This window comes from Micromonospora sp. CA-263727, from assembly GCF_050942455.1.
In the GTDB taxonomy this organism is placed as follows: Bacteria; Actinomycetota; Actinomycetes; order Mycobacteriales; family Micromonosporaceae; genus Micromonospora.
The window spans coordinates 4,413,809-4,529,151 of the sequence record NZ_CP192031.1; the positions used below are offsets into that span (position 1 = coordinate 4,413,809).

88 protein-coding genes and 1 pseudogene (2 of these 89 running past the window's edge) are annotated in these 115,343 nt (G+C 70.7%); 42 read left to right on the forward strand and 47 right to left on the reverse strand.

Annotated features, from left to right (window positions below; genetic code table 11):
* The 4 genes in view from ACQPYA_RS19250 to ACQPYA_RS19265 are tightly spaced (at most 31 nt apart) and all read left to right on the forward strand, a layout consistent with a single transcriptional unit that may run on beyond the window.
* Positions 1-332, forward strand: the final stretch of a protein-coding gene (locus ACQPYA_RS19250; protein WP_433528484.1) for a hydantoinase/oxoprolinase family protein. The gene continues 1,759 nt to the left of window position 1, outside the view; the window shows 332 of its 2,091 coding nt (coding positions 1,760-2,091); the start codon falls outside the window, past its left edge; its stop codon occupies positions 330-332.
* Positions 329-1,222 carry a hypothetical protein gene (locus ACQPYA_RS19255; RefSeq protein ID WP_433528485.1) on the forward strand — a complete coding sequence of 298 codons (894 nt, stop codon included), beginning with the start codon at positions 329-331 and terminating at the stop codon, positions 1,220-1,222. Before ACQPYA_RS19250 ends, ACQPYA_RS19255 begins: the two co-directional genes overlap by 4 nt.
* Before the next feature lie 9 nt (positions 1,223-1,231).
* Positions 1,232-2,770, forward strand: a complete 1,539-nt coding sequence (locus ACQPYA_RS19260) for a hydantoinase B/oxoprolinase family protein (protein ID WP_433528486.1) — start codon at positions 1,232-1,234, stop codon at positions 2,768-2,770.
* Between the two features lie 31 nt (positions 2,771-2,801).
* On the forward strand, positions 2,802-3,428 hold the full coding sequence (locus tag ACQPYA_RS19265) for a DUF1989 domain-containing protein (RefSeq protein ID WP_433528487.1): 627 nt from the start codon (positions 2,802-2,804) through the stop codon (positions 3,426-3,428).
* Between the two features lie 142 nt (positions 3,429-3,570).
* On the opposite strand, the gene ACQPYA_RS19270 is transcribed toward ACQPYA_RS19265, so the two are convergent.
* Positions 3,571-4,185 (reverse strand): DUF5825 family protein, encoded by a 615-nt coding sequence (locus tag ACQPYA_RS19270; RefSeq protein ID WP_433528488.1) that lies wholly within the window; start codon positions 4,183-4,185, stop codon positions 3,571-3,573.
* Between the two features lie 2 nt (positions 4,186-4,187).
* Positions 4,188-6,032 carry a RiPP maturation radical SAM C-methyltransferase gene (locus tag ACQPYA_RS19275; RefSeq protein ID WP_433528489.1) on the reverse strand — a complete coding sequence of 615 codons (1,845 nt, stop codon included), beginning with the start codon at positions 6,030-6,032 and terminating at the stop codon, positions 4,188-4,190.
* 435 nt (positions 6,033-6,467) lie between these two features.
* On the opposite strand from ACQPYA_RS19275, the gene ACQPYA_RS19280 reads away from it, so the two are divergent.
* The 7 genes from ACQPYA_RS19280 to ACQPYA_RS19310 all read left to right on the forward strand — a co-directional run bounded on the left by ACQPYA_RS19280 (position 6,468) and on the right by ACQPYA_RS19310 (position 14,352).
* Positions 6,468-7,574: a zinc-binding dehydrogenase gene (locus tag ACQPYA_RS19280; protein ID WP_433528490.1), complete on the forward strand. Its 1,107-nt coding sequence runs from the start codon at positions 6,468-6,470 to the stop codon at positions 7,572-7,574.
* 316 nt (positions 7,575-7,890) lie between these two features.
* Positions 7,891-9,093 (forward strand): hypothetical protein, encoded by a 1,203-nt coding sequence (locus ACQPYA_RS19285; RefSeq protein ID WP_433528491.1) that lies wholly within the window; start codon positions 7,891-7,893, stop codon positions 9,091-9,093.
* A gap of 52 nt (positions 9,094-9,145) precedes the next feature.
* Positions 9,146-10,273 (forward strand): DegT/DnrJ/EryC1/StrS family aminotransferase, encoded by a 1,128-nt coding sequence (locus tag ACQPYA_RS19290; protein ID WP_433528492.1) that lies wholly within the window; start codon positions 9,146-9,148, stop codon positions 10,271-10,273.
* Between the two features lie 108 nt (positions 10,274-10,381).
* Positions 10,382-11,968, forward strand: a complete 1,587-nt coding sequence (locus ACQPYA_RS19295; protein WP_433528493.1) for an amino acid adenylation domain-containing protein — start codon at positions 10,382-10,384, stop codon at positions 11,966-11,968.
* A gap of 1 nt (position 11,969) precedes the next feature.
* Positions 11,970-13,118 (forward strand): FAD-dependent oxidoreductase, encoded by a 1,149-nt coding sequence (locus ACQPYA_RS19300; RefSeq protein WP_433528494.1) that lies wholly within the window; start codon positions 11,970-11,972, stop codon positions 13,116-13,118.
* A gap of 51 nt (positions 13,119-13,169) precedes the next feature.
* Complete coding sequence (locus ACQPYA_RS19305; RefSeq protein ID WP_433528495.1) at positions 13,170-13,436, forward strand: hypothetical protein; 267 nt, start codon at positions 13,170-13,172, stop codon at positions 13,434-13,436.
* Between the two features lie 28 nt (positions 13,437-13,464).
* Entirely contained in the window at positions 13,465-14,352 is an 888-nt protein-coding gene (locus ACQPYA_RS19310; RefSeq protein ID WP_433528496.1) for a phytanoyl-CoA dioxygenase family protein, read from the forward strand.
* Between the two features lie 18 nt (positions 14,353-14,370).
* On the opposite strand, the gene ACQPYA_RS19315 is transcribed toward ACQPYA_RS19310, so the two are convergent.
* A complete protein-coding gene (locus tag ACQPYA_RS19315; RefSeq protein ID WP_433528497.1) occupies positions 14,371-15,573 on the reverse strand; it encodes a glycosyltransferase in 1,203 nt (400 codons plus the stop codon).
* Between the two features lie 80 nt (positions 15,574-15,653).
* Between ACQPYA_RS19315 and ACQPYA_RS19320 the strand changes: the two genes are divergently transcribed.
* Positions 15,654-16,949: an MFS transporter gene (locus ACQPYA_RS19320; RefSeq protein WP_433528498.1), complete on the forward strand. Its 1,296-nt coding sequence runs from the start codon at positions 15,654-15,656 to the stop codon at positions 16,947-16,949.
* Here ACQPYA_RS19320 and ACQPYA_RS19325 read toward each other — a convergent pair.
* The 5 genes from ACQPYA_RS19325 to ACQPYA_RS19345 all read right to left on the reverse strand — a co-directional run bounded on the left by ACQPYA_RS19325 (position 16,921) and on the right by ACQPYA_RS19345 (position 22,251).
* Positions 16,921-18,186 (reverse strand): condensation domain-containing protein, encoded by a 1,266-nt coding sequence (locus ACQPYA_RS19325; RefSeq protein WP_433528499.1) that lies wholly within the window; start codon positions 18,184-18,186, stop codon positions 16,921-16,923. The two genes, ACQPYA_RS19320 and ACQPYA_RS19325, sit on opposite strands and share 29 nt — an antisense overlap.
* A 29-nt stretch (positions 18,187-18,215) precedes the next feature.
* On the reverse strand, positions 18,216-19,031 hold the full coding sequence (locus ACQPYA_RS19330) for an ABC transporter permease (RefSeq protein ID WP_433528500.1): 816 nt from the start codon (positions 19,029-19,031) through the stop codon (positions 18,216-18,218).
* Positions 18,992-19,807, reverse strand: a complete 816-nt coding sequence (locus ACQPYA_RS19335; RefSeq protein WP_433528501.1) for an ABC transporter permease — start codon at positions 19,805-19,807, stop codon at positions 18,992-18,994. Before ACQPYA_RS19335 ends, ACQPYA_RS19330 begins: the two co-directional genes overlap by 40 nt.
* A complete protein-coding gene (locus ACQPYA_RS19340) occupies positions 19,804-20,850 on the reverse strand; it encodes an ABC transporter ATP-binding protein (RefSeq protein WP_433528502.1) in 1,047 nt (348 codons plus the stop codon). Before ACQPYA_RS19340 ends, ACQPYA_RS19335 begins: the two co-directional genes overlap by 4 nt.
* 213 nt (positions 20,851-21,063) lie before the next feature.
* The gene (locus ACQPYA_RS19345) at positions 21,064-22,251 is read right to left on the reverse strand and encodes an acetylornithine transaminase (protein ID WP_433528503.1); all 1,188 of its coding nucleotides are present in this window, start codon (positions 22,249-22,251) and stop codon (positions 21,064-21,066) included.
* A 295-nt stretch (positions 22,252-22,546) separates the two neighbouring features.
* On the opposite strand from ACQPYA_RS19345, the gene ACQPYA_RS19350 reads away from it, so the two are divergent.
* On the forward strand, positions 22,547-23,569 hold the full coding sequence (locus ACQPYA_RS19350) for a TauD/TfdA family dioxygenase (RefSeq protein ID WP_433528504.1): 1,023 nt from the start codon (positions 22,547-22,549) through the stop codon (positions 23,567-23,569).
* A gap of 32 nt (positions 23,570-23,601) precedes the next feature.
* Here the strand turns inward: ACQPYA_RS19350 and ACQPYA_RS19355 are convergent, their stop codons facing one another.
* Genes ACQPYA_RS19355 through ACQPYA_RS19375 form a run of 5 tightly spaced genes read right to left on the reverse strand, consistent with a single transcriptional unit; the run spans position 23,602 to position 36,839 of the window.
* Complete coding sequence (locus tag ACQPYA_RS19355) at positions 23,602-24,357, reverse strand: thioesterase II family protein (protein WP_433528505.1); 756 nt, start codon at positions 24,355-24,357, stop codon at positions 23,602-23,604.
* An 8-nt stretch (positions 24,358-24,365) separates the two neighbouring features.
* Positions 24,366-28,559, reverse strand: a complete 4,194-nt coding sequence (locus tag ACQPYA_RS19360; protein WP_433528506.1) for a type I polyketide synthase — start codon at positions 28,557-28,559, stop codon at positions 24,366-24,368.
* A complete protein-coding gene (locus ACQPYA_RS19365; RefSeq protein ID WP_433528507.1) occupies positions 28,556-31,858 on the reverse strand; it encodes a non-ribosomal peptide synthetase in 3,303 nt (1,100 codons plus the stop codon). The genes ACQPYA_RS19360 and ACQPYA_RS19365 overlap by 4 nt, the downstream gene beginning before the upstream one ends.
* 47 nt (positions 31,859-31,905) lie before the next feature.
* The gene (locus tag ACQPYA_RS19370; protein WP_433528508.1) at positions 31,906-35,076 is read right to left on the reverse strand and encodes a non-ribosomal peptide synthetase; all 3,171 of its coding nucleotides are present in this window, start codon (positions 35,074-35,076) and stop codon (positions 31,906-31,908) included.
* Positions 35,073-36,839 carry a carbamoyltransferase family protein gene (locus ACQPYA_RS19375; protein WP_433528509.1) on the reverse strand — a complete coding sequence of 589 codons (1,767 nt, stop codon included), beginning with the start codon at positions 36,837-36,839 and terminating at the stop codon, positions 35,073-35,075. Before ACQPYA_RS19375 ends, ACQPYA_RS19370 begins: the two co-directional genes overlap by 4 nt.
* A 329-nt stretch (positions 36,840-37,168) precedes the next feature.
* On the opposite strand from ACQPYA_RS19375, the gene ACQPYA_RS19380 reads away from it, so the two are divergent.
* From ACQPYA_RS19380 to ACQPYA_RS19390, 3 genes are all read left to right on the forward strand, one after another.
* Complete coding sequence (locus ACQPYA_RS19380; RefSeq protein WP_433528510.1) at positions 37,169-38,221, forward strand: serine hydrolase domain-containing protein; 1,053 nt, start codon at positions 37,169-37,171, stop codon at positions 38,219-38,221.
* 149 nt (positions 38,222-38,370) lie between these two features.
* Positions 38,371-39,906: a TldD/PmbA family protein gene (locus ACQPYA_RS19385; RefSeq protein WP_433528511.1), complete on the forward strand. Its 1,536-nt coding sequence runs from the start codon at positions 38,371-38,373 to the stop codon at positions 39,904-39,906.
* On the forward strand, positions 39,903-41,279 hold the full coding sequence (locus tag ACQPYA_RS19390) for a metallopeptidase TldD-related protein (protein ID WP_433528512.1): 1,377 nt from the start codon (positions 39,903-39,905) through the stop codon (positions 41,277-41,279). Before ACQPYA_RS19385 ends, ACQPYA_RS19390 begins: the two co-directional genes overlap by 4 nt.
* 14 nt (positions 41,280-41,293) lie before the next feature.
* On the opposite strand, the gene ACQPYA_RS19395 is transcribed toward ACQPYA_RS19390, so the two are convergent.
* Genes ACQPYA_RS19395 through ACQPYA_RS19420 form a run of 6 tightly spaced genes read right to left on the reverse strand, consistent with a single transcriptional unit; the run spans position 41,294 to position 49,887 of the window.
* Positions 41,294-42,085, reverse strand: coding sequence for a hypothetical protein (locus ACQPYA_RS19395; RefSeq protein ID WP_433528513.1), 792 nt, complete (start codon positions 42,083-42,085; stop codon positions 41,294-41,296).
* A gap of 51 nt (positions 42,086-42,136) precedes the next feature.
* Positions 42,137-43,864: an ABC transporter substrate-binding protein gene (locus ACQPYA_RS19400; protein WP_433528514.1), complete on the reverse strand. Its 1,728-nt coding sequence runs from the start codon at positions 43,862-43,864 to the stop codon at positions 42,137-42,139.
* Positions 43,861-45,573: an ABC transporter substrate-binding protein gene (locus tag ACQPYA_RS19405; protein ID WP_433528515.1), complete on the reverse strand. Its 1,713-nt coding sequence runs from the start codon at positions 45,571-45,573 to the stop codon at positions 43,861-43,863. Before ACQPYA_RS19405 ends, ACQPYA_RS19400 begins: the two co-directional genes overlap by 4 nt.
* A gap of 50 nt (positions 45,574-45,623) precedes the next feature.
* Positions 45,624-46,844 (reverse strand): DUF885 domain-containing protein, encoded by a 1,221-nt coding sequence (locus ACQPYA_RS19410; RefSeq protein WP_433528516.1) that lies wholly within the window; start codon positions 46,842-46,844, stop codon positions 45,624-45,626.
* Positions 46,841-48,553 (reverse strand): ABC transporter substrate-binding protein, encoded by a 1,713-nt coding sequence (locus ACQPYA_RS19415; protein WP_433528517.1) that lies wholly within the window; start codon positions 48,551-48,553, stop codon positions 46,841-46,843. Before ACQPYA_RS19415 ends, ACQPYA_RS19410 begins: the two co-directional genes overlap by 4 nt.
* On the reverse strand, positions 48,550-49,887 hold the full coding sequence (locus ACQPYA_RS19420; protein WP_433528518.1) for an aminotransferase class V-fold PLP-dependent enzyme: 1,338 nt from the start codon (positions 49,885-49,887) through the stop codon (positions 48,550-48,552). Before ACQPYA_RS19420 ends, ACQPYA_RS19415 begins: the two co-directional genes overlap by 4 nt.
* Before the next feature lie 138 nt (positions 49,888-50,025).
* Between ACQPYA_RS19420 and ACQPYA_RS19425 the strand changes: the two genes are divergently transcribed.
* Positions 50,026-50,211 (forward strand): hypothetical protein, encoded by a 186-nt coding sequence (locus tag ACQPYA_RS19425; protein WP_433528519.1) that lies wholly within the window; start codon positions 50,026-50,028, stop codon positions 50,209-50,211.
* 46 nt (positions 50,212-50,257) lie between these two features.
* Here the strand turns inward: ACQPYA_RS19425 and ACQPYA_RS19430 are convergent, their stop codons facing one another.
* The 11 genes and pseudogenes from ACQPYA_RS19430 to ACQPYA_RS19480 form a co-directional block, all read right to left on the reverse strand.
* On the reverse strand, positions 50,258-50,911 hold the full coding sequence (locus tag ACQPYA_RS19430) for a hypothetical protein (protein ID WP_433528520.1): 654 nt from the start codon (positions 50,909-50,911) through the stop codon (positions 50,258-50,260).
* Positions 50,912-50,974: 63 nt separating this feature from the next.
* The gene (locus ACQPYA_RS19435) at positions 50,975-51,217 is read right to left on the reverse strand and encodes a homocysteine S-methyltransferase family protein (RefSeq protein WP_433533536.1); all 243 of its coding nucleotides are present in this window, start codon (positions 51,215-51,217) and stop codon (positions 50,975-50,977) included.
* A pseudogene (locus ACQPYA_RS19440) lies at positions 51,211-51,876 on the reverse strand (homocysteine S-methyltransferase family protein); the annotation flags it as partial. The pseudogene ACQPYA_RS19440 and the gene ACQPYA_RS19435, both read right to left, overlap by 7 nt.
* A gap of 41 nt (positions 51,877-51,917) precedes the next feature.
* Positions 51,918-53,057: a trans-sulfuration enzyme family protein gene (locus tag ACQPYA_RS19445; RefSeq protein ID WP_433528521.1), complete on the reverse strand. Its 1,140-nt coding sequence runs from the start codon at positions 53,055-53,057 to the stop codon at positions 51,918-51,920.
* A 22-nt stretch (positions 53,058-53,079) separates the two neighbouring features.
* On the reverse strand, positions 53,080-54,357 hold the full coding sequence (locus tag ACQPYA_RS19450; RefSeq protein WP_433528522.1) for an aminotransferase class V-fold PLP-dependent enzyme: 1,278 nt from the start codon (positions 54,355-54,357) through the stop codon (positions 53,080-53,082).
* Positions 54,358-54,603: 246 nt separating this feature from the next.
* Complete coding sequence (locus ACQPYA_RS19455) at positions 54,604-55,308, reverse strand: winged helix-turn-helix transcriptional regulator (RefSeq protein ID WP_433528523.1); 705 nt, start codon at positions 55,306-55,308, stop codon at positions 54,604-54,606.
* 88 nt (positions 55,309-55,396) lie between these two features.
* The gene (locus tag ACQPYA_RS19460; RefSeq protein ID WP_433528524.1) at positions 55,397-56,683 is read right to left on the reverse strand and encodes an ABC1 kinase family protein; all 1,287 of its coding nucleotides are present in this window, start codon (positions 56,681-56,683) and stop codon (positions 55,397-55,399) included.
* Positions 56,684-56,688: 5 nt separating this feature from the next.
* Positions 56,689-57,330, reverse strand: coding sequence for a hypothetical protein (locus ACQPYA_RS19465; protein ID WP_433528525.1), 642 nt, complete (start codon positions 57,328-57,330; stop codon positions 56,689-56,691).
* The gene (locus tag ACQPYA_RS19470; protein ID WP_433528526.1) at positions 57,330-58,226 is read right to left on the reverse strand and encodes a 50S ribosomal protein L11 methyltransferase; all 897 of its coding nucleotides are present in this window, start codon (positions 58,224-58,226) and stop codon (positions 57,330-57,332) included. Before ACQPYA_RS19470 ends, ACQPYA_RS19465 begins: the two co-directional genes overlap by 1 nt.
* Before the next feature lie 127 nt (positions 58,227-58,353).
* Complete coding sequence (locus tag ACQPYA_RS19475) at positions 58,354-59,556, reverse strand: DUF6004 family protein (protein ID WP_433528527.1); 1,203 nt, start codon at positions 59,554-59,556, stop codon at positions 58,354-58,356.
* Positions 59,557-59,830: 274 nt separating this feature from the next.
* A complete protein-coding gene (locus ACQPYA_RS19480; RefSeq protein WP_433528528.1) occupies positions 59,831-61,750 on the reverse strand; it encodes a BTAD domain-containing putative transcriptional regulator in 1,920 nt (639 codons plus the stop codon).
* Between the two features lie 372 nt (positions 61,751-62,122).
* Here ACQPYA_RS19480 and ACQPYA_RS19485 point away from each other — a divergent pair, with 372 nt between their 5' ends.
* On the forward strand, positions 62,123-64,609 hold the full coding sequence (locus ACQPYA_RS19485) for an ATP-dependent Clp protease ATP-binding subunit (RefSeq protein ID WP_433528529.1): 2,487 nt from the start codon (positions 62,123-62,125) through the stop codon (positions 64,607-64,609).
* On the opposite strand, the gene add is transcribed toward ACQPYA_RS19485, so the two are convergent.
* Both add and ACQPYA_RS19495 read right to left on the reverse strand, forming a co-directional pair.
* Positions 64,600-65,589, reverse strand: a complete 990-nt coding sequence (gene add, locus ACQPYA_RS19490; RefSeq protein WP_433528530.1) for an adenosine deaminase — start codon at positions 65,587-65,589, stop codon at positions 64,600-64,602. The two genes, ACQPYA_RS19485 and add, sit on opposite strands and share 10 nt — an antisense overlap.
* Positions 65,589-66,398 (reverse strand): helix-turn-helix transcriptional regulator, encoded by an 810-nt coding sequence (locus ACQPYA_RS19495; protein WP_433528531.1) that lies wholly within the window; start codon positions 66,396-66,398, stop codon positions 65,589-65,591. Before ACQPYA_RS19495 ends, add begins: the two co-directional genes overlap by 1 nt.
* A 411-nt stretch (positions 66,399-66,809) precedes the next feature.
* Here ACQPYA_RS19495 and ACQPYA_RS19500 point away from each other — a divergent pair, with 411 nt between their 5' ends.
* The 10 genes from ACQPYA_RS19500 to ACQPYA_RS19545 all read left to right on the forward strand — a co-directional run bounded on the left by ACQPYA_RS19500 (position 66,810) and on the right by ACQPYA_RS19545 (position 80,270).
* Complete coding sequence (locus tag ACQPYA_RS19500; RefSeq protein WP_433528532.1) at positions 66,810-67,778, forward strand: DUF1702 family protein; 969 nt, start codon at positions 66,810-66,812, stop codon at positions 67,776-67,778.
* A 4-nt stretch (positions 67,779-67,782) separates the two neighbouring features.
* Positions 67,783-69,735, forward strand: a complete 1,953-nt coding sequence (locus ACQPYA_RS19505; protein WP_433528533.1) for a CRTAC1 family protein — start codon at positions 67,783-67,785, stop codon at positions 69,733-69,735.
* Positions 69,732-70,703, forward strand: a complete 972-nt coding sequence (locus ACQPYA_RS19510; protein ID WP_433528534.1) for an enediyne biosynthesis protein — start codon at positions 69,732-69,734, stop codon at positions 70,701-70,703. The genes ACQPYA_RS19505 and ACQPYA_RS19510 overlap by 4 nt, the downstream gene beginning before the upstream one ends.
* Positions 70,704-70,734: 31 nt before the next feature.
* The gene (locus ACQPYA_RS19515) at positions 70,735-76,500 is read left to right on the forward strand and encodes an SDR family NAD(P)-dependent oxidoreductase (RefSeq protein ID WP_433528535.1); all 5,766 of its coding nucleotides are present in this window, start codon (positions 70,735-70,737) and stop codon (positions 76,498-76,500) included.
* 1 nt (position 76,501) lies between these two features.
* A complete protein-coding gene (locus tag ACQPYA_RS19520; RefSeq protein ID WP_433528536.1) occupies positions 76,502-76,951 on the forward strand; it encodes an acyl-CoA thioesterase in 450 nt (149 codons plus the stop codon).
* Complete coding sequence (locus tag ACQPYA_RS19525; RefSeq protein WP_433528537.1) at positions 76,944-77,507, forward strand: flavin reductase family protein; 564 nt, start codon at positions 76,944-76,946, stop codon at positions 77,505-77,507. The genes ACQPYA_RS19520 and ACQPYA_RS19525 overlap by 8 nt, the downstream gene beginning before the upstream one ends.
* Positions 77,504-78,067 (forward strand): hypothetical protein, encoded by a 564-nt coding sequence (locus ACQPYA_RS19530; RefSeq protein ID WP_433528538.1) that lies wholly within the window; start codon positions 77,504-77,506, stop codon positions 78,065-78,067. Before ACQPYA_RS19525 ends, ACQPYA_RS19530 begins: the two co-directional genes overlap by 4 nt.
* The gene (locus ACQPYA_RS19535) at positions 78,057-78,776 is read left to right on the forward strand and encodes a copper resistance CopC family protein (protein WP_433528539.1); all 720 of its coding nucleotides are present in this window, start codon (positions 78,057-78,059) and stop codon (positions 78,774-78,776) included. Before ACQPYA_RS19530 ends, ACQPYA_RS19535 begins: the two co-directional genes overlap by 11 nt.
* Positions 78,777-78,799: 23 nt before the next feature.
* Positions 78,800-79,660, forward strand: coding sequence for a class I SAM-dependent methyltransferase (locus ACQPYA_RS19540; RefSeq protein ID WP_433528540.1), 861 nt, complete (start codon positions 78,800-78,802; stop codon positions 79,658-79,660).
* 67 nt (positions 79,661-79,727) lie between these two features.
* Entirely contained in the window at positions 79,728-80,270 is a 543-nt protein-coding gene (locus tag ACQPYA_RS19545; RefSeq protein WP_433528541.1) for an EF-hand domain-containing protein, read from the forward strand.
* A 163-nt stretch (positions 80,271-80,433) separates the two neighbouring features.
* On the opposite strand, the gene ACQPYA_RS19550 is transcribed toward ACQPYA_RS19545, so the two are convergent.
* From ACQPYA_RS19550 to ACQPYA_RS19560, 3 genes are all read right to left on the reverse strand, one after another.
* Positions 80,434-81,777, reverse strand: coding sequence for a cytochrome P450 (locus ACQPYA_RS19550; RefSeq protein WP_433528542.1), 1,344 nt, complete (start codon positions 81,775-81,777; stop codon positions 80,434-80,436).
* 98 nt (positions 81,778-81,875) lie between these two features.
* Entirely contained in the window at positions 81,876-82,421 is a 546-nt protein-coding gene (locus ACQPYA_RS19555) for a pyridoxamine 5'-phosphate oxidase family protein (protein ID WP_433528543.1), read from the reverse strand.
* Positions 82,422-82,492: 71 nt separating this feature from the next.
* Positions 82,493-83,602: a DegT/DnrJ/EryC1/StrS family aminotransferase gene (locus ACQPYA_RS19560; protein ID WP_433528544.1), complete on the reverse strand. Its 1,110-nt coding sequence runs from the start codon at positions 83,600-83,602 to the stop codon at positions 82,493-82,495.
* A gap of 346 nt (positions 83,603-83,948) precedes the next feature.
* Here ACQPYA_RS19560 and ACQPYA_RS19565 point away from each other — a divergent pair, with 346 nt between their 5' ends.
* Positions 83,949-85,703 carry a hypothetical protein gene (locus ACQPYA_RS19565; protein WP_433528545.1) on the forward strand — a complete coding sequence of 585 codons (1,755 nt, stop codon included), beginning with the start codon at positions 83,949-83,951 and terminating at the stop codon, positions 85,701-85,703.
* 109 nt (positions 85,704-85,812) lie between these two features.
* Here the strand turns inward: ACQPYA_RS19565 and ACQPYA_RS19570 are convergent, their stop codons facing one another.
* The 5 genes from ACQPYA_RS19570 to ACQPYA_RS19590 form a co-directional block, all read right to left on the reverse strand.
* Positions 85,813-86,928: a nucleotide disphospho-sugar-binding domain-containing protein gene (locus tag ACQPYA_RS19570; RefSeq protein ID WP_433528546.1), complete on the reverse strand. Its 1,116-nt coding sequence runs from the start codon at positions 86,926-86,928 to the stop codon at positions 85,813-85,815.
* Between the two features lie 115 nt (positions 86,929-87,043).
* Entirely contained in the window at positions 87,044-88,048 is a 1,005-nt protein-coding gene (locus tag ACQPYA_RS19575; protein WP_433528547.1) for an NAD-dependent epimerase/dehydratase family protein, read from the reverse strand.
* The gene (locus ACQPYA_RS19580; protein ID WP_433528548.1) at positions 88,045-88,788 is read right to left on the reverse strand and encodes a class I SAM-dependent DNA methyltransferase; all 744 of its coding nucleotides are present in this window, start codon (positions 88,786-88,788) and stop codon (positions 88,045-88,047) included. The genes ACQPYA_RS19575 and ACQPYA_RS19580 overlap by 4 nt, the downstream gene beginning before the upstream one ends.
* Before the next feature lie 13 nt (positions 88,789-88,801).
* Complete coding sequence (locus tag ACQPYA_RS19585) at positions 88,802-90,034, reverse strand: methyltransferase domain-containing protein (protein WP_433528549.1); 1,233 nt, start codon at positions 90,032-90,034, stop codon at positions 88,802-88,804.
* Positions 90,031-90,891 (reverse strand): SAM-dependent methyltransferase, encoded by an 861-nt coding sequence (locus ACQPYA_RS19590; protein WP_433528550.1) that lies wholly within the window; start codon positions 90,889-90,891, stop codon positions 90,031-90,033. Before ACQPYA_RS19590 ends, ACQPYA_RS19585 begins: the two co-directional genes overlap by 4 nt.
* A 204-nt stretch (positions 90,892-91,095) precedes the next feature.
* Here ACQPYA_RS19590 and ACQPYA_RS19595 point away from each other — a divergent pair, with 204 nt between their 5' ends.
* From ACQPYA_RS19595 to ACQPYA_RS19605, 3 genes are all read left to right on the forward strand, one after another.
* Positions 91,096-92,106: an ATP-binding cassette domain-containing protein gene (locus ACQPYA_RS19595; protein WP_433533537.1), complete on the forward strand. Its 1,011-nt coding sequence runs from the start codon at positions 91,096-91,098 to the stop codon at positions 92,104-92,106.
* 156 nt (positions 92,107-92,262) lie between these two features.
* Positions 92,263-93,087, forward strand: coding sequence for an ABC transporter permease (locus ACQPYA_RS19600; protein ID WP_433528551.1), 825 nt, complete (start codon positions 92,263-92,265; stop codon positions 93,085-93,087).
* Between the two features lie 96 nt (positions 93,088-93,183).
* Positions 93,184-93,645, forward strand: a complete 462-nt coding sequence (locus ACQPYA_RS19605; protein WP_433528552.1) for an SRPBCC family protein — start codon at positions 93,184-93,186, stop codon at positions 93,643-93,645.
* A gap of 52 nt (positions 93,646-93,697) precedes the next feature.
* On the opposite strand, the gene ACQPYA_RS19610 is transcribed toward ACQPYA_RS19605, so the two are convergent.
* Complete coding sequence (locus ACQPYA_RS19610; RefSeq protein WP_433528553.1) at positions 93,698-95,116, reverse strand: NDP-hexose 2,3-dehydratase family protein; 1,419 nt, start codon at positions 95,114-95,116, stop codon at positions 93,698-93,700.
* Positions 95,117-95,269: 153 nt separating this feature from the next.
* Between ACQPYA_RS19610 and ACQPYA_RS19615 the strand changes: the two genes are divergently transcribed.
* Together ACQPYA_RS19615 and ACQPYA_RS19620 are read left to right on the forward strand one after the other, a co-directional pair.
* Positions 95,270-95,992: a DUF899 family protein gene (locus tag ACQPYA_RS19615; protein ID WP_433528554.1), complete on the forward strand. Its 723-nt coding sequence runs from the start codon at positions 95,270-95,272 to the stop codon at positions 95,990-95,992.
* 141 nt (positions 95,993-96,133) lie between these two features.
* Positions 96,134-97,951 (forward strand): hypothetical protein, encoded by a 1,818-nt coding sequence (locus ACQPYA_RS19620; protein ID WP_433528555.1) that lies wholly within the window; start codon positions 96,134-96,136, stop codon positions 97,949-97,951.
* A gap of 54 nt (positions 97,952-98,005) precedes the next feature.
* Here ACQPYA_RS19620 and ACQPYA_RS19625 read toward each other — a convergent pair whose 3' ends face one another.
* Positions 98,006-98,695 (reverse strand): hypothetical protein, encoded by a 690-nt coding sequence (locus ACQPYA_RS19625; RefSeq protein WP_433528556.1) that lies wholly within the window; start codon positions 98,693-98,695, stop codon positions 98,006-98,008.
* 480 nt (positions 98,696-99,175) lie between these two features.
* Here ACQPYA_RS19625 and ACQPYA_RS19630 point away from each other — a divergent pair, with 480 nt between their 5' ends.
* Complete coding sequence (locus ACQPYA_RS19630) at positions 99,176-100,366, forward strand: low temperature requirement protein A (protein WP_433528557.1); 1,191 nt, start codon at positions 99,176-99,178, stop codon at positions 100,364-100,366.
* A gap of 166 nt (positions 100,367-100,532) precedes the next feature.
* Here the strand turns inward: ACQPYA_RS19630 and ACQPYA_RS19635 are convergent, their stop codons facing one another.
* A complete protein-coding gene (locus ACQPYA_RS19635) occupies positions 100,533-101,204 on the reverse strand; it encodes a TetR/AcrR family transcriptional regulator (RefSeq protein WP_433528558.1) in 672 nt (223 codons plus the stop codon).
* An 86-nt stretch (positions 101,205-101,290) separates the two neighbouring features.
* Between ACQPYA_RS19635 and ACQPYA_RS19640 the strand changes: the two genes are divergently transcribed.
* Entirely contained in the window at positions 101,291-102,133 is an 843-nt protein-coding gene (locus ACQPYA_RS19640; RefSeq protein ID WP_433528559.1) for an SDR family oxidoreductase, read from the forward strand.
* Between the two features lie 172 nt (positions 102,134-102,305).
* On the opposite strand, the gene ACQPYA_RS19645 is transcribed toward ACQPYA_RS19640, so the two are convergent.
* Positions 102,306-102,926, reverse strand: a complete 621-nt coding sequence (locus tag ACQPYA_RS19645) for a hypothetical protein (protein WP_433528560.1) — start codon at positions 102,924-102,926, stop codon at positions 102,306-102,308.
* Between the two features lie 522 nt (positions 102,927-103,448).
* Entirely contained in the window at positions 103,449-103,805 is a 357-nt protein-coding gene (locus tag ACQPYA_RS19650; RefSeq protein ID WP_433528561.1) for a cupin-like domain-containing protein, read from the reverse strand.
* Here ACQPYA_RS19650 and ACQPYA_RS19655 point away from each other — a divergent pair.
* The 3 genes from ACQPYA_RS19655 to ACQPYA_RS19665 all read left to right on the forward strand — a co-directional run bounded on the left by ACQPYA_RS19655 (position 103,791) and on the right by ACQPYA_RS19665 (position 105,112).
* Positions 103,791-104,147, forward strand: coding sequence for a hypothetical protein (locus ACQPYA_RS19655; RefSeq protein WP_433528562.1), 357 nt, complete (start codon positions 103,791-103,793; stop codon positions 104,145-104,147). The two genes, ACQPYA_RS19650 and ACQPYA_RS19655, sit on opposite strands and share 15 nt — an antisense overlap.
* Positions 104,148-104,247: 100 nt before the next feature.
* On the forward strand, positions 104,248-104,400 hold the full coding sequence (locus tag ACQPYA_RS19660; protein ID WP_433528563.1) for a hypothetical protein: 153 nt from the start codon (positions 104,248-104,250) through the stop codon (positions 104,398-104,400).
* Between the two features lie 115 nt (positions 104,401-104,515).
* The gene (locus tag ACQPYA_RS19665; RefSeq protein ID WP_433528564.1) at positions 104,516-105,112 is read left to right on the forward strand and encodes a cyclophilin-like fold protein; all 597 of its coding nucleotides are present in this window, start codon (positions 104,516-104,518) and stop codon (positions 105,110-105,112) included.
* Positions 105,113-105,273: 161 nt separating this feature from the next.
* Here the strand turns inward: ACQPYA_RS19665 and ACQPYA_RS19670 are convergent, their stop codons facing one another.
* Positions 105,274-106,875, reverse strand: a complete 1,602-nt coding sequence (locus ACQPYA_RS19670) for a hypothetical protein (protein ID WP_433528565.1) — start codon at positions 106,873-106,875, stop codon at positions 105,274-105,276.
* Positions 106,876-106,888: 13 nt separating this feature from the next.
* A complete protein-coding gene (locus tag ACQPYA_RS19675) occupies positions 106,889-108,466 on the reverse strand; it encodes a hypothetical protein (protein ID WP_433528566.1) in 1,578 nt (525 codons plus the stop codon).
* 135 nt (positions 108,467-108,601) lie between these two features.
* Here ACQPYA_RS19675 and ACQPYA_RS19680 point away from each other — a divergent pair, with 135 nt between their 5' ends.
* The 3 genes from ACQPYA_RS19680 to ACQPYA_RS19690 all read left to right on the forward strand — a co-directional run.
* Positions 108,602-110,704 carry a BTAD domain-containing putative transcriptional regulator gene (locus tag ACQPYA_RS19680; protein WP_433528567.1) on the forward strand — a complete coding sequence of 701 codons (2,103 nt, stop codon included), beginning with the start codon at positions 108,602-108,604 and terminating at the stop codon, positions 110,702-110,704.
* A 32-nt stretch (positions 110,705-110,736) separates the two neighbouring features.
* The gene (locus ACQPYA_RS19685) at positions 110,737-113,676 is read left to right on the forward strand and encodes a BTAD domain-containing putative transcriptional regulator (protein ID WP_433528568.1); all 2,940 of its coding nucleotides are present in this window, start codon (positions 110,737-110,739) and stop codon (positions 113,674-113,676) included.
* Between the two features lie 235 nt (positions 113,677-113,911).
* Positions 113,912-115,343, forward strand: the 5' portion of a protein-coding gene (locus ACQPYA_RS19690) for a glycoside hydrolase (RefSeq protein WP_433528569.1). It continues 26 nt past the right edge of the window; only the first 1,432 of its 1,458 coding nucleotides appear in the window; it begins with the start codon at positions 113,912-113,914; the stop codon falls past the right edge of the window.

Sequence of the window (115,343 nt, forward strand, 5' to 3'; positions counted from 1 at the left end):
AGGTGGTGACCTGGCGGGTCCGTGCCTACGGCCGGTTCACCCGGCCGGAGCTGGTCCGGACCGCACCCGACACCCGAGCGGCGGCGGACGCGCCGCGTACCCGCCAGGTGTGGTTTCCGGAGACCGGCCTGACCGAGGCGCCGGTGCTGCGGATGCTGGCCCAGCCGCCGGGCACCCGGGTCGTCGGCCCGGCAATCTTCCAGTTGCCGGAGAGCACCGCGGTGGTGGGACCGGGGGATCTGGCCGAGGTGGACCGGGACGGCAACCTGCACATCATGGTGAACCTGCCGGCGGCCAACCAGGACACCCGGCGCAGCGAGGTGGCGGCATGAGGTCCCTCGACTGGCTGGCCCGGATCGGGCTGCCACCGGGTGACCCGGCACAGCCGGTCACCAGCACCGGACGATTCGCCGACGGCGGCTGGTACAAGTGGGAGGTGGCCGGGGCCCTCGACGCGGCCTCGGTGCGCCAGCTGACCGAACTGCTCGCTCCACACGGGGTACGACTGCACCAGGCGACCAACACGGTCGGCACCATGCGCTACCTCGACGCCGAGGTGGTCGACCTGGTGCAGACCTGCCGGGAACTGGGCGTACAGCTGCGGATGGCGGTCGGCCCACGGGGATTGTTCGACATCGGCGGGCAGAAACTCGCCGCCGGCCCGGTCGCCGCCGCCAGTGCCTACCGGCTGCGCGGCACCGACCAGCTCGCCCAGGCCGTCGAGGACGTGGCACACGCCGTCGACCTCGGCGTACGCGGCTTCCTCGTCTTCGACGAGGGACTGCTGACCGTGCTGGACCGGCTCCGGGCCGGCGGGGTGCTTCCGGCCGGCCTGCGGCTGAAGGCCTCGTCCAGCATGGGCGCCGGCAACCCCGCACACGCCCGGCTCCTCGCCCGACTCGGCGCCGACTCGGTCAACCTGCAACGCGACCTCGACATCCGCATGCTGGCCGCGGTTCGGGCGGCCACCGACGTGGCACTGGACCTGCACACGGAGAACCCACCCGGCACCGGCGGTTTCGTCCGGGGCTACGACGTGCCGCAGATGGTGCGGGTCGCTGCCCCGGTCTACCTGAAAACCGGAAACGCCGCCCAGGACTTCTCCGACGAACCACCATCACCACGGCAACTCACCGCGATCACCCACCAGTTGCTGCTCGACCACCAGTTGGTGACGCGACTCAACGCCGCGGCGACCCCGTCCGACCAACCCGAGTTCTAGGAGCCCGCGATGACGACCTGGGATGCCGCGACACTACAGATCTGGTGGCAGCGGCTGATCTCGGTGGCCGACGAGATGGCCGCCGTGCTGCTGCGTACCGCCTTCAGTTCGGTGGTCCGCGAATCCAACGACCTGGCCTGCGCGGTGCTCACCGCCGACGGCGACCTGCTGGTGGAGTACGGCCGCTCGGTGCCGGTCTTCACCGGCTGCGTCTCCGGCACGGTGCGGGCGATGGTCGAGCACTTCGGTGCGGAGAACCTGCGCCCCGGCGACGTGATCGCCACAAACGATCCCTGGTACGGCAACACCCACCTGCCCGACCTCACCACCGCCACGCCGGTGTTCCAGGACGGCCGGATCGTCGCGTACGTCGCCAGCATCTGCCACCTGTCGGACATCGGCGGCGCCTCCGAGGGCGCGTTCGCGCAGGACGTGTACGAGGAGGGCTTCTGCCTCCCGCCGGTCAAGCTGGTCGATGCGGGTACGCCGAACCACCTGGTCCGCCAGATCCTGGCCCGCAACGTACGGGTGCCGGGCCAGGTGCTCGGCGACGTCGACGCACTGATCGCGGCGAACGCGCTCGGGGAACGACGGGTACGGGCGATGCTCGACAGCGCCCCGGAGCTGGATCTGCGTACGGCGGCCGAACACATCTGCGGTGTCACGGAGCGAGCGGTCCGGGACTCGATCCGGCAGATCCCCGACGGCCGGTACGCCGCCGAGGTGAACCTGGACGGCTTCGAGGAACCCAAGAAGATCGTGGTGACGGTAGAGGTGACCGGCGACTCGCTGGTGGTCGACTACACCGGCACTTCCCCGCAGAGCCGCTTCGGCATCAACTCCGCCGCACCGACGTACGGCTACACCCGGTACGGTCTGGCCTGCCTGCTGGCCCCGGACGTGCCGAACAACGAGGGTGCCCAGCGGCCGATCACCATCCGGGTGCCGCAGGGATCGCTGCTCAACCCCGACAAGCGGGCCGCGGTGAGCGCCAACTTCCCGGCCCACGCCATTCCGGCGGTGCTGTCCCGGGCGTTGCTGGAGCCCCTGCCGGACCGGGTCGCCGCCGCGGCGGGCACCCCGTTCTGGGTGGTCGGTATCCGGGGCACGGCGGCCGACGGCAGCTTCGCCTCCCTGCTCTGCTTCAACGGCGGGCAGGGCGCCTCGGCCGGGCAGGACGGCCATCCGACGTTGAGCACCCCGAGCAACGTGTCGAATACCCCGGTCGAGGTGGTGGAGAGCCAGGTACCGGTGCTGGTGGAGAGCAAGCGGATCGTCCGGGGTTCCGGCGGGGTCGGACGGTGGCGCGGTGGCGACGGACAGGAGATCACCATCCGTTCTGTGCATCCCGACCCGCTCGACATCATCTTCCTCACCGAACGCATCGAGAACGCCGCACCCGGCCTCGCCGGTGGTCAGGACGGGCAGGTCGGCCTGCTCCAGGTCGACGGGGTCGACGTCGCGGAGCCCAAGGGCCGCACCGCGTTGCCGCCCGGCTCACGGATCCTGCTGCGTACGCCAGCCGGAGGCGGCTTCGGCCCGGCTTGATCCACTCCCTTCAGGAAGAAACGAGATTTCGATGAGCGGTACGACGACACAGTGGGCGAGCCCGGGCACCACAGTCCTGGCGCCGAGGGGCCGGTTGGCGCTCCGGGCACGCCCCGGCCAGCGGATCACCGTCACCGACCTTGAGGGGCAGCAGGTGATGGACTTCATCGCCGCGATGGTGGCCGACCCGGACGAGCGGCTGTCGGCAATGTTCACCCGGGTCAGCTCCGGGCGGTGGGATCTCAAGCAGGGCCACACCATCTACAGCGACAAGTGCCGGCCGATGCTGAAGGTCGTCCACGACGACAACGGCATCCACAACATGACCGGCGGATACTGCACGAAGTACTCGAATGCCTTCCGCTACGCCGTCGAGGACACCTGGGGTTGTCTGGACAACCTGGCCGGAGACTGGGCCGAACTCGGGCTCGACACCACCAAAATCAACCCGGACCAGTGCATCTCGCTGTTCATGAACATCCTGCACCATCCGGACGGGCGGATGGAGATCGTCGAGCCCACCACCAAGCCCGGCGACAGCATCGTCTTCGAGGTGCTCGACGAACTCCATCTGGGCTTCTCCAACTGCCCCGAGGAGCACAACCCGTGCAACGCCTTCAACCCGACCAGCATGTCGGTGACCGTCGAAGAGGCATGACAGGTTGACGAGTTCCGTCCGGTCGGGTCCCGGACGGGTGTCACGCTCGCGGGAATGCTCCTGGCCGACACCTGACGCCACAGCGCTCCCGGGCTTACCTGGCCGTTCGGGGCGGGGGCCAAGCCGGTCTGCGTTGTCGCGGTCAGAGCTTGTTACACGGAATGGGCCAGGTCCGCATGCGGTACGGAAGAAGTGTCACCATGTCATCGAATCGCAGGATGATCCGTTCGTCTCGCAACACGTCGAGGAACTCCTGGGCTGGTTCCGACAGGTCGGTCGTGGCCACCACGGCCGACATCTCCTTGAAGACCCCGACCACGCTCGGGGATTCGAGTTCGTACCGCTGGGCGTCAGCCTGGTCGCGGAAGTCTCGAATCACGATGAATCCCGGACCTCGCCGGTAGTAGAACGAGCCGTACTGGTGCATTGCCTGCCACTCCTCCGGCACACGCGCCAGCTGCTCGCTGAGCGACGCACGCGGCGGCGGGAGGTGGCAAAGCGCCTGCACGTCAAGTTGCCGGCTCCCGGCGATACTCCACTGGACGTCCAGATGTCCCGAGATGCTCTCGCGCAGCAGCGCGATGAAGTGAAGGAAAGCGGAGCCGTCATCAACATCCACCGGCTCAGAGAAGGAGATGGTACGGATGCCCTCGCTGCGGGTCTCGCGGACGAAGTCCGCTCCGACTTCCTCCGGTATCCACCGTTGGAAGGTAAGCACACCGGTCGCCGGCTGAGGGGGCAAGGTCACGATCTCCACATCTACACCTTCACTCCGACGTTGCGGGTGGCTAGTGCAATGAAGCGGCCGTTCTCGTGGAAGACCAGACCTAGCCGCCGTAGGTCCGCCAACCACTCGTCGAGCCGGACAGTGCTAACGTCCACCGCCGAGTCTTCCAGTTTGCGTGCCAGCCCTCCACGGGTGTGTCCATGTTCCAGAAGCAGGTAGCCCTTCATCAATCGCTCGTCAGTGATCAGATGCTCCCGGTCGTCCCAGCCGACGCGTCGGTCCAGGATCCGAATCGCTGAATCACTGACGTGACTGGTCAGCGAGCTTTCCGGGTAGCCATCCTGCCACGCCTTGATAGCTTCACCGACCGACCTTTCGAGGTCACGATCGATTCCTGCGTCGTCGGTATCGAAAAGATAGACGAGGTCCTGCAGCAACGCCTTGTCAAGATCGTAGACGTGTTTGTATATCTCAGCCGGCCGCCGCTCTGGGAATCCAAGCTCCGGTCGATCGAAGTACGGGCTGAAGCGCTCGAGCGCGATGCGCGAGACGCCCATCGGGGGCTGCAGATGGACAAGCGCCTTCACCTGCGGCAAAACGGCCTCGTAGTCGGCCGCGATTTCACCAGGGAAGCCGACGAGCCAGTTCCAGGAAACCGTCAGACCGGCAGATTCCCCGTCTCTCAGCGTTCGGATGTTGTGTGTCGCGCTCACCCCCTTGTCCATGAGTTTGAGGACCGAACTCACCAGCGACTCGATCCCGGGCTGGATGAGGACGACGCCCGCGTCGCGCAGCGCCACCAACTGCCCCTGCTTCATGTTCGACTTGACCTCGTAGTGAATCCGCAGGTCCCAGTCGAGGTTGGCCAGCAGGGGAAGCATGTCGTCGTAGTAGTCGTTGTCGATGATGTTGTCGACCGTCATCACGTCGAGCACACGGTGCCGTCGAACCAGTTCGGTCAACTCGGCGACAAAAGTCTTCGGCTCCTTCGCCCGGAAGGTCATGGCGCTACCGTTCAGGCCACAGAAGGTGCAGTGGTGCAACTCCCCCCACCAGCATCCCCGCGCGGATTCGACTACCAGGCTAGGCTCGACGTACTCCCGCACAGGCGACTCCTCCAGCTCGGCGAACCAGTCGTCGAAGTCGGGCATCTTGAGCAGAGCCGGCGGAAGGAGCCCGCTGAACTCCGGGTTGGCCCGCGGCTGACCATCCTTGTCCCGCCAGCACAGGCCCGGCACCGCGCTCGGCTTCCCATCTCCGGCAATCACCTTGAGCAGTTGGGGGAACGCACGCTCCCCCTCGCCCCGGACCACGTAGTCAACCTGGCCGAAGGCACGGCTCAGGGCCGCCCCCATCCTGCCCTCGCAGTTGCCGCCGCCGAAAACGGTGCGGATACCGGGATCAATCGCTTTGATCCGGGAAGCCAGCGCGAGTGACGGAATATTCTGCATGAAGGTCGTAGAGAACCCGACGACATCGGGCTGGTTCTGGAGAACCCGCTCGACCGCCTCGTCCAGGTAATCGGCTGCCAACGAACGCATGTCGTACGCCAGGCCACGATCGACCCCGTGGCGGCGGGCGTAGTCGTCGAAGGCGGCGACTCCCCAGTCCCCGTCGCCATACAGGGCAGCGGTAAAGATCCAGTCACCGACGGCGTCGAAAACGCCAAATTCCGCAATTTCCGAGTACTGATCCGGCCCAATCCGCCCAGCCGTCTTCTCGAGAAGATACTCGGCCCAGTGCGTGCTGCCGTGATACGTAGCCGGAATACCGTATCCCGCGTCCGCGCAAACCGTGCGCAAAAGCCCGACAGGTAACGACGGACGGTCGATTGATTGCCAGGGCATAGCTGCCAGGACAATAGAAAGATTCTTCACCCTACCCCCAATAGGACGAGGTGGACGGGAATCCCCGCCCACCCCTGCCGACCGTTTCACACTAGGCCTGCTTGACGCAGACAACCGGCCGCCGGAAAGCGCTGGGCTTGACGCGCAGCTTCACCTTCTTGACCTTCATCCGATTCACCTCCCCCGCCATCTTGCTCGACAGGGAGCAGCCAGGGGAAAGGTCGTATCACAATTGACGGCACACCTCACATATGGCGAGTTGTGCGTAATCCCCCGCTCTCCCACATTGCTGCCAGCCTATACCAACGGCGTCCAATGAAGGAAGGGAAGATTCTCAGCCAGCTCGCCAATGGTATAGATCTACATAAGTAGCTTTATATCGACACAAAACCGAATCGCGAGACTCATCGACGCACCCGGCCGGGGCCGCCATCGACAGCCCCCTCCCCCTGGAATCCAGATCGTTTGACAGAACGGGCCGACCGACCGACCTATCGTGAGCGCCACATCGACGCCAAGTCAGTCAAGGAGAAAAAGGTGCAGGCTGTCACTATTCATGGAATACGGGATATTCGCGTTGAAGAGGTGCCGGATCCTGAGCTCCGCGACCCCCAGGACGCCCTGGTCCAGGTGACCCACGCGGCGATCTGCGGGAGCGACCTCTGGGCGTACCGAGGTGTCTCGCCGCGCGAACCCGGGCAACGGATAGGCCACGAATTCATCGGCGTCGTTACCGAGATTGGCCGTGATGTACAGCACCTTCGCCGCGGCGACCTGGTCATCGCCCCTTTCATGTGGTCGGACGGAGAGTGCCGCCAATGCCGGGCAGGATGGCACACGTCGTGTGCCCAGTCGGGCGCCTGGGGCCAGCCGGGGGCGGACGGCGGGCAGGGCGAGGCCGTGCGCGTGCCGTTCGCCGATGCGACATTGGTGCGCGTACCGGCGACGATGGACGACGCCGTGCTGCCGGCACTGCTGACCCTCGCCGACGTCCTGAGCACCGGTCATCACGGCGCGTTGGCCTCGGGCGTGACTCCGGGCGACCACGTCATCGTCGTGGGCGACGGCGCGGTCGGGCTCTGCGGGGTGCTCGCGGCCCGTCGACTCGGCGCCGAACGGGTCGTCCTACTCGGTCACCACACCGAGCGCATCGAGATTGCCAGGCGGTTCGGCGCCGAAACCTATATCGGGCGCAGCGACAGCGTCGTCGAGGAGATGCGCGAGTTGACACATGGGCACGGCTTCGATCGTGTCGTCGAGGCAGTGGGAACCGCTCAGTCTCTGCGTACCGCGATTTCTCTGGCCGCGGACGGCGGCACTGTCGGTTTCGTCGGCGTGCCACACGGCGGCGACGGTTCGGTCGATCTCCGGCAGATGTTCTATCGGAATGTGGCCGTAAGAGGAGGCGTCGCCCCGGTGCGGGCCTACATACCCGACCTGCTATCCGACGTCTTGACGGGAGAACTCGACGCCGCCGCCGTGTTCGACCACACCATCGCCTTGGATGGCGTTCCCCGAGCCTATGCGAAGATGGAGCAACGCGAAGTCCTCAAGGCGCTGATCCGATTCTGAGGCGCCACCCGCGACGTTCGCCCGCCGCAGCTCGGAGATCGAGCACCAACCACTCGCTGCCGGGCTCGGCGCCATCGAGGTTGGCCGGACCGGACCCTGCGGCGGGAGGTGCCGGGCTGTCCGCCGGTCGATCGTCGGCCATGATTGACAGCATCCCAGGAGCCAACTAGCCTACAAAACACGTTGATCGATGCGCCTAGATGGCTCCTGTTTGACCGAGATCTGCGCATCCGTCGAGCCGCACTGACCGGAATCGTCAGTCGCACCGAAATGGTGCTCTCGGTCGGAGGATCGTCGGTATCACCACGGGGGAAAAATGAGGCTCCACGACGACCATCCGACCACTCGCACGCCGATACCGGGGCGGGTCGAATCCGGCCCAGACCTAGCGGGCATCGCACCCGAGTCCGTCTACATCCCGGGAATCGGTCCGCCGACCGTGCCATTGACCTTCGAGCGGGACGGCGTGACCTGTGGCGTCGTACCGGTCGCCCTGGCCACCGGCGCCTACGGCGAGATCAACCCGGAGATTTTCCTCGCCGCGTTCTACCTGCACGCGCATTATCGACTCGGCGCGGAGAGCGACGGTTTCCCCGACGCTGTCCCCTTCAACGAGCCGCGGTTACGCGACCACATACTCACTCGATACCTCGGCCAACAGACCATTGCCGTTGACCTCGGCCCAGGTCTGATCTCCGCCGCCCGTTCCCAGCTGGCCCGGGGGGCACCGGTCCTGGTCCAGGTCGAACGGAGCATGCTGGAGCAGTGTGCCTCCGGGTACCACGGGCGGCCGGGTCGGCATCTGCTCCTGCTGAAGGGATTCAGACGCGGGCTGCTCGACGTATTTGTGGTGCAGGACAACCAACATGTCGAGCCGGTCGCGAACGGGCGCTTCCTGGGCACCGACCCGCCACGGCTCGTGGATGTGCTGGACGAACCGATGGTGACCCTACGAGCCATGGCGCACTCAAGGACCGTCGCCCTGAAGAGCCTCCTGGGCGAGATGTACGTCGAGGGTTTCTACCCGGCGATCCTCGTCGAGTCCGCGCACGACGGGTTCCTGCGACGGGCCCGCAGCACTCCGGGCTACCACCTCGAGGATGTCTCCGTACTCGCGCTGGAACGTGTCGCGAGCGGACAGTGGCCGGACGCGACGGCCGCGCTCGCCGGCCTGCGTGAGGCGATGTGGCCGGTTTCGGCCGACGTGGAAGCAGTGGTGCTTCGTAAGGTGGCCTTTACCGGCCGTGGGGGCGATCCGCGGGCGGCACTTGCCTATGTGAGCAGCCAACGGGCCTTTGTCGCCGCGACCGCGGTGCTTGCCGAGCGCGCCGGGGTGGACCAGGGCCGGGTGGCGGAGTTCCGCAAGGCCGGCGTCGCCGTCGCCCAGGCATGGACCCGTCACACCATCCTCCGTGCCGTCACCACGGCGCAGACGGGTGCTACCCCCGCCGACCAGCCAGACGAGGAAATCCTTCAACTCGAACGACGCTTGATCGACCAACTGCATCAGCTGCACTGACGGAGCCATCAACGCGAGGTGACCGGCATCGGCCCGAAAGGCAACGGGGAAAATGATTACGCTGTTCAAAGTAGCGATGAACGAGAACGCCGGGAAATCCGTTAGCGACGTGCTGCAAAGCGGTTTCATCGGCCAGGGGCCACGGGTCGAGGAGTTCGAGCAGGCGCTGCGGGATCGGCTCGGCCATCCGCACCTGGTCACGGTCAACAGCGCCACCTCGGGGCTGCACCTGGCCCTACACATGGCGGCGAAGACCAGGCCAACCCCCGCAGACGCGACCGCCGAGGTGTTGACCACTCCGCTGACCTGCACCGCCACCAACTGGCCCATCCTGGCCAACGGACTGCGGATTCGTTGGGTCGACATCGACCCGACCACCCTCAACATCGACATTGACGATCTCGCTCGCAAGATCTCCCCCAGAACCCGGGCCATCATGGTGGTGCACTGGGCCGGATACCCCGTCGATCTCGATCGGCTCGCCGACGTCCTCGAAGAGGCGGAGCAGCGGCTCGGCTTCCGGCCCGCGGTCATCGAGGACTGCGCCCACGCCTGGGGGGCGACCTTCCAGGGCCTACCACTGGGGCGGCACGGCAACATCGCCGTCTACAGCTTCCAGGCCATCAAACACCTGACCAGTGGCGACGGCGGCCTCGTCGTCTTTCCTGATCAGCAGAGCGCCGATCGGGCCCGCCTGCTGCGCTGGTTCGGCATCGACCGGACCAGGAGCGACAGCTTCCGCTGTGCGGAGGACATTCCCGAGTACGGCTTCAAGTTCCACATGAACGACATCAATGCCGCCATCGGCCTGGCCAACCTCGGCGACGTCGACGGGCACGTGGCTCGCCACCGCGAGAACGCCGCCTACTTCGACACCCATCTGCAAGGGGTGCCCGGTGTGACACTGCTGGACCGGAAGCCCGACCGTGAGTCAGCGGCGTGGCTCTACACGCTGCTGGCGGAACGCCGTTCGGACTTCATCGCTCGGCTGGCCGCCCGGAACATCGCCGCCAGCCCGGTCCACCAGCGCAACGACGTACACGGCTGCGTCAGCGAGTACGGCGCTTCGCTGCCCATGCTCGATAGCGTGGCCGACCGAATAGTCTCGATCCCGTGTGGCTGGTGGGTCACCAACGCCGAGCGCGAACACATCGTCGACGTCATCCGCGAGGGCTGGTGACCGCGTCACGGCCCGCAGCGGCGGATCCGCGCTCGCGCGCCGCCGGCTCGACATGGCCTCCACAGTGGCCATCGTTCTCGCAGACCTGCCAACCCAAAAGGTGGAGCGGTGCAGACTCGGCCTTGTTCCCCGCACGTGCTCGCGGGTCCCGTACGGGCTCTCCCGTCGCACTCGGTCGTGGAGCAGATCCACTGGGTCTGCACCACCAGCACCGACACGATCGCGATCGAGGCCGAGAATAGGCTGCTCAGCTACGGGCAGCTCGGGCACCGGATCGTCACCATCGGCCGGCACCTACGGGATCTCGGTGTGGGACCGGGCGACCGGGTCGCCCTCTGGGCACAGCGGACGCCCGACACGATCGCTGCTGCGTTGGCAATCATGTCGCTACGGGCGGCGTACGTTCCGATCGAGCCGACCTCTCCGCCGCAGCGCGTACGGAGCATTCTGCTCGCCGCGGAGGCGGTGGCCTTCGCCAGCGACGGCCCACCACCGAGGTCGGCTGCGCCGCACCCTGCCGCCACTGTCGACCTGAGTCTGGCCACCGCCGGCCCCGGCACGACCGATCGACCCGCGTCCGCCCTACCCGAAGCACCGCATGCCCACGACGTCGCCTACGTCATCTTCACCTCCGGGTCGACCGGGTCACCGAAGGGCGTACTGGTGGAGCATCGGTCGTTGGCCAACTACACGAAATGGTGCGCCGACCTCGCCGGCCCCGGCGGGTGGGGCGGTGGGACCCCGGTCTTCGGTAGCCTCGGCTACGACCATTCGATGACCTCCCTCTGGCCAACCCTGATCAGCGGCGGTCGCCTGGTGCTGACCCGAGGAGTATGGGACGCGGGGGCGATCTTTGGCGGGCGACGGGCACCGTTCGCTCTGATGAAGGTGACGCCGTCGCACCTGCGGGTGTTCGAACGCAGCAGGCGTCCCGTCTACCACGAGGCCACCAGGATGCTCGTCATCGGTGGCGAGCTGCTGGAACCCCAGATCATCCGATCACTGTCCGGGCGTCTGGACGGGGTGCGGCTGATCAACCATTACGGACCGACCGAGACAACCGTGGGATGCTGCTATCACGAGTTCGCCGCCGCGACCGTGCCCGATCTACCCAGCGTGCCAATCGGCGGCCCGATCTGGAACACCCGCGCCTACCTCGTCGACGAGGAGTTACGACCGGTCGCCGCCGGCCAGCCGGCGGAGCTTGTCATCGCCGGGCATGGAGTCGCCGCCGGATATGTCGGCGACGGCGACCCGGGCCTCCGCTTCATCAACGAAGCGGAGCTGGGCGGGCCACCGGGCCGGGCCTACCGGACCGGTGACCGGGTAGAGCTGCTGCCCAGCGGGCAGATCATGTTTCTCGGCCGGGAAGACGACCAGGTCAAGGTGAACGGCTACCGGGTCGAGCTGAGCGAGCTGGGCCGCCTCGCACTCGCGATACCAGGCGTGCTGGACATCGCATTCGAACTCTCACCAGATCACCTGGGCGCCTTCGAAACGATCATCACGACTCGGGACGATCGCAGTTCATGGGGAGGGCTGGCCACCGAGGTGCGGCGTACGCTCGCAGCCCACCTGCCGCCCGCAGTCGTCCCACGCCGGGTCCACGTCGTGGACCAGTTCGTCCTTGACGCGAACGGCAAGCGCGACCTGCGGGCCACCCGGCGTCTGCTGGCTGCGGGCCAGGAGGAATAGCATGGCGACCAGGGCTGCGGATCTGGACGCGGAGGTCCTCGTAGTCGGAGCCGGCATCGCCGGACTCTGGACGGCGTTTGGATTACAGCGAGCGGGCATCGAGGTCCGAGTTGTCGAGCGGGCGACCGAGCTTCGGACCACGGGAGCGGGAATCGTCCTGCATCCCAACGCGCTCGCCCACCTGGCCCCTCTCGCCCCCGCGCTGGCCGAACACGGCGCGATGATCGAGCGTCAGGTCACCACCGACGTGCACGACGGATCGAGCCGTACCGTCGACTGGCGTTCGGTCTGGCAGAGCGAGCGCGCCCCGGTGGCGATCTACCGACGCCGGCTGGCGGACCTGATGCTCGCCGGATTGCGCCCGGACACCGTTGTCTGGTCCACCACCCCCGAGCGGCTAGAGCAGAACGACCATGTGGTGACAATGCGGTTCGCTGATGGACGGACCGGGCGGTATCACCTGGTCATAGGGGCGGACGGGGCGTACTCGTGGACGCGACGGATGGTCGACCCCGCTACGTCACCTCGATACCTGGGCCAGACGTACTGGCGGACGACGGCGGTTGCCGAGGGGGTTCTCCGGGTGCCGGAGTGGCAGGTGTGGCGTTCGGGAAGCCACTTCTTCGGCGTCACACCTCTCGGCGGCGGGCGCGTACACGTATTCGTCCAGGCTACCCGGCCGAGGCAGGTCGAGATCGCAAGCGGGGCCGCCGAGCGGCAGATGGTCCAGCTCGCCTCGTCGCTGGGCCCGCACATAGGTGATCTGGTGCGTACGATGCGTCGACTCGACGGCGTGCAGGTGCACCCGGCTCTCACGCATCTCGTCAAACGGTGGAGCGCTGGCCGGATCGGATTGGTCGGCGACGCCGCGCACAGCCTGTCGCCGGCGACGACCCAGGGAGGTGCACTCGCCGTGGAGGACGCCGCGGTGCTGGTCGACGAGATCACCCGCAACGGCGCCGGCCCGAAGGCGCTGACCGCGTTCGAGGCCCGCCGCCAGCAGCGGGTCGCGATGTTTTTCAGGCTGGCTCGGCTACACACCACCCTCATGCAGTCGGTTGGCGTTGACCGACCAGCCGGGTCGTCGCCAGACGGCGACTCGGTCCGGTGGTTTCGACGGCTCTACGGCCCGTTGATGAAGCCTGCCTAGTGATTGAGCGGTCCGATGCGGAGCGGCTTTGCGTACGAAGAGGGGAACCAGATGACCGACGAGGTGTTCTACGGCAAGTTCACCGCGCTGTTGCAGGAAATTCGACCGGCTCTGAGTTTTGCAGAGCTGACACCGGACACTCATCTGTGGGTGGCCGGATACCTCGACTCATTGGCCATGTTGGAGGTGATTTTTTTTCTCGAGGAGACTCTGGGAAAGGAGCTCGACCTCAATGGTGACTTCCTTCCGACTTTCTACACGATGCGCTCGATCTACGAGCACCACGTATTGGCGGCCTTCCCGGCAGCAGCCGAGTGACAACCAGGAGACGGAGGGTCGGATCGCCATGACGATGCAGGCGGATTTCATCAGGCCGGAGCGGGACGAACGGCAGCTCGTGTTCCTTCCGGCTGACCCCGGCAACGCCCGCACGCTCAGCCGTGAACAGGTCGAGCACTTCAATCGGTACGGCTTCGTCAGTCCGCTGCCGGCATTGGACGGCACGCAGGCGGCGCAGCTCCAGTCGTACATCGCGGGACTGGTCGACCACGTCGTGGCCGCGCCGGACCAACGTGACTCATACTCGATAAACGCCTACCACCTCACGTGCCGTGGTCTGCACGACCTTATCCACACACCGGCGATCCTGGACTACGTGGAGGATCTCCTCGGCCCGGACATCGTTGCCTGGGGTACGACCGTCTTCTGCAAGCTGCCCGGCGATCCGAAGGAGGTCGTCCTTCATCAGGATGCCGCCTACTGGCCGTTCACGCCGACGAAGACGGTGACCGCCTGGCTGGCGGTCGACGACAGCGACGAGGACAACGCGGCGATGCGGTTCGTTCCCGGAAGCCACCTGTACGGTGCGCTTCCCCACGAGGATCTGCCGCTCGACGGCACGCGTGTCGCCAAGCGGCAGGTGATCGGTGCGCACCGCTATACCGATCGGTACGTGAACAGGCTCGCGGCCGGTCAGGTGTCGCTCCACTCCGACCTGCTGTTGCACGGCTCTCCGCCGAACCTTTCCGGCCGCCGTCGTACCGGTCTGACCATCCGGTACGCGGCAGCCGAGGTACACACCCTGGCGGGCTGGGAGTGGTGGTACGGCGGAGGAGTCCACTGCCGGGGGACAGTGCCGCAGCACTGGCCCGATAGACGGCGACCGAGCGGGGAGCGACCTGATCTCATGGCCAGCATCGCGAAGAGCGGCATCCGCCTGCCGTCCGCCGATTGATGGCAACCGACCGTCTGGTCAGGCTGGCACCGGTCCAAGCACCGGCATCCGCTCGATGCCCAACCGCTCGACGAACCCCACCATCGCCCGCATCGGAGGCTGCCCTTTCATCGATGCCGCGACCCGAGCCGCTGCCTGTCGGTAGCGTGGCTGCGTGAGCACCGCGTTCAGCGCCTCACGTAGGCTGCCTGCGGAGCGTTCGCCCGCACTGAGTGCGACGCCGGCACCGAGTGCCGCGACCCGGGCCGCGTTCGGGGTGTCGTCCGCCGCGCCGAGGGGCATGGTGACCACGGGAATGCCGCGACGCAGCGGCCCCATCAGGGTCCCGTAGCCACTGTGACAGATCACCGCATCGGTGTGCGCGAGCACGGCGGCCTGGGGAACGAAGCGTTCGATGCGGACGTGGCCGGGCATTCGGCCGAAGGAGGCGGGGTCGACGTCGCGTCCCACGGTGGCCAAGGCCGCAACCGGCGCATCCCGGAGTACGTCGAATATCATCTCGAACAGCCCCGGAGTCGTGTTGTAGAAGGTCCCGAGCGTGACGTAGACGAAAGGCCAGCCATCATCGGCTCCGCGCAACCACTCGGGGGCGGCCTGAGCAGCAGCAGGCTCTGGAATCGGCTGGAACAAGTGAGTGGTGGGGCCCATCACCCGGGGAGAGAACCATCCGACGGGCGCGGAGAGAAGATGCAGCCACCGGTTGAGGCTGGCGAGCTTCGGGTCCGGTGCCAGCCCGACAGCCGCCCGGGCATCGCCGAACAGATCACCGGCCGTGGCTGCCAGCAATTTACCCGGGGTAGGCGCGAAGTCGAACACGGCGACTGGCAGATCCGCCACCTCCCCTGCCAGCCAGGCGGCAAACGCGGTCGTCTCACGTACCAGAAGTTGCGGCTGCCAGCTGGCTATCGCGTCGAGCAGCGCCGGCACCTGACGCACCCCCTGGTCGAGATAGCGGCCGAGGGCTATCCGACCCCGCTCCACCGGCAGCCGGGCATCCTGCAGTGCCTTGTACTCCGCGGAGGGCTCTGCCACGCCGTCGGCGCACAGCGCGATGGTTTCGATCCCCGTTTCGCGGGCGGTCGCGGCGAAGTATTCCGGGACCGCCAGCGCCACGTCGTGACCCGATTCGGCGAGCGCCCGGGCCAGCGAGACGAGGGGGTAGAGGTGTCCGAAACCGCCAGCGGCATTGCAGAGGATGCGCATTTTCACCACTTCCGTCATGCCCTGGCAACCGAACGGGTGGGATGCCCATGCTACCCGCCGGACAGAGATGACGACCAATGAGTGCCGCAGCTTCCTCGTTGTGGCGCGACCGCGACTTCATGTCGCTCTGGCTTGGGCAGGCGGTCAGTGATCTCGGTGCGGCGATCACCGCGCTCGCCCTGCCGCTGGCCGCCGTGACGCTGCTGGACGCCAGCACCTTCGAGGTCGGCCTGCTCACCGCCCTCGCCTCGCTCGGTTGGGTGATCGTCGCGCTACCGGCCGGCGCGGTGATCGACCGGACCCGCAAGCGCCGCCTGATGATCATTTGTGATGTCGTACGTGGCGTCGGGCTCGCCTCGGTGCCGCTCGCCGTCGCGCTCTGGCACCTCACCATCTGGCACCTCTATCTGGTCAGTCTGCTGCTCGGCATCTTCGCGGTCTTCTTCGAGGTGGCGTGTCAGAGTTACATCGCCTCGCTGCTGTCTCGGGATCGGCTCGTGGAGGGCATCGGTCGAGTCGGAACAACCAACGCCCTTGCCGCCGTCCTCGGTCCCACCCTGGCCGGCGGCCTGACCTCTCTGCTCGGCAGTGCTGTCCGTGTCCTCGTCGTCGACTGCCTCTCGTTCCTGGCCAGCATCGTCTCGTTGCTATTGATCCGTCAGCCCGATCCTGCGCCCCGGCCGCATGCACCCGGCCCATGGCTGCCCGACCTTCGTCGGGACATCGCCGCTGGCCTACGCTTCGTGCTGGACCACTGGGTCATGCGCAGAGTTCTCCTGGCCAGCACGGCCGCGAATGCTTTCGATGCCATGGTCGCGGCGCTGATCGTGGTCTTCCTCGCCAGGAACCTCCATGCCGATCCGAAGACGATCGGCGTGACGCTGGCGATCGGCGGGGTAGGCGGCGTGGTCGGTGGAATGGTCGCCAATCCGATGGCGCGATGGCTCGGCCCGGCTCGGGCGCTCTGGGCTGGCAAGCTCTACCTGGGTGCGTTGACGCTGTGCCTGCCGCTCGCGCAACCCGGGTGGGGAATCCACCTCGTTTCGGCGGCACTATTTGTGACCGGGGTGGTGACCGTCTCGTACAACGTGCTCCAGATCGCCTACCGGCAGTCGATCTGCCCGCCAGAACTCAGGGGCCGGATGAACGCGAGTGTCCGTTGGATAATCCGCAGCCTCGTGCCCGTGGGCGCCCTGGTCGCCGGCGCCCTCGCCATACCACTCGGGGTACGTACGACCCTCGCGATCGCGGTCGTCGGATCGTGGCTGGCCGTTATGCCCATCGTCCTGTCACCGTTGCGACTCGCGCGGGATCTGCCGGACACGCTCGAACCTACGGACCCGCAAACCGAGCCGGTCGCAACGGTCACTCCCGCATCGCCGCCGTCACGATGAGCTGCTGAAGCCGCAGGAGGAAGTCCCGCAGCGGTTCGTAATCCGGCGCGGATCCCACGCGGAGGGTGCAGACGACCGGCCGCCCGCCATCGATCACCAGGTAGAAGGGGAAGCCGTTGTCCCGCCCATGGTCCCGAGTCGTGACCGTCCAGGCGTCGGGATCCTCAGAATCCACCGGTGGAGAGACGGCCCCCTCTGCCGACGGGATGAAGTTGAAGAAGCTGTGAAACCCACGCCCGGCGCCGTTGTAGCCCGTCCTCGCCTCGATCTGGGCCAGGGCGTCGACGTCGTAGCAGCCGTATCGGTAGGCGGCGAGGCTCTCCGCGTACAGCCGGGTCGCGAGGGATGCGAAGTCCTCGCCAGGCCGCATGCGCACCAGAACCGGCACCAGCTGATTCATGGAGCTGACCAGGTTCCGCCAACGAGTCGCAACCCGGTTACTGGCCAGCAGTCCGACCAGGAATCGGTCCTGTTGCATGCTGTCGGCCAAGGTACGGCAGTACGCGGCGTAGAGAACACTCTGTGCAGAGATGTTGAGGCGGGCGGCGAGACGCTCCGTGCCGATCGTGACGGGCATCGAGCGCAGCGTCGCCCAACGAGCTGTGGAGATGGCGGTGGGCCCTGCCGCCGCTGGCGGTGCCGCCTCCGTCACCCGCTTCCAGTAGTCGAGGCTGGCAGCGCGACGCATCGCCCAAGCAGACGAGTGCTGCTCGACGGCGACATCGCGACACCGAGGCGCTGGATCAGCCGGCGCGACGCCGCCCAGCAGGCCGATGAACTCACGGTTCGCTACTGCGATCGCGGCGCTGTCCGCGGCTAGGTGGTGGATGACCAGCGCCAGATGTCGGGGCCTACCCGCCTGCGTCACGATGCCGACCCGCCATGGATGCACGGTGTCCAGAGCGATGGCGTCCTTCGCGAGCCGGACGGTGACGTCGCTCGCACGCTCTTCGGCCTCCACGCCGAGTTCGTAGGTCGCTATCGGCAGCCGGGCGGGACGACAGATCACCTGCTCGATGCCACGTGGACCCGACTCCGCGTACCTGGTACGAAGCGACTCGTGGCGCTCTGTCAACACCTCAAGCGCGGTACGGACGGAGTCCACCGTGCAGTCATCCGGCAGGTCCCAGGTGCGGGCCAGATTGACGCTGGCCGCACGGTCGGGAGAGAGATGCTCGATAGACCGCCACACGGATAGCTGCCCGAAGGAGAGAGGAGCCCTCGCCACCTGGTTCATGCCACCAGCCCTGTCTGCACGGCGACCGCTCATACCTCGTCGAGGCTGGCGGCCCGGCGGCTGCCGCGTTCCAGGAATCGCAACGTCAACACCGCCAGGACCAGGAAGGACAGGCCCTTGCCGAGTTCCACCAGCAGCAGCCCCGTGACCGGACCGGAGCCGGTGAACGCCTGCCGCGCGGCCGCTATGCCATGTGTCATCGGCATGATCTCGCCGATCAACCGGAGCCCGTCGGGCAGACTCTCCCTCGGAATGTTGATGCCACAGACCAGCAGCATCAGGTAGAGCACCAGGTTTCCCAGCAGAATCGCCTCCCGGGTACGGAGGCCGGCAGCCCCGACAAGCAGCCCGAAGGCGCTGCATGAGGCAGCAGTCACGAGGATCGCCGCCGAGATGGGAACGATGCCCTCCGCCGGCAGCCGGAAATCCGTGAGCACGCTACCGAGAATCAGCATCACGACGGTCGAGGAACAGCCGACGAGCACCGCGGTGACCGTTCGGCCGGCGAACATCAACGTACGGTTCGCCGGTGTCGCCAGCAACGCCGGGAGCGTTCCGGCAAACCGCTCCCCGGCGAGCGACATCGCGGGAGCGAAAAGCCCTGCCATGGCACATGCGTGCAGGGCGTTGCCGAGCGCATAGTAGGAGACCGGCTGGGTGTCAAGGTATCGCCCGAGGTGCACGAAGAAGATGAGCTGCAGGGCCGGCACTCCGATCAGGGTCGGAATAAACGCCGACGGCCTCATCCAGCGAAACAGGGCGAGGTTGGAGCGCCAGCCCGCGACGAAGAAGAGCCGCAGGGCGCTCACCGGAGAGACAGGGTGCCGCTGGATCGTGCCAGCCACTCGAACCTCCTCAGCACGATCAGTGTCACGCCCAGGTATAGGCCGGAGAGCAGGAGGCACATGCCGACCGCGACGAGCGGATCGCCATCCCCCATGGCCGCACCGTGCACGGCCTTCACTCCCCAGGTCGGGGCGAGCACGGTCGAGACGGCCTGCAGCGCGCCGGGCAGGGCCGACACCGGCACCAGCATGCCGCTGAGCATCCAGACCGGATACTCGAACAGGTTGGCCAGTGACTGGGCCGTGGGGTAGAGAATGAACGCCGAGGCCATCAGCAGCCCCAGCATTCCCAGTGACAGCACGGTGACCGGGATCGACACGAGTAGCCACCAGTTGACGGTCTCAAGCCTGAGGTCGAAGAAGACCGCACTCCAGACGAGCGTGGCGACGAGAGAGTAGAGCCCGAGGGAGGCGGTGGCGATCGCGAACGGCAGGGTGAACAGGATGGTGGGCATGGGGGACGCGACCAATGGCTCCAGGACGGAGATGTGACGGAGCCTGGTGATGGCATTGCCGGCCCCGAGCAGCGTCGTGGACCACATGCCCATCAGCGCGGCGCTGAGCGCGATACTCAGCACGGGTATCGGCCGTTGAGACCCCTTGGTCATGTAGAACGCGACAGATGCGATAATCAATGGCAGGAACACCGCCACGAACAGGTACAGCCGGCTGGTCAGCAACTGCCGCAGCTCCAGTCGCCAAGCACGGGCCAGATAACGCATTGTCGCGCCGACCCGGAGCGAGGTTTGCGGGTCGTTCCTGGTGGCTTCCGTCATCGGGTGCCGCCTGCCACCAGCGCGACGTAGGCATCCTCCAGCGTCGGCTCGCGCTTGGACACCCGGAGCACCGAGACGTCGCCCAGCACGGCCAGGGCGGCGACCGTCACGTCCCCGTCCGGGCTGCTGTACAGGTCGATGTTCTGACCATCGTCGCGGTTCGTCAAATTGACCGAACTGACCCCGGCCAGGGTGCGCAGGCGTTCGACGTGCCGCTGATCCGCCCCTTGCACGTCGAGCGTGAGCACGACCTGTCCGGCGGTCGCCTCCTTCAGCGACTGCGGAGTCCCCTCGGCGATCTTGCGGCTGTTGGCCATCACCACCACCCGGTCACAGAGCTCCTCGGCTTCGAACATGTAGTGGGTGGTCAGCAGCACGGTGCGCTCGGCACGGACCTGCTCGCGGATGATTTGGCGCAGTTCCCGGGCACCCACTGGATCGATTCCGTTGCTCGGTTCGTCCATGATGACCACTTCGGGATCGTGGAGCAGTCCACGGGCGATGTGCAGCCGCTGCTTCATACCCCGGGAGAAGGTCTCCACCCGCTTGCGTTCGACACCGAGCAGGCCGACCAGGTCCAGCAGCTCCGCGATCCGACGCTTCTGGCTCCGGTACGGAAGGCCGTAGAGGTCGGCGAAGAGCAGCAGGTTGTCGCGGGCGGACAGCCGACCGTAGAGGCCCGTGTCGCCACCGAGGATGACGCCGGTGAGCCGCCGGACCCGCTGCGCCTCGGCGACCACGTCGTGGCCCATCACCGTGACCTTCCCGGAGGTCGGCAACAGCACCGTCATGAGCACCTTCACCGTGCTGGTCTTGCCGGCTCCGTTTGGCCCCAGGAGCCCGACCATCTCACCACGCCGCACGTGGAAGGAGAGGCCGTCGACGGCCAGCTTCCTCTTGCCGTCGGGACCCCGGAAGGTGCGGGTCAGGTCGGCCACGTCTATCGCGTGATCAAGGCGCTGCTGCACGAAAACCCACCATTCTAAAGTCGAGAAACCGATCGACAGAGAACGAATCGGGATGGTGACGGGCTGCGCCTGCAAGGCTGCTTGGATTCAGTGTCGACGCGACGGAGGACGGACGTTTCCGCGTCCGCCAGTCAGAGCAATTCACAGCATCTATCAGCCCGCATGCATCCCCCGTCAACCCTCACGCGAGCCCAGTTCCGATCGGATGCCGGCGCGTGACCCGCCGTACCATCCACGAGCTAGCTGATCATGATCCTACACGTCGATATCGACGGACGTCCAGATCGCTTAGCGAACATTGGCGGCAAGGAGCTCCGGAAGCACGGACAGGAACGATGATGCCTCGGACGGGGTGAGGATGAGCGGCGGGGCGAGCCGCACCACGTCCGGCAGGACCGCGTTGACCAGGAACCCGGCCCGCCGGGCGGCGGCCTCAACCGCCGCAGCCCTCGGATCGGTCAGCAATATGGCCTGCCACAGGCCACGACCGCGCACGCCTCGGACCGGATTGCCCAACCGAGCGGCACCCGAGGCCAACTGCTCGCCGACCCGGGTCGCATTCGCCAGCAAACCCTCGTCTTCGATCACGTCGAGGACAGCCAGAGCAGCGGCGCAGACAACGGGGTTCCCACCGAAGGTGGAACCGTGGTCACGGTGGCCGAAGACCGCTCCGAACGGGCCGATCCCGATGCAGGCGCCGATGGGCAACCCTCCGCCAAGGCCCTTCGCAAGGGTCAGCACATCCGGCAGTACCGCCTCGTGCTGGTGCGCGAACCAGGAGCCGGTCCGCCCGATCCCGCTCTGCACCTCGTCGAAGACGAGCACCGCCCCGGTGGAGTCGCACAGCGCACGAGCCGTGGCGAGGTAGCCGGGGGGCGGCAACACGATCCCGGCCTCGCCCTGGACCGGCTCCAGGAACACGGCGAGACAATCTTTCGTGACAACCTGCGTCAACTCTTCCGCATCACCGAAAGTGACCCGTCTAACCTCGGTGCCGAAGGGCCCGAAGGAATCGCGGATCGAAGCCGGATCACTGAGCGCAAGCGGCCCCATCGTCCGGCCGTGGAAGGCGCCACCGGCAGCGACGAAGTAGCCCTTCCTGCCGCTCGCGGCCTTGCGAACCAGCTTGACAGCAGCTTCGTTCGCCTCTGCTCCCGAGTTGGCGAAGAAGACCCGCCCGTCAGTCTCCAGCAGACCGACCAAGCGTTCGGCGAGCCTGACCCCGGGCTCGTGCGCGTAGAGGTTGGAGACGTGCGCGAGCCGCGCCATCTGCTCCGAGACCGCGGCGATGAGGGTGGGGTGTGCGTGACCAAGGCTGGAGACCGCCAGCCCAGCGAACAGGTCGAGATACTCCCGACCATCCACGTCCCACACTCGAGACCCTCGTCCCCGTGCCAACGCCAGTGACGGCGGACCGTAGTTCGCCATCATTGCCCGGTCGAAGCGCACCAGCAGCCGCTCGGTCTCGTTGGCCACTCGCTCCGCCTGGCTTGTCACCCGACCCCTTTCCGTACCGGTCCGGCTCCACATCGGGTTAACGGAACGAGGACATGCAACCGTCTACTTCAGACCCACCTGCGGAACGCTCCGATCCTATGGCAGACAACGCACGCACAGCAATGTCGAGACTCATGGGCCCCCGTCGACAGCCGTCACTTGGTAGGCTCGTGGCTACCAGCCAGGGACAGCTGGACGGAGGCTTTGTGCACAACTTTGCGGCAGTCGCAGGCAGTTCCACATGGCCCGCTGTATACAACGAGGCACCACAATCTTGACGACTTCGAGTGCCGCCTTGTCCGCCTCGGGCTCGGCCGCAGACTTCCGGCGTTTATCAGCAGCTGCCGCCGCGCAGTGCCGGACCGCGATCGAGCACCTTCGGGCCACCTCACCCCTTGTCGACAACGGCGCATTCATCGATGCGGCGAAGACGCTAAGCTCATTACTTCCGGCGAGCATGTGTACCGTGCTCGATGAGTTTCAGAGCATCGGCAACAACGAGGGACGCCTCGTCATCGAAGGGCTACCGGTCTGTGCCGATCTGCCGCTCACGCCGCAGATCCCCAACTCCGTGGCACGAGAGACGACACCCGCGGTCGGAGCACTGGCGTTGGTCATGTCGCATCTGGGCGATCCGATCGCCTACCCCGAGGAGAAACTCGGCGCGCTCGTCCACGATGTCTGCCCCGTGCCCGGCGAGGAGAACGAGCAACAGAACACGGGATCAGTGCTGTTCGAGCTACACACGGAAAATGCGTTCCATCCGGTACGACCCGACTTCCTCGGCTTGTTGTGCCTGCGCACCGACCATGACGGCCGCGCGGCGTCGGTAACCTCGTCGATACTCCAGGCACTGCCGCGGCTCGGGGAGCACCACCTGACCGTGCTGCGCGAACCACGCTTTCAGACCCGCCTCGCGCCGTCATTCTGTCGAAACCGTCCGGACCGGCCCTACCACGCCGCCGTGCCCGTTCTGACCGGCACAACGGAGCGCCCCCTGCTGTGCGTGGATTTCGACGACACGCGGGGATGCGATCGAGCCGCCGAGCGCGCCCTCGACGCGTTGCATGCCGCGCTGCGCGACGTTCGAGTCGAGACTCTCCTCCGGCCGGGCAGCCTGGTCATCCTCGACAACTCCGTCACGGTACATGGCCGGAACGCCTTCACGCCGCGCTACGACGGCAGGGATCGCTGGTTGCAACGGATGTTCGCGATCAGGTCGGCGCGGAGAACCGCCGACATGTTCCAGCCCGGTAGCGCCTTCCTGCTACGCGAGTTGTCGACGCCGCCTCCGTAGGCCGACGGCCACGACGGACGAGGCGTCGAAAGCTAACCGTCGGCGAGGCATTCTTCGGTGAGAACGTGCCAGAACACGGGTAGGTCGTCGTGCAGGAAGAAATGCCCGCCGTCGAACCGGTGAACGGTCACCTCGGCCAGTCTCGGTCGCCACCGCTCCACCGCCCCGACCGTCACCTGGTCATCCCTGCCCACGTAGAGCGACACCGGCACGCGAATCGGCTCGCCGACTCGCGGCTCGTACTCCTCCAGCATCCCGAGTTCGCACCTGATCTGGGCCAGCATTGGGGCGAGGATTGTCGGGTTGCCGAGGAGTTCGTCCGGCATCCCCCCGAGGCCGCGCAGGTACCGGACGATCTCCTCATCGGGAGCACGGGACAGACCCCGCCCGAACGTGAGATGGTGTCCAGGAGCTGCCGCCCCGCAGAGAACGAGCCGATTGGGAAGGGTACCGCCCGCTGCCTCAAGCAGCCGTACGGTCTCGTAGGCGATGATGCCGCCCAAGCTGTGGCCGAGCAGTACCCAGTTGTCGACCAGCTGGCCGACCGCCTCAGCCAGTTCTGCGGCGCGCGACTCGACGCTGCCGATTGGACGCTCATTGGCGGCGGGCAACGCCTGACCCGAGGCAGTTCCCCACTGCACCGGGCGGACCTCGACACCGGCCACCCGCATCCGGCTCACCCACCGCCCAAAGCTGGTAGCGCTGCCGCCCGCGTGCGGAACGCACACCAGCGTGGGGCGGGGGGTCGTGTCACGACGCTGGTCGTCACGGGCGGCGAGGATGGCCATCGTCCACCTCACCTCCCGCCGGCTGTCCGAGCGGTGAGCGGTTGCTCGGCGCCGGCTGGGCCGGAAGCCGTGCGTACCTCGTTCCACCGAGCTATGCCGTCGAGCACATCCGCTGCCGGCAGGCCGAAGTCGACCAGCCCCGCCACCTCGTCGACGTCCATCCGACCGAACCTCAACAGCTTCTCCCGTACGACCTCCGGGGTCCCCAGCAACGATCGGTTGGTGAGAAAGCTCCGGTAGGAGCGCCGGACGATCGCCTCACGGTCGTGCTCTGACGCCCGTTCGAGATCGCTGTCCGCCTGATCGGTCGCCCGCGCGAGGCTGCTGAGCAACTGCGTGTGACTACGCAGGTAGCCGGAGAACGCCTCCCGGCAGGTCTCCTCGACGTTCTCCCCCGCCTGACCGACGTAGGCGTGCACCATGAGCGTGACCCGCCCGGCTGCCGGGTCATGTCCACTCTCCGCCCTGGCCGCACGGTAGATGGCGATCTTCTTTTGCAGTTGCTCAGGCGTCAGCACGAGAAGTGCGGTCAGCAGGTTGGCACCAAGCTGACCGGCCAGCCGGAAGGAGGCGTCGCTTTCACCGGCGGTTATCCAGAGCGGAAGCTCAGGCTGGACTCGGCTCGGGTATGCCACCACCGAGACCCGGGCGCCTCCGCCTGCTGGCACGTCCTCCATGCTCTCGCCACGCCACAGACGCCGGACCAGATCGACGTCTCTGGCGAAATGCTGACGGCGGTCCTCGAAGCGCTCAGGAGCCAGGACGAAGTCGAGCGGATGGAAGCCCGGAGCGAAGGAGATACCGGTACGGCCGCCGGACATCACGTCGACGATGCTCCAGTCCTCGACCAGGCGCAGCGGATGGTGCAGTGGCAACACGACGCTACCGGCCCGGATGTGGATTCGCTCGGTGCTGGCCGCCAGGGCGGCTCCGAGGACCGCTGGATTGGGGTAGAGGGCACCGAACCGGTGAAAATGGCGCTCGGGTGTCCAGATCGCCTCGAACCCTAGTCGATCAGCCAGTCGCGCGGCATCCAACACCAACTGGTAGTCGGACGCGGCGTCCTGGCCCTCGGAGGCGGAGAAGAAGAAGACACTCGCCGTGGGCATGGCGTCCGGGCCGGGAGACGCTTGCGGCCGGTCCGTCGCCGGCCCGCCCGCCACGGTTGCCGGACCGACCAGCGCGTCGGCCACCGGCCTCGCGGCCCGGGGAATGCCTGCCGGCTTCCCACCGACCTGGGTCGTGCGACGCCCCGCGGACACGAAACGACTCAGTGCGCCAAAGGTGGGATTGTCGAAGAAGTCGTCGAGGTGCACCTCGACGCCAAGCCTTTCCCGGATCCGGCTACTCAGCCGCAACGCAGTCAGACTGTGTCCCCCCAACTCGAACAGATCTTCATCTGGCTCCGCACGTTCGACCCCGAGCACCTCGGTCCAGAGGTCCGCGAGGACACGCTCTGTCGGACCCTCCGTCGCGGGCTGCGCGAGGTCGGGCGGGCTGATGGCAGAGTTCTGCGGCCCCGTCGGCGGGTGGACGGAGTCGGCGTTCGAATGCGGCTCGGTCGGTGCGGTGATCCAGTGCCGGATCCTGACGAACGGATAGCCGGGAATCGGGACGCGTCGGGCACCCTCATCGTGGCTGCTCGCCCAGTCGCTGCCCACGCCGAGCTGCCAGAGTTCACCAACTGCCGTCAGTAACGCCCGATAGCCGTCAGGTGTCTGGTTGGCACGGACACCGGTGCTGAAAACCCGGTGCTGGTCGGGTTCGCTCAACTGGTCACGGAGAGCCCCACGCAGGACGCTCGACGGCCCCACCTCCAGCCAGGCGGGCGGGGCGACCGCATCGCGGACCGTTGCCACCGCGGCGGTGAAGTTGACTGAGCCGAACATCTGGTTCACCCAGTACTCCGGGTCGACCAATTCGTCCGTGAGCAGCCTGCCGATCATTGCCGAGCAGAAGGGCAGACGAGGGTGGGAAATCGGAAGTTCCCGCGCGAAGGACATGAACTCCGTGGCGGCCGCCTCCAGATCGGACGAGTCGAAGGCCCTGGTTCCCGGCAACCGACGGGTTGTCAACCCGGCTGCGGCGAGCCCGGCCTCGCAGTCGGCCACCCGATCCGGTCGGCCGGACACCACGGTCATCCGCGGTGAGTTCACCTCGGCGACCGCAACACCGTCGGGGAGAAGCTCCCCGACCTCGGCTACGGACGCGTGCACGGCGAGCGTCGCACCGACCGGCGCTCGGCTCATCAGCAGCCCGCGCCGGGCCACCGCCTCCAGCCCGGCCTCGAACGAGAACGCTCCCGCGACACATGCGGCTGCGTACTCGCCCACGCCGTGGCCCAGGACGGCCACCGGCGTGACGCCACGGCTCGCCAGGCTGCGCGCGAGCGCCACCTGGCTCAGGTAGAGCGCTGGTTGGGCCAGCCAGGTCTCCGCCAGAAAAGCCTGCTCCTCGGTACCCGATGCCTCGTACATGACCGGGCGGAGGTCCCGGCCGAGCAGCGGTAGGAGGTGTTCGGCACCATCGTCGACGGTCTGCCGGTATGCCGGGTCCGCAACGTAAAGTGGGTGCCCCATGCCCGGTTGGTGTGCGGCCTGGCCGGGGAAGACGAAGACCGGTCCGGTTGCCGTGGTCGTCGGTGACTCGACCATTCGGTGCACGGGATCGACGGGCGCCACCCGCCGCTCCTCGTCCACCAGCACCGCCGCACGCCAGGGATGAGTCTGCCGGCCGACGCGCTGGGTGAAAGCCACATCGGCGGGCGAAGTGCCGGACGGACCGGCGAGGTGTCGAGCGAGGTTCTCGACTGCGGTCTGGACTCCCTCCTCCGTCCTGGCCGAGACCATCACCAGGTGCGGTACCCGCGCGGGCGGCTCCTGGGGCGCGGGCGGTGCCTCCTCCAGGACGACATGGGCGTTCGTGCCGCCGATGCCGAAGGAACTCACGCCCGCCCGCCGTACGCCGTCGATCGGCTCCCAGTCCCTCGCCACAGCGTCGACGGAGAACCCGGAGTCGGCCAGTTCCAGTTGCTCGTTCGGCGTGCGGTAGTGGGCCACCGGCGGGATCGTGCGATTCCGTAACGCGAGCACGGTCGCGATCAGTCCGGCGATGCCCGATGCCGTGTCGAGGTGACCGACGGTGGACTTGAGTGCCGTCAACGCACATCGTCGGACGCCCGGCCGGTCACCGAAGGCACGGCGGAGTCCGGCGAGTTCGATCGGGTCGCCCAGGCGGGTGCCCGTACCGTGGGTTTCGACCACGCCGATCGTCCGCGGCGAAACGCCCGCCACCCTGAGCGCGCTCGAGATCGCCAGCGCCTGTCCGTTACTTCCCGGCGCCGTGTAGCCCGCCTTTCGAGCCCCATCGTTGTTCACCGCCGAGCCCAGGATCACGGCGTGGATCGTGTCCCGATCCAGCAGCGCGTCGCTGAGACGTTTGAGCACCACCACAGCCACTCCGTCGCCAGGCACGGTCCCCTCGGCCCCGGCGTCGAAGACGCGGCACCGGCCGTCCGAGGAGAGGATGCCGCCGGGCTCGAACAGGTATCCCCGGCGGCTGGGTGACGCCACCGAGGCGGCACCGGCCAGCGCCATGTCGGACTCGTACGTCAAGAGACTGGTGACGGCCGTGTGCACGGCGACCAGCGAGGTCGAGCAGGCCGTCTGGATGGCGAGGGCCGGTCCCTGCAGGTTCAGCTTGTAGGCGATCCTGGTGGCGGCAAAGTCCTTCTCGCTCGCGATCGCCAGCTGGAAGGCATCCGCAGCCCTCTCCGTTGCGGGTCGGCTCAGCAGATTGTCCAGCAGGTAAGTGTTCTGACCGGTGCCGACGAAAACGCCGATACGGTTGCCATCCGCCGCCACCGGTGGATAGCCGCTGTGCTCAAGCGCGGCGTACGCCGACTCCAACAGCAGCCGCTGTTGAGGATCCAGCAACGCGGACTCGGCGGGTGTGTAGCCGAACAGGTCACCGTCGAAACAGTCGTCGTACGGCAGGACGGCCCGTGCCGGGACGAACCGCGGGTGGTCAACGAGCTGAGCCGGGACGCCCCAGCCCGTCAGGCTGTCCCGGTTGAAGTACGAGACACCGGAGACACCGGCCACCACGTTGGCCCAGAACCGGTCCAGATCGTCGCCGGCGCCCGGGAAGCGTCCCGCCATGCCGACGATGGCGATCCGCTGCTCATCCGCCGGAAGGCTCATGCCTTCTCCTCGCTCGGACGGTTCCGGGCCGCCAGGGCGCGGATTCCCGCACGACGCTGCCGCTCGTCCGGCTCCGGCGATCCCGGCGGGGACAACGCTGGGGCGTCGCCGCGCAGATGCGCCGCCAGAGCGGCGATCGTGCCGAGCCGGAAAATATCCGGCAACGCGATCTCGAACCCGATCTGGGTCATCCGCGCCTGGAGGGTATGGAGGGAGAAACTGTGACCCCCCGCATCGAAAAAGTTCTCGTGTAGTCCGACGTCGTGTCGCCCGAGCACCTCTACCCAGAGAGCTCTGATCCGCTCCTCCAGCGACTCGCCGGGCGGGCCGGACATCGCCACGGACGAAACCACCTGCCGCTGCGCGATCAAAGCCGCCCGGTCCACCTTCCCGTGCGCGGTCAGCGGGATCCGATCGACCACGACGATCTGGTTCGGCACCATGTACGCCGGGACGATCGTCCTCACCTGGGCCAGGAGTCCGGATCGTTGCTGCTGGCGTATCGACCCGGTGACAAACGCCAGCAACTCTTCCCCGTCGGCGAGCACCGCGCAGGAGGCCACCGACGGATGTCGGAGGATCGCCCGCTCCACCTCGGCGCACTCGACCCGGTGCCCGCGGATCTGCACCTGGTGGTCCTCTCGACCGAGGTACACCAGCTCTCCGTCGGGGGTCCACCGGGCGAGATCTCCGGTGCGGTACATGCTGCCGGACCCGGTGGGCAGGTAGGGATCGGGAATGAAGCGCGACTCGCTCAGCTCCGATTGGTTGAGGTAACCGAGGGCCACCAACGGACCGCCGATGTAAAGCTCACCGGGCACGCCGATTCCCGCGAGCTGGCGATCGGCGTCGAGGACGTAACACCGTCCGGAGGGGATCGGACGTCCCACGGTGTTCTCGCGCAGATGTGGGATGCCGGCGGCGGTGGCGGCGATCTCGGTGACGCAGACGGTGCCTTCGGTGATGCCGTAACAGTTGACGAACTCCGCCTTGATTCCCTCGGCGTCACCGAGCAGGTCGCTCAACCGTGACCAGCTCAGGGCCTCACCGCCGAGGAAGACGTACCGGAGCGACGAGCCTGCCGACGCCGCTGCGGGGAGCACCTCCGGCAGGAGCCGGTACAACGCTCCAGGGGTCTGGTTGAGCACCGTGACCCCCTCGGTCTGGACCAGTGCCGCGAGCCGCGCGGGATCTCGTGTCTCCTCCGCGGTCGCGATCACCACCCGGGCGCCGAACGCCAGCGCGCCCCACAGCTCCCAGACGGAGTAGTCGAAGGAGAACGAGTGCACGCAGAGCCAGACGTCGGTGGCCGAGACCCGGAGACCGCAGGGGTCATCCTGGAAGAGACGGGCCAGGCCGTCGTGGGCGACCATGACCCCTTTGGGTACGCCCGTCGACCCCGAGGTGTAGATGACGTACGCGAGATCAGTGGGGCGCGGCGGCGCGGATCGGGGTGCCGCCGCAGTCGGCATACGCGCTGGCCGGGACGAGATATCGGTGATGTCGAGAGTCGTGGCGTCGGGCAGGAACCCGTGCACCCGGGACGCAGTCGCCGGTTCGACCAACACCAGTGACACGCCGGAACTACGCACGATCAGCTCGAGCCGGTGCGCGGGGTATGCCGGATCGAGCGGGACGTATGCCGCACCGACCTTCCACACCGCCAGAATCGCGGCCATGAAGGTCGGTGAGCGGTCCAGGCAGAGACCCACCAGACCCCCTGGTTCGAGACCTGCCTCCGTCAGCCGCGCCGCTAGCTGGTCGGCCTGGCGGTTGAGTTCGGCATAGGTCAGCCCTCGCCCCCGGTGGCGCACGGCCTCCGCGTCCGGCGTCGCCCGCGCATGCCCTTCGAACCGGCTCAGCAGCGAATCCTGGGGAGCGAGACGGCGCGGTGGCCCGGGATTGAAGTCGACCGTCAAGCGGATTGCTTCGGCCTGGTCCACCATCGTCGGCCGTGCGGCACCGGTCGCGACGGAGCCGAGATAGCTCTGCACGTGATCGAGGATCACTGCCGCCGACTCCTCGTCGAACAACTCGCTGCTGTATGTCAGCCGCAGTACGGGCGATGCCGCGGTGCGCTCGAGGCTGAGCAGCACGTCGAGATCGCCCCTCGGGTATGGCAGTTCGAGCAGCGTCGCTCGCGCCCCACCCAACTCCACGGGAGCCGCCACGTCTCGTGCCGCGAAGCCGGCCTGGAAGAGCGGGAAGTGGCTCTCCGGCCAGGGAGCTTCCAGCGCCTCCACAAGGTCTTCGATCGGCAGGCGCCGCTGCTGGGCGGTGCGCACGGCTGCGGACACGGAGTCCTTCAGCGCCGCGAACGTCTGCCCGGCCGGGACTTTGATCCGCACCGGGAGCAAGGATGAGAAGCGGCCGGTCGCCATGCCGGAGGAGCCGGTGCACGCCGCATCCACCAAGCCGATGACGAGTTCCTCCTGACATGCGTGCCGGGCCAGGACCGCCGCATACGCCGAGAGCACGAGCCGCTCGGCTTCGGCTTGGGAGGCGGCCTCGGTGAGCAGTTTCACCGCCGCCGGCGCGACCGGGCGAACCACCTCGGCGACCAGGCGACGACGGACGCCCGGTCTCGGCCGGTCCGCAGCCAGAGCGAGCTGTGGAGAGTCCGCCAGCTCCCGTCGCCAGAACGCCAGGTCTTCGGACCTCTCCCCGTCGGGCTTCGGCCGACCGTCCGCCATTTCGGCACCGGGCGTGCCGGGCGGCGCATCTTCACGCGGTCCCAGCATGCTGCGGTTCAACAACTCACGCAACAGGCCCTGCAAGAAACGGCTGTCACCGACCACCGGATGCGCGATGAGCGCCAGCGCGTGTTCGTCGCCCGGCCAGGAGACCAGGACGCAACGGACCAGCGTTCCGACCGCGGGCAGGAATCCACGACGGGCCGCCGTGTCGACGATGTCGCGAAAGGACCGTTCCCGGGCGGCCGGGTCGGTCCCGGTCCCGGTCCGGAAAACCACGTCGTGCCGTGGCTCCCCGACGACCTGGCGGAGGAGCCGGCCGTTCTGGAAGGAATAGATGCTGCGCAGGACCTCGTGCCGCTGTATCAGCTCGGAGTACGCGCCACGTACGAGATCGGGGTCGAGGGGTCCGCAGATCCACGCCACCACTGCCCTGCCCGGCTCCGCCTTGTCTGTGCCCCGTTCCGACCCGCGGCACCGACGCGCCTCGGCCGCAGACACCTCGACTGCTCGTGACACCATGTACGTCTCCCCTACTTCGATATCAGCCGGTGTGACGGTGGCTTGCCTGGCCGACGCGGGCGACCCGATCGCGGTGCTGGACACGTCCGAACCTCGGCGCTGCTCTGCCTTCGGCCGGGTCACCGCGCAGGTCACATCCTCAGCCGCTCGGCCAGCCCAGCCGGCGTCGGCGACTCATAGAGGCTCAAGATGAGCGCCTGGGTGTCCTGCACGGCCAGCGCGTGCTGGATCCTGCCGATGAGCTGGATCGCGAGGAGCGAATGGCCGCCGAGTTCGAAGAAGCCGTCGCCGGGTCGTACCTCGGGCAGGTGGAGAACCTCGGCGAACATCTCACACAGCACCTTCTCCATCGGCGACCGGTGGCCGCCACCCTGGGTGGCCTCGGCAGCACCTATCGGCGGCAGGGCGCTGCGATCTCGCTTTCCGTTAGCCGTGATCGGTATTGCGTCAATCGACGCGATCGCCGCCGGGACCATGTAGTGCGGCAGCGCCCGCAGAGTCCGGGCGCGGAGTTCCGCCATCGGGATGCTCGCCCTGCCTTCGGGCACCACGTATGCGACCAGACGCTGGTCACCCGGCCGGTCCTCGCGGACCACCACCATCGCCTCCGCGACCGCCGGATGCGCTGTCAACACCGCCTCCACGTCGCCGGGCTCGATCCGGAAGCCACGCAGCTTCAGCTGATCGTCGATCCGGCCGAGAAACTCCAACTCCCCGCCCGCGCGCCACCTGGCGAGGTCACCGGTCCGGTACATCAGCGCAGACCCCGGCGTGAACGGGTCGTCGACAAAACGTCGTGCCGTCTCGACCGGTCGGTTGACATACCCCTGGGCGACCTGCCGACCGGCAATGTAGACCTCACCCGGCACCCCCGCCGGCACCGGCAGCAGTTCCTGGTCCAACAGGTAGATCCGGCTGCCCGGTATCGGCCGGCCAAGGCTCGGGGCGAGCGATCCCGTCTCCGCGTCGAGCGGTCCGCGGCTGGTGACCGCCTCGGGCTCGACCCGGGCTGCGGTCACGTAGACGGTGGCCTCCGTCGGCCCGTACAGGTTCCACAGCTCAGCGCCCTCGGCAAGCAGGTCGGCGGCGAGGTCGGGGCCCAGTGTCTCGCCGCCGGAGAGCAGGCGAGTGCCGCTAGGCCAGGTGATCTCCTGCCCGCGCAGGAACCGCCACGTGGTCGGGGTTCCGCCGACCATCGTGGGATGCGGCTCATCGGCCAGGGCGGACCGCACGCCGGCCACATCCGCCGTCCCCCCGGGGACCAGCCGGACCTCTGCTCCGGCCGCCAGCGGCACCAGCAGTTCGAGTACCGAGATGTCGAAGGCGAAGGAGGTGAGTGCCAGCATGACATCTCCGGGGCTCACCTGGAGGACGTCCAGTGCGCCAGCGGTGAACGCGGTCAGATTCGCTCGCGTGACCACCACGCCCTTTGGACGTCCGGTCGAACCCGAGGTGTACATGATGTACGCGTTCGTCGGCGCGATCGCTGGCGGGCCGGCGGGCACGTTGACGACCGGCGCCATCGGCCTCCTGTTGCCCGGGTGGGGTGCCTCGCCGAGTTCGAGCCGCGGCAATGGCATGTCTGGCAGCGATGAACGGGTCGCCGCCTCCACGATCACGATGCGGCAGCCGGCGTCGCGCAGCATGAACTCGAGCCGGGACTGCGGATAGGCGGGGTCGAGCGGAACATAGGCCGCACCCGCCCTCAGCACCCCGAGAATTGCCGTGACGAGCCGGGGAGAGCGACCCAGACAGATGCCGACCACGTCATCCGCGCCGATTCCCAGACCGGTCAGGCGTTCGGCCACGTCGTCGGCGGCACGGTCGAGCGCCGCGTAGCTCACCGCCGCCCCTGCACATCGAAGGGCCACAGCGGTCGGCCGCCGGCGGACCTGCTCGGCGATCCGGGTCAACAATGTGGAATCGTCCGCCAGCGGCGGTCCCGAGGAAAGGTTTACCAGGACCTTGCGCCGCTCCCGCTGATCGAGCATCGGCAGTCGAGCGATCGGCCTCTGCGGGTCACGCAGGGCCGCGCGGAGGAAGGTGCCGAGATGTCCATGCAGCCGACGCATCGCTGGAGCGTCGAAGAGTCGATCGTTGTACTGCAATCGGAGCAGCAGATCGTCGCCGTGCTCGAAGAACGACGCGGTCAAGTCATAACGGGACGCCGGTAACTCCACGGGGAAACGACGCAGGCACACCCCGGTCATCGACGGAAGCCCCGTCGGAACGTTCTGGACCGCCAACATCACCTGGAACAACGGCGGGTGTTTGGCCTGCCGCTCCACACGCAGCGCTTGGACCACACGTTCGAACGGCACCTGTTGATGCCGCACCGCGGCAAGGCAGGCAAGCCGGGTACGACGGATCAGTTCGGCGAAGCTCGGGCCGCCGCTGAGGTCGCTTCGGATGGCCAGGGTGTTGAGGTAGAGCCCGATCTGCGCCTCGGTCTCAGGGCGTATCCGGCCAGCGACTGGCGTCCCGAGGACCAGATCGTCCTGCCGTGCGTACCGTCCTAGCACGCTGGCGAACGCGGCCTGCAACACCATGAATGGTGTCGCCCGGTTGGCCCGCGCGAATCGCGTGACCGCTCGGACGACATCCACCCCCAACTCGGCCCGGTGATAAGCGCCGCTGAAGGACTGGACCGCCGGTCGCGGGCGTTCGGCCGGTAGCTCCAGGAGAGCGGGCGCCCCTGCGAGATGCTGCCGCCAGAACTCCACTTCCCCGTCCAGCCGCCCGATCTCGTTCCGCTGCCAGATCGCGAAGTCGGCGTACTGGATGGGCAGCGCGTCCAGATTTGCCGGCTCGGCGTGGACCAGCGCGTTGTACATCGCCGCGAGGTCGCGGTAGAAGACATTCATCGACCAGCCGTCGGTGATGATGTGGTGCTTCATCACCAGGAAGACGTGTTCGAGTGGCGACCACCTGATCAGGAACACCCGCATGAGCGGGCCGGCGTCAAGCGGGAACGGCCGGCTCGCCTCCGAATCTGCGAGCGACTCCGTGAACTGCACGCGGTCAGCCGGGGCGAAGCCCGTGCCGTCAACGTGTCGCAGCGACACCCGCGGCTCGTCCTCGACGATCTGATACGGCACCCCGTCGCGGTGCAGGAACCGGGTGCGCAACGATTCGTGTCGCCCGACCACACCGACGAGAGCGGCGTCCAGCGCAGCTACGTCGAGCTGCCCCTCGATGGCGACAGCGGCAACGTTGACGTACGCCTTGTTGCCCGGCGTGACCTGCTCGAGAAACCACAGTCGTTCCTGCGCGAAGCTCAGCGGCGCGGCAAAGCCCGTCATGGCACATCCGCTGGCCGGGTGACCAGAAGCCGGCCCATGACCAGCGCGTCGAGTCCAGCATCGACAAACGTGGCGACGGCCTCGTCCGGCGTCCGGACGATCGGCTGGCCCTGCACGTTGAAGGAGGTATTCAGCAAGGCTGGCAGACCCGTCCGTCGGCCGAATTCGTGGATCAGGCGCCAGAATGCCGGATTCACCTCACGGGATACGGTCTGCACCCGGGCCGAGCCGTCGACGTGGGTAACTGCCGGCATCCGTCGGATGTGCTCCGGCCATACGTCGGCGACAAACAGCATGTCGGCGAAGCGGTGGGCCAGCGTCGGCGGAATGTCGAACCACTCACTCGCGTGCTCGGCCAGGACCGCCGGCGCGAAAGGCCGGAAGGATTCCCGCATCTTGACCAGCCCGTTGATCCGGTCCCGGAGTTCCGCTCGCCGAGGATCAGCGAGGATGCTGCGGTTACCCAGCGCGCGCGGGCCGAACTCCATCCGGCCCTGGAACCAGCCGATCACCGCGCCGGCCTCGAGCAGCTCGGCGACCGCCCGAGCCAGCTCCGCCTCATCGCCGAGCAACCGGACGTCCAGGCCATCGACCCTTGAGGCCGCACGACGGCAGTCGTCCAGTCCGAACTGGGGGCCCAACAGCGGGTGGAAGCCACCACCACGCGACCGGCCCGAGCATCCAGCGGCGTAGAGGGCCGCGCCGAGGGCAGCCCCGTCGTCGCCGGCTGCCGGTTGCACGTACACGTCGTCGAAGAGACCGCTGCGCAGCACCGCGCGGTTCGCGACGCAGTTCAGCCCCACCCCTCCGGCAATGGCGAGCTGGCGCAGCCCGGTGCGCTGCTGGACATGGGTCAACAGATGCAGTTGGCACCGTTCCAGCACGACTTGGAGGGCGGCCGCGATGTCCATGTGACGTTGTTCGATCGGCTCCGCTGGGAAACGGCGGGGACCGAGTTCCGCCTCCAACGCGCGCAACGCGCCCCGGTTGGTCTCCCGTTCGAGCACGGAAGTGTTCTCGAACAGCAGCGGTATCAGGTAACGGCCGTCGGAGTCGAGGTGTACCCAACGCCGAAGGAAAATATCCGCATACTTGCTCGGATCGCCATACGGCGCCAGTCCCATGACCTTGTACTCGCCGTCGTTGAACCGGAAGCCGAGATACATTGTGAAAAGTCCGTAGAGCAGGCCGAGCGAACTCGCGGCGGGTACCTCGACTAGCGGTTCATAGTCCTGCGGGGAAGCGACGAAAACGGTCGCCGACTGCCGTTCACCGAGCCCATCTGAGATCAAGACCAGCGCCCGATCGAATCCACTCGGCACATAGGCGCTTGCTGCGTGTGCAAGGTGGTGCGGCACTGGCAGGAATTTTCCCGACAGGTCAATCCCGAGCGCCTGCTCGGCCCGCCGGACCGTGATTTCGGGGTCGAGGACCTCGTCGTACATCTTGCGGTAGTACTCCGGCATGCTGCCGTAGAGTCGACGCTCAGGCAGGTACGAGAAGCTGTGCGCCACCACGTCCAGGTCCGCGGCGGCCGTCGCTCCCGCGTCGAGGCAGAAGCGCGCCGCCTCGGCCGGGAAGGCGGCGGAATGTTTTCGCCCATCGAATCGCTCCTCGGCGGCAGCGGCGACCACCCGCTTATCGACCACCAACGCCGCGGCAGCGTCTCCGCCCTGAAAAATCGCGTATTCTTCCGCCGTCAGTCCAGGCAGGTTCCGCCGCTTGTATCCCGGTGCTGCCGCAAGCCCGCTGATGCCGAGCACACGCGTTCTTTCCGCCCTGATTGTCACCGAAGCCCCCGCTCGAAACGCGACCTCGCTAGACGTCCGGGACACACTGATTTCGTACGATCACGGCGAGCCCGAAGCCACGCACCAAGCACAAAGATCCCCCGCAACACCGACGACAATTGCGTTACCGGTCAAGCCGCCGGAACGCAGCGCGTCGCAACATCTTATATTGTTTTTCATCTCTACACCAGACATGATCTGCGGCTACTCGGGGGTGCCACCAGCTTCGGCTACGCTTTCGCGGACCCCTGCCCGAGGCACCCAACCGGGCTGGGCGGGAACGAGGCGGAGAAGGAGCCCAGATGGACCTGGCAGCAGTACGACAGGCGGCAACTCGTCAGGCTGAACGGGTCACCCCGGGCATCGATGACTTGGCCGGCTACCGCGCGGCTCAGGTGGCCGACCAGCAGCACAACGAGGCGATCGGGCCCATGCTCGACGGAGCGGGGGCCAGTGGAGTCGTGGTGCACCGGGGCCGGACCATCGCCCAGTGGGGCGATCCTGACCGGCCCGAGATGTGCTTCAGTCTGACGAAGAGCCTGCTCGCGACCGTGGCCGGCCTCGCGGTCCGCCGCGGTCTGCTCGCCGATGTCGACGAACCGGTGAGCCAACGTGTCGACCACCCGGCGTTCACCAGCCAGCACGCCCGCCGCATCACCTGGCGGCACCTTCTTCAACAGACCAGCGGCTGGAACGGCGAACTCTGGGGCAAGCCCACCTGGGTGGACACCCAGAGCGGGCCGGACGGCCACGCCGACAGCGCGCCCGGAGCCGTCTGGGCATACAACGACGTCCGGGTCAATCTGCTCGCGCTGGCGCTGACCCTGCTGTGGCGACGAGGGCTCGGGGATGTGCTCCGCACGGAGCTTCTCGATCCGCTCGGAATCTCGTCCAGCTGGTCATGGCACGGATACACGAACTCCGACATCGTCATCGACGGACAGACCGTCCCGGTGGTGAGCGGCGGCGCCCACTGGGGCGGCGGGGTATGGGCGAGCGCACAGGACCTGGCCCTGCTCGGCGTCCTGTACCTGACCGAGAGCGCTACGCCCACCGACCAGACCCAGGGTGGTTCGGCCGGGGCCAAGCGTCTCTTCCTCGGCCCCGAATGGATCGAGGCGAGTTGGCGGCCATCCGACGCCAACCCGGACTACGGATACATGTGGTGGCTCAACGACGGAGGCCGCGTGTTCCCCGCAGCACCCACCACCGGGCGATGTGCCCGAGGAAACCTCGGCCGTCATCTGCTGTGGGTGGACCCGGCCCGAGAGCTGGTAATCGTCTCGCACTGGGGGAACGAACCGGAGATCCTACTGCGGGATGTGAGCGCTGCCGTGCCTCCGTCGGTCTGGTAGACCGCACGGCCCGGGTTTCTTCCCGATTGCTCTGTTCCGGCGCACCGGGCCTGGTCCGCCGCCCGGCCGCCCCGCCGCCCCTGTCCATCACCTGCACGGCGCACTAATCTCCTCACCGCAACCCCCGGGTCGCCACGCCGCCGGCGCGGATGGCGGCACCCCGGCGACCGGAGGCGCGTGTGCCCGACGAGATCGACGACTCCTTCCTCGCCCTCCCGCTGGCCCGGCTGGCCGACGCCGCCCTGTCCCGGGCCCGTGAGCAGGGCGCGCGGTACGCCGCGCTGCGGGTGCAGCGGGTCCGCTCCGGACGCAGCGTCGTGCACGACGGCGCGCTGCGGGCCAGCGAGGAGGAGACCGAGATCGGCCTGGCGGTGCGGGTGCTGCACCACGGCGCGTGGGGCTTCGCCGCCGCGCCGGAGCTCACGCCGGAGGCGGCGGTGCGCGCCTGCGACGACGCCGTGGCGCTGGCACGGGCCTGCGCCGACGTCGGCAGCACGCCGGTCGCGCTCGCACCCGAGCCGACCCACACGGCGGCAACCTGGACCTCGCCGCACCGGATCAACCCCTTCGACGTGCCGGAGAGCGAACGGGTGGAGTTGCTGGGCCACTGGTGCGCCGGGCTGCTGGCGCACCGGTCGATCGCGCACGTGCTGGCCCGCGCCACCGCCACCCAGGAGAACACCTACTACGCCGACCTCGACGGCACCAGCGTCACCCAGCAGCGGATCCGGGTGCACCCGCAGGTACTGGCGGTGGGCCGGCACCCCCGTGACGGCGGCACGCAGACGCTGCGGACGGTCGGCCCACCGGTGGCCCGCGGTTGGGAGTACCTGCACGGCGAGGGTTGGGACTGGGCCGGTGAGCTCGCCGAGCTGCCGGCGCTGCTGGCCGAGAAGGCGCAGGCCCCGCCGGTGCGGCCCGGCCGCTACGACATGGTGATCGACCCGTCGCAGCTCTGGCTCACCATCCACGAGTCGGTCGGGCACGCCACCGAGTACGACCGGGCGCTGGGCCAGGAGATGTCGTACGCCGGCGGCACCTTCGCCACCCCCGACTCCACCGGCCGGCTCCGGTACGGGTCGCCGCTGATGACCGTCGACGCCGACCGGGCGACCGAGCACGGGTTGGCCACCGTCGGGTTCGACGACGAGGGGGTGGCCGCGCAGTCCTGGCCGCTGATCGAGGAGGGGGTCCTGGTCGGCTTCCAGCACGACCGTGCCTCCGCCGCGCAGGCCGGCCTGGCCCGCTCCGCCGGCTGCGCGTACGCCGAGTCGTACCGGCACACGCCGATGGCCCGGATGCCGAACGTGTCGCTACGTCCGGCGACGGACGGGCCCGACACCGCGGCCCTGATCGCCGGCGTGACGGACGGCTTCTACCTGGCCGGCTCCGACAGCTGGTCGATCGACATGCGCCGACGGCAGTTCCAGTTCACCGCGCAGCGCTGGCACCGCATCCGCAACGGCCGACTGACCGGGCAGGTGTCCCGCGCCGCCTACCAGGCGGAGACCACCGGGTTCTGGTCATCGCTCTGCGGGCTGGGTGGGGAGGGCACCTGGCTGCTCTCCGGCGCCGACATGTGCGGCAAGGGGCAGCCGGTGCAGGCGAGCGCCGCCAGCCACGGCTGCCCGGCCGCCGTGTTCCGTGACATCGAGGTCGTCGACACCGGAGGGCGCGACGGGTGAACGGGATCCAGGATGCCCTCGAAGCGGCGCTGCGTCACCGGCGGGATGCCGACGAGTTGCTGCTGATCGCCGACGAGACCGCCGCCGCGCAGCTGCGGTGGGCGGGCAACGCGCTGACCACCAACGGCAGCGTCCGGGCCCGGCGGGTGACCGCGGTGGCGCTGCGGCAGGGCGCCGCCGGGATGCACGTCGGCCTGGTCAGCCACGGTGGGGCACTCGGTGACGCCCTGCCCGACCTGGTCCGCGCGGCCGAGCGGGCCGCCCGGGACGCCCCACCCGCCGCCGACGCCGCGTCGCTGCCCGCGCCCTGGCAGACACCGTGCTGGGCGGAGCCGCCCGGTGGCACGTCGGTCGACGCGTTCCGCGACGTGCTGCCCGGCCTCCGGGACGCCTTCGCGGCGGCCGGGCAGCGGCAGCTGTACGGCTACACCGAGCACCGGGTGGTCACCACCTACCTCGCCGCGTCGACCGGCGCCCGCCTGCGGCACCTCCAGTCCGGCGGCCTATTCGACCTGAGCCTGCGGGACGGGGCCGATGCCTCGGCCTGGGCCGGCGTCACCGCGCCGGACCTGTCCGAGCTGGACGCGGCGGCGCTCACCGGCGAGTTGTCCGCGACGCTGGGGCGGCCCGGCCGCCGGGTCGAGCTGCCCCCGGGCCGCTACGAGGTGCTGCTCACCCCGAGCTGCGTGGCCGACCTGATGCTCCATCTCTACCTGGCCGCCGGGGCGCGCGGCGCCCTGGACGGGCGGACCGTCTTCAGCCGCCCGGACGGCCGGCTGCCGATCGGTGAACGCCTCACCCCGCTGCCGCTGACGCTCCGCAGCGACCCGGACGACCCGCTGCTGCCCTGCGCCCCGTTCACCGTCAGCCGGGGCACCGACGACCTCACCACGGTGGTCGACAACGGACTGCCGCTGCGGCCGACCCGCTGGATCGACGAGGGGATGCTGGCGGCGTTGGTACAGACCCGACACACGGCCGCACAGACCGGCGCGCCGCTCACCCCGATGGTGGACAACCTGGTGCTGGAGGGCGGGCCGGACGCGCCGTCGCTGCCCGAGATGGTCCGCTGCACCCGGCGTGGCCTGCTGCTCACCTCGCTGTGGTATCTGCGCGACGTCGATCCCGCGTCGCTGCTGCTGACCGGCCTCACCCGCGACGGCGTGCACCTGGTGGAGGACGGCGAGATCGTCGGCACGGTACACAATTTCCGTTTCAACGAGAGCCCGCTGTCGCTGTTGGCCCGTGCCACCGAGGTCGGCCGGCCGGTGCCGGCGCTGCCCCGCGAGTGGGGTGACTACTTCACCCGCATGGTGATGCCGCCGCTGCGGGTGCCCGACTTCCTCATGTCGGCGGTCAGCCCGGCAACCTGAGACGGCGGCGGCGCTCAGCGGGACGGCGGCCCGAACAGCGCGGCGAACCGGTCCAGGGTGTGCCGGTCGTAGGCGAGTTGCTTCTGGGGTGGGTACGGACGCCGGGCCGGCGGCAGGTATCCGGGCTCGCCGCGCCGGGGCAGTGTCCCGTCCGGGCGGCGCAGGTGCGGCCCGTAGAAGAACCAGCAGAGCTGACCGACCAGTTCGGCGAAGACCAGCGGATGCAGGTCGGCCGGGTACATCGCCAGGTGGCAGCGGGTGGCCCGGAACTCTCCGTGCGGCCCGAAGGTGTTGCCGTACAGGACGTGGCCGAAGACGTCGTGCACCGCCCGGAAGATGTCGTTGTGCAGCAGCTCCTCCCCGCCGGCCCGGACCCCGGAGGGGGCGCGCAGCGGATGCTCGCCGCCCGCGCCGGCCGGTCCGTGCCCGTGACGGGTGAGGAAGACGTGCAGCCGGCCGCGAGAACGGACCCGTGCCACGAGATCCCGCGAGTCCCGGTACGGCTGACCCGGTCCGCTCCACGGCAGCACCCGGATCCCCGCCTCGCCGATCAGCCGGAACTGGCGCAGGTTCTCCTCAGCCAGCCGGGCGTACCCGCGGGCCATGCCGGCCGGGTCGCGCACCGTTGGAGCGGTGTCGTAGCGGTCGGCCACCGCCCGGCAAAAGTCCTCGTCGATGCGCAGCGGATCGGCGGCCAGCCGGTCCAGCCGGACGGCGGGCGCACCCGCACGCGCCGCGGCCCGGTCGGCGTGGGACTGGGCCAGCGTCCCGAGACGTACGGTGAGCCCCTGGTCGTCGCTTGTCATCGATGCTCCCGGACGGGTGTCCCCACGCGCCCGGTCCGGGCGCGCCGAGGGTCAGTCCTCCCCCAGCCAGAGGTTGGTCAGGTCGCCGTTGAGCACCGGGTACGGCAGCCAGTTGCGCACCCGGTGCCCGCGCAGCCAGTACTGGTGGGCGAAGAGGATCGGCACGACCGCGCCGTCGCGCAGCACCTCCCGCTCCGCGGCCCGCCAGTGCTCGTTGGCGGTCGCCTCGTCGGCGCAGCTCAGCGCGGCGGCGATCCGCTCGTTGACGACGGGGTTGTGGTAGTGGCCGAAGTTCGAGCCCCAGTCGTCGTTCTCCGAGACGTCGGAGCTGTCGAAGAGGGCCTGGAGGTAGACCCGGGCGTTGTTGCCGTGCCAGTCCGGCTCCCAGCCGGAGAGCGCCACGTCCCAGCGGCCCTCGCGGGCCCCGTCGGCCCGGCCGAGGTACGTGCCGAACAGCTCGGTGATGCCGGCCGGCACCAGGTCGAGGGTGATGCCGGCGCGGGCACACCCGGCCCGGACCGCCCGCGCGGTCTCCGGGTGGATGTCCCGGTCACGGTAGACCAGCTTCAGGGTGAGCCCGTCCGGGTAGCCGGCGCCGGCGAGCAGCCGGCGGGCCCGCTCCGGGTCGCCGGCGCCGCCGTTGGCCGGGTACGATGCGAACGGCTGGTGCGCGCGGCACAGCGGCGGCAGGATCTGCTCGGCGATGTCGTTGAGTCGCGGCCCACCCCAGACCTCGGCGACGGTGGTCTTGTCGATCGCGTACTGCAACGCCTCCCGGACCTCCCGGCGGGCCAGTGCCCCGCCCTGGTTGGGGCTGAGCACATTGATCACCAGATACGGGCTGAACAGGCCGGCCGGGCAGACCTCCAACCGGGGGTCCTCGGCGGCGAACATCTGCGGCAGCCGCTCGGTCAGCGGCTGGATGTCCCACATCATGTCGGCGTCGCCGGCGATCACCAGGTCGTGGCAGGTCTTCTCGTCCAGCCCCTGCCGCACCTCGATCCGGTCCACGTGGGCCGCCCGGATCGGGTCGGTGGCCGGATCCCAGGTGCGGCTGCGCTCCAGGGTGATCCGCTGGTCCGGCTCGTAGCCGGTGATCCGGTACGGCCCGATCGAGCCGATCCGCTGGTTCAGCTCGGGGCTGCCGGGCACGAACCAGAGGTATTCCTCCGGCGCCGGGGAGGCGAACGGCAACGCCAGGATGTTGAGGAAGTCCGGCGTGGGACGGCGGGTGGTCAGCTCCAGCGTCCGCTCGTCGAGCACGCGCAACCCGGGCACCTCGGCGGCTTCCAGGTAGGGCGCCACCAGGTCCAGTTCACGGGGCAGGGTGAGCAGGTCGTCGCGGAACACGGCCAGCCCCTCGACGGTGCTCAGGTAGTAGGGCAGGCCGGGGCTGGGCGCCATCGGATGGGCCAGTCGCTTGATGCCGCGCACCACGTCGGCGGCGGTCAGCGGCCGGGGCCCGTCGGGCAGGTCCCAGCGCAGCCCGTCGCGCAGGGTGAACCGGTAGCGCCGGCCCTCGGCGTCGTACGGCTCGTCGGCCGCCACGGCCAGGTCCGGCACCAGGTCGCCGGCGCGCCGGTGGTCGCGGGTCGCCGGGTAGCTGACCAGCTGTCGGGTGTACGCGCGGATGATCCCCCGGGTCACCGTGTGGTATGCCAGCGCCGGGTCGAGGTGGTCGACGTCGCCCGCGCCGACCAGGGTGAGGGTGCCGCCGCGGCGCGGCCCGGCCACGTCGGAGGTCTGCCCGGCGACCAGGGGAGTGCCTGCTGCGGTCATGCGGACTCCTCCAGCCAGAGGTTCGACAGGTCGAACCAGCGGTCCACGGTGGGCATGGCGATCGCGTTGCGGACCCGCCGGCCCTTGCGGTGCGGGATCGTCGGGGCGTGCACGAGGATCGGCACGATCGCGGCGTCCCGCATGACCCGCAGGTCGACCTGGTGCCACAGCTCGGTGGCACGGGCCCGGTCGGTGGCGCCGAGCGCCTCCTCGATCAGCCGGTCGACCTCCGGGTTGTGGTACCCGCCGTAGTTGCTGGTGCCCCGGGACAGGTTGGTCTGGAACATCGGCTGCACGTAGGTGCGTCCGTTCGGGCCGAACCAGTCCGGCGTCCAGGACGGCGCGGAGATGTCCCAGGCGCCGGCCCGGGCGTTCGCCGGATCGCGGAGGAACTGGTAGTACTCGGCGTGGCCCAGCGCGACCAGGCGCACGCTGATGCCGCCCTTCTCCAGGTCGGTGGCGTAGGAGCGGGCCACCTCCGGGTTGGCGTCCACGTCCCGGTGCACGGCGGTGAGGGTGAGCCCGTCCGGGTAGCCCGCCTCGGCCAGCAACGCCCGGCAGCGCTCCGGGTCGCCCCGGTCGCCGGGGGTCGGATACAGGTTGAAGTCGACGTGCCCGTCGTTGCCCGGTGGAATCGCCGTGTGCCCGGGCAGCATCACCGTCCCGGCCTCAAGGTCGTGGTAGATCTCGGCGATCGCCGCCTTGTTGATGGCGTACGCGATGGCCTGGCGCACCTTGAGTTTGCTCATCGCCCGGCCGGCGTTCGGGCTGAGCAGGTTGAACACCAGGTAGGGGTTGAGCGCGTAACCGAGGTCGTTGCCGGGGTCGGTGGGCGGCACGTCGTACGGCTCGGTGATCGGCGAGGCCCAGGAGAGGTCGGCGCGGCCGGCGGCGATCATCTCCCCGACCTGCTGCGGGGTGGCGACCTCCATGCGCACCTCGACCCCGTCCAGGTACTGCTGGCGCACCGGGTCGGACTCCTTGCGCCACACCGGGTTGCGGGCCAGCCGCACCGAGTCGCCGTGCGCGTAGTGGGTGACCCGGTACGGCCCGTTCGAGCGCACCCGCCGCCGGAACTCCGCGCTGTCCGGCAGCACCTCGTCGTACTCCACCGGGGCGGCGGAGGCGAAGTGCAGCGCCAGGATGTGCAGGAAGTCCACCGCCGGGCGGATCAGGTCGAACACGAGCGTGCGCTCCTCGACGGCCCGGACACCGGAGATCTCGTGGCTGTTCTGGAAGGCGGCCAGTTCGGCGGCGGTCGGTTCGGCCAGGGTGATCGCGGCGGCGTACCGGTCGCAGTACTCGGCCATCCCCCGGATGGTGCTGGTGTAGTAGCCGATCCCGCCGGCCCGCAGCACCGGGTTGGCCATCCGTTTGAGGCCGCGGACGAAGTCTGCCGCGGTCACCTCACGCGGCGGTTGGGTGTCCCAGTAGACGCCGGGGCGCAGCCGGATGGTGTAGCGGGTGTGGTCGGCGCTGATGCCGCCGTTGTCGACGGTCGGGACCACCTCGGCGACGTCGGGCACGGGCGTGATCGCCGACGGGTCGCGCAGGTCGGCCACCGGCCGGTAGGTGAAGAGCTGGCGGGCGAAGAGCCGGATTATCTGCCCGCCGAGCATGTAGTAGGCGCAGGCCGGATCCAGATGGTCCATGCTGCCCGGCCCGTAGAGTCGTAGTGTTCCGCCGTACCGCGGCTGGCCGCCGTCCATCGACACGCACCCTTCGTCGTCCCTGATCGCTGCTGCCGGTGCCGGTTCGCTCAGGTGGGGGCGAGGCTGGCCCGCGCCACGTCCACCCGCAGCCGCGCGGGGAGCAACGGCTCCCGCAGCAGCGTCGTGAAGCGGTCGGCGAGGCTGGTGCCCGGCTCGCGGGCGGCCAGCCAGGCGTCGACCAGCCGGCCCCCCTCGGAGTAGGTGACCGAGTACGCGCGCCAGAGCGGGTCGGCGAGGAACCGGATCATCTGCTCGGCGCGCTCGGGCGGCAGCAGCATCCATCGCCGCAGGTATGCCAGCGCCTCGCCCTGCCCGCCGCCCTCGTCGTGCAGGAGCAGGGCGGCGTCCACCCGGGCCGGCAGGAGACGCAGGACCAGGGCGCGCATCCGCTCCACCCGCTCGCCTTCGACGTGGACCCCCTCGCGGGCGAGGACGCGCGCGGTCCACTCCCCCCAGCCGGGACCGAGCACCGCGTCCACCGCCGCCTCGGCCATGCCCTCGGCGACCAGGCACCGGGGCGTGTCGAGCAGGGCGATGGTGTGCTCGTCCTGGCCACCGCCCCGGACCAGGTCGGCTTCCTTGAGGCAGTGCTCCGTGTGGTGCCCGGGGTACGACTCGTGCGCCACGATGATGGGCAGCGCGGCGACCGACCGGCCGCTCGCCGCGTTCAACGCCACGGTCGAGCGGAAGCCGCCCAGATAGCGGTTGTAGGCGTTCCACGGCGCGTCCCGGACCACGGTGTACTCGACGCGTTCGGTTTCCGGCAGGCCGAACCGGTCCCTGGTCCGCTCGCGCAGCGCGTCGGAGACCGCCTGCACGCAGCGCTGCAACCGGTCCGGAGGAACGGTGTTGCGCCGGTAGAACTCTTCCACCCGGTCGACGAGCGGTCCCGGTCCGGGCAGCAGCGCGTCGATCTCGTCGTGTACGGCCGCGTACCGCTCCTGCGGGGTGCGGGTCACCTCGACGTCGAAGTAGGCGCGCACCTCGTCCCGGAACGACATCGGGATGCCGGCGGCCCGGTCGGCCACCGCGCGCAGCGCGGCGAGCTGGGCGGCGAGGTGCCGGCGGCGGGCCGGTTCGAGGTCGCTGCCGGGCAGCGCGGCAAGTGTCCGGGTGGCCTGGCGCGACAGTTCCCGAGGGTCGGCCGGCGCGTCGGCCGCGACCTGGTCGCGCAGCGCCGGGTCACCGTAGTAGCAGTCCACCAGGCCGTCCACCAGCCGGCCGAGCCGCAGGCCGAGCAGCAGGTAGTCGCGCACGACGGGGTTCACCGGTCCACCTCCGGGCGGACCGCGGTCAGGTCCACGGCGTACCCCTGCGGGGGCAGCGATCGCACCCCGTCGACCCGGTCCGGTCGCGCCGCAGCGGTGACGGGCGCCCGGTGCAGGATCGGCACCACCGCCACGTCGGCGACCGCGCGCTCCGCCGCGGCCCGCCAGTCGGCCTCGGCCCGCCACGGCTCCGCCGCGTCGAGCGCCCGTTCGATCAGGGCGTCCGCCTCGGGCGAGGCGTAGCCGCCGTGGTTGGCCCCGCCGGGCACCGGGGTCGCCTGCAGCATCGCCTGCACGAAGACCCGCGCGTTGTGTTCCAGCCAGTCGGGCACTCGGGATGCCACGGCAAGCTGCCACCGGCCGACCGCGGCGGGCCGGCGCAGCGCCTCGGCGTACGCGGCGTCGGAGAGCCCCGCCGGACGGGTCGGCAGGCCGGCCCGGGTGAGGCTCGCGGCGCAGGCATGGGCCACCTCGGGCCCGAGGCCGGAACGGGGGTGGATCAGCACCAGCGGTGGGCCGTCGGCGCGGTGCGCCGAGGCCAGCAGGTCGCGGCAGCGCGCCGGGTCCCCCGCGCCGTCCGGGGTGGGGTACGGGTCGGTCGGGTCGTGCCCCGCGTTGCCCGGCGGGATCAGCGAGCCGGCCACCCGCACCGGCACGCCGGGCCGGTGACGCCGGAACAGGTCCGCCACCGCGGCCTTGTCCACGGCGAGCGCCGCCGCCTGCCGAACCCGCGGATCGGCCCAGATCGGGTCGCGCAGGTTGAGCACGAGGTACGGGTCGAGCACCCAGCCGAGCCCGCCGTCACCGGCGGCGATCGGCTCGGCGGTCGGCAGGCCACCGACGGCAGGCGCGCAGGGCACCTCGGCGCCCGGGTCGACCTCGGCCCGGCCGGTGCCGTCGCTCAGGCGCAGCCGCACCCGGTCGGCCTCGGCCCGCCGGCACGGATCGCTGGCCGGCTCCCAGGCCGGGTTGCGGACCAGCTCGACCGACTCGCCGGGCCGGTGTCGCCGGATCCGGTACGGGCCGTTGGCGCGCAGGTGGGCGGTCGCCTGCGGGCTGCCCGGGACGAACGCGTCGTGCTCGACGGGCACCGCCGACGCGGCGGGCAGGGCCAGCATCTGTACGAAGTCCAGCGCCGGCCGGGCCAGCTCGATGACCAGCGTCTCGTCATCGAGCGCGATGACGCCGGGGATCTCGTGCGTGTTCTGGTACGCGGCAAGCGTCGTGGCGTCCCCGGCCCGGTGGGTGGCCTCGGCCGCCCACTCGGTGGCGAAGGCGGCCATGCCACGCACCGCGCCGGTGAAGTAGGCCAGGGACGGCGAGGGCCGCACCGGGTTGCACATCCGCTTGAAGCCGCGGACCACGTCGTGCGCGGTGACCCGACGCCGGTCGGGGGTGTCCCAGCGGACATCGGGTCGCAGGTGGAAGACGTAGCTACGGTGGCTGGCGCCGAGCCCCGCGTTCCACGTCGAGGGGACCTCCAGAGCGAGGTCGGGCACCGGGGCGACGGCCTGCCAGTCGCGCACGTCCCGCGCGACCTGCCAGGTGACCAGTTGCCGGGTGTGCAGCCGGACGAACGGGGCCGCCGAGACCGGGGCGCAACTGGGGTCGAGCGGGGCGGCGTCGGTGGGGGCGACCACCCGCAGCACACCGCCCCGGCGGCGGGGGACGGCGTTGGCCGGCTCCGGCCGGTACGGGGTGACGGTCATGACAGCTCCCGCACGAGATCCGCGATCGCGTCGACGGCGAGGTCGACCTCCTCGGCGGTGTTGTAGAGGTGGGTGCAGATCCGGGCGGCGTAGTGCTGGTGCGGCGAGCCGGCGATGTCGAACTCGGTCCACCGGGTCCAGATCCGGTGCCGGCTCTCCAACTCGTCGACGAGGCGGGCGAACTTGGTGATGTTCCAGCCGTCGGCCGGGTCGGGGAACGGGTTGAAGGCCACCACCGGCGCGGTCAGCCGGGCGTCGGTGAGCGGGGAGTACAGGGATTCGACGCCGAACCGCTCGGCGATCCGGGCCCGGGTGTGGTCGCCGAGCGCCACGGCGTACCGCTCGATCCGGTCCCGGCCGATCCGGTCCCACAGCTCGCACGCCTTGGCCAGCGCCGCGCCCCGGGCGATGCTGGCGCTGCCGGCGCTCTGGAGGTAGTCGCCCATGTTGTAGCTCTCCACCCGGGTGGTGGTGCGCGGCGGCGGGCTGCCCATCATCGGGTACCAGGTGGAGATGGTCGGCCAGAAGGTCGGTAGCGGCAGCGGGTTGTGCTCGGGGTGGACCTTGTTGCGGGCGTAGAGCAGCCCGGTGCCGAGCGGCCCGCACTGGAACTTGGAACCGGAGCAGGTGACGAAGTCGGGCCCGAGCGCCCGCAGGTCGGTGTCGAACATGCCGGGCAGCAGCGCGCCGTCGACCACGGTGGTCAGGCCGTGGCGCTGGGCCAGGTCGCAGAGTTGGCGCACGGGCATCCGGGTGCCGGTGAAGAGGGTGATCGCCGCGAACGCCAGCACCTTCGTCCGCGGGGTGATCCCGCGGGCGAACATGTCGACGATCTCTTCGGCGGTGACGTCCGGGCCGACCGGCGGGGTCAGCACGGTGAGGGTGATCCGGTGCCGGTTGCGCAGCAGGTTGAAGTTGGACAGCACCGAGTAGCACTCGTGGCTGGTGGTGATGACCTCGTCGCCCTCGTGCAGGTCGAGCCCGTTGATGACCCGGGCCACCCCCTCGGTGGCGTTGTGGCAGATCACCATCTCGTCCTGGTCGACGCCGAACGCCCGGCCGATGGTGGCGCGGTGCTCGGGGTACATGCCGGGCGGGTAGACATTGCGCAGCCCGCCGTTCCACTCCCGGGTCACCTGGTCGTTGACCTCCAGCACCTGGTACGGCATCACGCCGATGGTGCCGGTGTTGAGGTGGACGGCGTCGGGCTCCATCGCGAACAGTGACCGCAGCTCCGGAAAGGAGGCGGTGCGCAGGTTGTCGGCCGGGGTGTGCGGCCCGCCGGCGCGTAGGGCCGTCGTGGTCGCGGAGTCGTCGGTCACGCTGACGCGCATGGCGTCCCTCCTGTCAGGAGCTGGCACCCGCCTGCGAACTTACCATATGATTCTCAAGTAAATGGCGGTCCTGCTGTCCGTCCTGGCCGACCGCGCGCGGGCCGTCCCGGCGCGTCACCCGCAGAGCAGGGAGAAGCGATGATCGCGTGTCACACCGGCGGTTGGCCGGCCACCGAAGCGCCGGAGCGGGTCGAGCGCACCTCCGGCTGCCCGTGCGGCTGCTCCGGCCACTGCCGGACCGCGTCGACCGGGGCCGGCGACCGCAGCGACGGTGGCCGCGACCGCCGACAGGAACAGTTCGACGCCCGCGACCGGGTGCCCTGACAGCGGGTCCGGGACCGGTGAGGGCGGCCGGCCCCACCCCCACCGGTCAGCCGTCGAGCACGTCCGGCAGCCGGACCGCCTTGAACCGCCGGTCGGCGAAGTCGCAGTACCAGACCACCTCGCCGTCCCAGGCCAGCCCGGTCGGGTGCCCCGGCACCCGCACCGTGGCCCGCACCTGCCCCGACTCCGCGTCGACCGCGTGCAGCAGGCCCTCCTCGAACTCGGCGTAGAGCACGTGGCCCTCGGCGTAGGTGAGCCCCGAGGGCGACCCGTGGACCGGATGTTCCCGCTGCACCGTCATCGTCTCGAAGTCCCGTAGCTGGACCACCGCCGGCGCGCGCAGGCAGAGCCACACCCCCTGCGGCCCCACCTCCATGCCGGTCACCCGGCCGTTGGAAGGGCGTACCGGCTTCACGCCGACGGTCTCGCCGCTGGCCGGGTCGATCAGCAGGATCCGCTTCGGCCGGCCACCGATCTGGCACAGTCTCCCGTCCGCGTATCCCAGGTCGGCCCGCACGTCCGGGTACGCGAAGGAGCGGCGCACCGCGCCGTCCGCCGGGTCGATCGCGAAGATCCGCGCGGCGTCCTGGTCGGAGTGCCATAGCCAGGTGCCGTCCCAGGTCAGGCCACACATGTAGCCGGCCGGACCGGGCAGGCTGCGCACCACCTCGACAGGCGGTGCGGTCGTCGATCCGCTCACCGTCTCCTTCTCCCTTCGTTGGCCGGCCCGACCCACGCCGGACCGGCGGACCCGCTGGCGGCGTCAGTCGGCGGCCGCCACCGGGACGTCGAGCCGGGCCGCCAGGGCGCCGATGTGCGCCGGCGAAGCGCCACAGCACCCCCCGACCACGGCGAGCCGGTACGCCACCGCCCAGCGGGCGGCCAGGTCGCCGAACTCCCCGGATCGAGCAGCGGTCGCGGCGCCGGCGGGCCGTCGCGGCGGTCCTCCAGGTTCGGGTACGCGCCGATCGGGCCGTCGTCGGCGTCCCGGAGCAGCCGCAGGCACCGCTCGGTCGCCGCCGGGCCGGTGCAGTTCACCAGCACCACCTCGGCCCCGGCGGCGCGCACCGCGTGGGCGGCGTCCACCAGGGACTCTCCGGACAGAAGGCGGGCCTGCTCGTCGCAGACGAAGCCGGCCCAGGCCCGGGCACCGACCTCTCGCACCTGCTGCACCGCGATCCGCGCCTCGCGGACGGTGTTCATGGTCTCCACCAGCACCAGCTCCACCCCGGCCCGGACCAGCTCCACGGCGAGCCAACGGTGCTCGTCGCGCAGTTCGTCGTCGGGCGGCACCAGGTCCGGCCGGTAGCAGTCCTCCACCGGGGCCATCGAGGCGGCGATCCGGGTGCCCGGCGTGCCGGCCGCGTTGCGGGCGGCGAGCGCGACGCCGACGGCGGCGTGCACCATCCAGCCGAGCCCGGCGTCCTCCAGGCCGGCGCGGCGCAGCGCCCGCAGGTTGCAGCGCAGGGTGTTCGCGGTGAGCACCTGCGCCCCGGCGGTCAGGAACCGCTCGTGGACCTCGCGCAGGACGCGCCGCCGGCTCTCCGCCAGCAGCGCCGCGGTCCCCCACCACGGGTCCTGGTACGGCAGCCCGGCGCGCTGCAACTCGGTGGCGAGCCCTCCGTCGAGCACCACCGGGACGCCGCCGGTCGTGAATGCGGACATGTCTGCTCCTCCTTCGCGGGGCGGGAATGCCGTGGAGCGGATCAGGCGCCCTCGCGCAGCGCGGTGACCAGGTCCTCGACGAGATCAGCCGGATCCTCGATGCCGGGCGAGATCCGGATCAGCCGGTCGGTCAGCCCGAGCCGCCGGCGCACCTCGGGCGGCACCGGACGGTGGGTCATCAGCGCCGGACACTCGATCAGGGACCGGACCCCGCCGAGGCTGACCGCGGCGGTGAAGAGCCGTACCCGGTCGAGCAGCTTGGCCGGGTCGCCGCGGTACTCGAAGGTGGCCAGCGCGCCGGGCGCGGCCATCTGCCGGGCCGCGACCGCGTGCTGCGGATGCGCGGGCAGACCTGGATAGCTGACCTGGGCGACGCTCGGTTCGGCCAGCAGCGCCGCCACGATCGCCCGGGTGTTCGCCACCTGGCGGGTGGTCCGCAACGCCAGTGTCTTCAGGCCCCGGTGCGTCAGGTAGCAGTCGAACCCGCCGGGGGCGTTCCCGGCCACCGTCCGGTACGCCAGGAACCTGCGGTGCAGCTCCTCGTCCTGGTAGACCAGCGCGCCACCGAGGACGTCGAGGTGCCCGGCGACGGACTTGGTGGTGCTGTAGAGGGTGAGGTCCGCGCCGTGTGCCAACGGTCGTTGCAGCACCGGGCCGGCGAGCGTGTTGTCCACCAGGACCAGGGCGCCGTGCCGGTGCGCGAGCCGGCACACCTCGGCGATGTCGGCCACCTTGAGCAGCGGATTGGTGGGCGTCTCCAGCCACACCATGGCCAGTTCCGGGCCGCACCCGGAAAGCGCCCGGTCCCGCTCGGCCGGGTCGGCGAGATCCACCGGCCGCACCGTCACCCCACGCTCCCGAGCGGCGGCGAGCAGCTGGTGGGTGCCGCCGTACACGTCGTCCGAGGCGAGCACCAGCCGGCCCGGGGGTACCACCGACAGCGCGGTCGTCGCGGCGGCCTGGCCGCTGGTGTAGACGGTGGCGTGGCGGGCCTCCTCCAGGGCCGCGAGGCACTCCTCCAGCGCCTCCCGGTTGGGCTGCTCGCCCCGGGCGTAGAAGTAGCGCGGCGGATCCTGGGCGGTGCGGTCGTAGGTGGTGCTGAGGTGGATGGGCGGCACGACGGCACCGGTGCCGGGCACGGGTTGCTGGCCGACGTGCACCAGCCGGGTGTCGAACCTCATGGCGCTGCCTCCCGGGCGGTGCTCAGAGGAACCGGACGTCGGGGTGGTCGGTGGTCCAGGGCCCGGGTCGCACGTCGGCGAGCAGCTCGCCGACGAGGTCGATCTCGGACGGGGTGTTGTACACGCCGAAGGAGAGCCGGACCGTGCCGAGCAGCCCCAGCTCGTCGAGGAAGGTGCTGGCGCAGTGCACGCCGCAGCGCACCGCGACCCCGTGCCGGTCCAGGTGCGCCCCGACGTCGTACGGGTGGATGCCCTCGACGACGAAGGAGACGATCCCGCTCGGGTCGGCGGCCGGGTCACCCACCACCCGCACCCGGTCGACCGCGGCGAGCACGTCGACGGTGTGCCGGACCAACGCCCGGTCGTGCCGACGGACCGCGTCCCAGCCGAGGCCGCGCAGGTACTCCAGGGCGGCGGCCAGGCCCACCGCGCCGGCCACGTGCGGGGTGCCGGCCTCCCACCGCGCCGGCCCGTCGAGATAGCGGACCGGCTGGTCGGCCGCGACGCCTTTCACAGTGCCGCCGCCGACCTGGTACGGAGGCAGTTCGGCGAGCAGTTCCCGGCGACCGTGGAGCACGCCCACGCCCATCGGCCCGTACGCCTTGTGCCCGGAGAAGCAGTAGAAGTCGGCATCCACCTCGCGCACGTCGACCGGACGGTGGGGAACGGCCTGGGCGCCGTCGATCACCACCAGCGCGCCGGCCCGGCGGGCAGCGGCGGTCATCTCCCGCACCGGATTGACGGTGCCGAGCACGTTGGAGACCTGGCTGATCGCCACCAGGGCGACATCAGGGCCGAGCGCGGCGGCGAACCGGTCGGCCGCGACCCGGCCGTCGGGGCCGGCGGGGACCACCGTCAGGGCGGCACCCGTGCGGTCGCAGAGCCGGCGCCAGGGCAGCAGGTTGCTGTTGTGTTCCAGGCCGGTCACCACCACCCGCCGGCCCGGCCCGGCCACCCGCCGGCCGGCGGTGTCCGCGACGAGGTTGACGGCGGCCGTGGTGCCGGCGGTGAAGAGCACCTCCTCGGGGTGGGCCGCGCCGATCGCCCGCCCGACGGTTTCGCGGGCCTGCTCGTACCGCTCGGTGGACTCCAGGCCGAGACGGTGGTAGCCGCGGCCGACGTTGCTGTTCGCCCCGGTGTAGTAGTCGGTCATCGCGTCCAGCACGGCGCGCGGCTTCTGCGTGGTCGCGGCGTTGTCCAGATAGGCGACGAGGTCGTCGGCCCGCCGGGCCAGCAGGGGGAAGTCCTCCCGCACCGCCGTGGGCAACGCGTCCGGGTCGTGTCGCACCGTGTCCGTCATGCCGACTCCTGTCGCTGGACGGGCGGTCGTCGCTGCCGGTGACGCGCCGGGCGGGATCAGCCCGGATCGCGAACGGACGCCACGGGCGCTCGGGCGGCGGCGGGGCGAACCGGCCGTCCCGTGGGATCACCGTGCTCAGGAGGTGCCACACGGATGCGGCGTACCGGACGACGACAGGCCCCGACGAACGTCGAGGCTAGTTCAGAATAATATAGTGATCTGGTCCCGTCATCCCCTTGCCGCGGGTCAGTGGCCGGAGACCGCCTGGGCTGCCGGGGCCGCGCCGGCGTCCAGGCCGAGCAGCTCGCAGCAACGCAGCACGGCGTCGATGTCGCCCTCCAGCTTGAGCTTGCCCCCGACCATCGCCATCAGCGGCGTGACCCGGCCGGCGCCGATCCGGACGAAGGTCGCCGCGTCGGTGGTCGCCACCATCGCCGGCTCCTCGGCCGGCCCCTTGGCCACCCGCGGGACCCCGCCGGTGACGTCGATGCGGAAGACCTCGTCGTCGACCCGGAACTGGTAGCTCTCGTCGATCGGGGAGATCTTGTCCCACTGGAACATCGCCTCCACGGCGAGGAAGCCCCAGTGCGGCCGGACGGTGTCCTCGGCGCTCAGGTCACCGACGAACTCCAGGCCCCAGTGGGCCAGCCCGAGCACCATCGGCCGCAGCGCCTGCCCGGTCGGGGTCAGCTCGTAGGAGAGCCGGCCACCGGTGCCCTGGATGTCGACCTGCCGCAGCACGCCCGCGTCGACCAGGAACTTGAGCCGGTCGGCGAGCAGGTTCGTGCCGATGCCGGGCAGGTCCCCGAGGAGCTCGCTGTAGCGCCGGGGCCCCATCAGCAGCTCACGGATGATCAGCAGCGTCCAGCGCTCGCCCAGCACGTCGAGCGCGGACGCGAGCCCGCAGTACTGGTGGTATGAGCGTTTGCCCGCGAGGCCAGTCTGTGCCATTCCGCTATCGTATATTTTAGTCTGCTGTTTGCGCAGGTGGGGCCGGCACACGCGGCACGAGCGGCGGCCGACCGCGGCGGGCGGGTCCTCAGGCGGCGGCCCGCCGGCCGAAGAGCCCGCGCATGAGCACCGGCTTGGCCAGCTCCTGAAAGTCGAGGTCGGGGTCGAGGTCGCGTACGGTCCCCTCGATCACCAGCAGCGAGAGCAGCGGAAAGATGAGTTCCGGCGCGGCGTGCACGCCGTGGCGGCGTTGCAGGTCGAACATCTCGGCGGCGAAGGCGATCAGGCTGAACTCCCGCGCCGGCAACCCGTGGCTGCGCTCCACCAGGTCGGCCATCCGGGCCAGGAAGGTCTCCACGTCCGCGTCCGGTCGCAGCCCGGTCCCGCTGCGCACCACGATCTCGGCGCAGTACCGGCCACGCCCGATCGCCATGTTCATGAAGAACTCGGCGAAGAGCCGGCGTAGTTCCTCGGTGAGCTGCACGCTGAAACCGGCGTCGAGGACGACCACCTGGGCGCCGCGGGTGAAGTAGAGATTCCCCGGGTGCATGTCGCAGTGGACGAAACCGTCCACGAAGAGCATGTGGTAGATCGCGGTCATCGCGGAGGCGGCGAACCGTTTACGCACGGCCGGCGACATCGACCGCGCCACGTCCACGTCGAGGTCGGGAACGAACTCCATGACCAGGCAGCGTGGCCGGCAGGCATCCTCGCGTACCCCGGGCACCCGGACCCGGGGCACCACGGCCAGGTTCGCCTTGAGCCGACGCAGGTTCTCCGCCTCGCGGGCGAAGTCGAGTTGGCCGAACACGGCGCCGCACATGTTCTCGACCACCTCCTCGACCGGGACGCCGCGCAACATCGGCAGCCGGGCCATCACCCGCGCGCCGCGCCGCATCAGGGCGAGATCGAGGGCCATCGTCGAGGCGATGCCGGGCCGGCGCAGCTTGAGCGCCACCTCGACGCCGTCGGGCAGCCGGCCACGGTAGACGCAGGCGACGCTGCCGCTGGCCACCGGCACCGGGTCGATCTCCGCGAACTCCGCCGGCCTCTCACTGCCGTACGCCTCGACCAGCGCCCGGCCGGTCTGGTCGGGAGTCATCGGGTCGACCCGGTCCTGGAGCACCGACAGCTCGTCGCAGAGCGCAGCCGGCAGCACGTCACGCCGGGTGCCGAGCACCTGCCCGGCCTTGACGAAGGTGGGGCCGAGCCGCATCAGCAGGGTGGTGAGACGGCGGTACAGCAGCCGGCGGGCCGCCTCCCGGTCTCTTCGCGCCGCCTTGACCAGTGCCCGCGGCAGCACCGGCAGCAGGTGGGCGGCACCGATCGCACCGATCCAGGTCGAACGGGCCAGCAGAGCGCGCGTGGTCGCCATTGACGTCAGCCCTTCGTGATGCCCGGCACCTCGATCGCCCGGAGTTGCAGGGTGGTGTAGTCGCAGTACCAGATCCGGCGGCCGTCCCAGGTGATGCCGGTCGGGTTGCCCGCGACCGAGTAGGCGGCCACCTCGCGGCGGGCCGCCACGTCGTAGAGGTTGATGGTGGCCGCGTGGTGGTCGGCGTAGACGAGGTAGCTGTCGGAGACGGTCAGACCGGCGATCGGGTGTCGCACCGGGAAGGTGTCGATCAGCCCGAAGCCGTCCGGGTCGCGTAGATCGACCTGGCGCAGATCCTCGTAGCCCAGCCAGAGCCCGTGCCGGGTCGCCTCAAGCCCGCACAGCACGTTGCCGGGGCGCGGGTTGCCGAACTCGCCGAGCAACTCGCCGTCCTCGGGGTCGACCAGCCGCAGCACGCGGTCGTCGCCGGCGACCTGCAAGAGCCGCCCGCCGATCGTGGTCAGGTCGGTACGCACGCCAGGGCAGTCGAGCCGGCGGACGACCTTGCCGCTGATCGGGTCCAGCGCGGCGATCTTGCTGGAGACCGCCTCGGAGAACCAGAGGCACTCCGCGGACCAGGTCAGGCCGCAGAGCTTGAGAGCACCACGAACGGGGATGTCGCGGACGGTACCCACCGCGAAAGGCATCAGGACCTCCTCTGCCGGGACAGGCCGCACTCCAGGCGCCAGTCGGTCACGGCGCGGACCGCACGCCGCGCCGGGCGGCGCAGGGCGACGGACAGGTCGTCGCCCTCGGCGACGTCGGTGTGCCGCAGCGGCCACACCCAGACCGCCCAGTTGCAGCCGGGGTACGACGGAAAGTTCGACAGCGTGACGTCGTCGGTGAAGTCGGCGACGAAGTAGCCGAGCACGGCGTGCAGCCGCCCCGGCGCGGTGACCGGCAGCCGCTGCCGCAGCGTCTGCCGGGACGGCGAACGGCCGTCGAGGGGCTGGTCGAGCAGCACCGTCGGCTCGGTCAGCAGCCTCGGCGGGCGCTGGAAGAAGTGCAGCTGGGGTGCGGGGGCCACGAGTTCCTGGACCGGATCGAGGCGGTAGCCGAAGAAGTCGGCGCCCCACAGCCCCCAGCCCTCGTCGGCGAACTCGGCCGCAGCCAGCCAGGTCCGCAGCCGCCGGGGCACCACCCGGCCGTCGGGGCGCAGGTGCCGGCGGGCGATGACGTGCAGCACCTCGGCCATCTCCTCCTCGGGACCGAGGTTGCCCATCATCTCGGAGACCAGCACGTCCGCCTTGCGCGGCAGCCGGACCGTACGGGCGTCGCCGGTGACCAGGGTGAGCCGTCCCTTGAGGTCGTTCGCCTCGATGATGCGCGACGCCGCCTCGGCGGTGGCCGGGTCGGCCTCGATGGCGTACACGTGCTCGGCGCCGTGCCGCAGGGCCAGCAGGGAGAGCGCGAGCAGCCCCGCGCCCACGTCCACCACCACGTCGCCGGGGGTGACGGTCGCCTCCAGCGCCCGGTCGTACGCCCGCAGCCGGGGCGCGTCGCCGAGCATCATCTGGTGCATGAGCAGTAGCCGCTGGTCCACGCGGTGCCCCCTGAGCGCGCGTCCCTCCCGGCCGCCGCAGCGGTCGGGAGGGACATCGTGGCGGTGCGTTGCTATCGGTTTTACTAGTAGAACGTCTGGCTGCGGACCCGTCAAGCGGCCCCGTCGGTCAGGCGTTCACCGCGGCGTGCTCGCCGACCAGCGCGTCCCGCATCACCAGGTTGACGCCGGTGAGCCGGGCCTTCGGCTGCTCGTCCACGGTCACCAGGGCGGTGTCCGAGCCGTCCAGCTTGAGCTCGGTGCCCGTGGCCTCCATCCCCCGCATCTTGCCGTTGACGTGCACGGAGTTGGCGGCGTAGAGGGTCTGGTGCGGGGTGACCAGCTCGAACTCGGCGTCGATGTGCAGGTCGCCGGGGAACTTGAGCCGGCTGAGGCTGTCCTCGGTGCCCTCGCCCAGGGTGCCGCCGGAGACCCGCGGCCAGCTCGCCCGCAGCATGACCCGGCCGCCCAGCTCCGGGCTGTGCCCGACAACCGCGACCCGGGCCAGCTGGGCCAGCACGCCCGCACCCTCGTCGTGCTTGTCCGGGCCGAAGAGCAGCACCTCGGCGCCGGCCGCCTTGCGGTAGTCCCCGGCCAGGTCGACCCGCACCGTCTTGCCGTTGACCTCGACCTCGATCTGCCCCTCCAGCGAGGTCTGCATGATCATCGACGGGTCCACCAGCATGGACATGCACGGGCCGGCGCTGGGCGCGAAGAACAGGTTCGGCGTGATACCGACCGGCTGGTTCTCGTCGTTGGCCGGGTACCAGGCCTCCGGCAGCGTGGTGCCCTTGACGACGTTCGGCGCGGCCATCACGTCGAAGGGACCGTCACCGCGCGGCTTGCCCAGGTAGGGGCCGGTCAGCGGCTTCTTGAACGGCGGGACGCTGTCGACCACGCCGTAGATGTCGATGACGTTGCGGTGGGCGAGCCGCAGCGTGCTCGACTCCAGGATGCCGAAGCGCCGGATGTAGAACTCGGCCGGGAAGTTCTTGCCCGGCACGATCTGCCGTACGTGCCCGCTGTTGGGCAGGAACGGGTTGGACAGCACCTGGATACGGTCGTCCAACTCGTAGCTGAACCCCTTGATGCCCACCTCGGGCGCGCTGATCAGCTCGGTGGCGAACTGCGCGTAGCCGTTCTCGTCGACCTTGTGCTCGAAGCCCGGCATGGGCCACTTGTTGAGCTGCACGAAGCCCGACAGGTTGATCGTCTCGCGGCGGCCCGAGTAGAAGTCCTCGCCGAAGACCACGGTGGCCGCGGCAAGGATGTGCGGGCGGATGGGCTTGGGTTCGAGGTTCAGGGACTCGTAGGTCTCTCTGGTGGAGCTCAACCCAGACACCTCCAATGTCTGTCGGCAGGGGTCAGCGGCGATCTGAGGGCCGCTGGTGGACCGGACCCGACCGGTCCCGCCAAACTCAAAGCTATGTGTTTTTAAAGTGCTCTGTCAATGCCTGGACCCTCGCCGGGCATCGCCCGGACCCAGAACGGGACGGGCCGGCCCGGCTCGGGACCGGCCACCGGACCGGGCCCGGCGGCCGCGGGCAGAGCCCACACGGCGACGGCCCGCTCCCCCATCGGGGAGCGGGCCGTCGCCCGGCCGCCGGTCACTCCGCCGTGGCTGCCACCCCCACCGGCAACAGCGGCCGGACGAGCGGCACGGACACCTCCGGGGCGGGCCTCGGCGCGAAGCCGGTGGCGCCGGCCCCGGCGCCGCTGGCTTCGCACGCCAACCGGCGCAGCAGGCCGAGCATCCGGTAACGCCCTCCGCCCTCCCCCACCGGCATCACCAACGACTTGTCCACCAGTGCGGCGAGCACCACCCGCACGTCGGTCGGGCCGCACGGGTGCGGCCGCCAGAACCGCTGGGCCGCCGCCAGGTCAAACACCCCCGGCAGCAACGCGATCCGGTGGAAGAGACACCGCTCGACGACGTCGAGCCGCTGGACGCTGCGGTCCAGCATCGCCCGCAGCGATGCATGTCGCGGCTCCGCACCGGCGGCGGGCGGGCGCACCCCCTCCAGCGGCCCCTCCAGCCTGCGCAGCACCCCGTCCAGGCTCTCGGCGGACAGGCAGGCGGCCGCCATCTCCAGCGCGAGCGGCAGTCCGTCCAGCCGGCGGCAGATCTCGACCGCGACCTCCGCGTCCCGCCGGTCGAGGCGGAACCCGGGGCGGGCCTGGGCCGCCCGTTCGGCCAGGAGGGCGACCGCCGGACTGGACAGCACCGACGGCCACCCGCCCGGCTGCGGCACCGGCAGCGGATGCAGGCGCTGGACCCGCTCGTACGGCAACCCGAGCGGCTGGCGCGAGCTGGTCAGCACCGCCACGTCGGGGCAGGCCAGCAGCAGCCGGTCGGCGACCACGGCGCACGCGTCGACCAGGTGCTCGGCATTGTCCAGCACCAACAGCGTGGGCTGATCGCGCAGCAGCTCGACCGGGTCCTCGGCGCCGTCTCCCCCGAGCATCCGGGACAGCCGGCGCTCCAACTGCCGCCGGTCGCTGAGGTCGAGGGTGTCCACCGTCAGGACCCCGCCGGTGAAGACCCGGGCGACCTGGTGGGCGGCGCGCAGGGTCACCGCCGACTTGCCGCAGCCGGGCGCGCCGGAGACCGTCACCGCACGGTACTTGGCCAGGAGGCCCACCAGGTCGGCGATATCCCCGGCCCGCCAGTGCAACTGCCCGGAGACCGGCCCGCAGCCGGGCCGCCGCCGGGCGGCGGGAACCACCTGCGCCGGACGGGGCACCGGGGGGCGACCGGCCGGGCGCACCAGCGCACGGTGCACCGCCCGCAGTTCCTCCCCCGGGTCGACGCCCAGCTCGGTGCGGAGCCGCTGGATGACCTCGGCGTACCGGTGCAGGGCCACCGTCCGATGCCCGCTGCTGCTGAGCACCGCAAGGTAGTCGGCCTGGATCGCCTCGTGCAGGGGTTCCAGCCGGGCCAGCCGGGTGGCGGTGTCGAGCACCGTGGCGGAGCGTCCCAGCCGCAGGCCCAGTCCGACGTAGCTGTGGGCGGTCGCCGCCCAGGCGGTACCCAGCGCCTCCACCTCGATGTTGTCGTGCAGCAGGGAACGCAGTTCACCGAGGCTCGGGCTGCGCCACAGGTCCAGGGCCTGGCCGAGCAGGTCGAACGCCTCCTCTCGGCCCCCCTCGCCGATCCGCTTCTCGGCCCGGGCAACGTACCGCCGGAACCGGGCGACGTCCGTCTCGACGGTCTCCGCGCGCAGCGAGTACCCGGACACGGTCGAGGCGATGACGCGCACCCTCCGGCGCGGCGGGTGCTCCGGCTCCAGGACCTGGCGCAGCCGGGCGACGTACGTGTGCACCAGCGAGCGGGCACTGGACGGCACCATCCCGGCCCAGACCGCCTCTTCCACCTCGCCCACCGGGACGCTGTCGCCGAGGCGTAACGCCAGAAGGGAGAGGATCGCCCGCTGCTTGGCCGGGCCCGGCTCCAACCGATGTCCGTTCCGCTCGACGTGCAGCGGGCCCAGCAGGTCGACCCGGTAACAGACGCGCATGTCCGTCATCAATCCCCCCAGCCTCAGCGTGAGCCGAGACTGACACATCGGGTTATCGCCCCGCCACAGCCAGCGATCATGCTCCGGAGCCGGGCGCGCCGGCCCGCGCCACCCGCCTGAGCAGTGCGGTCAGCACCGCGAGGCGCCGACCGGGGCCGCCGACCGGGCGTCAGCGACCGCAAAGTTCTTTTTCATATGGTGCAGCTATTGATGAAAGTTGCAGCCTGCGCTTAGCCCAACCACCCAAAACCCGGCAAATACGGACTTGAGCAGGGAAGGCGTTCGACTAGATGAACACATCGGCAACTCACGATAGACATGACACTATATAAAATCTTAGTATTCCTGTGGCCGGATGACTCAGGTGAGGAGCACGAGGGCATGTTCGAGCGGTTTACCGACCGAGCGCGACGGGTTGTCGTCCTGGCCCAGGAAGAGGCCCGGATGCTTAACCACAACTACATCGGTACGGAGCACATCCTGTTGGGCCTGATCCATGAGGGTGAGGGTGTGGCGGCGAAGGCTTTGGAGAGTTTGGGGATCTCTCTGGAGGGTGTCCGTCAGCAGGTGGAGGAGATCATCGGTCAGGGTCAGCAGGCGCCGAGTGGGCATATTCCGTTCACGCCGCGGGCTAAGAAGGTCCTGGAGTTGTCGCTGCGTGAGGCTCTGCAGTTGGGTCACAACTACATCGGTACGGAGCACATCCTGTTGGGTTTGATCCGTGAGGGTGAGGGTGTGGCGGCGCAGGTGTTGGTGAAGCTGGGCGCTGATCTGAACCGGGTGCGTCAGCAGGTGATCCAGTTGCTGTCGGGTTATCAGGGTAAGGAGCCGGCTGCGGCGGGTGCTGCGGCGGGTGAGGCGGCGCCGTCGACGAGTCTGGTGTTGGATCAGTTTGGGCGGAATCTGACGCAGGCGGCTCGGGAGGGCAAGCTTGATCCGGTGATCGGGCGGGAGAAGGAGATCGAGCGGGTGATGCAGGTGCTCTCCCGCCGGACGAAGAACAATCCGGTGTTGATCGGTGAGCCTGGTGTGGGTAAGACCGCGGTGGTGGAGGGCCTGTCTCAGAAGATCATCAAGGGTGAGGTGCCCGAGACGTTGAAGGACAAGCAGTTGTACACGCTTGACCTGGGTGCGTTGGTGGCGGGTTCGCGGTATCGGGGTGATTTTGAGGAGCGTCTGAAGAAGGTGCTCAAGGAGATCCGGACCCGGGGTGACATCATCTTGTTCATTGATGAGATCCACACTCTGGTGGGGGCGGGGGCGGCGGAGGGGGCGATCGACGCGGCGAGCATCCTCAAGCCGATGCTGGCTCGTGGTGAGTTGCAGACCATCGGTGCGACGACCCTCGATGAGTATCGTAAGCATTTGGAGAAGGACGCGGCGTTGGAGCGTCGTTTCCAGCCGATCCAGGTGGGTGAGCCGTCTCTGGCGCACACGATCGAGATCTTGAAGGGTTTGCGGGACCGGTATGAGGCGCACCACCGGGTGAGCATCACCGATGCGGCGCTGGTGGCGGCGGCGACGCTGGCGGATCGGTATATTTCGGATCGGTTCCTGCCGGACAAGGCGATCGATCTGATTGATGAGGCGGGTGCGCGGATGCGGATCCGTCGGATGACCGCGCCGCCGGATCTGCGGGACTTCGACGAGCGGATCGCTCAGGTGCGTCGGGACAAGGAGTCCGCGATCGACGCGCAGGACTTCGAGCGGGCTGCGCAGTTGCGGGACACCGAGAAGCAGTTGCTGGGGCAGAAGGCGCAGCGGGAGAAGGAGTGGAAGGCCGGTGACCTGGACGTCGTCTCGGAGGTTGATGACGAGCAGATCGCCGAGGTGTTGGGCAACTGGACGGGTATCCCGGTCTACAAGCTGACCGAGGAGGAGACCTCGCGTCTGCTGCGGATGGAAGACGAGCTGCACAAGCGGGTCATCGGTCAGGAAGACGCGGTCAAGGCGGTCTCGAAGGCGATCCGGCGGACCCGGGCTGGGTTGAAGGATCCGAAGCGTCCGTCCGGGTCGTTCATCTTCGCCGGCCCGTCGGGTGTGGGTAAGACCGAGTTGTCCAAGGCCCTCGCCGAGTTCCTGTTCGGGTCCGAGGACGCGTTGATCCAGTTGGACATGTCCGAGTTCCATGACCGGTACACGGTGTCCCGGCTGGTGGGTGCGCCGCCCGGGTACGTCGGCTACGACGAGGGCGGGCAGCTGACCGAGAAGGTGCGGCGTCGCCCGTTTAGCGTGGTGCTGTTCGACGAGATCGAGAAGGCCCACCCGGATGTGTTCAACACCCTGCTGCAGATCCTGGAAGACGGCAGGTTGACCGACGGTCAGGGCCGGATCGTGGACTTCAAGAACACGGTCATCATCCTGACCACCAACCTCGGCACGAGGGACGTGGCCAAGGCCGTCAGCCTGGGCTTCCAGCAGTCCGAGGACTCCGAGTCGAACTACGACCGGATGAAGCAGAAGGTCAACGACGAACTCAAGCAGCACTTCCGGCCCGAGTTCCTCAACCGCATCGATGACACCATCGTCTTCCACCAGCTCCGCCAGACCGAGATCCTCTCGATCGTCGACATCATGATCTCCCGCATCGAAACCCAACTCCGTAACAAGGACATGGGTCTGGAACTGACCGACAACGCCAAAAAGTACCTCGCGGTCAAGGGCTTCGACCCCGTCCTCGGCGCCCGCCCACTACGCCGCACCATCCAACGCGACATCGAAGACAACCTCTCCGAACGCATCCTGTTCAACGAACTCACCCCAGGACAGATCGTCGTGGTCGACTGCGAAGGCGACCCCAACAACACCGACAAATCCACACTCGTCTTCCGGGGTGGGGACAAGCCGGTGCCCGCGGGTCAGCCGTAGGCCCGCCGGCCCACCGCCACCAGATGGTCACGAGTCGTGTCGTCGCAGAGCACCCCAGCCACCCCGGCGGCGTACGCCCGCTCGGGCGCGAGGCCGAGACGCGCCGCCAGCTCGTGCTCACGGCCCAGGTCGGTACCGAACATCGCCGGGTCGTCGGTGCCGACCGTGCAGAGCAGACCGGCGGCGACGAGGCGGGGCAGCGGATGGGCGGCCTCCGACTCCACCACCCGGGTCCGCAGGTTGGACGTGGGGCACACGTCCAGCACCACACTTCGCTCCCGCAGCTCGGCGAGCAGGTCGTCGTCCTCGGCGGCCCGGATGCCGTGCCGGATCCGGGCCGGAGCCAGCTCCAGCAGGTCACGCACTGAGTCCGGGCCGCCCTCCTCGCCGCCGTGCGGGACGAACGCCAGGCCGCCGTCGCGGGCGATCGCCACGGCTCGGGCGAACGCCTTCGCGGGCGCGGCCAGCTCCGGCCCGCCCAGACCGAACCCGACCACGCCCCGCTCCCGATACCGGACGGCCTGGCGGGCGCACTCCTCGGCGGCGGCCGGTTCCAGTTCGCGGTCCACGTCAGGGGTCAACCGCACCCGCACGCCGTGCCGCTCATACGCTTCGGCCGCGCCGTCGGCGTACCCCTCGAAGATGTCCGTCCAGCGAACCCCCCGGCGCACCCGCTCGGCCGGCGAGAAGATGCCCTCCAGGTAGCGGGCGCCGTGGCCGGCCGCCTCGGCGGCGTACTCCACCACGATGCGCCGGAAGTCGTCAGCCGTCCGCAGGCAGTTGGTGGTGAGCATCCAGGTTCGGATGAAATGGGCGAAGTCGACGAACTCGTAGAGCGGGCGCAGACCCTCGACCGTCTCCGCGGGCAACCGCTCCCCGTTGCGCCGGGCGAGGACAAGCAGCGTCTCCGGTCGGACCGTCCCCTCGAAGTGGACGTGCAGCTCGATCTTGGGAGTCGGCCCGGCCCAGGGCGCCGTCATCACGCGGTACGGAGCGCACGCCGCTCGGCCGCCACCGGCGTCCGCCCCCGCCAACCGGCCTGTGACACACCCAGCAGCCAGCGCAGCGGCGTGGCCGAGAGCAACGGCGGATCGGTGATCCGCACCGGCCGCACCGGCACCGCGACCGTGGTCCGCGCGACGGACCAGGAACGCCGGTCACCACCCGTCTCCGCCGGTATCCGCAGCTGCGCGCCGCCGGTCAGGAAGCTGTCCGGTGCGCTGTCGACAAGCGCCGCGGTGGCGTCCCGGTCGGGCCGCAGCAGCAGCACGCGGGCCCAGTGCTCGCCCGGCGGCACGGTGGACGGCAGCGCCGCCGGCAGTGGGCGCGGCGCGGCCGTCCACCACTCGTTGCGTCCTCCCGTGGGGGAGGTCACCGCGGCGAGCAGCAGTCCGGGCGGATCGCCGGTGTCGAGGTGCATCAGCGCCCGGGGGGCCTGGCCGGCGCGGAGGGCCCGGCCGTGGATCACCGGAAGCAGCGCCGCCACGGACACTCCGACCAACTGCCGGGCGAGCTGGCGGAACCGCTCCGGGGGCAGGCTCACCCAGCGGCGGAACTGCGTCGTGAAGGTGCCGACGCTCGAGTACCCCACCTGGGCGCTGATCGCCGTCACGGTCAGCGAGGAATGCAGCAGCAGCCGCCGCGCCTCGGCCATGCGCAGGGCCGCCAGGAAACGCGCCGGTGTCATCGACGTGGCCTGCTTGAACAGGCGGTGGAAATAGAAGGGGCTGAACGGGGCGAGACGCGCCAACGCCTCCAGCGGCAACGGTCTACTGAGTTCGCCTCTCATGTGCTCAATCACCCGGACAATGGCGGCCAGTTGACCTTCGCGTTCCTTAGGGACGGCACCAGGAAATTGCCTCATACCCCCTCCATCACTACGCGGAAACCGTGCCCGATTGTGCTGTGCCGCTCTTGAACGCGTCTTGATTAGCTGCACAACGGCAGTTCCGGCATCCCGGGGATCACCACGCCGTCCCGTTTGTTCCGGTGCGCCACGGGACACTTGACCTGCGCCTGCCCGACCTTCCCGGCCTCGCCGGGAAGGTCGTCGACACCGGCGAAGACAACACAGCAAGCTGCGAGAAGACAATAGCCGACACGTTCCGCAAGTATTGGCCAGAGCGAGGAACCCGATCGACGCACATCCCTGTCCGGTGGACGAATCCGCATGATCAGAACCAGGCGAATTGGACTTGCCATGGCCCGAATATTTTTGGCACTACGGCAACGGATCCTGACCCCTGACAAGCAAGAGGCGTTGTTGGACGTGCGTGGCTTCCACGTCAAGAACGACGCCGGCCGGCAGTCTCTGGAAAGTGCCGGGCTCAGTTTCATCGGCGGTTTCGGCGACGCCGCCGGAGCGCCCTCGCCCCGGGCCGCCGAGGAACTGCTGGAACGCCGGCCGGCGCCGCTGCGGGGCTTCGCCTACGAGGGCGCCGCGATGGCGTACGCCCTGATGGACGGCCTGCGCCCCGGCGGCCGGGGGCTGACCCGGTTCCTGGCCGGGCGGGGGGCCGCGCACGTCTACATGGTGCACGTGGGCGCCGGATGGGCGATGGCCCGGCTGCCCCGCTGGCGCTGGCGGGCGGTCCTACCGCCCGACCCGCTGCTGCGCTGGCTCGCCCTCGACGGCTACGGCTTCCACCAGGCCTACTTCCACACCGACCGGTACATCCACGGCCGGCACCGCGACCCGGCGCGCACCTGGCCCACCGAGTTGCGCCCCTACGCCCCGCACGCCGTGGACCAGGGCATCGGGCGGGCGCTGTGGTTCGTCGCCGGCGCCGACCCGGCTGAGCTGGCCCGCCTGCTCACCCGCTTTGCCGTCGACCGGCACGCCGACCTGTGGAGCGGGGTCGGCCTCGCGGCCAGCTACGCCGGTGGCGCCGATCAGGCCGAGCTGAACGCCCTGCGCGAGGCCGCCGGCGAGCACCGCCCCTGGCTCGCCCAGGGCAGCGCGTTCGCCGCGAAGGCCCGGATGCGGGCCGGGCACGTGCCGGCACAGACCGCCACCGCGACCGCCGCCCTGTGCGGCGCCACGCCCGAGCGGGCCGCCGCGATCACCGACGCGGCCCTGACCGACCTGACCGACTCGGCGCCGCTGCCCGCCTTCGCGGTGTGGCGTCAGCGGATCGCCGACCAACTCGTCCTGCTGGGGAGGTGCTGACCGGGTGTCCATGATCCTTGGTTGGGGCCGACGTCACCTCGCCGGGCTGACCGCCCTGCTGCTGATCGTCGCCCTGTTCCTGATCGCCAAACCGGCCACGGCCATCGACGACGAGCGGCGGCGGGTGGCCGCGGCCTACCGGTTCACGCCGCTGTCCATCGCGATTCCCGGGGGGCTGCCGCAGCAGAGCATCCGCCGGGTCAACCAGGACTACGCGCACATCGACGCCTGGATCTCCTCGGTCGGCGCTGGCGTCGCCATGAACGACATCGACGGCGACGGCCTGGCCAACGACCTCTGCGTCACCGACGTGCGGATCGACCGGGTGGTGGTCACCCCGACTCCCGGGGCGGGCCAGCAGCGGTACGCGCCGTTCGTGCTCGACCCCGCCCCGCTGCCGATGGGCCCGCACATGGCGCCGATGGGCTGCGCGCCCGGCGACTTCAACGAGGACGGCCGCACCGACCTGCTGGTCTACTGGTGGGGCCGGACCCCGGTGATCTTCCTGGCCCGGCCCGGCGCCACCGTGCTCTCCGCGGCGGCGTTCCGACCGGTCGAGCTGCTTCCCCGGCCCGCCGCCGCCGACGGCGGGTACGCCGGGCCGCGGTGGAACACCAACACGGTCAGCGTGGCGGACTTCGACGGCGACGGCCACGAGGACATCTTCGTCGGCAACTACTTCCCCGACGGCCCGGTGCTCGACCACACCGTCAGCGGCGGCGTGGTGATGAACCGATCCATGTCGGCGGCCTACAACGGCGGGCGCAACCACGTCCTGCGCTGGACCGGCGCGACCGCCGACGCGGTCACCTTCGCCGACGTGCCGGACCTCTTCGACGGCGACGTCTCGCGCGGCTGGTCACTCGCGTCCGCCGCCGCCGACCTCGACGGCGACCTGCTACCCGAGCTGTACGTCGCCAACGACTTCGGCCCCGACCGGCTGCTGCACAACCGCTCCACCCCGGGCCGGGTGCGGCTGGCCCTCGTCGAGGGCGAGAACAGCCGGCTGACCGTGCCCAAGTCGAAGGTGCTCGGGCACGACTCCTTCAAGGGCATGGGCGTCGACGTCGGCGACCTGGACGGCGACGGCCTCTACGACATGTACGTCGGCAACATCACCACCTCGTTCGGCATCCAGGAGAGCAACTTCGCCTTCATCAACCAGGCCCGCGACGAGGCCGACCTGCGCGAGCGGTTCGCCGCCGGCCGGGCGCCGTTCGTGGACCGCAGCGCCCCGCTGAACCTCGCCTGGAGCGGCTGGAGCTGGGACGTCAAGATCGCCGACCTCACCAATCGTGGCCGGCCCGACATCGTGCAGACCAGCGGTTTCGTCAAGGGCGAGGTGAACCGGTGGGCCCAGCTACAGGAACTGGCCACCGCCAACGACACGCTGCTGGAGCACACCGTGTCGTGGCCACGGGTCAGCGAGGGCGACGACATCGCCGGCGGCCAGCCGCTCCGCCTGCACGCCCAGATGCCCGGGGGCGGCTACGCCGACATCGCCGACCAACTCGGGCTGGCCGTGCCGATTCCCACCCGGGGCATCGCGCTCGGCGACGCCGACGGCGACGGCCGGCTCGACATGGCGGTGGCCCGGCAGTGGGACGCGCCGGTGTTCTACCGCAACGACAGCCCCGACACCGGATCGCAGCTCTCCCTGAAGCTGACCCGTCCGCCGACCGGCGACGCCGTCACCGGGTCACCGGCGATCGGCGCGGACGTCACCGTCCGCACCCCGGACGGCCGCCTGCTGCGCGGTCGCGTCGACGGCGGCAGCGGCCACTCCGGTCGGCGCAGCTTCGAGGTGCACATCGGCCTCGGCGAGATCACCGGGCCGGTCCAGGTCGACCTCGCCTGGCGGGACCGCACCGGCGCACCCCGCGCGCAGAGCCTCACGCTCACGCCCGGCCGGCACGCGCTCATCCTCGGCACCCAGGCACAGGAGGCGAGCTCATGACGAAGCCACGCGACCCGCGAGTGACCGCGCTGCGCCGCTTCGCGATCTCGATCACCATCCTCAACATCCTCGGCTACACCGTCCTCGGCTTCGAGCAACCCGCGCTCTGGCCGGTGTACGCCGTGCTCACCGCGTACGCCGCCGAACTCCTGCTGGAGGCGGTGGGCGCGCGCGGCGAGGGCCGCGCCCCCCGGTACGCCGGCGGCGTCCGCAACCTGGTGGAGTTCCTCTTCCCCGCCCACATCACCGCGCTGGCGGTGAACATGCTGCTCTACACCAACGACCGGCTGCTGGTGATGCTCTTCGGCGTGCTGGTGGCGATCAGCGGGAAGTGGCTGCTGCGGGCGCCGGTCAACGGGCGGCTGCGCCACTTCATGAACCCGTCGAACTTCGGCATCTCCATCGTCCTGCTGCTCTTCCCGTGGGTCTCCATCGCGCCGCCGTACCACTTCACCGAGAACCTCTCCGGTCTCGCCGACTGGGCCATCGTGGCGGTGATCCTCGTCCTGGGCACCATGCTCAACGCCAAGCTCACCCGCCGCATGTGGCTGATCGCCGGCTGGCTGTCGATCTTCGTGGCGCAGTCCGTCTTCCGTGGCCTGGTGCTGGACACCTCGATCCCGGCCGCCCTGGCCACCATGACCGGCACCGCGTTCGTGCTCTTCACCAACTACATGATCACGGACCCGGGCACCACACCGAGCCGCCCCGCCGCCCAGTTCGCCTTCGGCGGCGGCGCGGCGCTGGTGTACGGCGTGCTGACCGGCGCGTCGGTGACGTACGGGCTCTTCTTCGCCACCGCGATCGTCTGCCTGGTCCGCGGCGTCTACCTCTGGTCGCTGCACGCCTCGCGCCGGGAGCAGCGGCTTCGGGAGCAGGAACAGTCCCAATCCCCCGCACTGCCCGGGACACCGGCGACAACCGCTGCCGTCTCCGCGGACAACAGCAAGCGACCGGTGGCCGCCTGATCCGCGAACCGCACATCCCAGGAGTGACGACATGAGCAGAATCGCGGTCGTCGGCATGAGTTGCCGGTACCCGGAAGCCGATTCGGTGGCCGACCTGTGGCGCAACGCCCTCAGCGGACGCCGCGCCTTCCGCCGGCTGCCGGAGGAGCGGATGAGCCTCCACGACTACTGGGACGCCGACCCGGCCACCCCGGACCGGTTCTACAACCGGCACGCCGCGGTCATCGACGGGTACACCTTCGACCGGATTCGCCACCGGGTCGCCGGCAGCACCTACCGCTCCACCGACCTCACCCACTGGCTGGCGCTGGACGTGGCCGGCGAGGCCCTCGCCGACGCCGGCTGGCCGGACGGCACCGGGCTGCCCCGGGAACGCACCGCGGTCGTGGTCGGCAACACCCTCACCGGCGAGTTCTCCCGCGCCAACGTGCTACGCCTGCGCTGGCCGTACGTGCGGCGGGTGCTGGCGGCCGGCCTGCGCGAGCAGGGGTGGCCCGACGAGCGGATCACCGCGTTTCTCGCCACCACCGAGCAGCGGTACAAAGATCCGTTCCCGCCGATCGACGAGGACACCCTCGCCGGCGGGCTCTCCAACACCATCGCCGGGCGGATCTGCAACCACTTCGACCTCGGCGGTGGCGGCTGGACGGTGGACGCCGCCTGCGCCTCCAGCCTGCTGTCGGTGGTCACCGCCGCGCGCGCACTGGCCGCCGGCGACGTCGACGTGGCCGTCGCCGGTGGGGTGGACCTCTCCATCGACCCGTTCGAGATGGTCGGTTTCGCCAAGGCCGGCGCGCTGGCCCGGGACGAGATGCGGGTCTACGACGAGGAGTCGCAGGGATTCTGGCCGGGTGAGGGCTGCGGCATGGTCGTGCTGATGCGTCACGACGACGCGGTGGCGCAGGGCCGCCCCGTCCACGCGTCGATCGCCGGCTGGGGCGTCTCCTCCGACGGGCGCGGCGGAATGACCCGCCCCGAGACGCAGGGCTACCGGCTGGCCCTGGACCGGGCCTACCAGCAGGCCGGCTTCGGCATCGGCACCGTCCCGCTCTTCGAAGGGCACGGCACCGGCACCCCGGTCGGCGACGCCACCGAGCTGCGGGCCCTCTCCGCCGCCCGGCGCGACGCCGGGGCCACCGCTCCGGCCGCCATCGGTTCGATCAAGGCCCTCATCGGACACACCAAGGCCGCCGCCGGGGTCGCCGGGCTGATCAAGGCGACCATGGCGCTGCGGCACGCGATCGTCCCGCCCACCGCCGGCTGTGCCCGTCCCCGCGCCGAGCTGACCGGCCCGGACCGTACGCTGCGCGCCGCGCCGGTGGCCGAGCCCTGGCCGTCCGGGGCGCCACTGCGCGCCGGGGTCACCGCGATGGGCTTCGGCGGGATCAACACCCACCTGGTGCTGGAGGCCGGTCCGCCCGCCGTGCCGGGGCGGGTCCGGCAGCAGCAGCTACGGCTGGCCCGGCACACCCAGGACGCGGAACTCCTGCTGCTCGACGCGGCCGACCCGGCCGCGCTGCGGGAAAAGGTGGCCGCGCTGCTGCCCCCGCTGGCCCGGCTGTCGTACGGCGAGCTGACCGACCTGGCCGCCGCCCTCGCCGGGGAGGTACGCGACCGGGCCATGCGGCTGGCCGTGGTCGCCACGTCCCCCACGGAGGTGGTCGGCCGGTTCGAGCAGGCCCTGGCGGCGCTCGACCGGGGCGACGACGAGCTCCTCGCCGACGGGCTGGTGCTGCGCCACACGCTCCGGCCGGCCCGGCTCGGGTTCCTCTTCCCCGGCCAGGGCTCCGGCCGGGGCGTCGACGGCGGCGCGCTGGCCCGGCGCTTCCCGGCCGCCGCCGGGGTGCACCGGTTGGCGGCGCTGCCGGCCGACGCGGACCCGGTGGCCACCGAGGTGGCCCAGCCGCGCATCGCGGCGGGTTCCCTCGCCGGCCTGCGGGTGCTGACCGAACTCGGGGTCGAAGCCCAGCTGGCCGTCGGGCACAGCCTCGGCGAGATCACCGCGCTGCACTGGGCCGGCACCGTCGACGCGGAGGAGCTGTTGCGGATCGCCGCCGCCCGGGGCGCCGTGATGGCCGCCTGCCGGGAACCCGGCACGATGGCCGGCATCGCCGCCGACGACCTCGCCACGGCCCGGTTGATCGGCTCGGAGCCGGTCGTGGTGGCCGGCTACAACGGGCCCCGGCAGACCGTGGTCGCCGGCCCGTCGGAGGCGGTGCGGCGGGTGTGCCAGCGGGCCACCGAGGCCGGCGTGCACTGGGCCGACCTGGCCGTCTCGCACGCGTTCCACTCGCCCCTGATGGCCTCGGCGGCCCAGGAGTTCGGCAACTGGCTGGAAGGGGTCCGGCTCGCCGCGCCACACCGGCCGGTGGTCTCCACGATCACCGGCACGGAACTGGCCTCCGACGCGGATCTGGTGGCGTTGCTGCGCCGGCAGATCACCGAACCGGTCCGCTTCGCCGCGGCCGTCGCCGAGGCCGGGCGACGGGTGGACGCGCTGATCGAGGTCGGCCCCGGCCAGGTGCTGAGCCGGATGGCCCGGGAGCTGGTCGACGTGCCGGTCTTCGCCACCGTCACCGACGCGCCGACGCTGGCCGGATTCCTCGGCACGGTCGGCGCGCTGTGGGCACTGGGCGTCCCCGTCGACCACGGCGCGCTCGTCACCGACCATCCGCTCCGTCCGCTCGACCTGGGCGCCGAGCGGCGCTTCTTCGCCAACCCGTGCGAGGCAGCGCCTGCCGTCGCGATCGACCCGACGCCGGTGGCCGGAGTCGGGGCGGCGCCGACGGCCGACGGCGTCGGGCAGCCGGCGCCGGCTGCTGGTGACCGGAGCACCGATCCGCTGACGGTGCTGCGCCGGCTGGCCGCGTCCCGCGCGGAGTTGCCGGCGGAGAGCCTCGGCGCGGACACCCGGCTCCTCGACGGCCTGCACCTGAGTTCCATCGCGGTGGGACAACTGGTCAACGAGGCCGCCCGGGAACTCGGCCTGCCGGCGGTGCAGGCGCCGACGAACTTCGCCACCGCCACCCTTCGGGAGATCGCCGACGCGCTACGGGAGTTGGATCCGGCCACCCCGCAGACGGACCGGCGGGTGGACGGGGTCGCCCCGTGGGTCCACGGCTTCACCGTCGAGCTGGTCGATGAGCCGTTGGAGCGGACGACCGCCGGCCCCACCGGACCGGGCGAGTGGCAGCTGTACGCTCCCGCCGGGCACCCGTACGCGGCGGCGCTGCGGGACGCGCTCGTCGGCGCGGGCGTCGGCGTCGGGGTGCTGCTCTGCCCGGACGCCGAGGTGGACCTGGAACTCGCGCTGCGCGCCACCCAGGCGGCGGTGGCCCAGCCGGCCGGCAGCCGTCTGGTGGTCGTCCAGCACGGCCGGGGCGTCGCCGGGCTGGCCCGCACCGCCCGGCTGGAGGGCGCGGACCTGCACGTGACGGTGGTCGAGGCGGTGACCGCCGACGACCTGGTCGCCCGGGTGGTGCGTGAGGTGGCGGCCACCGACGGGTACGCCGAGGCGCACCACGGCCCGGCCGGCCGGCGGCTGGTCCCCCTGCTCCGGCCGCTGCCACCCCTCGGCACGGCACGCGACGAACCGGCCGACCCGCCGCTGCGGCCGGACGAGGTGCTGCTCGTCACCGGCGGCGGGAAAGGCATCACCGCGGAATGCGCGCTGGCCCTCGCCCGGGACACCGGGGCGCGGCTGGCCCTGCTCGGGCGGGCCGACCCGGCCACCGACCCGGAGCTGGCCGCGAACCTGGCCCGGGTCGGGGAGGCAGGGGTACGGCTGCGGTACGTCCGCGCCGACGTCACCGATTCGGATGCGCTGCGCGCCGCGGTGGCCGAGATACGTGAGCACCTCGGCCCGATCGCCGGGATCCTGCACGGCGCCGGGATCAACCGGCCGAGCGCCCTCGGCGCGCTGGACCCGGCCACCCTACGCGCCACCCTCGCGCCGAAGGTGGACGGTCTGGAGGCCGTCCTCGCCGCGGTGCGGCCGGACGAACTGCGGCTGCTGGTGACCTTCGGCAGCGTGATCGGGCGCGGCGGCCTGCCCGGCGAGGCACACTACGCGCTGGCCAACGACTGGCTGGCCCGGCTGACCGCGGAGGTCGCCCGGCGGTCGCCCGGCTGCCGCGCGGTCTGTCTGGAGTGGTCGGTCTGGTCCGGCGTCGGGATGGGCGAGCGGCTCTCCGCAGTCGAGTCGCTGCTGCGCGCCGGGATCACCCCGATCCCACCGGACGAGGGCGTCCGGCTGCTGCGCCAGGTGCTCGCCCTGCCACGGCTGCCCGCCTCGGTGGTGGTCACCGGCCGTACCGAAGGGCTGGACACGCTGCGCCACGAGCGGCGGGAGCTGCCGCTGCTGCGTTTCCTGGAGCGCCCGCTGGTGCAGTACGACGGGGTGGAGCTGGTGGTCGAGGCAGAGCTGTCCGCCGAGAGCGACCCGTACCTCACCGAACACGACCTCGACGGCAGCCTCCTGCTGCCCGCGGTGCTCGGCATGGAGGCGATGGCGCAGGTCGCCACGGCGGTCAGCGGCGCCACCGGCGTCCCGGTGCTGACCGACGTGAGCTTCCCCCGGCCCGTGGTGGTCGCCGGCGGCGGGCGCACCACCATCCGGATCGCGGCGGTGCAGGTCGAGGCGGGCACGGTGGAGGTGGCGATCCGCAGCGACGAGAGCGGCTTCGCGGCCGACCACTTCCGGGGCACCGTCCGCTTCGAGCCGGACGAGGGCGACCGGGAGGCGCCGGGGGTCACCACCGGGCTGCCGCCGGTGCCGCTGGAGCCGGGCCGCGAACTCTACGGCGACCTGCTCTTCCAGGGCGACCGGTTCCGCCGGCTGGTGCGCTACCACCGGATCGCGTCCCGGCGGGCCGAGGCGGACGTCGCCACCACCGACGAGCTGCGCTGGTTCCACGCCTTCCTGCCGCAGCGGCTGCTGCTCGGTGACGCGGGCGCGCGGGACGCCTTCCTGCACGGCATCCAGGTCTGCGTGCCGGACGCGACGCTGCTGCCGGTCGCGGTGGACCGGGTGGAGCCGGCCGGGCCGAAGCTCGCCGCCACCGAGCAGGTCCGCTTCGTGGCCGTGGAGCGGGAACACCACGACGACACCTACCGGTACGACGTGACCGTCCTCGGCGCGGCCGGGATGGTGGTGGAGCGCTGGCTCGGTCTGCGGCTGCGCGCGGTGCGCCACCGCCCCGCCCACCTGCCGTGGCCGCCGGCCCTGCTCGGGCCGGTGCTGGAGCGGCAGCTGGGCCGGTTGCTCGACGTCGACCTGGCGGTGGTGCTGGAGCCGCATCCGGGCGGCGCCGACGGGCGACGCCGGGAGGTGACCGCCGTCGCCGTCGGGCGGGCCGTGGGACGGCCGGTGCGGCTGCGGTACCGGCCGGACGGGCGGCCCGAGGACGTCAACGGCCGCCGCGTCGCCGCCGCCCACAGCGCGGCCACCAGCCTGCTGGTGGCCGGCGACGGCCCGCTCGCCTGCGACCTGGAGGTGGTCCGACCCCGGCCCGCCGAGGTCTGGGCCGACCTGCTGGGCCGGCACACCGGGCTGGCCGGGCAGGTCGCCGCCGACCGCGGCGAGGCCGCTGACATCGCCGCCACCCGCGTCTGGTGCGCCAAGGAGTGCCTGGTCAAGGCGGGGATGCCGGTGGATTCCCCGCTCACCGTGGCCGGCGGCGACGGCGAGTGGGTGTTGTTGCGCAGCGGCCGGGTCACCGTGGCCACCGGCCCGGTCCGCCTCACCGGCGAGCCACAACCGGTGGTCGTCGCCGTCCTCGCCGCAACGGGGGTGTGACATGTCCGCCTGGTACGAGTACCGCCACGTGATCGGCTTCGAGGAGACGAACCTCGTCGGCAACGTCTACTACGTCAACTACCTGCGCTGGCAGGGCCGCTGCCGGGAGATGTTCCTGCACGAGCACGCCCCCGGGGTGATCGACGACCTGCGCACCGGGCTGAAGCTCTTCACCCTCCGGGTCGACTGCGAATTCCTCGCCGAGCTCGACGCGTTCGACGAGTTGCGCATCCGGATGAGCCTGACCGAGCTGACCCAGACGCAGCTCGGTCTCTCCTTCGACTACCTGCGCGACGGTGCCGGCGGGCCGGTGCCGGTGGCCCGGGGCCACCAGCGGATCGCCTGCATGCGGGAGGTCGCCGGGCAGGTGGCGCCGACCCGGGTGCCGCCGCCACTGGTCCGGGCGCTCGCGCCGTACCGGGCGGCCGAAGGGGTGCCCGGCCGTGCGTGAGCGCACCGAGGCTGCGCCGCCGGCCGCCGGGGTGCTGCGTACGGTGCTCGGTGAGTTCGTCACCGGTGTGACCGTGCTGACGGTGGGTGGCCCGCTGCCGCACGGGATGACGGCGAACTCGTTCACCTCCGTCTCGCTGGATCCTCCGCTGGTGCTGCTCTGCGTGAGCCGGGACAGCCTCATGTCCGCCTGCCTGGCCGACGCGGACGGGTTCGGCATCTCCGTCCTGGCCGCCGGGCAGGAGCACCTGGCCCGGCACTTCGCCGACCGTCGCCGGCGGCCCGGGCGGGCGCAGTTCTCCGCGGTGGACTGGTCGCCGGGCGAGCAGACCGGCGCGCCCCTGCTGCACGGGGCGCTGGCCTGGCTGGAGTGCCGGCCGTGGCGCTGCCACGACGGCGGGGACCACGCCATCGTGGTGGGCCGGCTGGTGGCCGCACGCACGGCCGCCGTCCGCGACGCCCTGATCTTCCGGCGGGGCCGGTTCGACCGGTACGCCGACCCACACCCGGCCGGCAGCCGCCGGCACCCCCAACCGTTTCTGAAGGAGGCGCAGTGACCCTGTCGGAGAAACGCGACACCGGATTTCTCGGGCTGGATCTGAACGGGAGCCGGCATCGGGCGGCCCTACAGATCTTCCTCGTCATCGTCGTCGCGCACTGGGCGGAGCACCTGGTCCAGGCCGCCCAGATCTGGGTGCTCGGCTGGTCCCGGCCCGAGGCGCGCGGCGTGCTCGGCATGCCGTTCCCGTGGCTGGTCGAGAAGGAGTGGCTGCACTACGGGTACGCCCTCATCATGCTGGTCGGCTTCTGGCTGCTGCGCGGCGGCTTCGTCGGTCGCGCCCGGAGCTGGTGGACGGCGGCCCTGCTGATCCAGGTCTGGCACCACCTGGAGCACCTGCTGTTGCTGCTGCAATCGCTGACCGGCACGCACCTGGCCGGGCAGCCGGTGCCGACGAGCATCGTGCAACTGGTGGCGCCCCGGGTGGAGCTGCACCTGTTCTACAACGCCGTGGTGTTCCTGCCGATGGTGGTGGCGATGTACCTGCACCGCAGGCCGCGCGCCGACGAACTGGCCCGGATGCGGTGCAGTTGCCGCCAGGTGGCCCATGTCCATTGAGTCACCGGCCGGGACGCGCCGGCCGGACCGAGGCAGGTGGCTGGCAGCGGGACTGCTCACGCTCCTCGCGCTCGGCGTGGCCGGGTTGACGGTGGCGACCGAGCTGCGGCCGGCGCGGTTGGTTGCCACCGACCCGCCGGCCGACACCCGACTGACCACGGCGCCCGACGCGGTGACGCTGACCTTCAACGGTCCGCTCGACGGCGAGCAGACCCATGTCTGGCTGATCGGTCCGGGCGGAGCCTTCGCGGCGACCGGTACGCCGCGGGTCAGGGGCAGCAGCGTCGCGCTGCCGGTCACGGTTGTGGGCGACGGGAGCTACCGGATCGGCTACCACGCCCAGCTCGCCGCCGGGCAGACCGTCACCGGCGCGGTCCCGTTCACCGTCGCCGCCGGGCTCACCGCGCCACCGGAGGCGGGCCGGGCGGTACCGCCTGCGGTCACCGCGCCGCCAGCCGGGTCCGCCGGCGGCGGCCACCACGGGAGCGCCGATGGACCGGCCAACCTGGCCCTGTTGCTGCTGCCGGTAGCGACCGGCGCGGTCCTGCTGGTGCTGCTGGCGCGACGGCGGCGGGCCCGGCCGGGCGGGCCGCCCGAACCGCCGGCCGACGGCGGGCCGGGCCGGCGACGACGGGCCTGGGTGCTGCGGGAGCCGGAAGAGGCCGACAGCCGACCCGCCGGGCAGGAGCCGGCCCGGCCGACCAGGTGACCGGAGAGACAGGAGGAGAAACGATGTCCGTATCGACCGATGCCGCTGCCGTCAAGGCCGACCAGCGGCGGACCTGGGACGCGGTCAGCGACGGCTGGACGCGCGAGTGGGAGACCTTCGAGCGGGGCGGGGCCGTGCTGACCACGCGGCTGCTGGCCCTCGGCGGGGTGCGACCGGGACACCGCGTCCTGGACGTCGCGACCGGGCCGGGGGAACCGGCGCTCAGCGCCGCCGAGGTGGTCGGTCCAACCGGTACGGTCACCGGCGTCGACCTCTCCCCCGCCATGCTCGCCGTGGCCCGCCGCCGGGCCGAGGGCCGGCGCAACGTCAATTTCCTCGTCGCCGACCTGGAGACGGTGGAACTGCCCCCGCACGCCTTCGACGTCGTGCTCAGCCGGCTCGGGTTGATGTTCGCCGTCGACCCCGACGCCGCGTTCCGCAGGGTCGCCCGGCTGCTCGTCCCGGGCGGGGTGCTCGCCGCGGCGGTGTGGGGGCCACCGCCCCGGGTGCCGCTGATGTCACTCGGGTACGGCGTGCTCGCGCGGCGGCTGGACCTGCCGGCCGCGCCGCCGGACTCCCCCGGGCCGTACCGCCTCTGCGACGCGGAGGCGCTGGCGGCCGGGCTGACCGCCGCCGGCCTGCGCGGCGTGACCGTCGCCGAGTACCCGGTCCCGTTCCGGTTCCGCGACCCCGGCGAGTACGCGCGGTTCACCCGGGCGGTGGCGCCCCCGCCGGTACGCCAGCGGGTCAACGCGCTCGACGCGGCCGAGCGGGACGCGCTCTGGGCCGCGGTGGCCACCGCCGCCGAACAGCACCTCGTCCCCGACGGCGCGGTCGACCTGACCTCGACCGCGCTCACCGTCCGGGCGGTCGCCCCGGCCTGATCCGTGCACGCCCGTGCCCACCAGGCGGGCCGGCGGGAACCGATCCGTAGGAGAAGAAAGGACCGACATGACCACCGAACTGCAACGCCGCAAGCTGGAGAAGGTCTTCGCCTCGTACGACGCCGACGGCGACGGCGTCATCGACGGGCTGGACATCACCGCGATGGCCCAGATCTGGTGCGACACGTACGGGGTCGCGCCGTACTCGCCGGGCTGGCGACGCATCCACGGCGCGGCGGCCCGGATGTGGCGCGGGATGCGCGGCAGCGACGGAGCGGACGGCGAGAAGCGGGTGACCGTCGCCGAGTGGGTGGCCTGGGCCGACAAGCCGGACTTCCCGGAGTTCGTCGGCAATGCGGCGGTGCCGTTCAGCCTGGCCGTCTTCGACGTGGCCGACGCCGACCGCGACGGGCGCATCAACCACGCGGAGATGTTCGCGGCGCAGAGCAAGAGCGGGATGCGTTCGGAGGAGACCCAGCGAATCTTCGACCGGCTCGACACCGACCGGGACGGCTACCTCACCAGCGAGGAGTACGGCCGGGCGGCGCACGAGTTCTACCTCAGCGCCGACCCCGACGCGCCGGGCAACGTGATCGCCGGGGAACTCTGAGCGAGCGTCCGGGAACCCGGTGGCACGGAGACGCTGCGTCACCGCGACCCAACGACGGCATGGTTGCGCCGGCAGGTAACACCGCAGTCGGGCGGGCCGGCGCCCGCGTACCGTCGGCGTCCGGCCGTCGGCCCCGGTGGGGCGACGGCCGGACGCGCGTCGTTCAGCGGGTGCGCCGCCGGGCGGTCATCGGCAGCGAGTCGACCGGCATGGTCATGGCCGGCACGGGCCTGGGCTGGTGGCCCGGCACCGGCTCCAGCCGCCAGCGGGCGGCGATGCTGGCCAGCGAGACGATCATCTCGGTCCAGGCGAACTGGTCGCCGATGCAGCCGTGCACGCCGGTGGCGAACGGCATGAAGGCGCCGCGCGGCAGCGCCCGGGCCCGCTCCGGCAGCCACCGGTCGGGGTCGAAACGCTCGGGATCGGGGTAGATCCGCGGGTTGTGGTGTACGGCGTGGAAGCTGTAGAGCACGGCCGAGCCGGCCGGGATCAGGTAGCCGCCGAGTTCGGCGTCGCGGGCGGTCACCCGGTTGTTGAACAGCCCCTGGGTACGCAGCCGCAACGTCTCGGAGAGCACCTGGCGGGTGTACTCCAGCGCCGCGACGTCGGGGTAGCCGGCCGCCCGCCCGTCGAGCACCCGGTCGACCTCGGCGTGCAGCCGCCGCTCCACCTCGGGGTCCGCGCCGATCTGGTGCAGCGCCCAGCAGAGCGTGTTGGCGACGGTGTTGCTGCCGGCGATGAAGAAGGTCATCACCTCGTCGTGGACCTGCTGGTCGGTCATTGCCGGCCGGCCGTCCTCGTCGCGGGCGAAGAGCATCATCGACAGCAGGTCGCCGTGGTCGGTGCCGGCCGCACGGTACTCGGCGATGACCCGGCCGATGGTGGCTCGCAGGTAGTCGGCCGCGGCGTCGTAGTCGCGGTTGGCCTGCGTGGGCAGTCTGGTCAGCACCCCGGTCAGGTCGGTGATCCGGCGGAACAGTCCACCCAGGACGGTGGTGGTCGCCGCCATGAACCGGGCGCGGTCGACGCTCCGGTCGCCGGCGAGCAGGACCTCGACGATGTTGGTGAGGGCCAGCTCGTCCATCTCCTTCTCCACGGCGAGGCGCTGGCCGTCCCGCCAGGAGTCGAGCTTGCCGGCGACCATCCGGCCCATCAGCTCCGTGTAGTGGATGACCTTGTTGCGGTGGAAGGCGGGCTGGATCAGCGCCCGCTGCCGGCGGTGGAACTCGCCCTCGGAGATGCCCAGGCCGTTGCCGAACATGGACCGGAAGCGTTCGGTCATCGGCCCGCCCCGGACGAAGGTGTCACCGTCGCGGAGCAGTTCGCGCATCAGGGTCGGATCGTTGACCACGTACGCCGGGCGCTTGCCGAGCGCGATGGTGACGACCGGCTCCCCGGACTGGAGTTCGAGCAGGAACTCGGCAGGCCGTCGCTTCATCTGCAGGCCGTGCCCGAGCACGGGCAGGCGGCCGGGCGCCGGCGCGGGTGTGCGCAGGGTACTGGTCATGGTGCGTCCCTCGGTGTCGGGCCGGCGCGGCCCGCCGCGTCGGCGATGACGGTGGCGGACCGGCCCGCCGGCGGGTGCGACGGCGGCCCGGGCGGGGTTCAGCGGGAGAGCAGCGCCCCGGCCGGCGCGGGCCGCCCGGCGGCGTGCCAGACCCGCGACGATCCGATGGTCTGCCCGTTGGCCAGGTCCTGAAGGGTGATCTGCACCCGCCAGGGGTCGAACTGGAGCACCTCGAAACCGGCGTCGGTGGGGCCGTCGGGCCAGACCGCGTACGGGTCGAAGCCGCGCTGCGTCGCCTCGGCGGCGACCAGGTCCCAGACGTGGCGCTTGGTGTCGCCCGGCTCCAGCCAGCGGGCGCGGCAGTCGACGAAGACAGCGTCGTGCGCGGGCGTCCAGTAGCTGCACGAGACGTACGGATTGCGGGCCAGGTGGGCGGTCTTGACCGGCGAACGGGAGGTGCTGACCCAGCCGGTCGGCCCGCCGTCACCGACCTCCCAGGAGACGTGCATGATGCGGCTGCGTGGCCGGTCCCGGCCGTCGACCGTGGCCACCGTGCACCAGCCGATCTGGCTGGTCAGCCGCAGGAAGTCGGCACGGAGGTCAGCGAAGTCGCCGATCGGGCTGCTGAACGTGGAAGGCTCCATCCCGAGATGGTAGGTCCGCGGCATCGATGTTTGCTATATGATTCTCAATTCTTGCGCTGCGGTCGCGGGCCTCATCCGGCCGACAGCACCGCGCGCAGCGCCTCGATGACCCTGGCCTGGGCGTCCGGGTGCAGCGACGGATACATCGGCAGCGAGAAGATCTCCCCCGCCAGCCGCTCGGTCACCGGGAGCGACCCGTCGCGGTAGCCGAGGTGAGCGAAGCCGCGCATGGTGTGCACCGGCCACCGGTAGCTGACGTTCAACTCCACGCCGTGCGGGCGCAGCCCCGCCAGGATCTCGTCGCGCCGGGGGTGCCGCACCACGTAGAGGTAGTACACGTGCTCGTTGCCCGGCGCGGTGACCGGCAGGACGAGGCCGGTGCCGGCGAGCCCCTCGTCGTAGCGCCGGGCGATCTCCCGGCGGGCGGCGAGATAGCCGTCCAGCCGCCGCAGCTTGCGACGCAGGATCTCCGCCTGCACCTCGTCCAGGCGGCTGTTGCGGCCGGGCGTCTCGACCACGTAGTAGCGCTCCTCCATGCCGTAGTAACGCAGCCGGCGCAGGCTCCGCTCGGCGTCGGGATCGGCGGTCAGCGTCGCGCCGCCATCGCCGTACGCGCCCAGCACCTTGGTCGGGTAGAACGAGAAGGCCGCGGCGTCGCCGAGCGAGCCGGCCAGGCGGCCGTGGTGCCGCGCGCCGTGCGCCTGCGCGCAGTCCTCCAGCACCTTGAGGCCGCGCTCGGCGGCGAGCGCCCGCAGCGGAGCCATCTCCACGCACTGCCCGTAGAGGTGCACCGGCAGCAACACCCGGGTACGCGCGGTGATCGCCGCGGCGACCTGGTCGACCCGCATCAGGCAGGTCGCCTCGTCGACGTCGACGAAGACCGGCACGGCTCCCACGGCGTCGATGGCGAGCACCGTCGGCGCGGCGGTGTTGGCGACGGTCACCACCTCGTCGCCGGGGCGTACGCCCAGCGCCCAGAGGGCGAGCGAGATGGCGTCGGTGCCGTTCGCCAGGCTGACGCAGTGCGGTGTGCCGTGGTAGGCGGCGAACTCCCGCTCGAAGCCGCGCACGCTCTCGCCGAGCACCAGCCGGCCGGAGGAGAAGACCTGCTCCACCGCGCCGAGGATGTCCTCGCGCTCAGTCTCGTACTCGGCCAGATAGTTCCAGACTCCGACGGTCATGGCGGCGGACCTCCCGGGGGCGCGTCGTCGCCGCGGCGCCTCACCCCGGCCTCACCACCCCCGCATCCTAGTCACCCCGCCCTTCCACAAGCTACATGTTCATCAACTAACCCTGGCTTCCGCAGCCCGGTGCCGCGCGCCCGGAACGGCCGGGATCACACCACTAACGGGCAGGAATCGCGCCAGATGGGTCTCCCGACAGTCAACTTCCCGTCAATTGGCAGTTGCAATTCGCATAGTAGACTTCCTGCCGCCGGCGTCGCTCTTCGGCATCTCTCCGGGTCTTCCGATAGCGCCCGCCGGGCCTGTTCCGGCCTCAATCCCGCACGTGACCAGGAGGACGTTCATGTCCCGTCCAAGACTGCGAGGGCCGTTCCGGCGTGCCGCCCATATCGGAGTGATCGCACTCGTCGCCGTCAGCAGCGGCCTGGCGCCGCCCCAGCCGGCCGCCGGCTCGTCCGTGCAACGGATCACCTCGACCGTGACCGGCAGCGACGGCGAGTCGTACCGCATCACCAACCATCTCACCAGGACGGCGCAGGCCGCCGAACGCCGAGGCGCAGCCGCCCGCGAGTGGTTGCTGGTCTGGACCGGCGACGCCGCGCCCGGCCCCGACGGCAGACCCGACCCCGACTTCCTCGCCGTCATCGACGCCACCCCCGGCACGCCCGACTACGGGCGGGTGGCCAACACGGTCACCGTCGACTCGGTCTTCGGCAACGAGCCGCACCACATGCAGTACACCTGGCGCAAGGGCGACAAGGTGTACGCCGGCGGCCTGCTCAGCGACACCGTCTTCGTCTTCGACGTCAGCCGGCTGCCCCGGGTCTCGCTCAGCGGCGTGACGCTGCCCCACGACACCCCGTGCGGCTCGGTGCCGGACGCGTTCACCGTCCTGCGGGACGGCACCGCGTACGGGACGTACATGGGCGGGCCGGACGTCGCCGGGCCCTGCACCTACTCGGACGGCCAGACCCGGGTGGGCAACGGCTTCGCCGGCTCCCCCGGCGAGGTGGTCCGGCTCGGCCCCGACGGCACCGTGCTGGCCGAGATGCCGGCGGCGAAGCAGGAGCCCGAGGACCCGGTCTCCTGTCCCAACCAGCCGGCGCTACCCGTGGCGACCTGCGCCAACCCGCACGGCATCGCGCTGCGGGAGGACCTGGACCGACTGGTCACGAGCGACTTCGTCGAGGTCCGGCACGTCGTCGCCGGCCTCGTCACCGACCCCAACCTGCAACGCCGCACGGTACGCACCTACGACATCAGCGACCGCAACCGGCCCCGGCTGCGGTCGCTATCCTACCTGCCCGACGGTCCCCGCGTCGACGACGAGTTCAGCCGGGAGGGCCTGCTCGCCATGGAGCCCGCGGTGACCAACCGGCGCTGGCACCGGGGCGCCTTCGTGTCCACCGGCATGGGCGCGGTCTACTACACCCCCGACATCACCGAGCAGGAGCCGACCTGGCGGCAGGTCTTCGACGACGCGACCGCCTTCCGCCGGCTCTATCCGCGGAACACCCCGACCAGCGCGGCCGACGGCGGCAGCTGGCTCATGGTGAGCCCGGACGACCGGTTCCTGTTCCACACGGTGATGTTCGGCGGCAACGACTCGCCGGCCGTGCACGCCGAGTCCGGGATGCTCTACGTGCTGGACATCCGCCGGCTCCTGGCCGCCGGCAACCGGACCTCCTGCCGGATCGACACGATCCCGGAGACCGTCCGTGGCGGTGCCGAGCCGGACTGCCCGGCGCTGGTGGGGGCGCTGCCCATCGTGGACACCACGCTCGGCGGCCCGCACTGGGCGGCGATGGACACCTTCCAGCGGGTTCCGGGCGGGCAGCACTTCCGCCAGGTCGACCAGGTCTCCCGGGTGGTCACCTCGAACTACTTCGTGGCCCCCACCGGCCTCGACGGCGACGGCCGGATCTGCATGGCGCTGGTCGACCCGGCGGGCCGGCTCACCGAGGACCGGAGGTTCCGCGACGAGCACACCGGCCGGCCCTGCCTGAGCTTCGACCGGACGAGCTGGCCGCACGGCGACACCGGCAGGGCGAATCCGCACGGGCTGCTCTTCGCGGTGGCCGACGCGCAGCTGCGCTGACCCGGCAGGCGGCGGGGCCCCTCCCCGGCGGGCGGCTCGCCGCCGCCCGCCGGAGTGCCCGCCGCCCGCCGGCGGGCCCGTCGAGGGGCGCGGGGCGGCGCGTGCCGATTCAGGCCAGGGCGGCCAACCGGGGCACCACGTCGGCCGGGGTCGGCAGCGCGGCGATCTCGGCCCGCACCTCCCGGGTCACCCGGCCCAGCTCCGCATCGGTGAGCAGCCGGCCGATCGCCGCGGCGTCCAGCTCCCGCTCTCCGCCCAGCACGTGCGCCAGCCCTCGGGCGCGCAGCAGTTCGCCGGTGACCAGTTCGTCCGGCGAGCCGGGCAGTACCAGCTGGCGGACGCCGAGCACCGCGCAGGTGAGGGTCGTGCCGTCCCCGCCGTGGTGGATCGCGGCGGCGCAGCCGCGCAGCAGCTGGTTCAGCGGCACCCAGCCGGTGGCGCGCACGTTCGGCGGCAGGCCCGCCGGCACGGCCGACTCCCCGGTCGCCAGCACGAACTCGGCATCCAGCTCGGACGCGGCGGCGAGCACCCGCTCGATGCCGCCGGCGAACCGGTCCGGCCCACCGAGAGTGCCGAAGGTGACCGCGATCCGGGGACGGGTGACCGGCTCCCGGAGCCAGTCGGGCAGGGTCCCGCCGCCGTTGTACGGCACGTACCGCATGGAGAGTTCGGCCGGCCCGCCCTCCACCAGGCTCGGCGGGGCGATATCGACGGTGCTGATCCCCTCGGGCACCGTCACCCCGTGCCGGCGCAGCGCCACCGCGCCGGGCAGCTCGCGCAGCAGCTCCGGAATGAACCGGGCCAGCCCGAGGCCGTGCGCCACGGCGGGCACCTTCAGTTTGGCGGCGACGACCGGGCCGACCGCGAAGATCGGGTCGTACACCACCAGGTCCGGCTGGACCCACTCGCCGAGCGCGACGTGGGCGTCCACGAACGGATCCCAGGCCGCGACGATGTATGGCTTGCGCTCCTCCATCTCGGCGATCGGGTCGGCCCCGATGGGCTCGAAGAGGCGCGGCACGTCCCGGATGAACTGCGCCTGCATGTCCGAGGTGGTCCGTCCGGGCACGGCGTCCAGGACCGGCAGCCCGGCCCGGGCCACCGCCAGCGCGTCACCGGCGGTGACGAAGGTGACCTCGTGCCCGGCGGCGCGGAACGCCCAACCGAGCGGTACCAGCGGGAACGCGTGGCCGATGGCCGGACCTGGCATGAACAGTACGCGCATGACTCCCTGCCCTCCCTGTCGCCGAGGCGGGCGGCCGACGCCGCACCGCCGAACAGGTGGCGCCCGGTCGCGCCACCTGCCGATTCGTCGCACGCCGCACGGTCGGCGCCCGGCGCTACGACGCCCGGGGCGGGTGCCGGGATTCCCCCGCCACCATCGGCTCCCCGAGCCCGGCGACCGGGTGCCGGCGCAGTTCGTCGTGCCAGAAGTCGGTGACCGCCCGGTGCAGGTCGCGCCGTGGCCGCCAGCCGAGCGCCGCCGCGGCCGGCGCCGGGTCGACACACGACCATTCCGTCGCGGCCCGCCAGTCGGGCGGTTCGGCCCGCTCCACCACCGTCGCGGGCACCCCGCTGACCTCCACCAGGAGCCGTACCAGCGCCCGCACCGGCACCGCCTCGCCCCGGCCGATGTCGAGCACCCGGCCGGTCACCGGGCGTCCGGCGGCGGCCAGCACGGCCGCGGCGGCGTCCCGGACGTCGACGAAGTCGCGCCGGGCCACCAGCGGGGCGAGCGTCACCTGCGCCGCGACACCGGTCCGCGCGGCCGGCACCAGCGCGCCCGCGACCCGGCCCAGCAGGCTGGTCGCGGGCAGCCCCGGACCGACCGCGTTCACCAGCCGCAGCACCACGGCGTCGACGTGGCCGCTGTCGGCCGCCGCCAGCACCGCGCGGGTCGCGGCGAGCTTCGCCCGGCCATAGGGGGTGTTGGGCGAGGGCGTACGGTGCGGATCGGCGGGGCCGCCCGGCCGCTGCGGGCCGAGCTCCAGCACCGAGCCGAGGTGGACCAGCCGCGGCCGGCAGTCGGCGCGGCGCAACGCGGCGAGCAGCAGGCCGCTGAGCCGGGTGCAGCGCTCGGCCATCCGGTCGGGGGCCAGCCCCCAGCTGCTGCCGGTGGCGTCCACGACGCTGGCCGGTCCCTCGGTGTCCAGCAGCCGGGCCAGCGTCTCCGGGTCGGTGCCGCCGAGGTCCAGCGCGGTGAACCGGTGCCGGCGCCGGCCGGTCGGGGCGCGACGGGCCACGGTCAGCACGTCGTGACCGGTGTCGGCGAAGGCGTCCGCGACGTGCCGGCCGACGAATCCGGTGCCGCCCAGCACGACCACCCGCGTCCGGCCGCCGGTCACGCCGCACCCGCCGCACCCGCCGGCCGGGCGACCCACAGACCCCAGCGGAACGGCGGCGCCGCCACATGCGCGGCGGTGAGCCCGGCCCGGCCGAACGCGGCGGCGAAGTGTTCCGGCCGGAACAGCGTCAGGTCGGTCGTCCCGGTGTCGTGCCGGATGCCCGCCGCCGGGTCCGCATCCGCCTGGTGCACGGTCATCCGGATCCGGTCGCGCGCGCCGTCGAGCCACGTCGAGTGGGACAGCCGGACCACCACCCGGTCCCGCTCCTGGACCATGTCGCGGGCCACGTAGCCGGGAACGAACGCCTCCGGCGGGTACCAGGGCTCCACCGCCAGCACGCCGCGCGAGGTCAGATGGGCGGCCAGCCGCGCCACCGCCCGGTCCAGCTCCACCGTGCAGCGCAGGTGCGGTACCGCGAAGAGGCAGACGACCGCGTCGAAGGCGGCGGCCAGGTCCAGTTCACGCATGTCGCCCACGTGTAGTGCCACGCCCGGCACCCGGGTGGCCGCGCGGGCCAGCATCTGCGCCGACAGGTCCACCCCGGTCACCGCGGCGAAGTGGGACCGCAGGTGTTCCAGATGCAGCCCGGTGCCACAGGCCACGTCGAGCAGCGAGGCGGCGGTGGGGTTCCGGTGCCGGACCAGCCGGGCGAGCGCGGCGGCCTCGGCCGGGTGATCGCGGCCCCGGTGCCGCATCACCAGATCGTAGACCTCGGGATAGCCGGCGCGATAGACGCTCACAGCGCCAGCGCCCTCACCGTACGCGCACCGTGGGCACGTAGTGGATCCACCGGCCACCGGCGGCCCGGAACCCGGTCTCCTTCGCCATGATCTCGTCGGCGTGGTTCCAGGCGAAGAGCAGGGCGTAGTCCGGGTACGGGTCGGCGAAGGCCGCGGGTGGGCGGACCGGGATGTGCGCGCCGGGGGTCAGCCGACCCTGCTTGGCCGGGGTGGTGTCGCAGACGTACGAGACCAGTTCCGGTCCGAGCCCGCAGTAGTTGGTGATCGTGGCGCTCTTCGCGGTGGCCCCGTAGGCGGCGACCGTGCGGCCCTCCTCCTTCAGCGAGCGCAGCAACGTGCCCAGTTCCTCCCGGGTACGCGCGACGGCGGCGGCGAACCGGCGCAACGCCTCCGTCCCGGTCACCCCGCGCTCCTGCTCCTGACGCAGGAGCGCGGCGACGGCCGGGGACGGGGCGCGCCGCCCGGTGTGGGCGAGGGTGTAGCGCACCTCGCCGCCGTGCACCGGCAGCCGGCGCACGTCGACCAGTTCCAGCCCGAAGCGGGCGGCGGCGGCCCGCACCGAGTGGGCGGTGAAGTAGTAGAAGTGCTCGTCGTAGATCTGGTCGAAGGCGGTCTTGGCGAGGATGTCGTCCAGGTACGGGTCCTCGAAGACGAAGACGCCGTCGGGGGCGAGCAGCAGCCGTGCTCCGCGCAGCACCGAGTCGAGGTAGGGCAGGTGGCAGACCGTGTTGGCGGCGTAGATGACATCCGCCGGCCCATCGGTGGCGAGCACCTCGGCCGCGGTCTCCTCCTCGAAGAAGTCGGTGCTCACCCGTACGCCCTGCTGCCGGGCGAGTTCGGCGACCCCGGCGGACGGTTCGAAGCCGAGGTGCCGCACCCCCGCGTTCGCCACGGTCCGCAGCATCACCCCGTCGTTGCAGCCCAGCTCGACGCAGAACGCGCCGGGCCCGGCCAGCTCGGTGGCGAGCAGCTCCCGTGCGGTGGCGGTGAAGTGGGCCCGCATCACCGTCGACAGCGATGAGCGGTACGGGTAGTCGTGGTGGAACATCCGCTCGCGGGGCACCTCCTCGACGAGCTGCACCATCGTGCAGTCGGCGCACCGGCCCAGCGCGAGGCGGTAGAAGAACTCGCCGGCGAGTTCGCTGGGGCGCGGGAACGCGTCGGAGAGGGGTTGCCGACCGAGGTCGAGCAGCTCGGTCACCGGGCCGCCGCAGATCCGGCATCCGCGGACCGCGCAGACGGTCATCGGCCTGCTCCCTCCGGCTGACCGTGCGCCGCCGGTGCGGCCTTGTGGGCGACGATGATGACGCAGCCGACCTTGGTACGCAGGACGTCGAGCACGGCCGGCATCTCGGTGAGGAAGGCGTCGATCTTCTCGGCCCCGTACGCGGCGGCGAGCGTCTCGCGCCGCTGCCGCACCCGCTCGTGGTACGCGGGGAAGGATCGGCTGATCTTGTCACCGCAGCTGAGGAACTCGTCGACGGCGAACCCCGCGTCGCGGAGCAGGTCGAACGCGGCCATCGGCGGGCCGGGCGGGGCGAGGGTGAAGTCGGTGAGGATCTGCCGGTCCCGGTCGGTGAGCGGGGCGTCCTCGGCGAGGTCGGTGAGCACCACCCGGCCACCCGGCTTGAGCACCCGGCGGATCTCGGCGAGCCACTGCCGGCGGTCCTGGGCGTGCACCAGGGACTCGAAGGCGAGCACCTTGTCGAAGGAGGCGTCCGGGTAGCTCAGTGCGGCGGCGTCGCCCAGCTCGAAGCGGACCTGGCCGCGCAGCCCGGCCTCGTTGACGCGCTCCCGGGCCCGCTTGAGGTGTTCGGTGCTGTTGGTGATGCCGGTGATGTCGGCGTCGCTGCGCTGGCCGAGACGGATCGCCGGTTCGCCGGCGCCGCACCCGACGTCCAGCAGCCGCTCTCCGGGGCGCAGCGCCAGCCGGTCGCCCACGATGTCGGTGAACCGGTTGATGGCCTCCAGGAAGGGCGTGCGGTCGTCGTCATCCTCCCACCACCCGAAGTGGATGTTCCCACCGAGCACCTCGACGGCCCAGGCGCCGTCGTCGTAGATCTCCGCCACCTCGTCGACCTCGACCAACTCGCGTGTGGACACGTCCACTCCTCGCTCCCGGCGACAATTCTCTGCTTGAGAATGGTATAGCTATCACCGGACGGGTGTCCATGCGAGAGGCGCGCCCCAGGACAGGTGTCCACATCGGACGTAGGATCATCGCCGCGGCGGCGGGAAGGGGCGACGCGCGGGCCCGGGAGGCGTGACCGGAGCAAAACGTCCTGCTACTATATGTTTGTGAACGCAATGTCGCGTACGGCTGGCTTGTCCACGCCGCAGATCGACACTCCCGCCATCGACGTCACCCGGTTACGCAAATCCTACGGCGAGGTGCGTGCCGTCGACGGGGTCGACCTACGGGTGTCGGCCGAGAGCGTCTACGGAGTGCTCGGCCCCAACGGCGCCGGCAAGACCACGATCATCCGCACACTCGCCACGCTCATCCCGCCCGACAGCGGCGAGGTCCGCGTCCTCGGCCACGACGTGCTGCGCGAGGCCGGGGCGATCCGCGACCGCATCGGGCTGACCGGGCAGTACTCATCCGTCGACGACGAGCTCTCCGGCCGGGACAATCTCGTCCTGCTCGCCCGGCTGCGGGGCTTCTCCTGGGGCGGGGCGCGCCGCCGCGCCGAGGAACTGCTCACCACGTTCGGCCTCGACGAGGCCGCCTCCCGGCTGGTGCGGACGTACTCCGGCGGCATGCGCCGGCGGCTGGACATCGCCAGCAGCATGATCGTGACGCCCGACCTGATGTTCCTCGACGAGCCGACGACCGGGCTCGACCCGCACAGCCGCAACCAGGTGTGGGAACTCGTCCGGGGCATGGTCGCCGAGGGTGCCACGGTCCTGCTCACCACGCAGTACCTCGACGAGGCAGACCAGCTCGCCGACCGGATCGCGGTCATCGACCACGGCCGGGTCATCGCCGAGGGCACCCCGGCGGAGCTGAAGCGGTCGGTGGGTTCGAGTGTGCTGCGGGTGCGGCTGCGCGCCGCCGAGCAGCGGGAGAGGGCCGAACGGATGCTGGCCGAGGCCCTGGGCACCTCGGTGCACAGCGGAGCCGATCGGGTGGAGCTCTCCGCGCAGGTCGCGGCGGAGGAGGAGGCCACCCGGGCGCTGGCCGCCCTCACCAACGCCGGCATCGGGCTGGCCGAGTACGCCTTCGGCCACGCCACGTTGGATCAGGTGTTCCTCGCCCTCACCGGGCATCCCGCGGACGGCGCGCGGTCCGGGGCCGAGACCGAGGAGGCGGCGTGAGCGAGCGTCAGCGAGCGAACCAGCAGCACGGTGCGGAAAACGCTCAGGCCGACGCCGAGCGAAGCGAGGTGACGGCGTGAGCGAGCGCCAGCGAGCGAACCAGCAGCACGGTGCGGGAAACGCTCAGGCCGACGCCGAGCGGAGCGAGGTGGCGGCGTGAGCAGCGTGGTGCAGGCCGGTGCCGGCCGGGGGGTGTCATCGCTCGCCGCGGCGCGGCCCCGGCGTCCCGGCGCGCTTTCGTCCACCCTGACCTTCGCCTGGCGGGCCGTGCAGAAGGTACGCCGTGACCCGACGCAGATCCTTGAGGCGCTCGGCGTGCCGATCATGTTCACGCTGGTCTTCGGTTTCCTGTTCGGTGGCGCGCTGTCCGGCTCGACCTCCAGCTACATGCAGTTCTACATTCCCGGCATCGTGGTGTTCACCGGGATCATGATCAGCATGCGGGTCGGCGCGGTGGTCAACCTGGACACCTCCCGGGAGGTGACCGACCGCTTCCGCGCGCTGGCCATCTGGCGTCCCGCCGCGATCGTCGGCACCCTGCTCGGCAACAACGTGCTCTACATCGTCGGCTGCGCGGTCGCCGTGGCGGTCGGTCTCGCGGTCGGCTTCCGGCCGCAGGGCGGCGTGCTCGGCGTCCTCGCCACCATCCTGATCACGCTGGTCTTCGTCTTCTCCTTCTCCTGGGTGTACGTGGTCTTCGGGCTCGCCCTGAAGTCCCCGACCGCCGCGCTCAGCGCCTGCCAGGCGATCGTCTTCCCGGTCTCGTTCGTCAGCAACTTCTTCGTGCCGCAGGAGACGCTGCCGGGCTGGCTACAGGCCGTGGTCAACCTGAACCCGTTCGCGCTGACCATCACCGCCGCCCGTGGCCTGGCCCACGGCACGGCGACCGCCGGGGAGGTCGGCGCGGCGCTGGTCGGCTGCGCGGCGCTGGTGGCGATCTTCGCGCCGCTCGCGATGTTCCTGTACCGGCGACGGGCCTGACCCGCGTCCGGAGGCCGGCGCCCACGACCACCACCTCTGTACGTAATGCCCGACGACACGAGAAGGGAACACGGCTACCCCGTGGACAGTGACCGTTTGACCCAACCACCTGCCATCACCGCGCAGATGCTCATCCGCAAACCCGTCGCCGAGGTCTTCCAGGCGTTCACGGACCCGGCGGTGACCACGAAGTTCTGGTTCACCAAGAGCAGCGGTCGACTCGAATCCGGCGCCACCGTCACCTGGGACTGGGAGATGTACGGCGTCTCCACCGTCGTGACCGTCAAGGACGTACAGGAGAACAGCCGCATCCTGGCCGAGTGGGACCCGGACTGCCCCACCCAACTCGAATGGCGGTTCCTAGCCGGCGAGGGCGACACCACCCTGGTCCGGATCACCGAGACCGGCTTCACCGGCACCGCCGACCAGGCCGTGACGAAGGCGATCGACTCGATGGGCGGGTTCACCATGGTGCTCTGCGCCTGCAAGGCGCTGCTGGAACAGGGTGTGCTGCTCAACGCCGTCGCAGACGCCCACCCGACCGGCTTCGACGACTGACACCTTCGCGGCGGGGTGGACCGGGCCGCTCCCGGTCCACCCCGCCGTCGGCTCAGTTGGCGTCCAGCAGGCCGCGCAGGCAGGCGATCAGGCTGCGGGCCGAGACGTTCACGTAATTGCTGTGCCGGAGCAGCTCCGAGAGCTGGTGCAGGCTCACCCAGCGGTACTGGCCGGTCTCCAGGTCGACGTCGTCGGTCTCCACGATCAGGTAGCTGCTGCGGGCCCGATAGAGCCGGCCGCCCTCCTCCGAGAGGATCGCACGGAACCTGACCCGCTCCGGCGGCGCGTCGAGCACCTGGTCCAGGAAGGGCGGACGCGCCGCGGCGGGCAGGTAGGCGAGCGTGGCCGGCGTGCACTGGACCGTCGGCGCCAGCTCCACCACGTCGACGAAGCCGGCTTCGACCCTGGCATGCGCCAGCACGTGCAGCACGCCGTCGATCCGGGTGGCCAGGAACGCCACCACCCCCTGGCCGCACGGCCGCAGCATCGGCTGCGACCAACTCGCCACCTCGCGCCCCTCGGCGTCGACGTCGACGCCGATGACCTCGAAGAAGAGGCCGCTGTCGTGACGTAGCGACACCTCGCCGAGATGCCACGCCGCCTGCCCGCGCAGCGCCGTCCGGTCGGCGCCCACCTCGGTACGGCTACGCGCGTCGCTGATCCAGTGCAGCAGCTCGGCGGTGGTGTGCCGGCCGCCCCACCCGGGCTGGCAGGAGCGGTGCAGCGCGGCCGTGAAGGCGTCCCGGCCGGGGAGAGCCGCCCGGGCCGTCAACTCCGCCGGCAGGCAGGAGAGCACCGTACGGATGTCCATGTTGACCAGGTCGTCGTGGCGAAGGAGCCGGTGCAGCTGGGCGATGGTGAGCCAGCGGAAGCCGGGCGGCGGCACGATGTCCTCGTCGGTGAGGACCACCATGTTGCGGTTGCGCTTGCGCAGGAACCAGGATCCGTGCTCGGACTGGCGGACGTCCACCAGCACCCGGCGTGGGTCCGGGTTCCGGAAGTGGTGCAGGAACGGCACCGGCCGGCCGCCGTGCACGCCGGTCCAGTTGCTCCGGGTGGCCTGGACGGTCGGCGCGAACTGGTGGCCCTCCTGGTTGCCGGGCTCCGCCTTGGCCTGCACCAGCACCCGCAGGGTGTCGCCGTCGTGGCGGGCGAGCAGGCCAAGGATGCCCACCTCCGGCTGGTGCAGCACCGGCTGGTCCCAGCGGGGCACGGCCGCGCCGGGCATGTCGACGGAGAGCCCCTCCACCCGGAAGAACCGGCCGCTCTGGTGGGCCAGCACCCCGGTTTCGGCGTCCTGCCGCCAGCCGCGCAGGCCGGCCAGGGGCACCACGTCCACCCGCATCCCGGCCTGTCGGCGCCAGTCGGCCAGCCACTCGTGGACGTCGGCGTCGGGGTCGCCGGCCGCGGTGGCGTGCCGGTCCGCGCGGCCCTGCTGCGGCATCCATGATGGCGAGGTCGTCTTCGTCATGCGGGCCTCCTTCATCGATGCGAACCCACACCGACAGCGCTTTACTTCTATATTCTATAGCGATCTGCGGCTCGGCTGGCAGGTTCCGCGGGTGCCCGGCAGCCCGCGCCGAGCCTGCGGCCCCGGGGGCGCGAGGAGGGGAAGGCGAGGAGCATGGACGAGACGACAGGACCGCCGCCGCTGCCGATGTGGCCGGCCGGCGCCGACTCCAGCTACGTGACGGCGCGGCAGCGCCTGGCCGAGGCGGAACGCCGCCTGCGCGACGAGGTCGAACGGGTCGCCGCCGCGCGGCGGCAACTACCCCTGGGCGCACCGGTGGCCGACCACGCGCTCACCGAGGGGCCGGCCGATCTGACCACGGCCGGCCCGCTGCGCGCCACCCGGCTCTCCGCGCTCTTCGGCGCGCACCGCACCCTCGTCGTCTACCACCTGATGTTCCATCCGGACGCGGACGCCGCCTGCCCGATGTGCTCGCTCTGGGTGGACGGGTTCCACGGCGTGGTCCACCACCTCCGGCAACACACGGCCTTCGCCGTGGTCGCAAAGGCGCCGGCGACGAAGCTGCGCGCCTGGGGCGCCCGGCGCGGCTGGGACGGGCTGCGGCTGCTCTCCAGCTATGAGACCAGCTTCAACGCCGACCTGCGGGCGGAGCACCCGAACGGCGACCAGCGGCCGATGATCAGCGTGTTGGTCCGCACCGGCGGCGTCCGGCACTTCTACAGCCAACCGGCCAACTTCGTCGACGGGGCCGAGCGCGGCATCGACCTGCTCTCTCCGGTATGGAACGTGCTCGACCTGCTCCCCGACGGACGCGGGGACTGGTACGCCGGCAACACCTACCCACGGCCGACCGGCCCAACCGATCGACCCATGTGATCCGCCGTGGACGCCGCCTAGTCTCGTCACTGTTCGCCGACGCACCGCGGGCCGCCGCGCTGCGGCCGCTGCTCACCCCGGCACCCGGTCCGCATTGGAAAGGCGAGCGATCCGGCGTCGTCTGCGCCAGAGGAGAGGCGAGTGCCCGACCCCACCGCGACACCGCGCCACGCCGAGCGTCGCCGGGGCGTACCCCCTCCGCCCGGACGGCTCGCCGGCGCGGCCCTCGCCGGGGTGGCGGTCACGCTGCTGGCCTCGACGCCGGCCCGAGCCGAGGACGGCACCGGCGGCGCGCCGGCCGCCACCGCATTCCTCGGCCTGCTCGCCCTCGCCGCGACGACCACCGCCGCAGGTCTGGTGCTGCTCCGGCCACTCGACACCCCCGGCGCGCGGGTCGCGCGCTGGCTCACCGCCACCGCGGTCACCGCCACCGCCGCGCACCTGCTCCGCCTCGGCCTGGGAGGCGACGCCCCCGCCGCCGCGACGCTCGCGCTCGCGGCGGCCAGCCTTGCCCTGCTCCGGTACGCCGGGCGGCCCGCCGTCGGCGTGCCACTGGCGCTGATGGTGACCGCCGGCGCCGGCCTGCTGGCGCTGCCCGCGCAGACCGTCGCGGGGACCCTGGCCGCCGCCGGACACGGGGTGGCCGCCGCGCTGCTGCTGGGCGGGATCGCCACGGTGCTCAGCACCGACGCGAGCCGGCGATGGCGCGTCGCCCGCCGGTCGGCCCCCTGGGCGCTCGCCGCCGTCACCGCCGAGGCGGCAGCCGGGGCCGTCCGTCTCGGCCGCGACCACGCCGCCCTCGGCCTGGCGGGACCTTCCTGGGGCGGACCGATGCGCTGGATCTGCCTGGCGATCGCGCTCGCCGGGGCCGGCGGCCTGGTCACCGGCCTGCGTCGCCGGTGGCGTCCGGACCGGACCCTGCTGCCCGGGCAGGTGATCGTGCTGCCCGCGGTCGTCATCGTCGTCGTCGCCACCGCGGTCGCTCTTCCCGCGTCGCCCGGACAACCCGGCGCGCCCCTGCTGGTCACCCTGGACACCGGTGGCCGGGGAATCCCGCTGGTGGTGGTGCCGCAACGACCCGGCTGGAACCTCGTGCACGTCGGTGCCGAGGGGATCTCCGTCGGACTGCGGGCGGACCGTCTCTCCCCCGCCGGCCGGCGGCCCGGAGCCGCGAGCGGCTGGTCCCTCGTCCACCTCCCGCCCGGACCCAGCCGGCTGCACGTCGCGTACGGGGGACGGGCGGCCGTCGTCCGGCTGGACGCCGGACAGGCAGATGGCGCCGGCCCCGACCTGCGCGGTCCGGACGGGCCGGAATGTGTCAGCGCGGCCCTCGGCGCGCTTCTCCGTGGCAGCTCACCGCCGCCACCGCGCTGCCCGGCGGAGGCCCTCACCCCCAGCGACCGCGAAGACCTCGACGCCACGGTCGCCTTCCTCGCGCCCCGGGCCGAGGGCGCCGTCAGCGTCGTCGGGGATTCCTCGGCGCGCTCCGTCGCGGCGGTCGCCACCGTCACCGCTGCCGCGCAGCGGGCCGGCTTGCGGGTCGTACCCGCCGGGACCGGGCGGCACCCGACGCTGGTGGTCACCGGCTGGGCCGCGGCGGAGGCGGCAATCCGCGACGCCACGCGGGGGCCGAGCGCGGCGCTCGGCACCTACCTGGCCCCCTGGCTGCTCACCGCTGAGGTGCTGCGGCCCGCCACCGGGCAGATGCTCGTGCTCCGGTTCGACCCGCGGGAGGAGGGGGCGTCCCGCTACATCACGGAACTGGCACGCCGCTTCCCCGGCGAGCCCGCCACCGTCTCCGGCTACCTGGCCTGGCACGGGGGCCCTCCCGCCGGGCCACCGCGGATGTATGCCGCCGCCGCGGTCTCGCTACCCGGTCCCGTGGCGCACGGCGGGCACAGCCGGTCCGGGTTCCTGCCCGGGGGTACGGTGACCGCGGTGACCGGTCCACTCAACTGACCCGGTAAGGGAGCGTGCCGTCGGGCAGCCGGCAGCGCGGCGGCGCCGCGACGGTCAGCGTCCAGCTTCGATCCGCGGATTTCCGCTAGCGATGCCGGGGTAGGCAAAGGCGGTACGCGGTGAGTAGAAGGCCCACGCGATATCGAGAGGGTTGGCGGGGCGAAGTGCGTAAATCGGGTGCTCCGGTTCGAGAAACTCCACCGACTCGATCTCGAATGGCGCCACCAACTCGGCCATGTACGTGTAAACGATGCTCGTCGTGTGCCCGTCGCGTCGGACGAAATGCTGATGATGCCCGCTTTGCATTGCGCGGGGAGTGTTTCCGATTCGGCAGCTTGTGCGGATTACCGGGACGCCGTCAAGTCGGGTTTCCGTAACGAGCTTGTCGTGTTGTTCATGGATAGCGGTTCGACCGGGCATTGCGGGGATGCCGCGGGCTCGCGCGTGGCCGAGTAGCCGGCGGCTGGAGATGAGGCAGTGCGTTCCCCAGCCGCTTTGGCTGACGCCTCCGACGTTGTCGGTCTCGGTGAGCGCGATGCCAAGGAAGGTCAGGTCGTATGCGCCGAAGCCCGGGCTTTGGACCTCGTCGTCTACCACTTGTTGGCTGAAAATAACCCGCCGGTCGGAACGCGGATTCAGGCTGGCCGGAACAGACGCGACGGCGACGTCCGGGTCGGCCGGCAGCCACCCGATGCAGAGCATGCGGCTGTCTATGACAAGTTGGGGCGCGGCAGAGTCTAACATGACCCTCTCCTTCGACTGCTGTAACGCGACGTTACAGCGAGTCTTGTGAGCAGGACAAGACTCCAGACGATATCCGGACCTTGCGGAGTCTCCACATGAACCGGAACACTTCATAATTCCGGAGTCACGTTTCATGCCTGCCACCCGCCTTGGCTGCCAGGTAGGTGCCGGACCAACGCGCGTCAAGCCACTCTCGTCGAAACTCGCTGACCATTTCGGACGATTGTCGGCGATGGTGCAACCGATTTCGTCATGGCCGTCAGCATGCTTCGTGCGCGATACCGGCCGCTTGGGAGTCGGTCGGAAATGCGGGCCTGCTGCACCGGGCCGGGCGGACCAGGCCACGGCTCAACCGAGCCGAGGAGATAAACCCGCGGGAGGGGTCCGCAACAGGAGCGGCCCTGCTTCGTTGAGCGTTGTGATTATCGACGCTGCAGGGTGGAGGGGTCATTTCGAATGAATGATCCACGTGCGGCCCGGTTGTTGCGGATCGAGTCCGGCCCCCAACGGGCGACGTCCCTGGAGCTCTTCCTCGACCTGGTCTTCGTCTTCGCCCTCACCCGGGTCTCCCAACGCCTGGTCACCGATCTCGCCACGGAACAGCGAACCCTCCTACTCGATGCCAGCCAGACCCTGCTGCTGTTTCTTGCCCTCTGGCTGATCTGGATCACGAATGCCTATCTGACCAGCCGGCTCAACCCGGAGGCACGGGTGGTGGTGTTCGTCATGGTGCTGACCATGGTCGGCAGCATGGTGATGGCTGTTGCGCTGCCACAGGGGTTCGGCGAGCGGGCACTGGTCTTCGCTGGCGCGTACGTCGCGGTTCAGGTTGGCCGGGTCTTGGCGTTACTCGCGGCGGCACGGGGTGAACCCGACCCGGCGAACCCCGCAGCACTGCCGCGGGTCCTCATGTGGTCCGGGCTCACCGCGGTGCTCTGGCTTGCCGGTGGAGTCGTTGACTTGCCGCCGGCCCGCGGCGTCCTCTGGAGCACCGCGTTGATCCTGGACTATGCAGGCCTGACGCTCGGCTGGCCGGTGCCCGGACTCGGTCGCTCTCGGCATCTCGGTCGAAGTATTGCCGGAGAGCACCTGGCGGAGCGGTACCAGCAGTTCCTGTTGATCGCGCTCGGCGAGACGATCCTCACGATCGGATTCACGCTGAGCGGGGAACCCGGCTTCACCCGCGACCGCACGGCTGGGTTCGCGCTGGCGATGATTACGACCGTCCAGTTCTGGCGGATCTACTTCTTCCGGGCCGGACACGTGCTGCCGCTCGCCATCACCAGCGCACGGGAGCCGGTTCGTCTTGGCGTCGCCGCGTCGTTCACTCATTTGACCATGGTCGCCGGCATCCTCGTGACCGGAGTCGGGTACGAGCTATACATCGACCATCCGCTCGGGCATGCCACGCCGGCCTGGATCTTCACTATCCTCGGCGGGCCCGCCCTGTTCCTCCTTGGGCGGGCCGGCTTCGAGTTCCAGGTGTTCAGCCGGGTCTCCTGGTCGTGGCTGAGTGGTCTACTCGCCCTTGGCGTGTTCGTCCCGGCGATGCTGAACATGCCGCCGCTGGCTGCGGGTGGCGCGTCCGCCGTCGTGCTGCTCGGGGTTGTTGTCCTCGCCGAGCGCCCCTCTCGCAGCCGGGCGCCGGAAGCTCCAGCCCCACCAATCTGAGGCGGCGGAGTCGATGCCAGCCCGTGCGGGCCGGACGGATCGGTGTTCGGGGCGCCGCAGGCCGCCAGAACACGGTGCTGGACGCCGTGCCGTAATCGCAACGCCGGCGGCGACAGGGGCATCGGAGGGTTCCGTGACTCCGACGGAGAGTGACGGTCCGCCTCGGTTAGCTGACGTCAGCCCGTCCGGACGTGGAGCCTGCGGGGTGACCGGCCGTGCTGTTGCTGGCTGCACGTGATGGGGTTCGGCCGGATTCGGCCCGGCGGGTCGCTCCGTGTAGTACGAGGCGCACGAGTTCGTCGGCGTCGTGTGGGAGCGGTTCACTCTGGCGCCGGAGGACGCGGTAGAGCAAGGACCCGATGAGCACGCTCGCGATCATGGCCAGCGGCGCGTCCGGGGACAGCTGTCCAGCCGCACGGGCGTGTTCAAGCCGCTGGCGCACCAGTCGTTCGTGCGGACCAGTGAAGTGCGTATGAAGCGTGTCGGCGATGGACTGGTCCTCGGTGGTGGCGGCGGTGAGCCCGAGGATGAGGCTCGTGCCCTCCCGGCTGCTCAGGTGGGCAATCCAGGAACGCAGCCAATCGAGCAGGTCCGCTGCGATGTCGCCGGTGTCGGGGAGCGGCGTGAGCGGGGGTGCGAGGCCGCCATCGAGTGCGGCTTCGGCGACGACCGCGCTCTTCGACCGCCACCACCGGTAGACGGTCTGCTTACCCACACCCGCGCGTGCTGCTATTGCCTCGATCGTGAGCTGGTCGTAGCCGCGTTCGAGAAGCAGAGAACGCGCCGCGTCGAGGATGGCGAGCCGTGACGCCTCACTTCGCCTTCGTCCCCTGGTCATCGCATCGAGTCTAGTTGCTCCAGGGAAGGCGTAGGCTAGAATTCCGAGACGCTGCGTCTCGGTTTTGTGGCTAGGAAGGTGTGCGCGTGCCGAACGAAGTACTGGTGGTCATTGGTGCGGGGGGTATGGGCGTCGCCGCGAGCCGTCGCGTCGGCGCGGGCAAGACCGTGCTCCTCGGTGAGTACGACGAGACCACGCTGAACGCCGCGGCGCTGGCCCTCCGTGACGAGGGACAGCAGGTGCATGCCCAGGTCGTGGACATTTCCTCGCGGGAGTCGGTGCGCGCGCTCGCGCGAATGGCAGCAGACCTCGGACCAGTGCGGCAGGTGATCCACACGGCCGGACTCTCGCCCGCTCAGGCATCAGTCGAGTCGATCCTCAGGGTCGACCTGCTCGGCACGGCGTTCATCCTCGACGAGTTCGCCCAGGTCATCACCATGGGTGGCGCCGGGGTGGTCATCTCGAGCATGTCCGGGCACCTTGTCGCGCCGCCGTCGTACGAGGTCGAGCGGCAACTGGCGCTCACGCCCGCCGACGAGTTGCTCGCCCTGCCCGCAGCCGACGCGGCGGCGTTCGCGACCGCCGGCCACGCGTATTCGTTTTCCAAACGGGCGAACCAACTTCGGGTGCGCGCGGCGAGCGCCGGGTGGGGTGCGAGGGGGGCCCGGATCAATTCGATCAGCCCCGGTGTGATCTCTACGAAGATGGGTCAACAGGAACTGGCCAGCCCGGCTGGCGCCGGGATGCGCGCGATGGTCGAGGCCTCCGGCGCGGGCCGGCTCGGCTCGCCCGACGACATCGCCGCCGCAGCCGAGTTCCTGCTGTCCGACGGAGCCTCGTTCATCACCGGCACGGATCTTCTCGTCGATGGTGGCGTCGTCGCGGCGGTCTCGACCGGCCGAATTGATCTATCCAACCTCCGAGGTTAAGAGTTGAGCAAGCGCGACCCGGTCTGATCGGATCGGCGAGCCCCGCCACGGTGAACAACCGAACCAGGGTTCGTCCGCCCAACCCTGATTGCCACTCCTCGGACAGGCACGCCAGCAGAAGACTCGTTTGTCCTCGGCACCTGCCCGACTCAAGGAGTCGAACAGCGGCGTGCTAGTAGCTGCATGCCTCGACTCGGATGAACGGCGCATGGTTCGGGTAGTTGGCGGTGCCGTCGACGACCGTGTTGCCGTCGAAAATGATCGTCGCCGTCGCGGCGGCCGGCCGCTGGATGAGCCAGTTTCCATGCCCATCGTCCTCGGTCACGGCCGGTCCGGTCGCGGTCCAATTGGCGTTGACCGAGACGGTGTGTAGCCCGCCCCTGTTGTCCCGCACGTTTTCGTATGTGCCGCTGACGCTCACGAACGCGAGATCCCGGTCGAACTGCGTCGTCGGCAACTGGGTCTGCTGCCCCGCGCCCCAGCTGAAGGTGCCGTCCGGGCATTGACCCCGGAACGTGACCGAAATGGGCGGATTGGGGTCAGGCGTCGTGGCCTCGTCGAAGAAGTTTTGCGACTGCACGATCAGGAGGCCGTTGGAGGCGGCGGAGCCATCCGGGCACTGGAACGGGGTCGACCAGCGGGCGGTGGCAAGCTGCTCTATCGTGACAACCGAGGCGGAGGCGACAGACGGCACGGCAAGCACCGCCAGGGCGGCAATCAGGGGGACGAAATACCTGGACAGCCGCGAGGGTCGGTGGACGGACAGGCTTCGTGGCAATCGCAGACCACGCATGACGACTCCATTTCCGTGGATCGATCAGCTGGACTTGGGCCAGTCTTCAGAATCTTGGCCGCAAAGGGAATTCTGTCAAGTGAGGCCGGCCCGTTTTTCCGGAGTTCGGGGATTGCTGTCATTAGCCTGGCGACTTATGGGTGGTAGCTGCTTGCCGACTGGTCGTTGGCGGAGCTGTTTGTGGAGGCATCTGCGGCGGGCTTCACCGCCCGGGGGATCGGACTATTGACGTCCGCAATAGTGAAGGTTGTTCGGGTCCAGTTTGCGGTGTGTTCTCGGGTGTTCCAAAGGGCCTGGTGCCAGCAGCCGCCCGGTGAGCCGACCTCGACGCCGTCGGCCGGGCGCGCCGGGCCGCTGAGGGCGGGTGGACGGTTCGGCCGCCTGCGACGCGGGTGCTGGATCATTGACGCGGCCAACCAGGCAAGGTCAACGGCCACCTCCTGATGCCATGCCGCCAGGCCCGGGGCTGGTGGCTGGCAGCCCGCAACGACGCACCGTCGTCGCTGACGGAGGCGCGGGACGTCAAGCCAAGTTCTTGGGCCCACCGGCTGCGGGTGGGGTTGCCATCCGGTGGTTCTGCCCGGGCACCCGGAAGCGGTGGAAGGTGACCGTGGCGCTGAGGTCGAGTGCGTGCACCCAGTGCCACCAGCCGACTGGGATGAGCAGCATCTGGCCGGGTTCGAGGATGGTCTCCAGCACGGTGGCCTCGGCGTAGCGGGGATGCCGGTCGAGGTCCGGCCGGGCCGCGTCCACCGCGCTGAAGGTTCCGCCCCGCGGATAGACCAGGTGACGTTGGTACGACGGGACCAGTCGTACGTGCTTGCGGCCGAGCACCTGGCAGAGCAGGACCGTGCTGTTGTCGACATGCAGCGGTGTCACCGTGCCGGCGGGGCCGAGCAGCAGGTGCCCGCCACCAGCGGGGTCGACGAGGTGGCGCGGTGGCTGGCCATCCGCGCCACCCGACCCGGCGGCCACGTCGGCTACGTCGGCGTCACCCACGACGTCGCGCTGCCCGGCATGGACCTGTTCTTCTCCCACGTGCACCTGCACGGCGGGCCCGCCCCGGTGCGCCACTTCCTGCCCGACCTGATCGACCTGATCACCGACCGGCAGATCGATCCGGGCCAGGTCTTCGACCTCGACCTCCCGCTCGACCAGGCGGCGGAGGGCTACCGGGCGATGGACGAGCGCCGCGCCATCAAGGTCCTGCTACACCCCTGACCAGCTGCCGAGCAGGAGAAGCCGGCCCGTGCGTGGACTGCCTCCCGGGGGGCCGTGGTGGAACGTAACACCCCGGCAGCCTGACGGCAGGAGACACGCCATGCGGATGAGCACCCTCGCGGGCCGCACCCTCACCACACTCGCGGCTACGGCAGCGGTGCTGTTCAGCGACCCGTTCGCACCGCATGAGCGCGAACCGACCGAACCGCTGGACCAGTCCAGCACCTCGGCTGCCGCTTCCGGACCGGAGTGAGGCGGCCAGAAGGCGACCTCCGCAACGGCGACGACCGGGTGCTGCGCTTCCCAGCCCGGTAAACCAGCCGGGCCACCTTTTCCACCCGGTCGAAGTCGGAGAAAACAAGGTTGAGTTGAATGACAAGACTGTCCACGGCCTGAACCGCCGAATTGATCGCAGGGAGCTTCCTCGTATGCGAAAGGGGAATGTCGCGGTGGCAGCGCTCGTTCTGACGCTTATCCTTGCCGCGTGCGGTGCGCCTTCCACCGGCGAGGCCATCCCCCCTGCCGTACCGTCCACGCCGGGTGCCTCGTCCGCACCCCGCAGCACGACCAGCACCGCGCCGCCCAACACAGGTCAGGACGTGGTGGGGACAATCGTCCGATTCACGGCCGGCACGGAATCGGTGGACGTGACCATCGGTGCAGACAGTCCCGCCACCCGTGACTTCCTGAGCATGCTGCCACTCACCCTCACGCTGAAGGAGTTCAACGGCCGCGAAAAGATCGCCGATCTTCCGCGCGCCCTGGCGTACGAGGGATCGCCAGGATCAAATCCCGAAGACGGCGACCTCATCTACTTCATCCCGTGGGGCAACATCGGCTTCTACTACAACACCAACGGTATCGGGTACTCCGATCAGACCCTCCACCTGGGAACCTACAACGCCACCGTCGAGGAACTCGCACGCCTCGAAGGCCACCAGGCGACCGTCGAGATCGTGCGCTGAACGACCGGACCCGCTGTGGGTGTACGCGGAACACAAAGTGGCGACGCGGGTCAGGGCCATCCAACCAGCCGGTCGGGGCCACCGTGGCGGGTCCGGCAGGGCTCGGGAGACCGTGGCGGCACCGCCCCTGGTGCGAGGTGCCGCCGCGGGTGGGACGGTGATCAGGTCAGGTTGCCGCCCATGGAGTACCAGTCGGACCAGCCGACGCCCGGGGTGTAGGCCCGCGACCAGGTGACGCCGGCGGCGCCGCGGCCGTAGACCTCTATCTGTTTGCCGTACTGGGTAGTGTCGTATTCGACCGCGATCGGGTCGCCGGCGATGGTGCCGCCCAGGTTCTGCCAGCCGGTCCAACTCTTGCCGGGCTGGTAGACGTTCTGATAGGTCGCGCCGTTGGTGCCCCGGCCGAACACCTGCATCTGCACGCCGTACTGGACGGCCGAGACCTGGCCGGTGATGTTGCCGCCCATCGAGTACCAGGCGCCCCAGCCGCTGCCCGGGGTGTAGACCCGCGACCAGATTGCGCCGCTGGAGGCGCGGCCGTAGAGGCCGAGCTGCTTGCCGTACTGGGTGGTGTTGTATTCGACCGCGACGGGGTCACCGGCGAGGTTCCCGCCGAGGTTGGTCCAGCCGGTCCAGCTCTTGCCGGGGGTGTAGACGTTGCCGTACGTGCCGCCGTCGGCGCCACGGCCGAACACCTGCAGCTGCGTGCCGTACTGCACCAGGGAGACCCGGCCGGTGATGTTGCCGCCGAGGGAGTACCAGGCGCCCCAGCCGCCGGTCGGGGAGTAGACGCGCGTCCACACCTGGCCGTTCGCGGCGCGGCCGTAGATCTGCAGCTGGGTGCCGTACTGGTCGGTGTCGTAGACGATGACGGCCGGGTCGCCGGCCAGGTTGCCGCCGAGATTGTTCCAGCCGGTCCAGCTCTTACCGGGCGTGTAGACCTTCTGGTAGACACCGCCGTCCGGGCCACGGCCGAACACCTGCAGCTGGTTGCCGTACTGGACGGCCGTCGGCGAACCGGTGATGTTGCCGGCCAGATCCTGCCAGCCGGTCCAGCTCTTGCCTGGGGTATAGACGTTGCCGTAGGTGCGGCCGTTCGCGGCGCGTCCGTACACCTGCATCTGCACGCCGTACTGCACCAGCGGGGAGCCCTGCAGTGCGGCCTCCGGCGCCGACTCGGACACCCCACCGACCGGGGAGGCGTACCCGGAGATCTTGGCGAGGCCCTGCGACATCGTCTCCTGCTGGACGGCGTCGGTGTTGCCGTCTGCCGGGTGGTAGGTGTTGCCGGAGATCATCGTGACGTTGGAGCCGGACACGGCGACGACCAGTCCGACGTGGCTGGCGTAGCTGAAGTCGGAGCTCAGGTTGAACACGATCGCGTCGCCTGGTTTCGGGTTCCCGGTGTGCCAGGTGCCGTACCTGCGGCCGTACTGGGCGAAGCTCGCCGCCGCGCCATTGAGGTCGCCGGTGTGTTCGACCTTGGCCTGTCCCCAGACCCAGCGGGCGAAGTCGGCGCACCACTCCTGGCTGCTCCAGCCGTTCGAGCACGGTGAGCCGGCCTTGAGGGCGCCGGAGTAGAAGTTGCAGTTGTAGCCGCCCTTCTCGTGGTTGTGCGCGGGGTCGTTGAGTTCCTCGTGTGCGATGGCGACGATCTTGTTGCTGGCGCCGGCAGGCGCCGCCGGGGCCGGGGCCGGGCCGAGGGTGACGAGGGTGGCGGCGACCGCGATGGCGGCCACGGCGAACCGTCTGATAGTGATCATGTGCGTCCTGTCCTTAGAGGGTGAGGTTGCCGCCGAGGGAGTACCAGTCACTCCAGCCCTGCTTCGGCGTGTAGACGCGCGACCAGGTGACGCCGGCGGCGCCGCGACCGTAGATCTCCAGTTGCTTGCCGTACTGGGCGGTGTCGTACTCGACGGCGACCGGATCACCGGCGATGGTGCCGCCCAGGTTCTGCCAGCCGGTCCAGCTCTTGCCGGGCGTGTAGACGTTCTGGTAGGTCGCGCCGTTGGTGCCGCGGCCGAACACCTGTAGCTGCGTGCCGTACTGCACCAGCGACACCGCGCCGGTCACGTTGCCGCCGAGGGAGTACCAGCCGCCCCAGCCGCTTTTCGGCCCGTACACCCGCGACCAGACGGCGCCGCCGGAGGTCCGGCCGAAGATCTGCAGCTGGTTGCCGTAGTCGGCGGTGTTGTAGAGAACCGCCACCGGGTCGCCGGCGATGTTCCCGCCGAGGTTGGTCCAGCCGGTCCAGCTCTTGCCGGGGGTGTAGACGTTGCCGTACGTGCCGCCGTCGGCGCCACGGCCGAACACCTGCAGCTGCGTGCCGTACTGCACCAGCGACACCGCGCCGGTCACGTTGCCGCCGAGGGAGTACCAGCCGCCCCAGCCGCTTTTCGGCGCGTACACCCGCGACCAGACCTGCCCGTTCGCGGCGCGGCCGTAGATCTGCAGCTGCGTGCCGTACTGCTCGGTGTCGTAGACGATGACGGCCGGGTCGCCGGCCAGGTTGCCGCCGAGGTTGGTCCAGCCCGACCAGCCTGTGCCGGGTGTGTACACCCGCTGATATGTGGCGCCGTCCGGTCCGCGGCCGAACACCTGCAACTGGCTGCCGTATTCGACCGCGGTCGGTCGCCCGGTCAGGTTGCCGCCCAGGTCCTGCCAGCCCGTCCAGCTCTTTCCAGGCGTGTAGACGTTGCCGTACGCGTGGCCGTTGGCGGCCCGTCCGTACACCTGCATCTGGATGCCGTACTGCACGGTGGGTGAGCTCTGCAGAGAGACAGCGGGTGTCTCGCCGGTGCCACCGGTCGTCCACAGGAAGGTGACGGTCACCCACCCGTTGTCACGCAGGCCGATGCCGTAGAACGTGCCGTCGGCCAAATCGATGCCGGCAGGGTTCGGCACCGTTCGCCCGAACTCGTCCCGGCCGCCGTTGTAGCCGCTCTGGTATGCGGCCTGCGCCTCCGGACGTCCCTGCGGGAGATCCTTGAACATCTCCCGGTTCGCATCCCAGTAGTTGTCCTTTGTGTTGTGCGGGCCGACATCCCACACCGGGGCGGTCTCGCAGGACGACGGGCCGCAGACCTTGACGGACTTGGCCGTGCTGCCGGCCGGGGAAAGCGCGGACCGCGACGGCAGCGCCACGAAGTGGTCGTTGGGCTTGATGACGTGCCCGTTGGCGGTCGTGCCGCCGACGAGCCCTTCCCGGGTGGCGAAGACCCGGTAGGTCAGCGGCGTCGACACGGCCGCCGCCCTGACATCCGTATCGGGCACGGCGGGCGCGGCGGTGGCGGGCATCCCGTGCAGGGTCCCGGCCAGCAGCGCCGCCGCAGCCGCCAGCAATGTTCGGCGCATAGTGGTTCTCCTCGCTCGGATCGATCGCGGCAAGTATCGAAGCGAGGCTGTTTCAGCCGCTGGACGTCAGCTGTACGCGTTCCCGTACCGCCGGGACGCTGTGGTGGGCGGCCGGGTCGGTCGTATCGTCTGGCCGTGACGAGTGAGTGGTCGCTGTCCGGGCCGGACGGGTTGGTGCGCACCCGGCGCCGGCAGCTCGGCCTGACCCAGCGTGAGCTCGCCGGCCGGGCCGGGGTAAGCATCGGCATGCTGCGCGACCTGGAACAGGGCCGCACCACGCGGGCGCATCGGCGGCTGACCGAGCGGCTGACCGCCACGCTGCGGCTCGATCCGGTCCCGTACGGAATCCCGGCGGGTGACGGGGCGGCCACCGACCGGGCCGGCTTACGGCTGCGCGTGCTCGGTCCGCTCGCTCTCTGGCGCGACGGTGTCGCACTCCCCAGTGGACAACCGGCGCAGCGGGCGGTGCTGGGTCTGCTGGCCTTGAACCCGGATGTGGACATGCACCGCGACGACCTGATCGACATGGTCTGGGGCCAGGGGCCGCCGGCTGCCGCGGTCAACGTCGTGCAGTCCTACATCGCGCGGCTACGCCGGCTCCTCGACCCTGGCCGGTCCCCGTTCGATCCGGACGGCGTGCTCGTCTCCACCGGCCGCCGCTACCGCCTGCGGCTCGGCCCCGACCGGCTGGACTGGGCCCGGTTCACCGAGCTGACCCGGCAGGCGGGCGTGTTGTTCGCGGCCGGCGACGCCGCTGGGGCGGCTCGACTGTTCGGCTGGGCGCTGGCCCTGTGGCCGGACGGTGACGCGCTGTCCGATGTGGCCCGGCTACGGGGCGGGCCGGCGCTGATCCGGGCGACCCGGGCGTGGTCGGCCGCAGTCACCGCATTCGGCGACGCCGCGGTGGCGGCGGGGCGGGCGCGGGAGGCTGTGCCCTACCTGTGGCGGCTGACCGAGCAGGATCCGCTCAACCAGCGCGCGCACGCCGGCCTGATGCGGGCCCTCGCGGCCGACGGGCAGCAGGCGGCCGCGCTGCGGGTCTTCGCGGAGGTTCGGGCCCGGCTGAACCAGCGGCTCGGGCTGCGCGCCGACGCCGACCTGGTCGAGGCGCAGCTCGCCGTCCTACGCCAGCAAACTCCGGCAGGTGTACGGCTGGCCGAACTGGCGCCGCTGTGTCAGCTTCCGGCGCGGGTGCCCGGGTTTGTGGGCCGCGACGAGGATCTGCGCAGGCTCGACGAGCACCTCGACGCGGCGCTGGCCCGCCGCATGGCGACCGTCGTGGCCGTCGACGGCGCCGCCGGCATCGGCAAGACCGCACTGGCGGTGCGCTGGGCGCACTCGGTGGCGTCACGCTTCCCGGACGGCCAGCTCTTCCTGGATCTCCGTGGGCATGACCCGGTCGTGCCGCCGCTGGGCACCGGCGAGGCGGTGGGCAGCCTGCTGGAGACGATGCGGGTACCGGCCGGCCGCATTCCCGCATTTCCGGCGGCCCGGATCGCGCTGTACCGCAGCCTTCTGGCCGGCCGCCGCGTGCTGATCCTGCTGGACGACGCCTGGGACTGCGATCAGGTCCGGCCGCTGCTGCCTGAGGGTCCGGGCTGCCTGATCGTGGTGACGGGCCGGCGGCGGCTGACCGCGCTGGGAGGTGACGAGGGCGTCCAGCGGCTGACCCTCGGTCCGTTCGCCCCGGCTGACGCCCGGCGGCTGCTGGTGGCCAGGCTGGGCGAGGAGCGGGTGACGGCCGAGCCGGCGGCGGTCTGCGATCTCATCGCCCTGTGCGCCGGGCTGCCGTTGGCGCTGGGTCTCGCCGCGGCCCGCATCGCCGCCCGCCCGGAATTTCCCGTCGCGTCGCTGACCGGCCGGTTGCGTGACGCCCAGACGCGCCTCGACGCGTTGTCCGGCGAGGACCCGGGCACCGACCTGCGGGCGCTGCTGTGGAGTTCGTACCGGCGGCTGAACCCGTCCGCGGCGCGGCTGTTCCGGCTGCTCGGGCCCGGTCCGGCCCGGGAGGTGACGCCGGCAGTGGCCGCCGAGCTGTGCGGGCTGCCTCGTCCGGCGGCCGGACGGGCGCTGGCGGAACTGGCCGCCGTGCATCTGCTCGGCGTGCGGGCGCCCGGCCGGTACGGCATGCACGTGCTGGTCCGCGCCTACGCTGCCGAGCTGGCCCGGCGGCCGGGGCCGACCGTTGCGGGCGGTGAAGCCCAGCCAACTCTTGTCGAGATCAACTCCGATGCGTAAGGTGATCGATGCCGTCGATGGCGGGAGATGTCATGTCGGGAGCGACCGGGCCGGAACCGGGAGCAGCGATCCGGGCCCGCCGACCGGCTGCCGGCCCCGCCGGACGCCACCTCGCCCAGCTCCCGCTGCCGCAGGCGCTGGAAACGGCCGTCGGGCTGGTGCCTGCCGCAGCCGGCCTGCGGTTGCGCATCCTCGGCCCGATCGCCGCCTGGCGAGACGGCCGACCGCTGCCACTCGGGCCGCCCCGCCAGCGAGCGGTGCTGGGCCTGCTCGCGCTGCGGGCCGGCGGCGCCGTGCACCGAGCCGAGCTGATCCACGCCCTGTGGGGTCCGGCCGCGCCGGACGCCGCGGTCAACTCGGTCCAGGCGTATGTCGGACGGCTGCGGCAGATCCTCGACCCCGGACGGCCGTCTCGCGCCGTCGATGGACGGCTGGTGTCGACCGGTCGCAGCTACCGGCTCCAACTGGCCGAGGACGAGCTCGACTGGCTGCTGTTCCAGGCGCTTACCGGGCGGGCCACGCGAATCGCCGCCGACGAGCCGGACAAGGCCGCCGACCGGTACGAGCAGGCGCTCGCACTGTGGCAGGGCACCCCGCTGGCCGACCTGGCCGAGTTCCACACCGGGGCGGCCGGGGCGGCGTTGCACCGGGCCTGGGCGGCCACCGTCGCCGACTACGCCCGAGTGGCCCGCGGCGACCGGGCGCTTTCAGCACTGTGGACGCTGGTCGAGTGCGAGCCGCTGGACGAGCGGGCCCATGCGCTGTTGATGGAGGCGCTGGCCGGCAGCGGCGACCCGGCCACCGCGTTGCGCGTGTACGCCGAGATCCAGGATCGGCTGGACACCCAGCTCGGCGTCCCGCCGGGCGCCGAACTGGCCCGGGCGTACCAGCGGATCCTGCGGCAGGAGGCGCCCACGCCGCCGACCCAGACCGTCCGGGTCGGGGCCACGCCGCCGGTGCCCCGGCAACTGCCGATCGCGTTGCCCGGATTCGTCGGCCGTGACGTCGCGCTCGGTGTGCTCGACGGCCTGGTGAAGCAGCTCGACGGCGCGGCGGCGCCCGGGGGCACCGTGGTGATCTCGGCGATCGGCGGCGCGGCCGGCATCGGCAAGACCACGCTGGCGGTGCACTGGGCGCACCTGGTCGCGGATCGCTTCCCTGACGGTCAGCTCTACGCGGACCTGCGCGGGTTCGACCCGATGTCGCCGCCGCTGGGCCCCCGCGACGTGATCCGCAGCTTCCTGGACGCCCTTGCCGTGCCTGCCGACCGCATCCCGGCCGGCCCGGACGCCCAGACCGCCCTCTACCGCAGCCTGCTGTCCCGGCGGCAGATGCTGATCGTGTTGGACAACGCCCGGGACAGCGAACAGGTCCGGCCGCTGTTGCCGGCCGGGTCCGGCTGCCTGGTCGTGGTGACCAGCCGGCGCGAGCTCATCGGGCTGGCCGCCGCCGAGGGCGCGCACCTGGTCATGCTGGACATGTTCGATCCGGCCGACGCCCGGCAACTGCTGAGCAACCGTCTGGGCCCGGCCCGGGTGGCCGCCGAGCAGGCGGCCGTCACCGAGCTCATCGGCTTGTGCGCCGGCCTGCCGCTGGCGCTGAGTATCGCAGCCGGCCGGCTCGCCACCCGCCCCGCCTTCCCGATCGCGGCCCTGCTCACGCAGCTGCGCGACCTCCGCCAGCTGGACGTGCTGAGCTCGGAGAAGCCGGTCAACGACCTGCGCAGCCTCTTCGCTTGCACCTACGGGCAGCTCAGCCCGGCTGCGGCGCGGATGTTCCGGCTGCTCGGCCTGCACCCCGGCCCGGACCTGTCGCTGCCCGCCGCGGCCAGCCTGGCCGGTCTGCCGCCCGCGGACACCCGACGAGCGCTGGCCGAGCTGACCGGCACGCACCTGGTGACCGAACTGACCCCGGACCGGTACGGGATGCACGACCTTCTCCGGGCCTACGCCGCCGAACTGGGCATGAGGTGGGACAGCCCGGCCGAGCGGGCCGTGTCGCTGGACCGCTGTACCAGCCACTACCTGGCGTCGATGGAGCGGGTCGACCGGCTGCGCCACCCGCAATACGGGCCGATCCGCGATGCCGCGCCGCTGCCGGGGGTCACCCCGGTCGAGCACACCGATCCCGGCGAGGGTCTGGCCTGGTGCCAGGCCGAAAGGCCGGCGCTGACCGCGCTGCTGATCCGTGCGGCCGACTCCGACCCCACCGGATATCCGGGTTCGCTGCTCGCCGAGGTGTGGTTCTACTTCCACCTGTGGAGCCACTGGCACGACATGGCCGCCGCCCGCCGCGTGGCGCAGACCGCGGCCGGCCCGTCGACCCCGCCGCCCGCCGCCCCTGGCACCGGACTGCAGGAGCAGGCCCGCGACGAATACCGGTGGGTGTTCGAACGCGGCATGCGCCGAGGGCCACGGCTGGCTCACGCGTACGCGCTGTTCGGCATGGCCCAGCTGCTGAACCGGGTCGGCCGTCCCCGGACCGCGCTGACCTACGCCGAGCTGGCGCAGGACCTTTGCCGGGACGAGAACGACCGGGGCGGCACCGCGCTGGCGCTCAACCTGATCGCCCGAAACCAGGTGTTCCTCGGCGATCCCCACCGCGCCGCCGAAGCAGGCCACCAGGCCTTCCAGCTGTGCCAGGAACTCGGCGACCGGGCCGGTGAGGCGTTCGCCGCCGACAGCCTCGGGCTGGCCGCCACGAAGCGCGACGACCGGGCGGCCGCAGTCGCGTTCGGCCGGACCGCGGCCGACCTCTTCGGGCGGCTCGGCGAGTCCGACGCCGAGGTGGAGGCGCTGGTTCATCTCGGGCAGGCGTACCGGGCGCAGGGTGAGGAGGGGGCCGCGGCCGAAACCTGGCGCCGCGCCCTGAGCCGGCTCGAGGATCCGCTCCACCCACAGGTGGCGATCATCCGGCAGCTGATCGAGGTCACCATGCTCGCCGGCGGCCCGGACAACACCGGCCGGGGATGATATCGCGGCCCGAGATTTCAACCTGTGCGGTACGGGTTGTCACGCCGCTTTTCCCGTACCGCCTTCCAACGCTGCGTGCCACGCGCCAGGTCCTGCCCGCCCGGGGTGTCAGCAGCCGCGTTCAGCGGATGAAAAGGCACGTCGCAGACCCGCTTGCCGGCTCGTTGACACCATTCGCGACGGGTGCCAACATCCGTGCTCGCAACGATCAATCTCGATCGGACGGAGCGGCGTGATGCGACGAAGAAGTGTGCTGGCGGCGATGGTCGCGCCGGCGGCGGCCGGCACGGCGGCTGTGTGGCCGGCGGCGGCGCGGGCCGACTACACCACCACCCCCGACCCGGGGATCGGCTGGGGCGTCTGGGAGGGGTGGGGCACCTCGCTGGCCTGGTGGGCCAACGTCTTCGGTGACCGGAACGATATCGCCGACGCGTTGTTCACGACCCGCGACGTTACGATCGGCGCCACCACGGTGCCGGGCCTCGGCATGAACATCGTCCGATACAACCTGGGCGGCTGCTCCCGGCAGCCGGCCGGCGGCGCCTCCATGGTGGCCTCGCCGAAGATCCCCGCGTTCAAACAGATCGAGGGCTACTGGCTGAACTGGAACAGCAGCGACCCGGCGTCGCCGAGCTGGAACTGGTACGCCGACTCCAAGCAGCGCAACGCCTTGTGGAAAGCCCGCGACCGCGGTGTGAACCATTTTGAGCTGTTCTCGGACTCGCCGATGTGGTGGATGTGCACCAACCACAATCCCTCCGGAGCGGCCGATGGCGGCAACAACCTGCAGTCCTGGAACTACCTCCAGCACGCCGTCTATCTGGCCACGGTCGCCCGTTACGCCAAGGACCGCTGGGGCTTCCAGTTCACCTCGATGGACGCGTTCAACGAACCGTCCGCTCCGTGGTGGAAGGCCGACGGAACCCAGGAGGGCTGCCACGTCGACGCCGCCATCCAGGCCCAGGTGATCGGCCACCTCAAGCGGGAGCTGTCCGCCCGCGGACTGAGCACGGTCATCGCCGCCTCCGACGAGACCAGCTACGACCAGGCGCGAGCCACCTGGGCCGCACTCGGTGCGGCACGCGCACACGTCGGCAAGATCAACGTCCACGGCTACCAGTACGAGGGCGGCCGCCGCGATCTGCTCTACACCGACGCGCGGGCGGCCGGCAAGCGGCTCTGGCAGTCCGAGTACGGCGACGGCGACGCGACCGGCCTACGTCTCGCGGTGAACCTGAACCTCGACATGCGTGCGCTGCACCCCACGGCCTGGGTCTACTGGCAGGCGCTGGACGGCGCCGACTGGGGGATGATCACCGTCGACGAGCCAAACGCCGTGATCGGCGCGGTCCGCACGAAGTACTCCGTGATGGCGCAGTACAGCCGGCACATCCGACCGGGCATGCGGATCATCGAATCCGGCGACGCCAACACCGTCGCCGCGTACGACCAGTCGAAGCGCCGCCTGGTGCTGGTGAGCCTGAACCGGGGTCCGGCACAATACATCGGCTACGACCTGTCCGCCTTCGGCAGGGTCGGTGCCACGTCGATTTCGCGCTGGGCGACCGACACGACCGAGGGCGGCCAGCGGTACTCGTACCACACCGACACCGTCATGAACGGCACCCGGTTCTGGTCCTGGTTCAACCCAGGGATGGTGCAGACAT

Excerpts from the sequence above, each read along its gene's own strand:
- ACQPYA_RS19255 (WP_433528485.1), top strand. The coding sequence starts at position 329 with ATGAGGTCCCTCGACTGGCTGGCCCGGATCGGGCTGCCACCGGGTGAC.
- ACQPYA_RS19260 (WP_433528486.1), top strand. The coding sequence starts at position 1,232 with ATGACGACCTGGGATGCCGCGACACTACAGATCTGGTGGCAGCGGCTG.
- ACQPYA_RS19265 (WP_433528487.1), top strand. The coding sequence starts at position 2,802 with ATGAGCGGTACGACGACACAGTGGGCGAGCCCGGGCACCACAGTCCTG.
- ACQPYA_RS19285 (WP_433528491.1), top strand. The coding sequence starts at position 7,891 with ATGAGGCTCCACGACGACCATCCGACCACTCGCACGCCGATACCGGGG.
- ACQPYA_RS19290 (WP_433528492.1), top strand. The coding sequence starts at position 9,146 with ATGATTACGCTGTTCAAAGTAGCGATGAACGAGAACGCCGGGAAATCC.
- ACQPYA_RS19300 (WP_433528494.1), top strand. The coding sequence starts at position 11,970 with ATGGCGACCAGGGCTGCGGATCTGGACGCGGAGGTCCTCGTAGTCGGA.
- ACQPYA_RS19305 (WP_433528495.1), top strand. The coding sequence starts at position 13,170 with ATGACCGACGAGGTGTTCTACGGCAAGTTCACCGCGCTGTTGCAGGAA.
- ACQPYA_RS19310 (WP_433528496.1), top strand. The coding sequence starts at position 13,465 with ATGACGATGCAGGCGGATTTCATCAGGCCGGAGCGGGACGAACGGCAG.
- ACQPYA_RS19315 (WP_433528497.1), bottom strand. The coding sequence starts at position 15,573 with ATGACGGAAGTGGTGAAAATGCGCATCCTCTGCAATGCCGCTGGCGGT.
- ACQPYA_RS19325 (WP_433528499.1), bottom strand. The coding sequence starts at position 18,186 with ATGAACCAGGTGGCGAGGGCTCCTCTCTCCTTCGGGCAGCTATCCGTG.
- ACQPYA_RS19335 (WP_433528501.1), bottom strand. The coding sequence starts at position 19,807 with ATGACGGAAGCCACCAGGAACGACCCGCAAACCTCGCTCCGGGTCGGC.
- ACQPYA_RS19355 (WP_433528505.1), bottom strand. The coding sequence starts at position 24,357 with ATGGCCATCCTCGCCGCCCGTGACGACCAGCGTCGTGACACGACCCCC.
- ACQPYA_RS19360 (WP_433528506.1), bottom strand. The coding sequence starts at position 28,559 with ATGAGCCTTCCGGCGGATGAGCAGCGGATCGCCATCGTCGGCATGGCG.
- ACQPYA_RS19370 (WP_433528508.1), bottom strand. The coding sequence starts at position 35,076 with ATGACGGGCTTTGCCGCGCCGCTGAGCTTCGCGCAGGAACGACTGTGG.
- ACQPYA_RS19380 (WP_433528510.1), top strand. The coding sequence starts at position 37,169 with ATGGACCTGGCAGCAGTACGACAGGCGGCAACTCGTCAGGCTGAACGG.
- ACQPYA_RS19385 (WP_433528511.1), top strand. The coding sequence starts at position 38,371 with ATGGCGGCACCCCGGCGACCGGAGGCGCGTGTGCCCGACGAGATCGAC.
- ACQPYA_RS19395 (WP_433528513.1), bottom strand. The coding sequence starts at position 42,085 with ATGACAAGCGACGACCAGGGGCTCACCGTACGTCTCGGGACGCTGGCC.
- ACQPYA_RS19400 (WP_433528514.1), bottom strand. The coding sequence starts at position 43,864 with ATGACCGCAGCAGGCACTCCCCTGGTCGCCGGGCAGACCTCCGACGTG.
- ACQPYA_RS19405 (WP_433528515.1), bottom strand. The coding sequence starts at position 45,573 with ATGGACGGCGGCCAGCCGCGGTACGGCGGAACACTACGACTCTACGGG.
- ACQPYA_RS19415 (WP_433528517.1), bottom strand. The coding sequence starts at position 48,553 with ATGACCGTCACCCCGTACCGGCCGGAGCCGGCCAACGCCGTCCCCCGC.
- ACQPYA_RS19420 (WP_433528518.1), bottom strand. The coding sequence starts at position 49,887 with ATGCGCGTCAGCGTGACCGACGACTCCGCGACCACGACGGCCCTACGC.
- ACQPYA_RS19425 (WP_433528519.1), top strand. The coding sequence starts at position 50,026 with ATGATCGCGTGTCACACCGGCGGTTGGCCGGCCACCGAAGCGCCGGAG.
- ACQPYA_RS19445 (WP_433528521.1), bottom strand. The coding sequence starts at position 53,057 with ATGAGGTTCGACACCCGGCTGGTGCACGTCGGCCAGCAACCCGTGCCC.
- ACQPYA_RS19450 (WP_433528522.1), bottom strand. The coding sequence starts at position 54,357 with ATGACGGACACGGTGCGACACGACCCGGACGCGTTGCCCACGGCGGTG.
- ACQPYA_RS19455 (WP_433528523.1), bottom strand. The coding sequence starts at position 55,308 with ATGGCACAGACTGGCCTCGCGGGCAAACGCTCATACCACCAGTACTGC.
- ACQPYA_RS19460 (WP_433528524.1), bottom strand. The coding sequence starts at position 56,683 with ATGGCGACCACGCGCGCTCTGCTGGCCCGTTCGACCTGGATCGGTGCG.
- ACQPYA_RS19465 (WP_433528525.1), bottom strand. The coding sequence starts at position 57,330 with ATGCCTTTCGCGGTGGGTACCGTCCGCGACATCCCCGTTCGTGGTGCT.
- ACQPYA_RS19480 (WP_433528528.1), bottom strand. The coding sequence starts at position 61,750 with ATGACGGACATGCGCGTCTGTTACCGGGTCGACCTGCTGGGCCCGCTG.
- ACQPYA_RS19485 (WP_433528529.1), top strand. The coding sequence starts at position 62,123 with ATGTTCGAGCGGTTTACCGACCGAGCGCGACGGGTTGTCGTCCTGGCC.
- add (WP_433528530.1), bottom strand. The coding sequence starts at position 65,589 with ATGACGGCGCCCTGGGCCGGGCCGACTCCCAAGATCGAGCTGCACGTC.
- ACQPYA_RS19495 (WP_433528531.1), bottom strand. The coding sequence starts at position 66,398 with ATGAGAGGCGAACTCAGTAGACCGTTGCCGCTGGAGGCGTTGGCGCGT.
- ACQPYA_RS19500 (WP_433528532.1), top strand. The coding sequence starts at position 66,810 with ATGGCCCGAATATTTTTGGCACTACGGCAACGGATCCTGACCCCTGAC.
- ACQPYA_RS19510 (WP_433528534.1), top strand. The coding sequence starts at position 69,732 with ATGACGAAGCCACGCGACCCGCGAGTGACCGCGCTGCGCCGCTTCGCG.
- ACQPYA_RS19515 (WP_433528535.1), top strand. The coding sequence starts at position 70,735 with ATGAGCAGAATCGCGGTCGTCGGCATGAGTTGCCGGTACCCGGAAGCC.
- ACQPYA_RS19520 (WP_433528536.1), top strand. The coding sequence starts at position 76,502 with ATGTCCGCCTGGTACGAGTACCGCCACGTGATCGGCTTCGAGGAGACG.
- ACQPYA_RS19535 (WP_433528539.1), top strand. The coding sequence starts at position 78,057 with ATGTCCATTGAGTCACCGGCCGGGACGCGCCGGCCGGACCGAGGCAGG.
- ACQPYA_RS19540 (WP_433528540.1), top strand. The coding sequence starts at position 78,800 with ATGTCCGTATCGACCGATGCCGCTGCCGTCAAGGCCGACCAGCGGCGG.
- ACQPYA_RS19545 (WP_433528541.1), top strand. The coding sequence starts at position 79,728 with ATGACCACCGAACTGCAACGCCGCAAGCTGGAGAAGGTCTTCGCCTCG.
- ACQPYA_RS19550 (WP_433528542.1), bottom strand. The coding sequence starts at position 81,777 with ATGACCAGTACCCTGCGCACACCCGCGCCGGCGCCCGGCCGCCTGCCC.
- ACQPYA_RS19555 (WP_433528543.1), bottom strand. The coding sequence starts at position 82,421 with ATGGAGCCTTCCACGTTCAGCAGCCCGATCGGCGACTTCGCTGACCTC.
- ACQPYA_RS19560 (WP_433528544.1), bottom strand. The coding sequence starts at position 83,602 with ATGACCGTCGGAGTCTGGAACTATCTGGCCGAGTACGAGACTGAGCGC.
- ACQPYA_RS19565 (WP_433528545.1), top strand. The coding sequence starts at position 83,949 with ATGTCCCGTCCAAGACTGCGAGGGCCGTTCCGGCGTGCCGCCCATATC.
- ACQPYA_RS19570 (WP_433528546.1), bottom strand. The coding sequence starts at position 86,928 with ATGCGCGTACTGTTCATGCCAGGTCCGGCCATCGGCCACGCGTTCCCG.
- ACQPYA_RS19585 (WP_433528549.1), bottom strand. The coding sequence starts at position 90,034 with ATGACCGTCTGCGCGGTCCGCGGATGCCGGATCTGCGGCGGCCCGGTG.
- ACQPYA_RS19595 (WP_433533537.1), top strand. The coding sequence starts at position 91,096 with ATGTCGCGTACGGCTGGCTTGTCCACGCCGCAGATCGACACTCCCGCC.
- ACQPYA_RS19610 (WP_433528553.1), bottom strand. The coding sequence starts at position 95,116 with ATGACGAAGACGACCTCGCCATCATGGATGCCGCAGCAGGGCCGCGCG.
- ACQPYA_RS19615 (WP_433528554.1), top strand. The coding sequence starts at position 95,270 with ATGGACGAGACGACAGGACCGCCGCCGCTGCCGATGTGGCCGGCCGGC.
- ACQPYA_RS19625 (WP_433528556.1), bottom strand. The coding sequence starts at position 98,695 with ATGTTAGACTCTGCCGCGCCCCAACTTGTCATAGACAGCCGCATGCTC.
- ACQPYA_RS19635 (WP_433528558.1), bottom strand. The coding sequence starts at position 101,204 with ATGACCAGGGGACGAAGGCGAAGTGAGGCGTCACGGCTCGCCATCCTC.
- ACQPYA_RS19645 (WP_433528560.1), bottom strand. The coding sequence starts at position 102,926 with ATGCGTGGTCTGCGATTGCCACGAAGCCTGTCCGTCCACCGACCCTCG.
- ACQPYA_RS19655 (WP_433528562.1), top strand. The coding sequence starts at position 103,791 with ATGCAGCGGTGTCACCGTGCCGGCGGGGCCGAGCAGCAGGTGCCCGCC.
- ACQPYA_RS19660 (WP_433528563.1), top strand. The coding sequence starts at position 104,248 with ATGCGGATGAGCACCCTCGCGGGCCGCACCCTCACCACACTCGCGGCT.
- ACQPYA_RS19670 (WP_433528565.1), bottom strand. The coding sequence starts at position 106,875 with ATGATCACTATCAGACGGTTCGCCGTGGCCGCCATCGCGGTCGCCGCC.
- ACQPYA_RS19675 (WP_433528566.1), bottom strand. The coding sequence starts at position 108,466 with ATGCGCCGAACATTGCTGGCGGCTGCGGCGGCGCTGCTGGCCGGGACC.
- ACQPYA_RS19685 (WP_433528568.1), top strand. The coding sequence starts at position 110,737 with ATGTCGGGAGCGACCGGGCCGGAACCGGGAGCAGCGATCCGGGCCCGC.